The sequence below is a fragment of the Streptosporangium vulgare genome (genome assembly GCF_042428775.1).
Classification (GTDB): Bacteria; Actinomycetota; Actinomycetes; order Streptosporangiales; family Streptosporangiaceae; genus Streptosporangium; species Streptosporangium vulgare.
In genome coordinates this window covers 1-113226 of the sequence record NZ_JBHMBS010000001.1, presented here as the reverse complement: position 1 = coordinate 113226, position 113226 = coordinate 1, and the positions used below count along the sequence as shown (strand labels likewise).

Sequence of the window (113226 nt, the reverse complement as noted above, 5' to 3'; positions counted from 1 at the left end):
GCTCGGCACTGCCCGTCGTCGAGGCGCAGAGCCGCCTCGTGGCCGCCGTACGCGCGGGAACCCACCGGCTCCCCGACCCCGGGACCGCGCGCAGGATCGCCTCCGCCGAACTCGACGCCGCCCGCGACCGCTGGGGGCGGCGCAGACCCCACATGCGGATCGACGTCGACCGGTATCTCCGCGTCATGGACCGCGAACTCCGCGAGCTGCGCGCCGCCCCGTCCCGCGCGCTGGCCGGGCGCCGGATCCTGGTCACCGGCGCGGCGGGCACCTTCGGCAGGGCGATGAGCGCGCGGTTCACCGCCCAGGGCGCGCGCGTGGTCGGCCTGGACATCGTGGACACAGCCCGTCCCGGCGACTCCGACATCCCGATCATCGCCTGCGACATCACCTCCCAGGAGTCCGTCGACGCCGCGGTCGCCGAGGCGGCGGCCCTGCTCGGCGGCATCGACCTGCTGGTCAACAACGCGGGACGCGGCGGGCCCGCCCCGGCCGAGCTCGCCCCCGGCGAGGAGGTCGAGGCACAGCTGCGGCTGAACCTCCTCGGCGCCTGGCGCGTGACGGCGACGGTCATGCCCCACCTGGTGCGCACGCGCGGGCGGGTGGTCTTCATCGCCTCACGGATGGCGGTCCTGCCGCTGCCGCTGGCCGCGGCGTACGGCGTCTCCAAGCGCGCGCTCGCGGCCTACGCCGACGCGCTCCGGCTGGAGGTCGGCACGCACGTCGGCGTGACGACGGTCTACCCGAGCATGGTCCGCAGCCCGATCCACGACAGTACGCGGCAGGCGGGGCTGTCGCTGGACGCGGTGTCCAGGCCGGAACCCGTCGAGGGCGTGGTCGACGCGATCGTCCGCGCCGTCACCGCCCGCCGCGCCCCGCGCGACGTGGCGACCACCGTCCGGGGACGCGTCGAGATGATGGTCGGCAGGCACGCGCCCTCCCTGGCCGACCGCCTCGTACGCCGCACCGTCGCGGCCCGCGTCGCGGCCGGTGACTTCGCGGACGCCCCCCTGGCTGCGGGGATGGTGAGCAGGCACCGGGGATAGTGGACCGGCACCGGGCGGACACGTTCGAGGGCACCCCGCTCCGTTCCACCGCACCGGCCGCCCCCGCCCGGCCGGTGCGTCAGAACCCGGTGAGCGAGGGCGTCGGACCGGACGCTCCACCCCGGAAGACCTCGCCGAGAACGATCCGCAGTCGCTCCGTCTCGGCGGGCGTCAGGTCCAGGTCGACGGTGAGGACGGTCTCCGTCTCCATGTCGTCCGCCGCCCTGGGGGTGAGGCGCAGGACGAGACGCCGGTCGTCGAGCACGCAGGCGGTGATGCCGCCCCCGGTGCCCCGCATGCCCTGGCGGGCCACCCAGTAGGGCTGCTCTCCCCCGTCTCCCCTGCCGAGGAAGAGGAGATGGTCACCGCCGCCCCCGGCCTCCTCGTACAGGATGGCGAGGGGTTCGGCGCCCTCTTCGCCGAACCCGGATTCGCGGACGACCAGGTGCTCGATCGGCGCGTAGGCCAGCTCTCCGGAGACGACCGGCTCGGGGTCCGGCGACTCGCCTGACCTGCCGAAGGCGTGCCAGGACTCCTCGGGCTCGCGGAGCCCTGTCGGGACCGCCGTCGGGAGGGCGTCCACCAGCCAGCCGGGAACGGTGTCTCGGGGGAACACCGCCAGTTCCTCCAGCGGCGCGAGGTCGGGGATGTCCGTGCTGCCGGGAAACGGGAACCCGTCGGCGTCCACGTGTCCCCGGTACGACCTGCTCTGCGGCGTGAAGCGCAGCTCGCAGGAGAACCACGTGCCCTCGCCGTCGCGGTAGGACAGCTCGCGGAGTCGCCGGACCTGCTCCTCCAGCCCCTGGACACCGAGCTCCACCCCGTCGCAGTCCACGACGACCCGGGTGAATCCCCCGACCTGGCCGCAGCGGACCGTGGCGTCGCTCCAGCCGGGAGGCGCGGCGGCCCGGACCAGGTCGCCGATCGCCAGCCGCAGCCGGCGCTCCTCGTCGTACTTCGAGCGCATGCTCACCCTTCCTTCGCCGTCAACAGCCCGTGCAGGCGACGCGCCTCACGGAGCAGGCCGCTCGATCCCCTGCGCGCCGCCATGGCCTCGATCTCGGGGATCGCCCCGCGAGCGCCACACCACGCCGCCGTGGTGGCGGCCAGCGCCACGAACTCGGCGAGCCCGTGGCGCGGCCGTTGACCGGCCTGGGGCAGGAGCGACGGCAACGCCGCGGCGACCGCCGCCCACACCTCCTCGTGGGCGCCCTGGCGGGACGCCGCCCCCAGGGCCGCCGTCAGGTGGACGAGCTTGACGCGGTCGTGTCCGACCAGCGCCGCCGCCTGCCTGCCGAGTTCGGCGGCCGGCAGGTCACCGCGACCCGCCATCGTCAGCAGGATGTCGACGGCCTCCGGCATGTCCGGGGTACCCAGCAGACCGGCGAGGACGAGCGCCACCGCGGCTCCCGGCGGCCCGTCGAGCAGGACGAGCTCACGCAGATGGTCCGGCCGTATCGCCATGTGGTGCCACCGGTCGTACCGGAGCTGGCGTGACAGGTAGACGGCGGCCACCTCGCGGTGGGAGGGGAACATCGACGGCCACCAGGCCAGCTGGACTCCGTCGCCATGCCGCGGAGAGCCGGCGAACATCCGGTCGACGAGAGGCAGCCCGGTGGCCGGCGCGCGCAGCGACGGGGCGGGCTTCGCCTCGCCGTACCCGTGTTCCGGGTGGGTCCAGCCCATCTCCACCACCGGGTCGGCGAGCCGGGCACCGGACAGCCATCGGGCGACCAGGCGACCGGCCGCCGAGGAGAGCCGTCCGGCGCGTTCGGCCGCCTCCCCGTCCCGCTCTCGCGGCAGCCGCAGGAGCGCCTGCTGCAGGTCCGCGGCGAGCGGCTTCGCCCCGGCGGCCTCGACGACCTCCATCCTCGTCACCAGTTCGGCCGCCTCCACGTGCCCGGTCGTGAGGGTGGGGGTGGCGAGCAGCAGGGGCGGGACGACGTCCTGCTCCACGGCCATCTGGATCTCGGCGGCCCGGTGCAGCAGGAGCAGGCGCGGCGGCGGGAGACGGCGGGTGTCGGGGAGCCTGCTCTTCCAGGAGCCGCGTTCCGGCGCGACTCCGGTGAGGGAGCACGCGGCGCCGATCAGCCACTGGTGGACCCGGTTCCAGTGATGGGATCCGTACAAATGCCAGTGCCCGCCGGGCAGGCCGGCGGCCGTGTCCTCCCGGTCCCAGTGACGGACTCCGTAAAGTTGCTCGTACCTGCCGGGCAGATGGGGCTTGAACGCGGCGGCCGTGCCCTCCCGGTCGCGGTGCACGAGGGCGACGAAACCGGCCAGCAGCCGCTCCCACGCCTGCCAGTCGTCGGAGTCGTTCAGCAGGGGCACCATCTCCGCCACGGAGCCGATCGGTTCCGGCGCCCGCCGCGGGGCGTCGGGCCGAGGGAGCGCGGGCGGATCGAACCCGTCCCGCGGACCGGTCTCGGCCGGCTCCTCGCCGCCGAAGACCGCGAAGGCACGCCGCCCGAGGTCGGGCGGGAGCGCGCCGAGCGCGTCACGGATGACGGTACGGCCCTCGTCGTCCATCAGGGCCGCGTGCTTGATCGCGAGTTTCAGCGCCCTTTCCTGGAGCTCGGCGGACTCGGAGGCGAACGCGAGCGCGAGCGGTCCGGCGATCGAGGCCGCCAGGCCGGGCGAGAGCCGTACCCGCTGGTCCATCCAGGTGAGCCCGGCGCGGACGAGCTTGCGCTCGGGCCGGAAGAGCACCGCCTCCCATCCCTCCACCAGGTCGAGGGGATCGAGTCCGTCGCCCCCGTCGAGCCCGTCGAGCCCGCGCAGGTGCCGCAGCGCCAGCTCGGCGACCGGCCCCGGGGCGGCGGGCAGCAGCCGCAGGTAGTCACGGGCCTGCGGCTCGATCTCGTGCGGCGCGGGATCCAGTGTCTCGTGCAGGCGGACGAAGAACCGCAGCTCCGCCACCGAGCCGCCCAGCAGGAACCGCCTGACACATCCCCGGAGCAGCTCGGACCGTCTCGCGCCGTCAGCCGCGGCCAGGGCGCTCAGGACACCCAGCAACGACCTGACCGGATCGCTCTCCCACTGCAGGGCCCGCCCCACCCCCTGGGCCTCGAAGAGGCGGGGAAGCATGACGTCGAGGAGCGGATCCTCGTGCGGGGCGGGCGACACGGACAGAGCGGACAGGGTGGACAGCGTGGACAGGGCGGGCAGCGTGGGCAGGGCGGCGACCGCGCTCGCCCATCCCGCGACCACCGGATCGTGATCCGGCACCTCGATCCCGGTCGCGCGGAGCAGGGCGAGCGCCAGCTCCATGCCACGGTCATCCGCCGTCCGGAGCCGCAGCACGAGCCGTACCGCCAGGTCGGCCCGCCACTCCGCCGGCCGGGCCGCGAGGATCGTCAGGATCCGCTCGGTGTCCCCGTACGCAGGGCTCCATCTGGTGGTGAAATCCCGGCGGTTCAGCCAGGTCGCCACGGCGGCCGCCCCGGGGAGGACCCCGGCCCCGGCGGCGCGGAGCACCTCGGCGTGGTCGTCGAGCCTCTCCCAGGACTCGCGCCGGCCGCGCAACGTCTTCAGGTATCCGGGAAGACGGCCGGCGACCTCCTTGCGCGCCTCCTCGTCCAGCCCGGCGATCCGGGCCGCGACGGCGTCGGCGTCCCGGCGGTCGATGAGCCCGCGGATCTCCTCCCAGGCGCTCACGCGACGGCCTCCTCGCGGCGACCGGCCTCTTCACGGCGGGAGGTCTCTTCACGGCGACCGGCCTCTTCACGGCGGGAGGTCTCTTCACGGCGGGAGGTCCGGGGGAGTTCGCCGGACGCCGGGACCTTCGTCCCGGCCGGCGGGGCAGCGTGCTGGTGGGGGGTGGACATGCCGCGAACAGTAATGATCCACTCCGACAATTCGGCCGTGGATCCGTCGCGGGGCCGTGGGCTCGCCGAAAGGCCGCGAACCCGTCGGTTCGCGGCCCCACGACGGGATCACGGACCTGTCACACCCCCGAAGGGGAGGAACCGGCCTGCAGCCGGTTGCCCGTGCGCCGCCAGCGGGCGAGCCCGCCGTCCAGCGGGCGCGCGTGGAAACCCCGTTCGCGCAGCAGCCGTACGGCCTGCGGGGAGACCGCGCAGTAGGGTCCGCCGCAGTAGGCCACGATCTCGGCGTCCCTGGGGAGCTCGTCGAGACGGTCACGCAGCTCGGCCAGGGGCACCGACAGCGCTCCCGGCACGTGGCCGCGGGCGTGGTCGGCCGCGGAGCGGACGTCGACGACCACGATGTCCGCGCCCGGGTCGGCGAGACGCGCGGCGAGCTCGCCGGCGGTCACCGGCTCCAGCGCGGCGGGGTCGCCGAGGTGCTCGGCCACCGCCTCCCGCAGGTCGGCGAGCCTCTCCCCGGCGAAGTCCTGCAGCTCGCCCAGGAACCGGGAGACCCGCTCGTCGGCCAGCCGGTAGTAGACCCGCGTACCGTCCCTGCGGCTCGTCACCAGGTGGGCGGCGCGGAGCTGCTGCAGCTGGGCCGAGGTGTTCTTCAGCGGGACGTCGGCCGCCTCGGACAGCTGCTCGACGGTGCGTTCCCGCTGGTCGAGCACGTCGAGCAGCCTGAGCCGCACGGGACTGGCCAGCGTCTTCCCGATCCGCGCCAGCTGCCGGTAGATCGGTTCCTCGCGAAACTCCCCCATGACCGTCAGACCATGTACTGGTCGTGGCGGAGATAGAGATCCGTCCACTCCGCGTCACTGAGCCGGCGTCCCTCGGCCACGATCGCGCCGAGCTCCTCGAAGTACGCCTCGCGGGGCGCCCCCGGGGTGAAGAGTATGAGCATCGAGGCCGGTTCGCCGGAGTCGTTGCAGAAACTGTGCACCCCGCCCGCCGGGACGTGCAGGAAGTCTCCCTCCGTCGCGTCGGTCGAGCCCTTCCCGTCGAACAGCCGCACCGTCCCGGACAGGACGAAGAAGGACTCGGAGATCGTCCGGTGGAAGTGGGGCGCCGGGCCGGACCGCTTCGGTCCCATCTCCCAGCGGTACAGGCCGAACTGCCCGCCCGTCGAGGCACCGGTGCCCAGGTAGTGCACCGCCGTCTCACCGATCATCAGATCCGGCCCCGCGCTCGCCGGCCGGAAGATCCCGCTGTTCTCGCCCGCCTCGTCCAGGTAACGAGCCTCCGGGTACGACATCGCGCTCTCCATCCCTGTGAGCCAATATTCCAAAGAACTATAGAACAATGCGAGAGCGGGATAAAGACCAACCAGGGCCATAAATCCGGATTTATCACTATTTGAGATGGACGTCCGGAGCACCGACGCACGATAGTGCTGGGAGTCTCGACTGGCCCATGGAGGTTCCCCCCGCTATGCGTATCACCAGGCCGCTCACCGCCCTGGCGGCCGTCTCGACAACCGTCTTGATGACCGCGGCCCTGCTCACCGTCCCCACGGCACCCGCCGACGCCCAGGTCAACGCCGCCGACGTCGGCAGCGCCACCGTGGTGCCGCTCCAGGTCACCGGAGCCCCGGCCAAGCGGTTCAACCTGATCATCCTGGGCGACGGCTACACGGAGGGCGAGCGGTCCACGTTCGCCGCCGACGCCGACCAGCAGCTCAACGTGATGTGGTCCATCGAGCCGTACAAGTCCTACCGCAACTATTTCAACGTCTACCGGGTGGACATCGTCTCCGGCGAGTCCGGCATCGGCTGTGACCCCGACCTCGCCTCCGGGAAGAAGAACACCCCGCTGAGCATGGCGTTCTGGGGCGGCTGCAACCCCGCCAGCGTCCAGCGGCTCATCACCATGAGCAACTCGGCGGCCAACTCGTACGCCAACCTGGTGACCGGGACCAGCGGCGCCAACCGGCAGATCCTCGCCCTGGGCAACAGCGGGACCTACGGCGGAGCGGGCGGCGCCTACGCCACCTCCTCGGGCCACAACTCGATGTCGGCCCTCATCGCGCCGCACGAGATCGGCCACTCGCTGGGCGGGCTGCAGGACGAGTACACCTACTACACGCGCGGCGTGGAGGGCGGCACCTACACGGGAGGCGAACCCACCTCCGTGCACCACACCCTGCTCACCGAGCAGCAGATCAGGGACGAGCGCAAGAAGTGGTGGCGCTGGCTGGGCGAGCCGAGCGAGGCGGGCGGCGTCATCGGCCGTCACGAGGGCGGCCTGTACTTCGGCAAGGGAGTCTGGCGCCCCAGCGAGCACTCCATCATGAGGACGCTGGGCTACTACTACGACCAGGTCAGCCGCGAGGTGATGACCCAGAAGATCTCCGCCAAGGTCGGCCTCATCCAGGACGGCACGCCCACCACGTCGCCGGTCGGCGCCGACCGGGTGCTCTGGGTGGAGCCGCTGCACCCCGACAGCCACTCGCTGACCACCACCTGGAGCGTCGACGGCACCGACCTCCCCGGCGACCGCACCGCGCTCGACCTGCGCACGCTGGACCTGCCGCCCGGCACGCACACGGTGAAGGCGACCGTCACCGACCCGACCGGCTTCGTGCGGGACCCCGCCATCCGCTCCGGCGCCCTCACCGCGACCCGCACCTGGACGGTGGACACGACCGTGACCACCGTCCCCGCCCCGGTCGAGGCGGGCCTGCTCTCCTCCACGCCCGCCGACCAGGCCGTCGGCCGTGACGAGGTCGTCTACGTCGAGACCACCCACCCCGACGACGGCGTCCCCGTCGTCACCTGGACGCTGGACGGCGCGCGTCTCGACGACACCGACGGTGACCTGGACCTGGGAGAGCTCAAGCTCACCCCCGGCAACCACACCCTCACCGCCACCTCCGGCGGCGACACCCGTTCCTGGACCGTCGACAACACGCTGCCCACGACCGGCTACGAGCTCTCCGAGCCACTGGTCGCCTCCGGCGACACCCACGTCTACAACGGCCCCTTCACCATGAGACTCACCGGCGGCGACGACCAGAGCGGGTACGTCGTGCACGAGTCCCGGGTGGACGGCGACGGCTGGTTCAACTACTTCGGCTGGCCGACCTCCGCCGACCTGCCGTGGACGTTCAGCGAGAGCGGCACCGTCATCGACAGCCTCACCTTCGGCAAGCTGCCCCGGGGCAGGCACACCGTCGAGTACCGCTCGATCGACCCCAGCGGCAACCACGGCACGGCCGGGAAGTTCACGGTCACCACCCTCGCGGCGCCGCCCGCCTGCACCACCACGGTCACCGGTACGAGGAACGGGACGATCGTGGTCCGCTCCGGCGTCACCTGCCTGAACGACGCCCGGATCAACGGCGGGGTGACCGTCGGCTCCGGCGCGTCCCTGGTGGTGAACGGCGGCAGCGTCAACGGAGCGATCACCTCGTCCGCCGCCGCCGAGGTGCACCTGCTGAAGACCCAGGTCAACGGCTCGGTCGTCGTCTCCGGCACCACCCGCCAGCTGGTCGTCGCCGGTTCCGACCTCAGGGGCGCGGCGGTGCTGAACGGCAACACCACCGTCGACGCCCTCGTGATGGCGGGCACCAGGATCCGCGGCGCGCTCTCCTGCGGCGGCAACACGCCCGCGCCCTCCAACGCCGGGGTGCCCAACCAGATCACCGGCAGCGGCCAGTGCGCCGGCCTCGTCAACGACCCGCGCCCCAAGGCCAAGGACAAGTCCTACGAGGCCGTCACCTCCAGCGACGTCCCCGAGAAGGGCCGGGACCAGCACCACCACTGACACGCACGACGGCGGGACGCCCCTCCGCGGGGCGTCCCGCCCGCGTTCCCCCGGGCATCACCCCGTCCCGGGGGTCACTTTCCCGCCCGCGGGACGTCAACCCCGTCGAACTCCCCCGGAAGAACACCGTCGGCTCTCCCGAAAGAACACCGTCGAACCTTTCCGAAAGCGACGGCGTGACGGGGGAACGGGTTCCGCGACGCCCTCACCGGTACCCGTACAGGCGGCCGGGTCCCGTGGCACGGCGGCGCCGGCCGCCCCCACCCGGCAGGGCATCGGGAAGTTCTGGACGCGGACCGCCCTCGACAACGGCATCGTCCTCGACGACGAGAGGGCCGTGGCGAGATTCCAGCGCGATGTCGACACGGGCCGGTGCGGGTCGACACGGCCCCGCACGGATCACACCGGCACAGGCGGCCGCCCGTGCGATGCCGCGCCGTCACGCGCGGCGGCGACGCGCGAGGAACGGTGGAGCAGGCGGGCGTCGCCGAACCGGTGCCGCCTGCGCCCTCCGGCCGGAACGAAGCGGGTGACGCGACACCACCGCTCAGATGGAGGCCTCCAGCACCCGGACCAGGTAGCGCCCCTCCTCCGTCACGGATCCGGCGTGGCCGATCAGCTCACGGAGCCCGTGGTCGTCGATGTAACCCATCCGGTAGGCCACCTCCTCCAGGCAGGCGATCTGCACGCCCTGCCGTTTCTCCAGCACCTGCACGAAGACCCCGGCCTCCAGCAGGCTGTCCGGTGTGCCGGTGTCCAGCCAGGCCGTACCCCTGCCCAGGTTGACCAGCCGGGCGCGGCCTTCGGCGAGGAAGCGCCGGTTGAGGTCGGTGATCTCCAGTTCGCCCCTCCCCGAGGGGGTGAGCTCCGTGGCGTAGCGCAGCGCGACGTTGTCGTAGAGGTAGAGGCCGGTGACGGCGAGGTTGCTCCGGGGCCGGGCCGGTTTCTCCTCGATGTCGATCAGCCGGCCCTCCTCGCCGACGACCGCCACCCCGTACCGTTCGGGATCGGCGACCGGGTAGCCGAAGACCGTGCAGCCGTCGAGCTTGCCGACCTCCTCGCGGAGCACCGAGGGGAGTTCGTGGCCGTAGAAGATGTTGTCGCCGAGGATGAGGGCGAGCCGGTCGTCACCCACGAACTCCCCGCCGACCACCAGGGCGTCGGCCAGCCCGCGGGGCACGGTCTGGACGGCGTAGCTCAGGCGCAGGCCCAGCCGGGAGCCGTCGCCGAGCAGCGCCCGAAAGCCCGGCAGATGCTCGGGGGTGCTGATCAGCAGGATCTCCCGGATTCCGGCCAGCATCAGCACCGAGAGCGGGTAGTAGACCATCGGCTTGTTGTAGACCGGCAGCAGGTGCTTGGAGGTGATCGTGGTCAGCGGCCGGAGCCGGGTGCCCGAACCTCCGGCCAGCACGATGCCCTTCATGTGCGGACCGCCGGATCCGTGGCGCGGGCCCGGCCGCCCCGGCACCGGCGCGCGGTCATGGTCACCGAAGCGCCGGCCGTCGAGACACCGCGCGCGAGCGCGCACACCTGACGGGAGCCGATGAGACCGGCCCCGCCGGTCACCAGGATGCGCATTCGCCCCCCTTTTTCCAGTGCCGCGTTCGGTCAGTTGGACGTGCGCATGCGCTTGCGGAACACCACGAGCGAGATGCCCAGCAGGAGCGCCGCCATCCCGAGCAGTACGGCCACCTCGACCAGGACCGAGCCCAGCCCCTTGCCCGGTTTGGTCAGTGTGATCAGCGCGTCCATCCCCCAGCCGTGCGGGACCAGGTAGCCGATCATGTTCAGGGTCTCGCCCGCGACCTCTCGCGGCCACAGGCAGCCGCCCAGCATGCCGAGCACGATGCCCAGCGGAGGCCCGATCGCGGGGGCCTGGGAGGGCGACCGCACCAGGCTGCCGACCAGCACCGCGGCGCCGGTGGACACCAGGCAGAACGAGCCGACGACCGCGGCGACGCCCAGCGGGTCCCCCCACGACACGTCGAACATCAGCGTGCTCACCACCATGATCAGGCAGGCCTGCGCGACGGCGATGACGAGCCTGCTCAGCACCTCTCCGAGCAGCACCGAGCGCTCCCGCACCGGCCCGGCGAGGGACCGGCGGATCATGCCCAGCCTGCGGCTCTCGGCCAGGGCCGCGGCGACCGCCATGGAGTTGACGAAGGTGAACAGCAACACGTTGGCGGGTGCGGTGTAGGCGAATCCGCGGGGCGTGGAGCTCTCCGCGGCGCCACTGGTGCTCACCGCCACCTGGGCCGACTCCGTCTGGGCCTTGCGTACCAGAGCCTCGGCCTCGGCCGGGGACGCGCCCGCCGCCTCGGCCGCCCGCACGGCTTCGAGCACCGCGGCCACCTTGCCGACCGCGACATCGATCATGCCTCGTGCCGCCATGCCGCTGCCGTTGGTCTGGGTCATGACCAGTTCCAGGTCGGTGGATCCGGGCGGGATCAGCAGACCGGCGGCGAGGGCGCCGGTCCGCACGCCGGACCGCACCTGCTCCTCGGCGTCCATCCGCTCGATCGCGAGGTCGGGGTTGGCCTCCAGCCGGCGCAGTACGGCCGTCGCGACCGGGTCGGAGTCCCGCGCGACCACCCCGATCGGTATCCGATCCTGTCCGGTCGCGCTTCCGCCCAGGGCCATCCCGACGAAGAGGATGGTCACGAACGGCATGACCACCATGAAGAACAGGCCCACCTTGTCACGGGAGTGACGGCGCAGGTTGGCCGCCACCAGGGCTCTGACGGGGCTCGGGCTCATCTGACTCTTTTCAGCGTGGAGACCCCGGGCTTCAGCTCTGTGGAGGAAACACAGCACGGAGCCGCGCGGGCAAGTAACGTGTGCGCATCGGCGGCGATAACCAAGCCGCCCGCACGACTGGCAACACCCTCGCCGCCGGGCTGGCGGAGAGGTGAAACGCCTGTGGAGGCGACGTAGGACCCAAACGGCACAAGCCGGGCGGGCGGTTGCCGGTGAAGCAGGAAACCCATCCCGTGAGGGCTGGAATCTCCCGGCTTCAGCCGTGGGGAGGAAGTCAACCGAGTAGTCCTCTCCGGAAGCCGAAGGCGGCGACGCCGCCGGCCGCGAGTGCCATCCCGCAGAGTGCGGCGATCGGGCCGGCGACCGTCGCCAGGCCTCCGCCGCCACCGGCGAGCTCGGTCAGTCCCGTCGACGTCCAGCCGTTCGGGGTGAACAGCGCCACCTTCTGCAGGAAGTCCGGCAGGTTGTACATCGGCACCAGGCTGCCGCCCAGGAACGCGAAGACGAAGGAGACGCCCATGATCAGCCCGTCGGCCTGGGAGTCGGTCTTCGCCCTGCTGGCCACCAGCATGGTGATCGCGGCGGCGGCCAGCACGTGCGCGGTCCAGAGCGCGAACACCGCGAGCGGATCACCCCAGGTGGATCCGAACAGCAGCACCGAGGAGGCCCAGACGGCGCAGACGCTGACCAGTGCCAGCAGGAAGCCGACCACCCCCTTGCCCACGATCGGGATCCACGGCCGGATGGGTGCGGCGCGCATCCGGTTGAGCGTGCCGAGGTTGCGCTCGGTGAGCAGGCTCCTGACCGAGGTGCCCACCACGAAGAAGGCGAAGAGCGCGGCCATGCCGGAGCCGTAGTAGACCGACAGGTCCACCTTTCCGCCGGCCATGGGGTCGCTCTCCAGGGTCAGCGCCGGACCGCTCGCGCCGTTGCGCTCGACGAACTCCTTGACCTTGTCCGCGGAGACGCCGGCGTCCAGGGACGCCTTGACCGCGAGGGTGCGGGCGTCCACCAGGGCGGAGATCCGGTCGACGATGCTGCTCGCGACCACCCCGGCCAGCGGCGTCTCCGGGGAGGTGAGCACGGTGACCTTCCCCCCTCGTCCGGCGCCGACGTCCTGGCTGAACCCCGCGGGGAACACGATCGCCGCGCCGATGCCCTCGTCGTCGAGGGTCTGTTGCGCGTCCTTCTCCGTCGTGAAGTCGCGCAGGGTCAGCATGCCGTCGAGTTCCTTGGCCGACAGCACCTCCTTGCGCACGCTGGCGGGGAACTCCCCGCCGTCGAGATCGACGAAGCCCACGGTGGCGCGCAGGGGCGGATCGTCCCCGCCGAGGGCGAACCCGAACAGCGAGGCCAGCACGATGGGGGCGAGCAGGGCGGTCAGCAGCGCCGTACCGTCCATGAACCTGGCGCGCAGTTCGAGACGGCTCACCACGAAAAGAGCTCTCAGCATCGTCAGTCCCGCAGCTTGTTGCCGGTGAGGTGCAGGAACGCGGCCTCAAGGTCGGGTTCGATGACCTCGACGGCCGTCACGACGGCGATGCCCTGCACCGCGGCGATGAGGGTGGGCAGCAGGTGACTTCCCTCGTTGACGATCAGCCGGATGGACGAGGTACCCGCCCGCACCGCCTCGGTGACCCCCTGCACCGCGCGCAGCTTCTCGGTCGCGACGTCGAGGTCGCCGTCGAGGACGAGCTCGACCCGGTCCGCGCTACCGAGGGTGGAGACGAGTTCCTTGCGGGTGCCCTCGGCGATGACCCTGCCGTGGTCGATGATCCCGACGCGTTTGCAGACCCGCTCGACCTCCTCCATGTAGTGCGAGGTGTACAGCAGGCTCATGCCGTCGGCCACGAGTTGCTCGACCCCGTCCAGGATGGCCTTGCGGCTCTGCGGGTCCACCCCGACCGTCGGCTCGTCCAGGATGAGCACCTGCGGCCGGTGCAGCAGGGCCGCGCCGATGTTGATCCGGCGCTTCATCCCGCCCGAGTAGGTGTCGATCTTTCCGTCCGCCCGGTCGGACAGGCCGACGAAGTCGAGCACCTCGTCGATCCGTTTCGCCAGCTCCCGCCTGGGCAGCCCGTAGAGCCTGCCGAAGAAGCGCAGGTTCTCCCTGGCGGTCAGGTCGGGGTAGAGCGCGATCTCCTGCGGGACGTAACCGATCTTCGCCTTCGCCGCGATCGGATCGGCCGCGAGATCGTGGCCACAGACCTGTACGCTCCCCGCGTCCGGCTGCAGCAGGCCCACCAGCATGGAGATCGCGGTGGTCTTGCCCGCCCCGTTGGGGCCGAGCAGGCCGTAGGCCTCCCCCTTCTCGATGAAGAAGCCGACGTCCTGCACGGCGAGGATGTCGCCGTACCTCTTGCTCAGCCCCGTACAGCTCAGGGTGGCCGTCATCGGGTTTCCTCGGCGGCGCAGCCCTCGATCGTGTCGGGCGCGGTGGCGTTCGCCACGTTGTTGGCGAAACCCTGCCGGGTGAAGTCGGCGTCGACCTGGACGTCGAGCGGGGTGTTGCCGGTGATCCGGTTCCAGGAGATGTGGTTGTCCAGGGACTCGTCGCCCCCCCAGTCCTTGGACGATCCCAGTACCAACGCCCCGCCCATGACCGAGGGGCCGCTCGGGTGGTTGTCGTGGATCCGGTTTCCCACCACGGTGGCGCGGTGGACACCGATCAGCGCGAGGCCCACCCCGGAGATCGGCGGACCCGCCTCGCCGAGGCCGTTCGGGTTGCCCTCCCCGCTGAGGAGCCCGTTGCCGCGGAGCTCGTTCTCCGCCACCAGGCAGTCGTTCACCCCGCCCGGCAGCTCGCCCTCGTAGGTCTGGTTGAGCAGGAGCAGCCCGGCGGAGTTGCCGTGGCAGGTGTTGCGCAGCATCCGCGCCTTCGAGGAGTTGTCGACGAAGATCCCGAAAGCGTTGGCGGAGGTCTCGTTCTCCGCGACCAGCGCGTTCGCCTCGGGGCAGAAGCTCAGCGCGATGCCCGCGTACTGGCTCCCCGAGGCCCGGCAGCGCAGCACCTCGACGCCGCTGGACTCGCGGACGTAGATGCCCCAGAAGTCGTTGTCCCGCGCCTCGACGTCCTCGACGACGAGCCCCTGGACCGTGTGCGCGTAGACGCCTGAGCCGGAGAAGCCGCTCACCGCCAGCCCGCGTACGGTGACGTCGCGGATGCCGTCACCGTGCACGCTGACACCGCTGGCCACGTCCTCCGACGCGTCGTGCAGCTGCGGGATGCCCACCTCCGCCGCCGCGCCGGGGACCAGCCTGGTCAGCCGCGGTCCCTCACCGACCAGGGTGACCCCGCTGTGCCTGATCCACAGGCTCTCGGCGTAGGTCCCCTCGGTGAGGCGGATGGTCGCTCCCGGCCCCGCCTCGTCGAGCGCTCGCTGGATCGACTCTCCGGGCTTGACGAAGGTCTCCCCCTCCGCCTGGACAAGCGACATCACAATGCTCCCTTGGAATCGACGGTCACTATCGCCAGCGCGACGAGCAGTCCCGCGCTCAGGCCCCACCGGGCCGCGCCGGCCACCGGGGCGTCATTCTCCCGCGGCGCCAGCCGGGCCAGGGCGGCGCGGCGGCTGGCGCCCCTGACGGTGTACGACGCGCCCGTGGTCAGTGTCAGCTCGGTGGACGCGCCCAGGGCCGACGCCGCCTCGGCGAGCAGCGGGGTGGCCCACTCCTGCTCCTCGCCCCGCTCCTCGAAGTCGTGCCAGTCGAATCCGGCCGGCCGGCCGCCCACCGCCTTGATGAAGCTCTCCTTGACCGCGAACGAGGCGGCGTCCGCGAGAGGCGAGCCGGCGTGCAGTTCCCGCTCGGCGGGCGTGGTGACCCGCCTGCCGTAGGCGGCGCCGCCGTCGGAGACGGTCCTGGCGATCCGGTCCGTCTCCACGATGTCCACGCCCACCAGGACCGCCGAGCGGGTCACGCGGACACCCCGGCCGCCTCGGCGAAGGGTGCCAGGAACCGGTCGAGGCAGGCCGAGTACTCGTCGGCGCGCTCGATCATCGGGATGTGCCCGCACTCCCCGACCAGGACCATCTCGTACTGCGGGTAGCCCGCCAGGGCCTGCACCCAGGCGCCGGCCGGGGTCATCCGGTCGTGCTCCCCCCACACGTACATCGAGGGGCAGGTCACCTTGTCCATGGCCGGCAGCACCTTGTAGACGCGGGTGGCCTTGATGCTGCGGGCCATGCTCACCATCGCGGGCGGGTGCCGCAGCAGGGTGGCGGTCGCCTCCAGCTGCTCCTCGGTGAAGAGCGGCTCGCCGTGGAACAGGGCGCTCAGCATGCGGTCACGGAACTCCTCGCCCGCGGGCTGCACGCTCGCCCTGCGGTCGAAGCTCAGGCCGACGTCGGGGTCGGGGGTGAGGCCGGGGGCCCCGCTCACCACGATGCCGCGGACCCGCTCGGGAAAGCGGCCCGCCAGGTCGATCGCGACCAGACCGCCGAGGGAGTTGGCGCAGATGATGGCGTCCCCGACCCCCGCGGCGTCACAGACCTCGAGCAGCAGGTCGCCGAGCCGTTCGATCGAACCGACGATCTTGCTGTCGAGCGCGCAGATGGGCTCGTTGGTACGGAGCACCGGCCAGCCGGCGCTCTCCAGCCGCCGGTAGGGGTGATCCCAGATCCAGCCTCCGGCGAACAGGGCGGACATGAACACCACGGTTGGCCGGTCACCGTCGTCGAGCCGATGCTCGGCGGTGAGGGGGGACCAGGGAGAGGGGGTGGACAAGATTGCACTCCAGTCACAATAGGGATTCGCGCTCGGGAATCCAGCCACAGCCGCAGGACGCACCCTCGTCCGTGGAGAAGACGGTCTCGCAGTCGGGACAGCGAGCGTATTCGCGGACCATGGCCGGTAACCAGATGCTGGTGAGCGCCCGGGTGCACAGTCCGCCCTTGAAGAAGCGCCGCATCGCCCGCTGGTGGGGCCGGCCGTGTACGGCGCGGACGGACTCCGGGCGGTCGAAGGCGCTCAGGGTGAACTTGCGTCTGCCGATGTCGAAGGTCGAGGCGCCGAGGAATCCCTTCGAGGCGCGCAGCGCCTTGACGACCTCCACGCTGAGCAGGTCGACCTCGGCCGCCTGCGCGCCGTCGTCGACCTCCAGCCAGGTCAGCGCCAGGGCGCCGGGACGCGCGGTGCGTCCCAGGGTGGTCCGCGTGCTCACCCCGAACTCCCGCTCCTCGTCGGCCTCGGGCACGAACCTCGCCTCGAATCCCAGCGCGGCGGCGACGGCCAGCCGGTCGAAGCACCGCTGGACGCGCACCGTCTCGCCGTCCCTGACCAGCAGGTCGGTCCCGGTGACGCGGACGGGCCCGCCGACGGCGGGCATGGCCAGGTAGGGGGCGCGGTGGTCGGCCTCCAGCGTCCAGGAGACCACGGCGAACTCCTCGGTGGCGGCCAGGTGCTCGACGTGGAGGCGCAGGTTGCCGAACCGGGCCAGCACCTCGCCCGCGTGGGCGGCCAGCGCGTCCCCGCTCAGCGGGCCCGCCGTGTCCGGATCGTCGAAGGCGTCCACCGACGCGGCCACGGCCACGGCGTCCCCGCTCTGCCAGGCCTTCAGGTGGCTTTCCGCGATCTGTCGCATGTCCATGTCAGGCCTCACCGTCGGATCTCATCGTCGAACCCCATCGAGGTGGTCGTCTTCGGGGAGCCGCGCCGAGACCAGCGCGACCGCCAGCGCGCAGGCGGCGGTGTGACTGATGGATATCCGGATCCGCTCCCTGTCGCCCGCCGCGTCGGCGAGGGCACCGCTCAGCCGTACGCCGGGCGGGTGCCCGTGCAGGCAGACCGCGCTCCGGGAGCACATCGGGGTGGGCCGGGGCAGCACCTCCGCCTGGCCGAGATGCTCGGCGGTCTCCGCTACGTCCAGCAGGCGCAGCACCGCCCGCTTGGCCGCGAGGCGGCCCGCCCAGTGCTGGAGGGTGCGGCCCGTGCCCGACCGCAGACGCTCCGGGCGGGTGTAGACCTGCTCCAGCCGCATCTCGCCGAGGAGCTCCTTCGGCCGGGAGAGTCCGGCGAAGGAGACCATGGCGCAGCCCCACCGGCTCACGCGCCCCGCTCCTGGGCCAGCCGCCGCGGCGTGCCGGGATCGCTCATGCTCAGGCAGCGGGCGCCGACGCCGCGCGACAGCCCGGCGAGCACCTTGCTGTCGCCCACCTCGACACAGAGCGTGGTCGTGGTGGTCCGCAGCGCCGTCTCGGTCCACCGCACCCGCTCGGTGAGCTGGATGATCAGCGCCTCCCTGATCACGTCCAGATCCACGGTGGGTTCGGCGGTGACGTTGGGCACGACCGGGACGCGGGGCGGCGCCATCGGCGCGGCGCGCACCACCTCCCGCCAGCCGGGTACCGCCGGGGCCATCAGCGGGGAGTGGAAGGCGTTGCTGACCTGGAGCGGCACGATCTTGCGGGCGTCGCTCGCCAGCTTGCCCAGCCGCTCGATCGCGGGCAGGGCACCGGAGACCACCACGTGGCCCGGCGCGTTCTCCAGGCCCACGACGAGCGGCTCGTCCGCGGTGGCGGCCTCGGCGACCAGCGCCTCGACCTCCTCGACCGCCAGCCCCATGACCGCGCTCATCCCGCCCGTCACCCCGACCTCGGCCATCAGCCGGGAACGGATCTCCACCAGCCGGAGCGTGCCCGCCAGGTCGAGCACGCCCGCCGCGTACAGCGCGCTGAGCTCGCCGACGCTGTGCCCCGCGACCAGGCCGGGTTCGTGCCCGTCGGCGCGCAGCACGGCCAGCGCCGCCAGGTTGCACACGGTCACCGCCCGCTGGGCGTGCTCGGTGGCGACCAGACGCTCCAGCGGCCCCTTGGCGCAGAGCGGCGAGATCGGCTGCCCGAACAGCTCGTCCGCCTGGGCGAACACCTCTGCGGCCACCGGCTTGCGGCGCAGCCAGGCGCCCATGCCGACGCGGACGGTGCCCTGTCCTGGAAACAGGAACCCGAGCATGAGATCCCCCTGTCCCCCGGCTAGAGCCGCCGCCTGCGGCGGTTGGCCGCCTCGGCCGGTTTCTCGGTGCCCAGGAAACCGATCAGCAGCTTGTTGACCTGCTCGGGGGCGTCGAGGGGGATCCAGTGACTGGCGTCCTCGATCCGCTCGTAGCGCCAGGGGCCCTTGACGTACTTGGCGGAGCCGGTCATGCCCTCCTCCATCATGGCCTTGTCACCGGCCGACCAGATGCCCAGCGTGGGGGCGAGCACCGGCGGGAAGGGCCGCTCGGGACGGAGTTCGGACTCCGGCGAGCGGTTGGCCCGGTACCAGTTCAGACCGGCGGTGAGCGCGCCGGGGCGGGCCAGGTCGCGCAGGTAGCGGGTGTGGTCGCCCTCGCGCCCCATGATCTGCTTGAACAGCCGCCACCCGTTGCGGCGCAGCAGCGTCTCGCTCACCCCGGGGAACTGGTAGAAGAGCATGTACCAGGAGGCCGCCCGCTGCTCCAGCGTCGGGGTGGAGAACACCCCCGGGTGGCCGACCGACAGCACGGCCAGGTGGTCGACCCTGCGGGGCATCAGGAACGAGTACATCCACGCGATGGCCGCACCCCAGTCGTGACCGACCAGGTGCGCCTTGCGGATGCCCAGTGCCAGGGTCAGTTCGACGACGTCGTTGACGATCGTCTGCATGTCGTAGGCTTCGATCTCCTGCGGCTTGCCGGACTCGCCGAACCCTCTCAGGTCCGGGGCGATGACCCGGAAGCCCGCCTCGACCAGCGCCGGGATCTGGTGGCGCCACAGGTAGGAGGAGTCCGGGAATCCGTGCAGCAGGACCACCGGATCGCCCTCGCCCTGGTCGACGAACGCGATGTCGACGCCGTTGACGTGCAGCGTCCTGTTGACCAACGATTCCATGCTCATGCGGTCTCCCTAAACAGCCGTTCGGCGAAGAACTCACTGAAGCCGAACTCCGGCACATCCTCCGGGGGCACCATGTTCAAAAGCCCCGTCACCTGCAGTGCGACGTTCTGCGACATCAACCGGCGGGCGCGCCTGCGCCGCTCGGTGGCCTCGGGCCCGAACTCCGCGTACAGCTTGCTGATGATGGCCGCGCCGAAGTTCAGGCGGTCCATCCGCGCCTTGCGCTCCTTCAGGTAGGGGTCGAAGGCCCCCACCGACCAGTCGTCGCTCTCCAGCAGGATGTCGGCGACGGTCCTGGCGTCGCGCATGCTGCACGACAGGCCGGTGCCCAGTACGGTGTCGCCGTTTCCCGCCTCGTCGCCGATCAGCACGACCCCATCGGTCAGCGGCGGCCCGTCGGGGATGAGCGTCATCGACGGCCAGACCGCCAGCGGCCCGACGGGGATCGCCTGGGTCACCGCCTTGCCCCGGTCGGGCAGGCAGTTGAGCTCGAAGGCGTTCAGGAAGTTCCGCACCGCGTCGGGTCCGCGGTAGCGGTGCTGGGTGCCGGTCGCGAGGTTGAGGTAGAGCCGCGCCCGGCCGAAGCCCTGCGGGAACACCATGAACATGACGTCGCCCTCGGTGCCCATCGCCTGCACGTCGGAGGGCCAGTCGTCCAGCCCCTCGACCATCATGCCGCCGCCCCAGTGGTGTACGGAGCCGCTCATCGAGACGCCGATCTGCCGGCCGACGGTGCCGACCCTGCCGGTGGCGCCGAGCACCATCCTGGCCCTGATCTCGTGCTCGGTGCCGTCGTGCCGGTAGGTGACCCTCGGCTCCACGCCGGGGGTGACCTTGATCTTGGCCGCGTCCATCACCAGCCTGGCGCCGTAGTCGGCCGCCTGCGCGGCCATCAGCTCGCAGACCGCGTGGTGCGGGAACGACTGCGGGCCGCCGACCTCGGGCATCGACCGGGTCATGTCGATGGCCTCGACCTCGTCCGCGGGAATCGCCTCGTCCCAGGTCATCCACTCGCGGATCTCCCAGGCGCCGCCCGCCGCGAAGCAGTCGGAGACGCCGAGCAGCTGTGCCTCCCGAACGCCCCAGGGTGCCAGCCACTCGCCGCGTACCAGGTCCTGGTAGACCTTCTGCTTCTCCAGCAAGACGACCGACAGACCGCCCGCGGCCAGTTTGCTGGCCGCGGACGCGCCCGCGATTCCGCCGCCGACGACGACGACGTCGGCGTACTCAACGGTCATGCCTGCCACCCCTCCCAGTAAGTGCGTTCTTTGGCTCGGTACCGCTTCGCCGGCCGGAAGTCGGTACCGATCGTGTAGGCGACCGGCACCATGCACACCTGTGTGACCCCGGACGGGATGTTGAGCAGTTCGCCCACCTGCCGTTCGAAGGGCACGTGCATGCAGGTGATCGTGCTGCCGAGGCCCCGGCTGCGCAGCGCCAGCTGGAAGGACCAGATCGCCGGGAAGATCGAGCCGTAGAAGGTGCTCGCCCGCATGGCGCCGAGGCGGACCGCGTGTCCGGTGTCGTCCGCGGGCTTGGCCGCCATCCGCCGCTCCCACTCGGCGTCGATGGCTCCGATGTCCGGCGGGCGGCCGAGCACGCAGGGGATGACCAGGACGGGCACCCGCGCGATCCCCTCGGCCAGCGCGACCACCGAGTCGTTGTTCCGCCTGGCCTCCGGGGTGTTCCTTCTTCTGCCGGCACTGGTCCAGACGTCGTTGCGGTGAAAGTTCCAGGAGACCCGCATCATCTCGGCGATCTTTTCCTTGACGCCGGGATCGCTGATCACCAGCCAGCGCCAGTGCTGCTGGTTGTTGGCGGTCGGGGCCTGGACGGCGACCTCCAGGGCCTCCTCCACGACCTCGCGCGGCACCGGCCGGTCGAGGTCGAGCCGCCGCCGGACGGACCGGGTGGTGGTCAGCAGCCGATCGGTCTCCAGGACGTCGAACGGCGTGCCGGCCTCCTGGTCCGGTCTCATGCCATCGCCCCCAGCAGGACGGCTCCGCGCACCGATCCGGCCGCCGCGGTCAGCACCAGCGCCTGACCGACCGCCTCCGACAGGTGAGGCTTCCTGACGTAGGACTCCACCTCGCCCGCGTACGGCCGCTCAAGGCCGTGCAGCGCGGGGGCGATCCCGTCGCGGATCGCCAGGGCCGCCACGGCGAGGTTCATCGCGCCCGATGCCGCCTGGCAGTCACCGGTCTGCCCGACCGAGGTGGTGAGCAGACCGTCCGGCACCAGCTCCAGCAGCACCGACGCCTCGTCGGCGTCGTAGCGGCCGCCGGTGCCCGCGCCGACGACCAGGCCGGCCCCTTCGGCGGGCAGGCCCGCCAGGCTGCGCCTGATCGACTCCCGCTCGTCCTGCTCCGCGGTACCGGCGTGGCCGGTGCCCAGGATCCGCGCGTAGGCACGTCCGCCGCGTTCGGCGCAGTGCTCCGCCGACTCCACCAGGATGGCCACGGCCGCGGATCCGGGAGCCTCACCGGTGCGGTCGCGGTCATAAGGGGTGATCGTCGTACCCGCCGCCGCGGTGGCCGTGGCCTCGTCCGCCGCCACCACCAGTACCACGTCCGCCTTGCCCGCTCTGATCATCTCGACGGCGCAGTCCAGCGCGATCGAGGCCGAGGCCTCGCCGTTGCAGATCGTGGTGGTCGGGCCGCGCAGCCCGAGGGTCTGGCAGACCGCGCCGCCGGTGGCGTTCAGCACGACGTTGGAGAAGCTCAGCACCGCCGGCTTGTTCGGATCGACCGCGACGCTCTCGTCGAAGCCTCCGGTGCTCTCCACCGAGCCCGCCGCGGTCGCGAAGATCAGCCCGACGTTGTCCAGCGCCGCCCTGGGCAGCTTGATCCCGGCGTCCTCCCAGGCCAGCCGGGAGGCCGCGATCGCCATCCTGGACAGGTGGTTCATGTGCCGCCAGAGCGAGCGGGGCGCGAACGTCCTGCCCTCCAGCGAAGGCGACCGGCCGACGGCCTGGCGGCCTTCCGCGATGGCCTCGGCCAACTCGGCGATCCCGGTGCCCAGCCCGCTGACCGGGCCCAGGCCGCTGATCACGACCGGCCGGTCGGGGAACTCCTCGTACTCGCGCTCGCCGCCCGGGACGGTCAGCGCGAGCGCGACGTTGTTGCCGCCGAAGGCGTAGTTGTTGGACACCACGGTCTCGATCGGCATCCGCCTGGCCACGTTGGGCACGAAGTCCAGATCCGTCACGGAGTCGGTGTCGAAGCCGATGGTCGGCGGCGCCATGCCGTGCTGGAGCGCCAGCACGCTGGCGACCGCCTCGACCGCGCCGGCCGCGCCCAGGGTGTGGCCGACGAAGGACTTGATGCTGCTGGTGGGCACCCGCGGCGCGCGGTCGCCGAAGACCGCCCGCATCACCTTGGCCTCCATCGCGTCGTTGGCCGGCGTCCCGGTGCCGTGACCGCTGACGTAACTCACGTCGTCGGTGCTCATGCCCGCGTCGGCCAGCGCCCGGCGTACCGCGCTCGCGCCGCCTCGCCCGGTGGGGTCGGGCGCGGTCGCGTGGTAGGCGTCCGCGGACAGCCCGTACCCGGCGACCTCGGCCAGCGGGGTCGCCCCCCTGGCCAGCGCCCGGTCCAGCGGTTCGAGCAGCAGGAAGGCCGCGCCCTCGCCGAGGTTGAGACCGTCGGAGCGGCTGTAGGGCGCGCAGGGGCCGGTGCTGAGCGCCTGCAGCCCGGCGAACCCGGCGTAGGTGCCGAAGAGCAGCGGGTCGACGCCACCGGCCAGCACCACGTCGGCCTCGCCGGTGAGGATCTTGTCCTTCGCGAGGCCGACGGCGTTGCCACCGGCCGCGCACGCCGTCGACACCAGGATGCGCGGCCCGCGCATGCCCAGCCGCCCGGCCACCACGTCGCCGGTGCGGTGCATGGGCTGGTAGCGGCCCGCCGCGTCGGGGGTCGCCTGGCACTTGCCGAGTACCAGCCCGAACCGGTCGGCCTCGACGTCGTCCGCCGACAGGCCGGCCTGACCGACGGCCTGACGTGCCGCGATGAGGGCCAGCTGGGCGGTGCGGTCCAGGTCCGCGTCGGCGTCCGCGAGCTGCTCGGCGATCCACCCGGCGGGGACCTGGCCCGCGTACCTGGCGGTGAACACGGCGAACGCCTCGTCGTCGACCGGGGTGACACCACCCTGGCCGGACATGAGCCGCAGCCAGAACTCTGTCGGGTCCCGGCCGATGGCGCAGATGACACCCAGACCGGTGATGACGACGGGGCGCGACGCCATGCTTACTCCTTCTCCGGCGATCGACCGATCAGATGATCGGGATGCTCCAGCTCTTGGGTGTGATGTAGGGGCTGGTCAGCGTGGTGACCTCGGCGTCGCCGACGGTGAGCCGCAGGCCCGCCGCGGCGAACTCCGCGTCCACCCTGATCAGGCCGAGCGGGGCGTCCAGCCCGAGGCTGTGCACCGCGTACACCACCTCGCCGATGTCCTGACCGGCGGCCAGCACCCGGGTGCCCGGCTCGGGGACCGACGCGCCACCGCTGAAGCCGAGGGTCCTGCGGCCGGTGGGGCCGTTGAACGCCTCCAGCACCGCCTCCCTGCCGATGAACGACTCCTTGGTGATGTCGACGAGCCAGTTGGCGCCGCTCTCGATGATGGTGGCCCCGTCGGTCACCTCGTGACGGATCACCGGCTGCCGGACCTCCAGCATGGCGATCTCCAGCACCTCGTGACCGGCGGGCACCGCCTGTTCCAGCGACTGCCTCCACAGCTCGGCGGCCGACTCGGTGGGCACGATCATCTGGTAGCCGTACTCGCTGGTGAACCCGGTCCGCCCGAACACGATGTCCACGCCGTTCCAGGTCGTGTCCGCCACCGCCTCGAACGGCAGTGAGGCCAGCTCGCTGTCGATCAGCCGGCCCACCACGCCCCAGGCGTAGGGGCCCTCCAGGCCCAGGATCGTCAGCTCGCCGGAGCGGTCGACGATGTCGACTCCCTCGTCGTTGTGCTTCTGCAGGTGTTCGAGCAGGCGCTGTCCGGTGCCGCAGGAGCTCTCCAGGAACATCCCGTTCTCCCGGCCCCACACGACCACCTGGTCGACGATCTGCCCCGACTCGTCCAGGACGAGGCTCATCATGCAGCGCTCGGAGGTCAGGTACTCGACGTCGCGGGCGAGGACCCGCTGCGCGAAGTCGACGGCGCCGTCACCGCTGATCTCGATCAGGCCGAGCCCGCTCAGGTCGAGCAGCGCGGCCCGCTCCCTGATGGCCTTGTACTCCTCGGCCGGCGTCGAGAAGCGCAGCGGAACCGTCGCGTCCCGCACCTGTCCGAAGACGGTCTCCTCCGGATGCGCGTTCGCAAGCACGGAATCCATTCCTCACACCTCTCCATGAGTGCTGCCGGCCGCCGGGTCGGCGATCGTGATGATTCCCTCGGCGGCGACGTTTCCGTCCACTCGCGCCGAGACCCGGTACTCCCCGAAGCCTCTGCCGCCCGCGCTTCGCTCCGCGGTCAGGACCAGCTGGTCACCGGGGACGATCCTGCGGCGGAAGCGCATCGACCTGACCCCCGCCAAGTAACTGATCTTGCTTGTTCCGGTGAGCGAGAAGACCACCCCGGCGAGCTGGGCCATCGCCTCGATGACCACGACGCCCGGCAGGATCGCCTCGTCGGGGAAATGCCCCTGGAACCAGATCTCGGTCCCGGTGACATTCTTGATCGCCGTGCCTTTGACGCCCGGCTCGACCTTGTCGACGCGGTCGAGCAGCAGCATCGGCCAGCGATGCGGGATCAGCTCCCTGATCTGGTCGTTGTTCAGGCTGAGCGATTCCCGTGACGACTGGGCAACGGTCATACCGCGGCTGCCGCTCGCAGGTCGGGGTTGATCGTCTCGGCGAGCCGGGACACCGAGCCGAAGACGGCCATCTCGCTGTCGTAGAGGGCCACCCCGAACTCCGCCTCGATGGCGACGTACAGCTCCAGGATGTCCAGGCTGTCCAGCTCCAGACCGCGGCCGAACAGGGGCTGATCGTCGGTGATCCAGTTCGGCTCGATCTCCAGATCCAGCCTGGACACGATCATCTTCTTGATCTGGCTACACGCCTGCTGACGCTGGGCAGCCCTTGTGCGCAGCTCGTCGATGGTCATCTTTCCTCCGTGCTCGTGCTGTCGAGGATCGTGCTGTGGATGACAGGCTCATCCCAGGCCGCCGCCGTGGGCGACCATCACCTCGCCGGTGACGTACGACGCCTTCTCCGAGGCGAGGAAGCTCACGATCGACGCGATCTCCTCGGGCCGCCCCATGCGGCCCAGCCGGATACGGGACTCGTACTGCTTCCTGATCTGGGCCGGCACGCTGCGGGTCATGTCGGTGGCGACGAATCCGGGGGCCACCACGTTGACCCGGACGCCGTGCGGTGCCGCTTCGTAGGACAGGGCCTTGCTGAAGGCGATGATCGCCCCCTTGGAGGCCACGTAGTTCGTCTGGCCGGGGAAACCACCGTCGAGCCCGCTGACCGAGGACAGCGTCACGATCGAGCCGCGGCGCTGGTGCTGCATGATCCGAAGAGCCTCCCTGCAGCTGAGGAAGGTACCGGTGACGTTGACGTCCATCGGCTCGCGGAACTGGGCGAGGCTCATGGCGACGAGATGCCGGTCGCGGGTGATCCCGGCACTGGTCACCAGCACGTCCAGCCGGCCGAAGTCGGACCGCAGGTTGCGGAAGAGCTGCTGGACCGCCCCCTCGTCGGTGACGTCCGCCTGGACCGCCGTCGCGCTGCCGCCCGCCTCCTCGATCTGGGTGACGACGTCTTTGGCGTCCTGTTCGGCCCGCAGGTAGTTGACCACGACATGGGCGCCCTCCCTGGCCAGATCGAGCGCCACAGCCCGCCCGATTCCGCGCGACCCGCCTGTTACCAGGGCCACGGAGCCTTCGGTAAAGAGCATCCTCGTCTCCAGGGTGTCAGTGGTGAGATGAAATGGGGCCGATCCTGTCGTCCGCTTGCAATGGGAGAGGCTACTGAAGGCGGTTTTCAGCCCGATATCATCCGGATATCCGGCTATTGACGCTGATGACAGCGGTGCGGAACTCTGACGCCATGGACGAGCTCGATGTCGAGGTGTTGATTGTCGGAGGCGGCCCGGTCGGCCTGTCCGCCTCGATCGAGCTTTCGAGGCACGGGATATCCTCCCTGCTCGTAGAAAGGCACCGGGGCACCTCACTCTTTCCCAAGGCCCGGCTCGTCTCGACCAGGACCATGGAACTGGTCAGGGCGTGGGGAATCCAGGACGAGGTCGAACGCGCCGGCCTGCCCCGCGAGGAGACCCTGGCGGTGGGCGTCGGAACGTCGCTCACCGACGACGACTTCCTGCGGGCGGTCGCGCCGCTGCACGAGGACGCCCCGCAGAGCCCGACCTACACCTACATCTGCGCCCAGGACCGTTTCGAGGTGATCCTGCGCGCGCTCGCCGAGGCGCAGCCGGGCGCCGACGTCCGTTTCGACACGACCATGACGGAGATGCGGAATACCGCGGACGGCGTCGAGGCGGTGATCGAGTCCGCGGGGGTCCGCCGCGTGGTCCGCGCCCGCTACCTGGTGGCCGCCGACGGCGGCCGGAGCACCACGAGGGACGCGCTCGGCATCGCGATGACCGGTCCTCCCCCGCTGGGCAACATGATCAGCGTCATGTTCGACGCCGACCTGGGGCCGCTGCTCCGCGATCGCCAGGCCGCGCTCTACTTCCTGCTCAGCAACCCGCCGTGCGCGGTGGAGGCGGTGGACAACCAGCGCCGGTGGATGATCCAGACCGGGTACGACCCGGCGCACGGCGGCAGCCCCGACGACTTCACCGAGGAGGTCTGCGTCGCGGCGGTGCGGTCCGCGGCGGGCATCCCCGACCTGGCGGTGAACATCGTGGGCATCATGCCCTGGCTCCAGCAGGCCGTGGTCGCCGACGAGTTCCGCAGCGGCCGGGTCTTCCTCGCGGGGGACGCGGCGCACGTGGCCACCCCGCAGGGCGGGTTCGGCATGAACTGCGGCATCCAGGACGCGCACAACCTCGGCTGGAAGCTCGCCGCCGTGCTCCGGGGCACCGCGGGAGCCGGCCTTCTCGACACCTACACGCCCGAGCGGCGCCCGATCTCCGACCGTACGGTCACCGAGAGCCTGAACAACGCGCTCATCACCTTCCAGATGATGGAGGGCCGCCTGACCATGCAGGAGTCGATCGACCGGCAGGCGGGCCGGCGCAGCTCGGAGGGCCTGGTGCTCGGCTTCCACTACGACTCCGCCGCCGTCGTCGCGGACGGGACGCCCGCCCCCGAACCCGCCGACCCCTACCGGACCTACGTGCCGACCGCGCGCCCCGGCCACCGCATGCCCCACGTCTGGCTGTCGCGGCGGGGCGGTCGGGTCTCCACCCTGGACCTGCTGGGCGGCTCGTTCACCCTGATGACGCCCGCGGGCACCGGCTGGGCGCAGGCCGCCAAGCAGGCGGCCCAGGACACCGGGGTCGCCGTCACCGCCCTGGAGGTCTCCGCCGACGGCTCGACGGAGCTCACCTCACCGACGTGGGCGGAGGAGTTCGGCGTGGGCACCGCCGGAGCCGTGCTCATCCGCCCCGACGGTCACGTCGGCTGGCGCTCCCCCGGCGCGGAGGCGTCGGCGAACGCGCTGACCGGCGTCCTGGGCGCCATCCTGGCCAGGCCGTAACCGTCATGGCCGTCAGCCGGCGAGCTCGTCGACCGATCCCCGGTAGGACCCCGAGCAGAGCCGCGCCGCCGCCATCCGCAGGGTGAGCGGGCACCCCGAGGAACTGGCCGCGAGCCTGGTCATCGCCTGCGGCTCGGCCTCCATCCTGGCGGTGCCGACCAGCATGACCGCCAGCGCCCTGGACTCCTCGAAGCCCAGCGGCCGGACGAACTCCCGGTGCGCGCCCTGGCGGGCCACGAACTCGTCGAGCGGATCCCGGCTCGTGACGATCACCCGGCAGTGCGCGCCGCCCGGCAGCAGCGGGATGACCTGGGCGCTGTCACGGGCGTTGTCCAGTACGACGAGCAGCCGCCCACGCGCCGTCCTGCTGCGGTACAGGGCCAGCTTCTCGCTGAGATCCTCCGGGATGGCGTGGCCGGCCACGCCGAGCGCGCGCAGGAAACGGCCGGCGACGACACCGGGGTCCAGGGCCGCCGCGCCCTCACCCCCCTGTAGGTCGACGAAGAGCTGCCCGTCGGGGAACTGGGCGATCCTGCGGTGCGCCCACCGCAGGGCCAGCGCGGTCTTCCCGAAACCGCCCAGGCCCGTCACGACCACCGTTCCCGGCCCGGTCGCCTCCGGGGTGAAGCGGAGCGCGTCGTCCAGGACGGCGAGCTCCGCGACGCGCCCGGTGAACGGCAGGGCCTGCGGGGGGAGCTGGGAGGGGACGACGAACTCCTCCGCCCGCCGCGCCACCGGCACCTCCATCAGCGCGGACTCGTCCCGCAGGATCTGGTCGTGCAGCCGCCTCAGCTCCGGCCCCGGCTCAAGCCCGACCTGTTCCACCAGGTGCCGCCGGCCCTCCTGGTAGGTCCGCAGTGACTCGGCGCGGCGCCCCGAGCGGTACTGGGCCAGCATCAGCTGCGCCCGGGCACGCTCCCTGAGCGGGTGCTCCTCCACCACGGGAACCAGTTCCGCGATCACCTTGAGGTGGTTGCCGAGTTCGAGCTCCAGCTCCAGGCACGCCTCGATCGCCTCCAGCCGCGACTCCCGCAGCCGGGCCGCGTCGTAGCGCATGCCGTGGATGTCCTCGAACGGGGTGCCCCGCCACAGGGCGAGCGCGTCCCGCAGGATGGTGATCGCGCCCTCCCTGTCGCCCCCGGCGGCCCGCCGGCGCGCCCGCGCCACGAGGTCGTCGAAGCGGAGCCTGTCGATCTGCTCGGGGGCCGCCCTGAGCAGGTAGCCGGGGCTCGACGTCATGATGTCGTCCGCCCGGTCCCCCAGCGCCCTGCGCAGCCGCGACACGCAGATGGCGATCTGCGCGCGGGCGCTCCGCGGAGCGAGCCCGTCCCACACCACCTCGATCAGCCGATCCACCCCGACGACGCGGCCCGCGTTCAGCACCAGGCTGGCCAGGATCGCGCGCTCCCTGGCGCCGCCGATCCGGAGTTCCTCGCCCTCGCTGAACACTCCGAGCGGCCCCATGATCCGAAACTCGAGTGGTTCGCCCATCACGTGATCCGCAGCAGGTACTTCTCAAGCTCGTCGGCGGCCCGCAGGGTGCCGCCCGAGGCGTGTAGATCCTTCTGCATCTCCCCGGTGCACCGCTGGATGACCTCGCTGCCCGCCACCTCGAGCACCGCCTGGAGCAGCAGTTCCCCGGTGACCTCCTCCGGCGGGATGGCCCGGCCGAGGTTCAGCTCCTCGATCCGCCGAGCGGCCACCGCGTCGATGGACGACGTCGGGACGACCACCATGGGGCAGCCGGAGTGCAGCGCCTCCATCACGGTGCCCATGCCCCCGTGGGTGACGGCCACCGAGGCGTGCTGGAGCACCTTGTAGTGCGGCATCCACCGGTGCGCCTCGATGTTGGGGGGCAGCGGGCCCAGGTCGGCGGGGTCCATCCCGTCCGCGACCGTGATCACCACGTGCCACGGAACGTCGGTGAAGGTCCGTACACACATCTGGAAGAAGTCCGGATACTCGTTGAAGACCGCTCCGAACGAGACGAGCGCGACCGGAAGCCCGCTCGCCGGCGGCTGCCACTCGCCCAGGAAGTTCCGCTCGCCCAGGCACGGCCCCACGAAGGCGAACCGCTCGTCGAAGCTGTCACCGACGTACTGGAAGGACCGCGGCATGTTGATGATGCTGAAGTCCTGGATCTCCCACCACAGCTCCGCGGGCGGGACGTCGACCCCGTGCGCGCCGGACAGGGCGCTGATCCGGGCGAACATGTCATCCACCCAGTTCGGCATGGACTGCTCGGCCCCGTCGGAGTTGTAGATCGCGTTCAGGTACGAGAAGTTCGCGTTCGACGCGAACATCGGGATGAGCTGGGTCGCGGGCCGGTTCCACTTCCTGGCCAGGATCCGCCCGGCGTAGAGGATGGAGGTGTCGTAGACGATCATGTCGGGGAGGTCGTCGGCCGGGTAGGACTCCAGCGCCGCCAGCATGTCCGCGCTCTCGTCGAGCAGGACCGAGAGCAGGTACAGCGGGTCGCGTGCCAGCTCCAGGAAGTCCGAGTCCCGGTACTTCGAGTCGTAGCGCAGCGCGGTGGCGCCGGCCTCCTCCACGATTCCCACCATCATGTCTCCGGTCAGATAGGAGACACGGTTTCCTCTGCGGACCAGCTCCGTCACCACGGCCAGATTGGGGATCACGTGGCCATGGTCGGGATGAACCAGGAAGAGGAAATGTTTCGCCATCTGGGAGAATCCTGTCTCTCTGGGATTTCTGATCTGATAAGTACTGATTTCGCGGCAGAAAAAGTGGCCCATCGGCGACAAATCAGTCACTGCGATCTGCTGGCAATGCTAGTTAGGGCCTATTTGGGGCAACACCCCTAACCGTTTTCCGCGGGCGCGTCCGTCCCGGATCGCGTTCACAGCGCGAAAAACGGAAAAGCGCGGCATGTTATCCGGTTCGTCATTCGACCGCAACGAACGGCGGCGGAGACTGGGGTGCGGCACACACTGTTAGGGGTGACCCCTAACACCCCGCCCGGCGCCCCCCCGGAGTGGCCGTTTCCGCCCGGCCACAGGGGGATCCCCTGCCTCTCTCCGGATCATTATGCTGGGCCGAGCCTTCGAGAAAGGGACTGCCATGACCACGCGTGTCTGGGACTATCTGCGGGAATACGACAGCGAGCAGAAGGACATCATGGACGCCGTCGAGACGGTGTTCCGGTCAGGGCAGCTGGTCCTCGGCGAGAGCGTCCGCTCCTTCGAGGCGGAGTTCGCCGGCTACCACGGGGTGGGACACTGCGTCGGCGTCGACAACGGCACCAACGCGATCAAGCTGGGGCTGCAGGCCATGGGGGTCGGTCCCGGCGACGAGGTGATCACGGTCTCCAACACCGCGGCTCCGACGGTGGTCGCGATCGACTCGATCGGCGCGAGGCCGGTCTTCGTGGACGTGCGCCGGGACGACTACCTGATGGACACCTCCCAGGTGGAGTCCGCGATCACCGAGCGGACCCGGTGTCTTCTGCCGGTCCACCTGTACGGCCAGTGCGTCGAGATGGAGCCGCTGGAACGGCTCGCGGCCAGGCACGACCTGGTGATCTTCGAGGACTGCGCGCAGGCGCACGGCGCCCGCCACCACGGGCGCTTCGCGGGATCGATGGGGAAGGCCGCGGGGTTCTCCTTCTACCCGACCAAGGTGCTCGGCGCCTACGGGGACGGCGGCGCGACGCTCACCTCCGACGACGAGGTCGAGCGTAACCTGCGCAGGCTGCGCTACTACGGCATGGAGAAGACCTACTACGTCGTCGAGACCCCCGGCCACAACAGCAGGCTCGACGAGCTGCAGGCCGAGATCCTCCGCCGCAAGCTGCGCCGGCTCGACCGGTACGTCGACGACCGGCGGGCGGTGGCGGCCCGCTACGCCGACGGCCTCGGCGACACCGATCTCGTCCTTCCCGCGCTCGCCGAGGGCAACGAGCACGTCTACTACGTCTACGTCGTGCGCCACCCACGCCGCGACGACATCATCGAGGCGCTGAAGGCGTACGACATCCAGCTGAACATCAGCTACCCGTGGCCGGTCCACACCATGACCGGGTTCGCCCACCTCGGCTACGGCACCGGCAGCCTGCCCGTCACCGAGGAGCTCGCCGGCGAGATCTTCTCGCTGCCGATGTACCCCTCGCTGCCCGGCGACGTCCAGGACAGGGTGATCAGCGCGCTGCGAGAGGTACTGGCGTCGTTGTAGCCGTGCCCGTCAGGCTCGTCAGGCTCGTCAGGCAGAACAGCAGGCTGCGCGCCTGGATGTTGAGATAGAAGCTGTGCCGCAGCAGCTCTCCGAGCTGGGACACGCTCAGCCAGCGGTACTCGGGGTGGTCGATCCCGGCGGCCTCGTCGGTGTACACGATGAGATAGCGGTTGCGGGCGCGGTGGAAGCGCCCGCCCTCCTCCGACAGGATCGTCTCGAACCGGACGCGCTCGGGGCCGGCCCCCAGCACCTCGTCCAGGAAGGGCGGGCGCGCCCCGGCGGGCAGGTGGTCGTAGCTCTCCGGGGTGCACTGCACGGTCGGCCCCAGCTCCACCACGTCGGCGTAGCCCGGCTCGACCCGCGCGTGTACCAGGGCGTGCAGCACTCCGCCGATCTCTCCGACCAGGAACGCGATGACCCCGGTCCCGGAGGGTTCGAGCATGGGCTGGTCCCAGCGGCCGACCTCGCGCCCGCCCGCCTCCACGCTCACCCCGATGACGTCGAAGTAGCGGCCGGTCTCGTGGGAGATCGTCTCGTCCGTACGCCGCCATCCCCGCACCTCGTCGAGGGGGGTCAGGCGGACGTGCAGGTCGGTCCTGGTACGCATGTCGGTGATCCAGCTCAGCACCTCCCCCATGGTGTGCGGGCCGGTCTCGTCCGGATCGCAGGAGCGGACGAGCGCGGCACGGAACGCGTCGCCCGGCTCCGCGGAGAGCGCGGACGTCGGCGCCGGCGTCAGTCCTGCTCCCGAGAACGGCATGCAGGCCAGCACGGTCCGCGCGTCCATGTTCACCAGATCCGGCACCGACATCAGGGTGTGCAGCTGGCCGAGGGTCAGCCAGCAGAAGCCCTCGGCGACCTCGATCTTCCCGGTGATCTCAACGATCATGTTCCGGTTGCGCTTCCGGTAGAACCAGGCGCCCTGCTCGGACTGGCGGATGTCCGCGATCACCTCGTGGCCCGAGGTGTCGAGGAAGTGGTCGAGATAGGGGACCGGCCTGCCCCGGTGTACCCGGGTGTAGTTGCTCCGGGTGGCCTGCACGGTGGGTGAGAGCTGCAGGCCGTTGTGGTTGCCCGGTTCACGCTTGGCCTGCATGAGACAGTGCGGGATCCCGTCGATCTCCTTGACCAGGATGCCCAGGATGCCGATCTCCGGCTGGTTGATGATCGGCTGGGACCAGTGGGAGACCACCCGGCCGGGAACGTGGACGTCCAGCCCCTCGACGCTGAAGAACTTTCCGGTCCGATGCCGGAGGTTGCCGGTGTGCCGCTCCACCTCCCAGCCGGACAGCCCGTTCAACGGCACCCTCCGCACGTTCATGTACGTAAGGCTCGCCGTCTCGGCCAGCCATCGGTGGAAGTCGTCGAGTGTCGCGAACCACCCACCGGGGGAGAGCACGGATTCCGCGAGCCGCACCTGCAACGGTGAACGAGTCTGCCGCCGAGAGGGTGCGGCCATACTGACTCCTTTGATACGAAATTTCATCTTTCGACGGCCGCAGCTCGGGAGCTCCCCGAGCCGCGACCGGCTGCCGCACGCCGCCGTCACGCCCGCCGGAAGGTCTCCTCGATCCGCAGGCACTCCTTGTGGTCGGGCAGCATGTCCAGCGCCCGCGCCTCCGCCAGGGTGGGCGCCTCCCGGTCCCGCTCCGACTGGATCGGCGCCAGGTCCTCGGGCAGCCGCAGCCCGATCTCCGGGTCCAGGGCCGAGAGCGCGAGCTCGTTCTCCTTCCGGTACCGCTGTGAGAGCAGGTAGGACATCACGGTGTCGTCCTCGAGCGCGACGAAGGCGTGGCCGAGCCCCGGCGGGAAGTACACCGAGCGGAAGCTCTCACCGGTCAGCACCACCTGGTCCCACTCCCCGAACGTCGGGGAGCCGACCCGGAGGTCGACGACGATGTCCAGCGCGCTTCCCCGCGCGCAGTGCACGTACTTGGCGGTCCCCGGCGGGGCGAGGGTGAAGTGGATCCCGCGGAGCACGCCGCGCGCCGAAGCGCTCTGGCTGGTCTGCGCGACCGGGAAGAGCGGGTGCCCGACCGCCTCGACGAACGCCGCCTCCTGGAAGGGGGAGACGAAGAGACCCCGCTCGTCGGGAAACACCTCGGGGGTGAACTCGAAAGCGCCGGTGACTGCGAGCGCGCGGGATCTCATTACGGCCGCGCCGCCGGGGGGTGTTCGGTCACAACAGTCGCCAATCGGTCGAGGATGACGGACGGTCACGGAACGTGGTCCAGCATGCTCGGACCTCCGGTGCGGGGTCAACAAGGTAGGGGTCGCCCGGGGGCAAGATAGGGGTCGCCCGAAACTCCTCAGATCGGTACCTCGTCACCGCCGATCAGTGAGGAGACGGTGCGCTCCAGCGCCTCGCGGAACGGCACCCGGGCCTGCCATCCGGTGACCGCGTGGAAGGCGGCCGGGTCGGCGACGACGCTGTGGAAGTCCATTCCGGTGGCGTCCGGCGGCGCCGGCACCGAGATGACCGGGACCGCGGGCGCCCCCGTCCTGGCGGCCACGGCCGCGGCGACGGCCGTGAAGACGTCGCGCACGCTCCGGCCGCCGCCGGTGCCGATGAGCCAGTGCCGGCCCGCGAGGGAGTCGGCGTGGTCGAGCGCGGCCAGGAAGGCGTCGGCCACGTCCCCGACGTAGAGCAGGTCGCGCTCGGCCGTCCCGTCGTTCCACACGGTCAGTGGCTCACCCGCCAGCGCGCGGCGCACCATGGTGGTCACCACCCCCCGGTCGGTGGCGGTCGGGGAGACCCGGCCGCCGAACACCGTGCCGAGCCGGAGCGTGACCCCGCGCAGCAGGCCCTCCGCCGTGGCGGCCTTCAGCTCCCGCTCGGCGGCCAGTTTCTGCCGGTCGTAGGCGGTCACCGGGGCGTCCGGCTCGGTGCCGTCGATCCTGGCCTCCGCTCTCGGGCCGACCTGGGAGGTCGAGCCGGGAAAGAGGACCACGGGGGGCGGGCCGTCCCGGCGTTCCGCCCGGACGGCCGCGACGACGTCGCGTACCACGCCGACGTTCACCCGCTCGCCCCGCGACTCGTCCTCCGCCGCCCGCCAGGTCCCGCCGCCGGTGTAGAGCAGCAGGTTGACCACCACGTCGGCGCCGGCGATCGCCTCGGCGACCTGGCCCGCGCCGGTGAGGTCGGCGGTGAGGACCTCGGCCTCGGCCGCGTGGCCCGGAGGGACCACGGCGGGCCTGCGCGCCACCAGCCTCAGCCGGACGTCCCGCCCGGCCAGCTCCGTCACGAGGGCGGAGCCCACGAAACCGGAGGCGCCCAGGACCACGACCAGCGGCCGGTCAGACAACGCGCACCTCGGGAACGTAGAGGATCCACTTGCCGCCCGCCTCGCGGAACTCCTTCTCCTTCTCCATGATCTCCTCCGCGTGGTTCCAGGCGAAGAGCAGCGCGTACTCCGGGTAGGGGTCGGAGAACGCCTCGGGGCTCCGTACCGGGATGTGCGCCCCCGGCGTGAGCCTGCCCTGCTTGCCCGCGGTCGTGTCGCAGACGAAGGGGACCAGCTCGGGACCGATGCCGCAGTAGTTCGTCACCGTCGCGCTCTTGGCGGTGGCGCCGTATCCGGCGACCCGCTTTCCCTCGTCGCGCAGCTCGCCCAGCAGCGCCGGCAACTGCTCGCGGATGCGCCCGACCCGGGAGGCGAAGCCTTCGAGCGTCGCCGGCTCGGTGACCCCGGCCGCGCTCTCCTCGGCCAGCAGGTCGCTCACCGCCCGGCTCGGCTGCCTCGCTCCCGGACGCGCCAGGGTGTAGCGGACCTCGCCGCCGTGCACGGAGAGCCGCTCCGCGTCGACGAGCTCGAACCCGAACCGCCGCGCCATCTCCTGTACCGAGCGGACCGTGAAGAAGAAGAAGTGCTCGTCGTAGATCTGGTCGAACGAGGTGCGCTCCAGGATGTCGGCGAAGTACGGGTCCTCGAACACGAAGACCCCGCCGGGCGCCAGCAACCTGTCGACACCGCGCAGGATCGACTCCATGTACGGGATGTGGCACAGGGTGTTGGCGGCGTAGATGACGTCGGCCGGTCCGTCGGCGGCAAGGATGTCGGACGCGGTCGCCTCCTCGAAGAAGTCCTTGCGCACCCGGATGCCCTTGGCCGCGGCCAGATCCGCCACCCCGCCGGACGGCTCCACCCCCAGGTGACGGACACCCGATTCGGCGATCACCCGGAGCATGGTGCCGTCGTTCGAACCGAGTTCGACGACGAACGGGTCAGGCCCGGTGAGCTCGGCGGACAGGAAGCGCTTGGCGATCGCCTGGAAGTGCTCGCGCATGACGGCCGACCCCGAGGAGAGGTACGGATAGCTCTCGTGGAACATGCGGTCGCGCGGCACCTCCTCCATGAGCTGCACCATCGTGCACGATTCACAGCTCCCCACGGCAAGGGTGAAGAAGAACTCCCCATCGAGGTCCTCCGGCGTCAGAAACGCGTCGGAGAGCGGCTGCCTGCCGAAATCGAGGAACTCGCGAACCGTGCCCGAGCAGATCCGGCACGACGACGTGACTGGCATAGGTGACTCCTGGGATTGGGAAACTGTTCACTGTGCGATTCCCCGCATGCCCGGCTTGGCCCTCGATCCCGCCCCGGGCGGGCCGGCGGACGCCCGCCGGTCGGAGGGCGTGAGAACCGGAGGCAGATCGGCCCGGCTCTTCACTCCCAACTTCCGGTAGACGCGGGTCAGATGCTGTTCGACAGTGCTCACCGTGATGTGCAGCGTCCGGCTTATCTCCCGGTTGGTGTGCCCGAGCGCGGCCAGCTCCGCCACCCTGCACTCCGAGTCGCTGAGCCCCAGCGAGTTCGGGTCCTCGGCGGACTCCCCCGCGTCCGGCAGAACGGGGCCGGTGGTCCAGCTCCTGCTGAACCGCAGGGGCATCACGCCGGAGTGGCAGATCTCGGCCTCCCGCATCGCCCGGCAGATCAGCGACTTGGCCTCGTCGGCCTCCCCGAGCTGCTGCAGGGCCGCGCCCAGATCGGCCAGCGCCCGGGACAGCAGCAGCCGGTCGCCCGCCGTCCGCAGGCACTCCACCGCCTCGCGCAGCAGCTCGGTACGCTGCGCGAGCCCGCCGGCGGCGGCCAGGATCAGCAGGGATACGCCCCGGGTCCGCAGGTCGATGGGTTTGAGCCGGTCGATCTGCTCCCTCACCAGGTCGCGGGCCACCCCCCAGCGGCTGAGCCGGAGGTTCGCCTCGGCCAGGTTGCTGCGCCAGGGAACCAGCATCGGCCGGTCGAGTTCCCAGTCCTGCATGAGCCTGCCGCAGGTCTGGAAGTCGCTGATCGCGGCGAGCACCCGATCGGTGGCCAGGTAGTAGTGACCGCGCGCGTGCAGGTAGCGCAGGCCGATCAGGGTCGCGAACATCTCGTCGGGCACGCGCTGCTGCAGCAGCTCCGCCCCCTCCTCGTACTGCCCCATCTCCGTATGGGCCAGCAGCAGCGTCGACCTCGGGTAGCCGATCAGGATCCCCCAGCTCTGCGCCTGCATCAGCTCCAGGGCGGCCTTCGCCTTGGCCGCGGCGACCACCACCTCCCCCTGCCGGAACGCGATCTCGGCCCGGACCGCACCGAGCACGGCCTGCCAGGTGAGCGCGCCGCTGCGGACCGCCTCTTCGATCAGCTCGTCACACCAGTGAGTGGCCCGCTCCGTCCTGCCCCCGTACATCAGGGTCAGTACCGCGATGGCCACCACCTCCAGGGTGGTCTCGCCGAGCCGGCAGCTCTGCAGGATGTTCTCGGCGCTCACCAGCGCCACCTCGCCGTCGCCGTGCGTCCAGATCGAGGTCATCCTGCGGGCCTCGTCGCCCCAGGCGGAGGCGGTGTCGAACCTCCCGTGCGGCCCCCGCGACGTCCCGTAGAACCACTGGTAGGTGAGGTGCAGCTCGGCGGCGGTCTGCACGTTCAGCAGATCGGGGGTCGCGGTCAGCGCCTCCATCGCCCTCGACGCCGTCCGCACGTCGCCGTTCCACAGCGAGTGCCGCACCACGGCCGCCGCGTCCTGGCCGAACAGGCATCCCTTCTCCAGGGCCTCCCGCAGCAGCGGCAGATGCAGCGCGGCCGCCGAGGGGTTGACCCGCCACAGCGCCCGGACCAGCACCTTCGTTATCGCCAGACGCTCGCTCTCGTCGCGGACGGACCGCAGGGCCAGCTCCACGCACTGCACGGCCACGGCCACCTCGTTGCCGGCCAGCGCCTGCTCGGCCGCGTCCCGCAGCACCCCGGTCGCCCAGTCCTCCGGCGCCCGGTCCGCGGCGACGAAATGCCCCGCGATCTTCGTGGTGGACATGCCGCGCCGGTACAGCAGCACGGCCGCGCGGACGTGCAGGCTCGAACGCTCCTCGGCACCGATACCGTCCAGCACCGCCGCGGCGGCCACCGGGTGCCGGAACCAGCCGCCGGCCAGCAGGCCCGCCTCGGTCAGGACCTCCACCGCCCGCTCGGCGGCCTTCGGATTGATCTTCGCCAGGCCGCCGATCAGCCCGGCGGAGCCCGGCTCCCCCAGGACCGCGAGGGCCCGGGCCACCCAGAGCAGCTCCGGCTCCCACCTGTGCAGGCACGCCATCACCGCCTGGGCGTACGCCGCCCCGGCGGCGATCGGGTCGTCGGGGTCGGCACGATGGTCCTCGATCAGGGCGTTGACCAGCATCGGGTTCCCACCGCTCAGCCGCTGGAGCACGGCGGCGGCGGCCGGATCCATCGTCGGGGGCAGCACCTCGGCGATGTCACCGACCGACAGCGGGGTCAGCCGGATCCGGTGGTGGAACCCTCGGGTGACCTCGGCGGAGAAGGACGGGATCGTGGACTGCGGCAGGTCCCACTCGTTCATGATCAGCAGAATGCGGGCGGAGCTTATCCTGCGGCACAGATAGAGCAGCAGCCGGAGCGAGAGGCCGTCCACCAGGTGGACGGCGTCGACGCCGACGACCACCGGGCGCTCCCTGGACAACTCCAGCAGGACATCGCCGATATCGCGGACGACCTCGGCCTCAGCGTGCCGGGGAGCGCCGGTCGTCACGGTGTGCCGCCGGATCAGCCGTGACACCTGGTCCGAGACCTCCGCCGGCAGCCCCGCGCCGTGGAACAACTGGTCGATCATGCCCGCCTGCAGGGTGTTCTCCCCCAGGGAGCCGGTGGCGCTGAGCAGCAACGCGCCGGAGGCGGCCGCGATCCGCGAGAACTCGTGCAGCAACTCGGTCTTCCCGCTCGCCAGTCCCCCGCTGACCAGCACCAACCGGCCGTTTCCCGCGGCGCTCTCGGCGAGCAGCCCCTTCAGGACATCAAGTACGCTGCGATGCTGCGATGCCAGCATTTACTACATCCTCGTTTAGTCGGGCGACCCGGGGCCTGCGCAGCGGCGGAGTGAGCCACTCCCCCACCTCGTGGAATTCTCAGACGGGGATCGTTCTCGACAGGGCTGCGGTGAGAGGGCGGAGCGGGTGGCCTGCCATTCGTGGAAAACCGGCGGTTTCATTGGGTCCGGCGCGACGGAAAATCCGTTGACCCAACGGCAAAAGCATCGACAATCCCGAATTCCTTCACGTTCCGAACCGGTCAGCGAGCGTCTCGTTCAGTGGCATCATTCCTAGCCCACCGAGACCCGCCGTGTCAGCGGGCGACCGCGGGTAACCTTCCGTCCGGCGCCGCGACGCCCGGAGCCCCAGGCCACGGCCAAGCCGACGGTCTGTCCGGTACGAGGAGATTCGTGATCATGAAACGTGATCTTATAGTCGGCATGTCACAATTGGATAAATTTTTCGACAACAACCTGTGGAACTGCGAGTACATCTTGTTGTCCCACGGGTAACTTCCCCGTGTTGACCTGGGTATTCGGCGGCACCGCCATTAACTCCCCGTCACGATCACGCCCGCGATCGACGCCGGGGCCTGGCGCTCCAGCGGGCCGCCGCGTGCCGGGGTTCCGGGCCCAGGGAGAGCCGGAGAGGTGATCTAGGCGCGAGCCGGTCCGGTGCGCGATACTCGTGCGGACGTGAGGGCGGCGCCCTGCGGACCCTGAATCGCCGAGCTCCAGGAAAGAGCAGACAAATGAGTCACAAATACGGCCAGAGTCCTCAGTGGGCGCACATTAACGAGAACAATCTCGCCCTGGACGAGATCCCCGATCTGAGCCGTTTCAAATCCAGCCGGGTGAACTACAAACTCGCACTCTGGAACCCCGAGGTCAACGGCCGGAGATATTTGAAGACGCTCATTCACAACCTTGGCCTCCAGTTGTCACCGGAGAACTGGGAGCGCATGCTCCGGATCAGGAACCGCCAGCTGGGAGAGCCCGTCGCGGTCACCCTGAGGGGTGAGTCGATCTGCCTGGACTATCTGCAGGCGGTTCTTGAGCTCGACTTCATGGCACGGTCCGTGAAAATGGACGGCGCGCGGATCCTGGAGATCGGCGCCGGGTACGGCCGGTCCTGCCACGCCATCCTGTCGAACCACGATGTCGCGGAATACCACATCATCGACCTGGAGAACTGCCTGAGACTCTCCCGCGAGTACCTGCGCGCCGTCCTGACCGGCGAGCAGTTCGAGAAGATCAGGTTCCTGGGGATCGACGAGGTGGAGGACCTCTACGGCGGCGAACCCTTCGACCTGTGCGTCAACATCGACTCGTTCGCCGAGATGCCCGCGAACACGGTCGAGAACTACCTCTCCCTCATCGACGGCATCGCCACGCACCTCTACACGAAGAACCCGGTCGGCAAGTACCTGGACCCGGACCTGGACGGACACTACGAGGGGCAGGCCGTGGTCCAGCAGGCCCTCGCATCCGGCCTGCTCCGCGAGATCATCGACGTCCACGACAGCGCGGCGGTCCAGGCGCAGTCCGAGCGTTTCCTCGAGGTGTACCAGCCCGGCGACGACTGGCGACTCGTCGCGGACGGCTGGGGAACCCCGTGGAGCTACTACTGGCAGGCCCTGTACGCGAAGTCGTGACCGGCCTTCCCGGCGCTCCGAGCCGAAGGACCGCAGAAGGCTCGGCATCTGGCAGGAGGCCGGCGACGAGCACCGGATCGTCGAGGCGCTCAAGCCGCGCGGGCGGCTGGTTCCGACTTCGTCCACCACCGCGCTTCCCACCCGGCGGGCAGCGGGAACCGGCGCGGCGGCCTGGAGCCCGCCCGCTCCATCTCGTCATCCAGCCGTACGATCGCCTCCGCCGCCGCGCCCCGATCAGCCGGGCGATCCACCGCCGGCGGTGTCCCCTGGTCGTCCTGCCGCCGGAGGGACCAATGGGAGCCCGTAGACGGTCACGCGGCGCGCTATCTCGAACCCGGCGCGGGTGTAGATGCCGAGGGCCCCGGTCGGATTGTCCGCGTCGACCCCCAGCCCGGCCTTGTCGTACCCCTGGGCACGGAACTCGCCCAGCGCGTGCGCGAGCAGCGCGCTCGCCACCCCGCGCCCACGCCACTCGCGCGGAGTGCCGATGATCTGGATCCACGCCTCACGGACCCCGGTCGCCTCGGTGTCGGCCTCGAAACAGTGGGTGAGCAGGATGCCCACGCACTCCCCCGACGCGTCGAGCACGACGAAGGACCCCTCCGGCCGGAACGCCCGCACCCCGACGATGTTGCTCCGCCAGGACTCCGGGGTGTGCTGGACACTCCCCCAGTGGTCGACGAACGAGCGGTTACGCACCTCCCTGACGGCGTCCTCCAGGTCGTCCCGGTAGGCGATGACCTCCAGCCCCTCGGGCAGCGAGACCTCCGGCAGCTCGGCGCCCAGGTCGAGGGTCAGCCCGTAGAACCACCGGGACGGCTGCATCCCCGCCCTGGTGACCAGCGCCCGCAGGCCCTCGTTGCGGCTGTCCACCTCGACATGGAGTTCCAGCGGCTGCCCGGGAAAGCGGCGCTCGTGCAGCGCCGGGGTGTTGCCGATCGCCCACTCCAGCAGGTGTCCCCCCAGCCCCCGGCGCCGGTGCTCCGGACGCACCCCGCCCCACAGGCTCATCCGATGGACCGGCTCGGCCGCGGACCGGGCCATCGTCACCCCGTACGCGACCAGCCGGCCGGACTCCCACGCCCCCAGCGTGCCCTCGACGGGATCGAGCAGCGGGTTGGCGAGATCCTCGGCGAGATCGTCCGCGGTCTCCCTCCCCCCGACCTGGTCCACCTCGTCGATCGCCGCCAGCAACTCCGCCCACGCCACGACGTCGGCTTTGGTCAGCGGAACCCACTCGAAGCCCATGGTTGTCGAGCGTAGAAGCACGCCGCCCCGCGCGGCGACCGGTTTTCCGGCGTGCCGCACGTCCGCCAGGACCTGTCCGGCCGATCGGGTGACCGCCGGGGCGATCGCCGGCGGCGGCGTTCTCAGAGGGCGCGCAGGCCCCGGTCGGTGAAGGCGATCATCCACTCGAAGCTCTCGTCGACGTCGGCGCTCCACTGGAAGCCCTCGTCCGCCTGCAACGTGGCGAAGCCGTGGCAGAGGCTGCGGAGCATGCGCAGGGCGTGGTCCATGTCGGGCTCCGCGATCTCGTAGCCGCGCAGGACCGCCACGAACGCGTCCATCGCCCGCCGGCCCTCCGTGGCCAGCGGATCGTCCGGGCCGGACGGCTCGACGCCGATGGTCGCGGCGTAGCGGCCGGGGTGTTCCAGGACGAAGGCGCGGAAGGCGCGCACCGCGGCGGCCAGGGCGTCGCGGCCGGCGAACCCCTGGATCGCGCCGCCGATGGCGTCGGCGGCCTCGCCCATCGCCAGGGCCGCGATGCGCCGGGTGAGGTCTTCCTGGCCGTTCACGTGCTTGTACAGGGACGGGGTGCGCACGCCCAGCCGCTCGGCCAGCAGGCCCATCGTCAGGTTGGCGAGGCCCACCTCGTCGGCGAGGGCGGCGCCGGCCGCGACCACGGTCGCCGGGTCCAGGCCCGCCCTAGGCACGGGCGGCGTCCGACCGGAGGAAGGCGAGCACGAGCGCGACCGTCTGGTCGGGGAACTGGTCGTGCGGGTAGTGCCCGGCGCCCTGAATCATCTCAAGGCGGCCGAGGCCGGACGGCAGGGCGCCGACGATCGCCGAGCCTTCGGCGTGCGGGTCGGCCCAGTCGGGGTCGAGCGTGCCCATCACGACCAGGACCGGGCAGCGGACGTCGCCGAGGTGCGCGCCGGCGTCGGTCGGGGCGCTGCGGCCCATGCCCTGCATGGCCTTCATCCGGCCCGGCTCGCGCATCAGGGAGTCGATGCGGCCGAGCCGCTCGGCCCAGCCGGCCGGCTTCACGCCGGGGTAGGCCACGTCGAGGTACGAGCGCCAGAGCGGCACGCTGCCGAACACGCCCGCGCCGAGCAGCCGCAGCATGCCCTGCCGGAAGCGCTTCACCCGCAGGTCGCCGAGGCGGACCGACTGCTTGCGGGTGAACGGCGCCAGCTCGACGACCGCGGTGACCAGCGAGGGCTCGCGCGCCGCGGCGATGGTGGCGGCGCCGCCGGAGATCGAATGGCCGACGAGGACGGCCGGGCCGCCCAGGTGGCGGATCACGGCGAGCAGGTCGCCGGCGATGGCGGTGCGGCTCCAGGCCGGCCAGTCGACGCTGGACTCACCGCAGCCGCGCAGATCGACCGCGGCGACCCGATAGCCCGCCGCCACCAGCGACGGGATCACCGCGTGGTAGGCGGCGCGGCTGTCGCCCATGCCGTGTGCGAGAACGATCAGCGGGCCGGATCCGGCCACCTCGTAAGCGATCGTGCCGCCATCGACGGCGAGGTACTCGGTCACGACATCCTCCAGGCTTGGCTAACCTTGTTAGCTAAAAGCTAATCCAATTAGCCAAACCTGTCAATCACGAGATCCCCGGCAAGCCCCGGAGAGACGACCAAGCGCCCGGAATATCGGCCGCCGGGTACGCACCCGCGGCGGCCGGTTGGCTTGGCGCACAGGTGGTGAAGTGCGGGCGATCGCCGGCGTGCCACCGCCCCGCAGAGATACCGATCGACGCGCCCAGACGGGAAGCGGGCACACGATCGGCCGGACAGCTCTCCCAAGCGGTCCGGTTCTCCTAAGCGGTCCGGTGCACGCTCCGCACGGCGGCGACCTCCGGATGCGGCCGGAGTTCCGGTACGGCCGCGGCCAGGCGGCCCAGCTCGCGCTTGACCCGGGTCGCGATACCCCCGCTCAGCGTGAACCGGGTCGGGGACGGCGCTCGCAGAGCCCCGTCGAGCAGATGGAGCGCACCCCCGCTGCCGATTCCCGTATGAACGAGGTCCAGATGGGCCAGCCGGTGCGGGACGGCGGCCAGCGCCCGGGCGACGGACGCCGCGCCCTCCTCACCGAGATGGTTGTCCTCGGCACCGAGAACCCCGGCCGACCGAACCCGCCCCAGATCGAGCACCTCGACCCCGGCCACCACGGCGGCCGCGACCAAGCGAGGCCGCCCGCGTCCAGACGGGTCTGTACCAGGTCGACCGTACTCAGCCCGGAGGCGACGGCCTCGCCGACGAGACGACCGCCCTCGGGACCGAGCGGGTTGCGCTTGAGCCAGAGCCCGCGCACGATCCCGGGCGAGGCCATCAGCCGGTCGGCGATGCGGCACGCCCCGGTGACGGTGATCCCGTTGCAGCCGAGGTAGAGCGTCTCGGCCCCGGAGGCCGTAGCCGCTTCGGCACCCGTGCCCGCGCCCGCGTCGCCCAGCCCGTCGGTACCCATCAGCAGATGCCGGGTCGGCCCGCGGTGCGGCAGCGCCTCCGCGACCAGCTCGGCGCCGCGCGGCCCCAACGCCTGCTTGCACAGGTCGAGACGCCCGCCGGGCATCGCCGTACCCACCGCGAAATCGGTACGGCGGGTCACCGGCCGGCCGCTGCGCAACCACGCGAGCAACCCGTCGAGGTCACGCGGCTCGACGTGACTACCGTCCATACCGGAGTGCTCACCTACCACGGTGCCTCCATGTAGTCCTTGAGGAAGACACCGTGCACCGGGTCTCCCGCCTCGCCGCGCACGATCGGGTCGTAGACCCGCGCGGCACCGTCGATCACATCCAGCGGGGTCCGGCGATCGAGCCGGTCCCGCGACGGCACCGGGCTCCGCCGCGTTCGGGCCGCCCCGGGTAGGGTGCCGCTGTGGATCTTGACGTCATCCGGCGCGGCGTCGACGCGCTCCGCGAGTACGACACGGACCTCGACCTCTTCGGCGCCCGCGAGCACCGCTACCGGTTCGAGCCGCCGCTCGACGAGGCCACGCTGGAGGACGTCGAGACGCGGATCGGGGTACGCCTTCCCGCCGACTACCGCACGTTCCTGACCCGGCTCGGCAACGGCGGCGCCGGCCCGTACTACGGGGTGCACGGGGTGCGGCCGGACGGCTCCTGGACACGGTTCGGCCCGTTCCCCTTCACGGAGGAGTGGGAGCCGCCCACGGACGACGAGGGCTACGACGAGGCCATGGAAGCCGCCTTCCAGGGACTGCTGCCGGTCGCCGAGCACGGCTGCGGCTACCGCTCCCACCTGGTCGTCAACGGCTTCGCCGCGGGCCAGGTCTGGGGCGACTGGACATGCGTCGGCGAGGCGCTCGCCCCGCAGGCCGGGTCGTTCGGCGAGTGGTACCACGACTGGCTGGAGGTCTCGCTGCGCGAGGTGCTGAGCGAGCGGATCGAGGACACCGTGCGCGACGAGACCGGCTGGAGCGTCGACCGGCGGTTGCTCGGCCTCCTCCCGCCGCCGCCCGCCGACGGTGACGAGCAGCCGGGGGTGAAGGTCCTGCGGCTGGCCCGCCGGACCTACCTCGCCCTCTACGAACGCCGCGACGGCGACGCCCGCGACCTCCTCGCCCAGGCCCACGCGGTCGGCGCCGAGGGGGACCACGAAGCCGTACGCCTCGCGCTCGCGGAGGCCGTGCTCCTGCGCGAGGAGGGTAGGACCGCCGACGCCCTCACCGTTGTGGAAAACGCGATCCCGCGGAACGGCTGGTGGCTCGACAGGTCGTGGCTGTACCGCCTGCGCGTCGAGTTGCTCCTGACGCGGAACCGGCTGGACGACGCGCACGCGGCGACCGAGGAACACATCGCGCGCTGTCCCAACGACGACTTCGGCTACGTACGCCGCGCCCTCCTGCGGGTGTTGGCCGGCGACCCCTCGGCCGCCGAGGAGGTCCTGCGCGCCGACGCCCCGCTCGGGACAGGAATCCGGTCGGCGGGCCACCCACGTCCCGCCGACCGCACCCCCGTCGCGCTACGGCTCCGCGCCCGGCGCCTGGCCTGGGAGTGCCGCCGCTGGGGGCACGCCACCGACGCACCCCGCTTCGACGCGATCGCCGCCGAGCGACCGGGCTCAGACTGGCCGGGCTCAGACTGACCAGGCTTCGAATGACCGGGCCTCGACGACGATCCCCAGCCGTGCGCTCCGTGACGTCATCGCCGGCGAGTCACCCTCACCCTTCGAGGTGGAGCCGTTCGAGGAAAGCCCCCCGCTCCGCGCGCTTGACCTCCGCGACCTTCTCGATGTCCCACCACTCGTACCCGTGGACATGCGCGACGGCCCGCAGGACTTCGAGCACGTCGGCGATCTCCTCCGCCACCCCGTCCGCCGGAGCCTCGCGCAACTCCGCCGCCTCCTCGAACAGCTTCTCCAGCAGAGCCTCGCGATAGGCGGCGTCTCCGAGAACGGTCACCACCGGCTCCCCGCCACCCTCCCGAATGATCTCCGGAATCCTGTCCCGCACGAGTTTCCCCACGTCGGATCGCCCCTCTCTACCCGCACAGCTTCCTGCGGCAGCCCCAGAGACTATCGGGCTCCTTCTGCGTGCGCGCTTCCTACATGAGCGGTGAAAATAGCCTGTATTTCGGCAAATACACACCAAGGGTGGCGGCGTATGAATTTCCCTCACTGGGAACGGAGCCCACGGTCCTCGTGGCGCATGGCCGTGCTGATGGGGGCGAACAGCCGTACCTACAAGTTCGCCCTCGGCACCGCGCTCCTGGACGCCGCCGCCGAAGACCGGTCGGAGATCCCGCTCCGGGACCTGGCGGTGCCGTACGCGATGGGGCTGGTACGGCATCTCGGCCAGGCGCCACAGGTATCCCAGAAGGACGAACTGGGAGAGAAGGACTTCCTCTCGGTGGCCGGACGAGAGGCCGCGGAGTCGCTCAGGCTCGGGAGTCCCACCGAAGAACTGCTGGCGGCGGCTGTCGACTCCATGCCCAGGATGGTGATGCGGAAGTTCCATAACCTGCGCGGCGAAGGAGCCGAGGTGCCGCACCGCTTCTACGAGGTGACGGGCCGCTCTCACGAACAGGTCGTCCGGCTGAGCAGAGAACTCCGCGACATCGCCCGGTCGGAGCAGATCACGACTCTGCGAGGCGAGCTGTCAGCCCGATGGAGCATCGTGGAGACGTCCTTCGCCGCCGGGGTCGGCCGCAGCCTGATCGATGAAGGTGTCGCCGTGGACATGACCACCTTGCAGATCACCGACAGGCAGCGCCGCCGATCGGTCACCGGCGTCACGGACGCGGTCATCGGCTTCCAGCACGGTCTCTGCATGATCTGCGCGGAACTCATCAACACGGACGCCGACGCCATCGCCGTCGACCACGTGTTTCCCTACTCGTTCATGAGGCTTCTCCGCCCCGCGGGCAGGGGCGCGGCACCGGATCTGGACGCGGTCTGGAACCTGGCCCCCACACACGCATGGTGCAATGGCCAGAAGAGCAACCGGCCGCCCACTCAAGCGGAAATGATCAGGCTCGCGCAGCGAAACGAAGCCATCATGCAGTCACCGCACCCGCTCAAGAAGACCCTGAAGTTGACCCTGGAGCACAACGGGTACAGAGGAACCCGGCCGGGTCAGTGGTTCGCGTTCATCCAGTACGTACGCGATCTCCTGTGACCCGCCTGGTCATGCCGACGCGGCGAACGCCCGACAGAGGGAAACCCCACGTGCCCGCGTCGCGGCGTGAGCTCACCGCCGCCACTTCCCGGTTCTCCTCAAGCGCCGCCACCCGCCGCCACGGGAAGAGATCCGCAGCCCGCTCGGAGAAGCCCCTGGGACGCGCGTATGTGGCCGCCGACACCCCGGATGAGCTCACGGCTCAGGGACGTCGGAGTTCGCCGCGCTCGATGCCTCCGATGAAAGCGTCGTACTCGGCGTCGGTGAACAGGTGCGGAGCCTTGTCCGGGTTCTTGGAGTCGCGCAGGGCGACGATGCCCCGATCCAGGAAGGCGATCTGGACACAGTTGGTGCCTCCGCTGCTGAGGCTGCTGGTGTGCCAGCGGGCGTCGTGGAGCTGGGTTTCGACCCAGTCCGGGTCGAGGGCGTGCTTGTTCATGAGGGGGATTCCTTGGCGATCGCGGTGAGGAGCGGTATCGATGCCTTCGGGGAGAGCGCGTCGGATTTCAGCAGGTCGCTGGTGGTGCGGTAGAGATCGACGGTCTCTGGTTCGTTGAGGTGCAGGGAGGCGCGCAGGGACTCGATGCACACGAGGTCGCGGCCGGTGGGAAACGACATGAGCATGAACGGGCCGTCCATTCCCGCGTGGGCTCCGGCGGAGAATGGCAGGACCTGGATCGTGACGGCGGGGTTGGTGCGGGCGAGGTGTATCAGGTGTTCGATCTGGGCGCGCATGCAGGCCCGTCCGCCGACCTCCTGACGTAGCAGGCCCTCGGGGAGCACCGTCCAGATCTTCAGCGGAGATCGGCGCTCCAGCGTGGTGCGCTGATGCTCCAGCCGCAGTGCCACGAAGTGATCGATGTCCTCGGGGGTCTTCCACACCCGGCTGCCTTCGGTCACCGCGCGGGCGTACTCGGGGGTCTGGAGCAGACCGTGGACAGCGAGAGGGTTGAAGACGAACAGGGCATCGGCGTTCTCCACCTGGGAGAGGTAGTCGCCGAGTGGGTCGTCGACCACACCCTCGTAACGCTGCCACCAGTCGGCTTCACCGGCCCGGCGTACGAGGTCTCGGAGTTCTTCCCTCAGGGCGGGGTCGGTGATGCCGAAGACCTCGAAGAAGTGCGGGAGCTGCTGGATCCTGAGCCCTTGCAGCCCGTTCTCGATCTTGCTGACCGTCGAGAGGGACTGGTAGCCGAGGTGACCGGCCGCTTCCTCCTGGGTCCAGCCGAGGGCCTCGCGGACGCGCCTGAGTTCCGCGCCCAGGCGTCGGCGTCGCGGCGTGGGTTCGACGGGCATGGCCACCTCCTTCCTCGTGGGGAGCGTAGTGCGCGGGACGGGCCGAGGAAATGCCATCCTCTCCAGAGGAAAGCCTTTCTTATAGGAATAGCTTGCCCAAGGGGTATCCCTCCCTGCATCATCGAGGCGTGACAGCAGGAAGTGTTCGAGCAGTCACACAAAGACATGACTGTCTGCTTTGTTCGCCCTCTTCGTGGAAGCGTCCCCTGTGCGCACTCCGCTCCTGAGAACACCGTTGACCTCAGGCTTTCTCGCCGGGGCGAAACCCGAGCGGGCCCGCCCGAGTATCTGCCGGCCTGATCGCAAGGCTGCCCCGACCCCACCCGTTAGGAGCGACGATGCTCATCGAGCGTGTTCCGGACCCCGGCGAGTACGGCAGACCCCACAACCGCTTCCGGATGACCGCGTGGTGCTTACCTCCCGGCAACGCGGCCCGGCGCGCCCGAGAGCTGTTCCGCGACCAGCTGGCCAAACTGATCCTGGACCCCGACGTGCTCGACGAGCTGGAGATCGTGGTCTCCGAGCTGGTCACCAACGCCATCCGCTACGCCCCCGGCCCCTATGAGCTACGCCTCCTGCACGACCACGGCCTTCCGGTCAGGGCCGAGGTCGTCGATGCCGGAGCCGGAACCACCCTCATCGAGCACCTGCTGTACCGCCCCCTGCCCGTCCCCGAACACCTCGACGACCTCGAACTCGGCGGCCGAGGCCTGCGCATCGTCGCCGAACTCACCCACAGACGCTGCGGCACCCAGTGGACCCGCCTGTGCGGCACCGGCCAACTCGGCACCGTCGTCTGGTTCGACCTCCCCACCCAGCGGCACCGGCCCTGAACTCCCCGACCTCCGGACGGCCGGGATCGTCCCCCGATCCTCGCCGACCCCGGAGCCGGTCCACGCCGACGGCTCCCCCGTGCCGGGCATGGACCGTACACGGAGGCCGGCGTCCACGGACCTGATCCCACTCTCGTCCGGGACGCCGGTCTCCCCGTCCCGCCATGCTGGAAAGCGACGGTCCTCATGGTCGTCCCGGCAAAAGAATCCCTCCGCCCCAGACGTACGAGCCTGAAGTCCAGGCACTCACCACGAAGCGGCAACACCTGACCTGTACCTGGAAAACGAGAGCAGGGCTTCGATGGCCCGCGCCACGTGGCCGGTCGATGACAGCTCAAGCAAGTTCATGGCGCACTCGCGCGGCGCGCGGAAGGATGACGCCGGACGACTGTACGCACGGCGAACTCCGGAGAACCATGCATGGTGCAACATGGCTATTGGCGCGTATCTGACGGCACTCCCGTGACGGCGGCGGAGGCTCGGGAGATCTGGGCCCGTGAGGCCTACCCCTTGCTCGTTGATGTGGCACGCACCTATCGCGCGGTCATCACCTACAAGGAACTCGCCGAGAGGATTCAGGAGAGCACGGGCATCCGGACCAGGACTCTGCTCCACAACTGGATAGGAACCGTTCTGAGCAAGGTGGTCCGGGAGGCTCATCGCCGCGGCGACCCGCAACTCACCGCCCTGGTGGTGCGCACCGATGACGGCATGGTGGGCGAGGGCTACAAGGAGGTCCTTGAGGTCGCCGGAGAGCCACCGGCGGAAAGCGTTCCGGAGCGTGAGCAGCACGCCGCTCGCGCTCGGCTGGAGTGCTACCGGCGCTTCGGTGCCGCCCTGCCCGCTGATGGCGGCGTTCCCGCGCTCGCCCCGCTGTATCAGGCCGCCGTCGAACGCCGGCGCGTACGCCCGGAGAGCCCTCCTCGGATCTGTCCCCGCTGCTCCATGCAGCTTCCTTCGACCGGCGCCTGTGACTCGTGCGACCAGCGATAGCCGAGCCGACCCCCAGCCGTTCTCTTAGGACAGCGCCCCGCCGACTTCCTCGGCAACGCGGACCAGCGGGTCATGGACGTCCGTCGCCGGCTCGGCGCGGAGAGGGGGAGAAATTCGGTTCAGCTCCGCTTGGCGATGACCTGCCGGTGGTAGTCCAGGTGATCCTGGCTGATCTCGTGGTTCTCGGTGACCCGGAGGTCGCCGAGTGAGGCGCCGGACGCCGTGTCCGTCACCGTGAGGTCGGCCTGGATGGTGACCATGCCCCGGTCGAGCAGGACGTGGTGGTTGGGGCAGAGACAGAGCAGGTTGCCGGGCTCGTCGGGGCCGTTGTGCGGTTTTCCGAGCGGGCGGATGTGAGCTCCCTCGGCGTAGAAGCCCCGGTGGAGAGCGAGACGGTCGCCGCAGATCTGGCAGTGGAAGTCGTGCGCGCGTTTGACCTGGTCGGCGAGCAGGGAGTCGCGGATGACGCGCTCCACGACGGCCTCGCGACGACTGGTCGGGGAGGAGATCGCGTCCAGCCCGACCCTGCCGAGAAGCCTGTTGTGGTCGACGCCGTGGAAGTACGCGCTGAGCAGCCTCACGACGATCCGGGCCCGGATGTCCTCCCGGTCGGTGACGATCTCGTACGCCCACGGCCGCAGGCCGCTGTCCGGCTGGCGCTCTTTCATCCACTGCTGCGCGGGCCGACCGCTGGCGGCCGGTACGTCGGTGTGGCCGGGCAGGTCCCAGAGGCCGTGGTGGTGGAGCCACAGCACGGGGAACTCCGGGTTGGGCCGGTCCTCCTCGAGACCGAACTCCTCGATGAGCCGCCCGAGTTCGCGGTAGGTGCTCTCCCACCGCCGCAGACGTGGCTTGCCCTGGGCCGCGCGGCCGATCGCCCAGAGCAGGGTCAGGGGCTGGTGCCGTTTCTGCGCGCCGGTCGCGGGAGACACGGCGGGCTTGAGCGACTCGACCTTCCGCAGGAGCTCTTCGACAGAGGGCACCTCAGCAGTCTGCCCCGGTTCCGTCACCTCGAAGCCCAGATCGCCGAGCACCCGGGCAACGGTGGCGCTTCCACCCGAGAACTCGTCGGGACGCAGGGGCCTGCCGCCGACTCCCCGATGGGCGACTCCGGCGATCGCTTTGGAGTCGTACCGCCTGCCGCCGTGAAGGAGGAAGTAACCGATGGCGGGACGGTAGCCGTACAGCTTGAGGAAGGCGTCACGGCCCAGCTCGTCGAACTCGTCAATGGCGGCGAGCACCATCTCACGTCGAAGCCCTGAAAGCACCACTAAACGAGCTTATACGTGGATATCGCATGAACCACTGCTGATTCCAGAAGGGCTCATACATCCGTGTCTCGCAGCGCCCAACGGAGAAGGCGGGGGACTCTCAACACCAACTCCGGCAAAGTGGGAGGATCCCCCAGACCGGTTCGACGCCGCGTTTCCCCGCATGCCCGGCCGGTAGGACACCTGCGCCCTCGCCGAACGGGAACCGGTTGTCGGTGCCTTCTGGTTCTGTGAGCGGTACGAATCGCGAAGTTGGTCATGAGGGGTGGAGAAGAGCTTGAACACGACGAGGGACGAAGAAGGCTTCTGGGATTTGGTGGAGGCGGCCTGGGCACCGCTGGGGGCTGAGGTCGATGAGGCACGGCAGGCGCTGACCCGCCGGGCATCCGGTCCCGGCGAGGACCTTCACGGCCGGCCGCTCGCCGTGGTCGAAGCCTCCCTGAAGGAGTTCCTGAACAACCTCGGCTCCATCGGCGAGGGTTTGTCCGCGGAGGAACTGACGAATTTCGACCGGGTGGTCGAGCGCAAGCTCTACGACATCGACCGCGCCGACATCCAGGCGGTCACCGGCGGTTCCGACGACGGTTTCCTGTACGCACGGGGCTTCGTCGTCGCGCTGGGCCGCGACTTCTACGCCGCGGTGGCCGAAGACCCGAAGAAGGCGGTGCGGGACGCCGAGTGCGGGAGGATGTGTTACTTCTTCGCCCACCTGCACAACGAGCGCTACGGGAGCTTCCCGGACACCGGGTCGAAGATCTCCCGCGAGTCGTGCTCGAACCCGGCCGGCTGGACCGGCTGACCCACCGGCCGCGAGGCCCGGATGTGACCGAGAAGCGCCCGTCCCCCAGGGGGGACGGGCGCTTCTCATGGGGTCACTCGTCCACGACGGGGCTGCCGGGGCGGCAGCGGGTGGGGAGCGGGTCGACGTTGCAGCCGGTGAGGATGCGGACGACCTGGGGGTCGTGGTCGCTGGCCTGGTCGGAGAACTCGGCGTTGATGTGGACGACGCCGTAGGAGTAGCCCTTGATGGCGGGGCTGATGAGGATGTGGTCGAGGACCTGGGAGTTGCCGTCGAAGATGTAGCTGTAGCGCTGGTCGGCGGGGAGGGTGTCGATCAGGGGCTTGAGGAGGGTGCCGTTCTCGGTGAGGGTCTGCAGGGTGGGGCTGAACTGGTAGTCGTTGATGTCGCCCAGGACGACGACGGCGGCGCGGCCCGCGCTCTTGACGGAGAGGTCCTTGACGAAGTCGCGGACCTCGGTGGCCTGCTTGACGCGCTGGACCTCGGAGCTCCGGACGGGAGGCTGCACGGCCGCGGTCAGCGGGGCGTCGCCGCCCTTGGAGTTGAAGTGGTTGGCGACGACGAACAGCTGCTTGTCTCCGTCGTAGAGGAACTCGCCGACGAGCGGCTTGCGGCTGGAGGCCCAGGCGTCGCTGGCCGGGGCGATCCGGCCGGGTGAGACCGACAGGGAGACCTGGTTGCTGGTCGGCCGCTCGCGGACGACGGAGACGGCCGTGTCGGCGTCGCCGCCGGGGCGGTCGACGAACGTCACGCGCGCGGGGTTGAACAGGAACACCTGGCGGATGTTGCCGCCCGGCTCGCCGCCGTCGGTGCCGTCGTTCGGGTCGACGGAGCGCCAGTCGTACGCGGGTCCGCCCGCGGCCTGGATCGCCGCGATGAACTTCGCGACGGTCTGGTCGGCCGCGACGACGCCGTTGTCGGTGGCGCCGTTGTTGTCCTGGATCTCCTCCAGGGCGAGGATGTCGGGCTTGCCGAGGTTGTCGACGACCGCCTCCGCGAGCCGCGCGAACTTGGCGGCCGGGTTGGTGGCGGCGAGGTTCTCGACGTTGTACGTCGCGACGGACAGGTCGCCCTGCTTCTTCGGCGGGAGCACCTTCTGGCGCTTGAGGCCGCCCTCGGTGATCGCGCCGAGCTGGGTGGCCTGCAGGACGTAGCCGCCGAACGACTGGTAGTCGAGCGGTCCGGTGGTTCCGGCGGCCAGCGTGGAGCCGACGTTGGCGGCGGGCGCGCCGTTCAGCGAGAGGATCATCAGGCGGCCGCTGCTCAGAGCGTCGTAACCCGAATAGATGGTACCGCCGCGCGGGGTCGGGTTCTGGCCCGGCTTGAGCGTCACCCAGAGCTCGGAGAACGCCGTGTTGACCGGGCTGATCAGCCGGGTGTCCTGGGCGACGGTGATCCGCATGCCCTCGTGGACCTCAAGCCAGTCCAGCACGTACGAGGACGGCTCCAGGGGTTGGGCCTCCAGGCTGCCGCTCTTGGTGAAGGCGTCGGGGAAGGCGACGGGGACGGGCGCGGGCAGCGCGTTGCCGCCGGTGAGCCTGATGGTGTTGATCGTGCCGCCGAGCTCGGTGAGGGTCTGCGCGCCGGTGGCCGGGCGGTACTCGGTGACGCGGCCGGAGACCAGGACGGAGTCGCCGATGACGACCGTCGGCGAGGTCGAGCCGGTGAAGACGAAGAGGCCCTCGCTGGTCAGGGGGTCGGCGTCGGCCGAGGGGTCCTGGAACCAGAAGCCGCGCGAGTTGCCCGTCACCCGGACGGCGGTGACGATGCCCGGCACGTTCGTGACGTTCTGCCCGACGATCGGGGAGATCCGGCCCGCGCCCTGGATGTCGTGGATACGTCTGGTGCCGGGGGTCGGGTCGCCCGGGTCGCCCGGGTCGCCCGCGGTGACCGTGGTGCCCGCGGAGTTGGTGGCCTTCGGCACGCCGGAGACGAAGTCGGCGGCGTTGTTGTCGGTGTCGGTCAGCGCTCCGGTGCGGGCGACGGCCGTGGTGTTGGTGAGCGCAGGAGCGGCGAGGGTCTCGACGTTCGCGGTCGCGCCGTAACCGACCAGGTCCTTGACGTTCGGAGCGCTCCAACAGGAGATGCCGCAACCCACCAGGGGGGTCTGGCTCGTGACCAGGGCGACGACGCCGGAGGTGCCCGACATGGGGATCGTGCCGATGTCGTCGGGGGTGGGCAGCGAGACGGTGCCGGCGGCGCCCGCGGCCTCCTGGACGAGGTACCTGCCGTGCGCGGGGATGCTGCCGGTCAGCTTGGTGAGCTGGAAGACGGCGCCCGCGGCCGAGGCGTACTGGACACTCCAGGCCGAGACGTCGATCGGGCTGCCGGTGAGGTTGGCCAGTTCGATGTAGTCGTTCTTGAAAACCGCTCCGGAGTTGCCGCCGCCGCCGTACACGGCGGAGATGACGACGTCGGACGAGAGGGCGTTCGCTGTGCTGGGGGGCAGTGCTGTCATGGTCACCGCGACCATCAGCGACAGACTCGCGGCCGTGATCAGCCGACGCAGCCGGGGAAGTGCCACAGGAGGTTACTCCTAGATCGATTGAGTTCTAACCCAGGAGCATGATGCTACGTATGCTCACCCAAAAGAGTCTTTATTGTCTATTTACCTATTCGACGAAAATGTTCATTGAATCTTTCCGCGAGGCGTCGGCGTCACCCGGCCCGCGCCCTCGCCCGGCTCTCTTACACGCCGGTCTCCTGGCCGGCCGACACCGACGACAGGCGGCCGACTTTCCGTGATCACCTGGGGCGAGTTGCGAGTCGGCGCGGTTCGCAGGGGCGCCGAGGCCGAGAGGATGCCGGGGGCGTTCCGTGCCGCCGCCATCGATCGGATCATCGAGGTGGACGAGGCGACGGCCGAGAGTGCGGTCCCGCTCAGGGCCGCGGACCCGACGATTCGAATACCGGACGCCCTCATCATCGCGACCGCCCGCGAGGCGGGAGCCGACGCGCTACTCACCGCGGACCGGAAATTCCCGGATATCGCCCCGGGACTCGTCGAACTGCTACGGCCGAATTGAGCGTCAGCGGTTGAAAGCCGTCGCGCCCTCGTCGCCGATCCACCGCCACACGGGGACGGTCCCGCCCGGCTCGGCGCCGTCGGCGTTTCCGCGATCCGGCCGCCGGTCCTCACTCAGGGCGCGGTCGGCGGGGGCTCAGGCTCTGTGGCCACGGGGCCGGTGACCGACATACCGGTAGTGGGTGGTCAGCCGTCCCTCGTCGTCCAGGACGTGGAAGGCGAGCGCGGGCGGCTGGTCGAGGTGGACGTGGTCCTCGGGGTGGGCCCGGTGTTCCCAGGGGAGCCGGGTGGTGGAGACGACTCCCGGTGCCACCAGCAGCGGCCGTCCGGCGAAGGTGGTCACCGCCGAGGTGTGGGCGTGGCCGCACAGGAAGGCCGTGAGGCCGGGGTGGCGGTCCGCGATCGCGGCGAGCCGCTCCGCCCCGAACTGGCGATGCCGTCGACGAAGGGGATGTGCAGCGAAGCCGGCGGGTGGTGGAAGCCGACCAGGACGGGCACCCCGGCCGGGGCCTGGGCCAGGGTGTCCTCCAGCCACTCCAGCGTCTCGTCCTCGAGGAAGCCCTCGTCCTTGCCCGGCACGGAGGAGTCGCACAGGGCGATGACGACGCCGGCCGCGTGGTGCACCTGGTTGATCGGTTTCGTCGTTTCCGGCCACCCGAGCAGATGCCGCCGGAACGCGGCGCGTTCGTCGTGGTTGCCGGGACAGGTCACGACCGGGTGCCGGGAGGTCAGCAGCTGGCGGGCCCGCTCGTACTCGGCCGGCAGGGCGTGATCGGCGATGTCACCGGTGACCAGGACGGCGTCCACGTCGTAGGGGAGGTCTTCGAGGTAGTTCATGACAGCCTGGGTGCGCTCGGCGCTGCGCTGCCCGCTGTCGATGTGGGTGTCGCTGAGATGGGCGATCACGATCATCCCTGGGGTCCCTTCGTCGTGGTGTGCGGGATGTGAGCGGGGACGGCCGGGCAGCCTCGAACCGGCCGGCGCCCCTCGAACCGGCGCCCCTCGAACCGGCGTCGGCGAACCGGTCCCGACTGCGGTGACCCGTTTCACGCTCATGCCCTCGTCCGGGCTCACCTCGAACGTAGAGGGCAGGCGGACCAGGAATAAGATCCGGTTTCATGTCGAATTCCTGGGCCAGTTCCCGACTGGACCTGTACATGCCCCTCGACGTCACGGGCGGGCGGCGCTCCGGCCTGGAGTCCGCGCTCCGGGCGGCGATTCACCAGGGGCGCCTGACCGCCGGGACGCCGCTGCCGTCCACCCGCGGGCTGGCCCGGGAACTCGGACTCTCGCGGGGCACCGTCAGTGCCGCCTACGACCAGCTGGTCGAGGAGGGTTACCTGACCGCGCGTCCGGGATCGGGCACCAGGGTGGCCGAGGTGTCACAGCACACCCAGGCCCCCGCGCGACGCGCACCCGCGCCGACGGCTCCCCGCCACGACCTCCGCCCCGGCCTCCCCGACCTCAGCGCCTTCCCCACCCGCGCCTGGCTCGCCTCCACCCGCCGCGTCCTCACCCACGCCCGCCCCGAGGTCTTCGGCGCCGGGGACCCACAGGGGCGGATCGAGCTACGCGAAGCGCTCGCCGGCTACCTGGGCCGCACCCGCGGCGTGATCACGACCCCGGATCGAATCGTGATCACCTCGGGCTACCACCAGGGCCTGGGCCTGCTCGGTGGCGTGCTGGCCGCGGGCGGCACGCGCACCGTGGCCGTGGAGGACCCGGGCCACAACGTCTACCGTGACGTCGTGCGGCGCGCCGGGTTCACCGTCCAGGCCCTGCCCGTCGACGCACACGGCGCCCGCGTGGAGGAACTGACGCAGAGCGAGGGAGCGGTGTTCCTCACCCCCTCGCACCAGTATCCGACCGGCGTTCCGCTGCGTCCCGGCCGCCGCCGGACACTGGCCGCGTGGGCGCGCTCCACGGGCGGCCTGATCGTCGAGGACGACTACGACGGCGAGTACCGCTACGACCGCCAGCCTGTCGGCGCCCTCCAGAGCATCGCTCCCGACCAGGTCGTGTACTGCGGCACCGCGTCCAAGACCCTCGGCCCCGCCCTCCGCCTGGCCTGGATGGTCCTGCCGCCCCACCTGGTGCGACCGATGGTACGGGCCAAAACAGCGGGCCGACCTGTACACCGAGACCCTGGGCCAGCTCGTCCTCGCCGACCTGATCACCACTCACGCCTACGACCGCCACATCCGCGCCGCCCGCCTGCGCTATCGCCGCCGCCGCGAGCTCCTCCTCGACCGGGTGGCCGCCCTCCCCGGCCTCACCGCCCACGGGGTCCCCGCCGGACTGCACACCCTCGTCACTCTGCCGTCCGACGGCCCCGCCGAGGACCGGCTCCTGACCAGGTGTGCCGACCACGGCCTCGCCCTGCGCGGTCTCACCGAACTCCACCACGACCCCGCCGGCCGTCCGCAGGGTTTGCTGATCGGCTTCGCCGCCCCGTCCGAACGCGCCTGCCCGGCCGCTTTCGACGCCTTGTTCACGGTCCTGACCTCGTTCGCGGCCCTGACCTCCGACAGATCGGGCGGTGCTCCCACCGGCGCGGGCACCGCCGCCGGCCCGACCCGTCCTCGGCCGCACCGGGACCCGTCCGCCCAGTGATCAGACCTCGGGCAGGTCCAGCTCGCCGACGACCTCGTCGCCGCTCGTCTCCCCGGTCAGGCGGAACCCGAGCCGCTGGTAGAACCGCTCGGGACCGTGCTCCCCCGGCACCCAGGTCACCGTCACGCGGGACTGCCCGCGCCTTCTGATCTCCTCGCACACGGACTCCACGGCGAAGCGGCCGTATCCCCGGCCCTGGTGGTCGGCGGCGATGTTCAGCCGCCAGAGTCCCGAGCGGAGCCGGTCGTCGGGGTCGTCCGGGTTGAAGCGGACATCGAAGAAGGCCATGACGAAGCCCACGAGGTGCTCACCGTCGTAGACCAGTCGCGGCCAGGCGATCTCGGGTTGCACGTACGCCTCGGCCAGCGACCGCGCGACCGGGGCCACCAGCCCTTCCTGGTCGGGACGTATCCGGAGCCCGCAGGCGGCTTCGACGTTGTCCGGGGTGACCTTCTCCAGGCGAGGCGACGAAAGCATGCCGGCACCCTACAGATCCGCTCCTCCCGCACGCTTCCCCTTTTTCCGGCGCCGTCTTCGGCCTGGCGCGCCGGGAGTCCTATGCTGTCCGACCATGCGCCTCCTCCCGCCCGGCACCGGCTCCCGGTCCGCCGTCCTCACCCGGTGGGCCCTCCTCGCGACCGTGTGTCTCACCCTCCTGCCTTCCGGGGTCGCGCAGGCCGCCTCGCCCGGAAACCCGCTGCTGAGGACCGGGAAGCTGGCGGCCACCTCCTGCCAGGAGCCGCCGATCATCGACAGGGGCGTGCCGATGACGCGTGAGTATCTGACGGCGGTCGTGAGGTGCCTGGACACCTCGTGGTCCGCCCACCTCGCGCACGCCGGGCTGAGGTTCCGCAGGCCCACGGTCCGCTTCTACGAGGAACCGGCCCGGCGCGTGTGCGGAGTGCGCTGGCCCGCCAACGCGGACGCCTTCTACTGCACCGAACGCGCCACGCTGGTGTTCCCGCTCACCGGCTACTGGATCGAGGGGCGGACCGACCTGTACCCCCTCAAGGTGGCGGCCCACGAGTACGGCCACCACCTGCAGAGCCTCACCGGCGTCAGGGCCGCCTACGAGGCCCGCGTCCGCTCCGACCGCACCCACCAGGCCGAACTCGGCCGCCGCTACGAGCTCCAGGCCGACTGCCTGGCGGGCGTGTTCCTGGGCAGCGTACGACGTTCGCTGTCCCGTACCGAACAGGACTGGGAGGCGCTGTCCGGCGCGCTCCGCGCCGGCGGCGACGACGGCTACCACCGCACCCACGGCACCGGCGCCAACCGGCTCCGCTGGTTCGAGCGCGGCCGCCGGGCGGTCTCCCCCGCCGCCTGCGACACGTGGACCGCCACGCCGTCCCGGGTGTCCTGATCCGCCGCGGCGGGAGTGGCGGCCGCGGGCCCGCGTCCCGGTCCCGCGTCCGGGCACGGGACCGGTCACCGGGAGGACCGGACCGGCAGGCATGCCGTCGGAGAACATGTCCTCAGCCCTCCGAACGCCGAGCCGAGGAGACAGAGAGATGCGCGGGTCACCCCACGATCGGGCCCCGGCGGCCCCACCGCTTCCGATCCACCCGTCGCCCGGAGGCCGCGGCCCCCTGGGGAGGGTCTGATGGGGGCCCGGGACCACGAGCTTCTGCAGGCCGCCAAACACATCGCCACCGCGCTCGGCCTCACCCCCGCCGAGGTCATGCGGCGCGTCGTGGAGCTGGGCCGCGGCGACCGCGCCGACTGGGGCAGCGGTGAGCTCCTGCTGTTCGCGCTCGCCCAGCTGACGGCCGAGCGGCCGCCCCCTCCCCGAGCGGATGGGCGCGCCGAGACGATCGAGGACGTCGAGGCACCGTGCCTCGGTGTCGTTCCGGGGGGCCGACGACGCGGCCGACGGGCCGGCCCGGTCGTCCCGCCGGTCGACGCGCCGGTCGACGCGCCCGAGAACGGCCCCGGTGTGAGTGGCGGCTGACCGGCACGGGGACGGTCAGAGGGGCCTGTACATGATGTGCAGCCCGACGTAGCCCTCGACCGGGTGGTCGAACCCCTCCGGCAACGTCGCCAGCACCTCGAAACCGAGCGAGCGCCACAGTCGAACCGCCCGGGTGTTGGTCTCCACCACGGCGTTGAACTGCATCGCCCGGTAACCCTCGGCGCGCGCCCAGCCCAGGGCGTGCTCGCCCAGGGCCCGCCCGACGCCGCGTCCGGCGTGACCGGGATGGACCATGAAGCTCGCACTGGAGATGTGGGAGGCGGGCCCCATGTGGTTGGGGTTCATCTTGGCCGTGCCCAGGACGGTTTCGTCGGCGTCGACGGCGACGACCGTGCGCCCCGGAGGCTCCAGCAGCCACATCGCCCTGGCCCGCTCCTCGCTGACGTCGCGATCCCAGGTGAAGGTCTCGCCCGCGGCCACGATCGGGCGGAGGAACGCCCAGATCGCCGGCCAGTCACCGGACGTCGCGTCTCTGATCAGCATGGCGTCCAGCATGCTGACCCGGGTGGGGGGCCGCAAATCCTTTTCTCGGCAGAGTGGAAGAGGGGGAGGAGGGGAGGAGATGACGGAAGAGACGGACGGTGAGGAGGCGGGATCGCGAGATCACGGGAGATCGGCGGCCTTCGCGCGGGGAACGCAGGGAACGCGGGGAACGCGGGGAACGCGGGGGAATTACCGCGACCACGGGAACACATGGACACGGTGACCGATCGCCCACGGTCACCGGTCCCGGTCAGGCCCCACCCTTCGGGAGGTCGATCTGGTAGAGGATGAATCCCCGGTTCACGGCCACCTCGTCGTAGAGCCGCCGGGCGGCGGTGTTGGTCTCCTGGGTGGACCAGTAGACCCGGCTGCAGTCGCGGGCGCGGGCCCACTCGGTCACCTCTCCGATCAGCGCCCGTCCCGCGCCCTTGCCCCTCGCCTGTGGCGCGGTGAACAGGTCCTGCAGGTAGCACACGTCCAGCGCCGTGGTGCTGGAGTGGATGAGGAAGTGCGCGATGCCGACCAGCTCGCCGTCGAGCCGCGCGCCGAGGGCGTGCATCCGGACGTCCTCCCGGAACTCGTTCCAGGCCCGGTCGTACAACTGGGGCGTGAGGGTGCGCCCGTAGAAGTCGTTGTAGCCGCGGAACAGGTTTTCCCATTGGGCACGGTCCGCGGACCTGAGCTTGCCGATGCTGAGCATGCGATGTCCTTCGAGCGAGGGCCGGGAGTTCAGCCCCTATGTCCCCCATGGAAACCGTCCCGAACGTTGACCGGGTGTCGCTTCCCGACAACCGGTCAACGGTACGGCTGCCACCTCACCGTCTGGTCGCGGGATCTGAAACTGCGCATGCGGTGCTCCCACTGCGGCCGGATGCCCGGGTTGCTGCGCAGGACGGGCACGACGCTGGTGACCAGCTTCAGCTCCCGGAGGCGGCGCAGGACCGGAAAGCCCGGCCAGCGGGTGACGTCGAAGCCGTAGCCCTCGGCGAGCGGCGTGTGCTCGTCCCAGGGATAGTCCATCCGCAGGCGCCCGACCGCGACGGGGGCCAGGTCCCACTCGCGCGGGCCGATCGCCGTGCTGTCGAAGTCGCACAGCACCGGCCCGCCGGGACCGGCGATGACGTTGCCCATGAACACGTCGCCGTGGATGACCCCGGCGGGGAGCACGTAGTCGAGCGCGGCGAGCCGTTCCTCGATCTCGTCGCACTCGTCGAGCAGGAAGGCGTGGTCGCCCGGGGACAGGTCCTCCGGCTCGTCCAGCCGCTGGCGGACCTCGGTCATCGGGGTCCACTCCGGCAGGTCCACCGGCGGGTCCGCGAGCGTGTGAAGCCGCCTGAGCACGGCGGCCAGGTCGCCGCCGCCGGGGCGCGGCCCCACCTCGGGGGTCTCCTCCCACAGGGTGACCAGGTGACCCTCCACCTGGAGCGGCTGCTCGCAGCCGGGCAGCAGCCGCACCGCCGGGAAGTCGTGGCCGGCGAGCCAGCGCGCGACCCGCACCACCGTCGACACGCGGGAACGCGCGGCCGAGGATCCGGCGACCCGCACCACCACGGGCTCCCGCCGCAGGCGGAAGACGGCGTTGTTGGTGAACTTGATCAGCTCGGCGTCGTCGGACACGAGCCCCGCCTGGGCGCAGACCGACGCCAGCAGCGAGTGGAGCCGGTCGCGAGTGAGCCCGCCGGCCTGGTCGGTGGTCATCGTCATGCGGCGCGCACCGCCGAGATCCGCTGGGCGAGGTCCTGCGCGTCGCCACTGTGCGCCCGCATCATGGCGACGGCCTGCAGCGGCGCGAGGCGGTCGATGATCCTCACCGAACGGATCTCGGTCGCCAGGGTGACGGCCTCGTCGCCGTTGGCGAGTCCCGAGCTCATGTCCCCCGCTCTGAGCCGCACCGTCGCGAGGGCCGTCAGCTCGAAGGCCCTGCTTCTGGCCATGCTCGGGTCGCGCTGCCCGAGCGCCTCGACGAGGAACCGCTCGGCGATGTCGAGGTGGCTGTCGAAGTGGGTCACGGCGAGGTCGGCGTGGACCATGCCGCTCGTGGCGTCGAGGTCGGCGGTGCCGAAGAAGCTCACCCAGGCGGGCGACTCGCGGTCACGGGCGCGGGCCAGCTCGTCGCTCGCCCTGTTGATCGACTTGAGGGCGAGGTCGCTGTCGCCCAGCAGCGCGTAGGCCCACGCCTCGTTGGCGAAGAGCATCGCCACGGTCCGCTCGCAGCTGGCGTCCTGCGCGCAGATCTGCCCGAGCTGGAAGAACCGCAGCGCGTCCAGGATGCGGTCGCAGTGCAGGTGGACCCGTCCCATCCGGTACAGGACGTTGGCCGCGAGCGAGGAGTTCCTCGCGTACTTGGCCTGCTCCAGCGCGCGGGCCAGGTGACCTCTCGCCGCCCCGTAGAGGCCGACGTCGAAGGAGGTCCAGCCCGCGAGGTTGTGCTGGTCGGCCAGTGCCTGGTGCAGCCGCAGGGTGACCGACTCCGGGCAGGCGGCCCGCAGCAGCCGCTGCGACCAGGTCAGCTGCGCCACCACCGCGTCACGGCAGACGCCGCCCCCGTGCCGGTAGTCCAGGGCGCGCAGCGTGCGGGTCACCGCCTCGATCTGCTCGACGTCGGCCATGCCGATGCGGTACGGGACGGGCGTCTCCGTGGGCGGCAGCGGCTCGGCCCACTCCTCGGCGTCCCCGACCGTCGTGCCGATGGTCACCTGCGCGGCGTGCGCGAGGAGGCGGCGCACCTGCTCGTCCTCGCAGGGGTCGTCGGGCTGCTCGGCCGCGGCCGTCCCGGCGAGCGCCGCGGAGGAGGAGTCGTAGGCGAGCCCCATGTAGCCGCGCGGGATTCCCAGCCCGTCGGCGATCCGGCCGAGCACCTCGTACGCCATCACCTGGCGGCCCTTGAGGATCTCGGAGATCTCCGACTGGGACTGGGCCGTGAGGGCGGCGATGTGACGCTGTGAGACCCCGATCCGCTGGAGTAACCGGTACACGGTCGCCATGTCGCGGGCGGCCAGAGCCTGGCGCATCTGCGGGCGTTCCCAGAGCGCTGGGTCGATTTCCTGCGCGTTCCCACTGCTGACGTTCATGCCGACCTTTCCCGGCCGAATCCCCTGACGGATCCCCTTGACGAGTTGCCTTGACGGGTTCCCTTGACGCCAAGGTAACCGGCGATCCCGTGCCGCCGAAGCCGTATCGGTACGACCGATCATGCAAGCTGATCGGCCCCGCCTATCAGCGAACCGATCTGCGGACAGTATTGGTCCTGCGACTCTCCGTATATCGGTCTTGTCCCGCACCATGGGTAATTCAGACCAGCGCGCGGCCGGGCATCCCGGCGACGGTGTCCCTGGTGCCCTACGCGATCCCTACGCGATGAGGAGCGACGATGCTCACCGAGCGCGCTCAGGCTCTGGAATTCGGCGTGCACGGCATGATCCACGGCCGCTTCCGGATGACCGCATGGTGCCTTCCTCCGGGCAACGCCGCCCGCCGCGCCCGCGAGCTGCTCCGTGACCTGCTGTCCCGGCCGCCCTTCGCCGCCCACGAGGTGGCCGAGCTGGAGGTCGTGGTCACCGAACTGGCCACCAACGCCGGCAGCTACGCCCCGGGCCCGTACGAGTTTCGCGTCCTGCACGACGAGGACCTGCCGATCAGGGCCGAGGTGGCCGACGCCGGCGGCGGGGTCCCGCTGATCGAACGCCTGCTGCACCGCCCGTTCACCGCCCCCGACCGCGTGGACGACCTGGAGCTCGGCGGGCGGGGCCTGCGGATCGTCGACGAGTTCACCGCGGGGCACTGCGGGGCCCGCTGGACGCGGCTGTGCGGCACCGGGCAGATCGGGACCGGCGTCTGGTTCGACCTGCCCGCGCACCGCCCCGGGCCGTAACCCCTCAGACCCCTCAGACCTCTCAGACCTCTCACGACCTTCGCGCCTCCGCGCGCACCGGACGTGCCCCCGGACCGCATGCCGGCACCGCCCCGCGCACCCCGTCCCCGCAGTGTCACGCCCCCCGCAGCGTCATACCGTCCCCGTACTGTCACCTTCCCGGCGATGTGGTACTAATTAAATGACCAGATAAGGTCATTTGGTCAAACTTACGGGAAATGGCGGTGCCGTGAAGCCGGAGACCAGGAAGGCGGGGCGACCCCCGCAGGACGCCTCGCACCGGCTCGCGCGGGCGCACCGCATCCTGGACACCACCGCCGGCCTCGTCCTGCGCTGGGGGTACGACAAGACCACCGTCGAGGACATCGCCCGGCGGACCGGGGTCGCCAAGGGCACGATCTACCTGCACTGGAAGACTCGCGAGGAGTTGTTCGCCGCGCTGGTGCGCCGCGAGCGGGTCGAGATGGTCACCGAGGTGCGGCGGCGGCTCGGGGACGGCCCGGCCACCCTCCGCGACCTGCTCAGGTCGCTCGCCTCGGAAGTCCTCGGCAGGCCCCTGATGCGGGCGAGCGTCCTGGGCGACTCGGAGGTGCTGGGCAGGCTCACGCGCCAGAAGCGGGACGGCGCGGCCGGCGCCGAACTGGGCGGCGACTTCCAGACCTACGTCGCCACGCTGCGGAGACACGGCGCGCTGCGGAGCGACCTGTCGCCCGCCGAGCACGTGACCATGCTCGTCTCCGTGCTGTACGGGTTCCTGCTCGTCTCGCCGAAAATGCCGGCCGGATACCGGCCGCCCGACGAGCGGCTGGCGGAGCTGATCGCCGACGCCGGCGGCAGCGCGACGGAGGTCGCGGGCCCGCTCCCCCCCGACGTCACCCAGGCGGTGACGCGGGCCACCCTGGAGTACGTCGACGCCGTCGTGGAGGCCGCGCGGCGGAAACTGCGCGTCTCCCTCGGCTTCGCGGAGAACGGGACGTCCGGGGAAAACAGGACGTCCGAGGAGAGCGAGACATCCCGGGAGACCGGGGAGACCGGGAAGTCGAAGAAGTCAGAGAAGTTCGAGGAGAACGCGCGGTGAAGACCCTCCCCCTTGACGACGAAACGGCCGACCTCGCGCTGGCGGGCGGCAAGGGAGCCTCGCTGGCCCGGCTGGCCCGCGCGGGCCTGCCGGTTCCCGGCGGCTTCCACGTCACCACGGACGCCTACCGCGACTTCGTCTCGCGCGACGGGCTGAACGACCAGATCATGGAGGCCGTCTCGGGCATGCCCGCCGAACAGGCGTCGCGGCGGATCGCGGCACTGTTCTCCGAGCGGGAGATACCGGCGGAGACCGCCGCCGAGATCCGCGCGGCCCACGCGAGGCTCGGCGAGGACGTGCCGGTCGCCGTGCGCTCGTCGGCCACGGCGGAGGACCTCCCGGACATGTCGTTCGCCGGGCAGCAGGACACCTACCTCAACATCCGGGGCGACGGCCTGCTGGACGCGGTCCGGCGCTGCTGGGCCTCGCTGTGGACCGCGCGTGCCATCGCCTACCGGGCCGCGAACGGCGTGCCGCAGGAGGACGTGGCGCTGGCCGTGGTGGTCCAGGAACTGGTGGCCGCCGACGCCGCGGGCGTCCTGTTCACCGCGAACCCGGTCACCGGCGCACGCGACCAGATCGTGATCAACGCCTCGTGGGGCCTGGGCGAGGCCGTCGTCGGCGGGCAGGTGACACCCGACACCGTCATCGTCGCCAGGAACAGCGGCGAGGAGGGGGAGAGCGTAGAGATCGTCGAGGAGCGCGTCGGCGACAAGACCGTCATGACGGTCCGCGTCCCCGGCGGCACCCGCGAGGAACCCGTACCCGAGGACCTGCGCCACCGGCCCGTACTCGACCCGGCCCAGGTGACCCGGCTCGCGCGGCTCGCGACGGAGATCGAGGAACTGTACGGGACGCCCATGGACGTGGAGTGGGTCAGGCGCGAGGGGACGTTCCTCGTCGTGCAGGCCCGCCCGATCACCCGGCTCAGGCGGCGGGTCGAGGAGTGGAACGACAGCCTGATCGGCGACTACCTGTGGACCGGCGCCAACCTCGGCGAGGCCATCCCCGACGTGATGACGCCGTGCACGTGGTCACTCGTCCAGATCTTCATCGGGGAGGCGATGTCGACGTCGGCGCTGCCGGGCTTCACCGTGGTCGGCAACATCGGCGGCCGCTTCTACATGAACCTGAGCGTCGTGTTCTCGGTGGCGCGCGCCCTGGGCATGCGGAAGCGGCTCGGCGCGGTCGAGCAGGTCTTCGGCAGGCTGCCGCGCGGCCTGGACGTGCCGCTGCTGCCCGCCTCGCGCTGGCAGATCGTCAAAAGCGTGCTGCCGCTCGTCTTCACCCTGCGCAGGCGGATCGCGGCCAACACCGAAAGGATGCCCGGTTTCCTCGCCACCGCGCGGCGGCGATGCGAGGAGCTGCGCGAGCGGATCGCCGCGACCGCGACCGCGGGCGAGCTGGCCGGGCTGTGGGAGAGCGAGCTGCTTCCGTACTTCGTCGAGGCCTGCCAGACCCTGGAGGCCGCCGGGCGGCAGGGCGGCAACACCCTGGTCATGACCCGCGCCAGGCTGCGCGAGACGGTGGGCGAGCAGGACGCCGAGGCCATGCTCACCGGTGCCAACGCCGACGGGGAGCTCGCCAGCCTCGGGACGATCGTCGGCCTGGAGAGGCTCGCCGCGAAGGAGATCGACAGGGAGACGTTCGCCCGTCTCTACGGGCACCGGGGCGCGCACGAGTTCGAGGTCTCCATCCCCCGGCCCGGGGAGGACCCCCGGTGGATCGACGCGCAGCTCGCGGCCGTTCCCGGGAGCAGCGGGCACGCCGGTACGCTGCTCGACCACCAGCGGAAGGCGCGCGAGGCGGCCTGGAGGCGCTTCGAGGAGCGTTACCCCCGCAGGGTGGCGGGGACGCGCCTGCGGGTGGCGCGGTGGAACGCGATCGTCCGCGACCGGGAGAGCGCCCGCTCGGAGGTGGTCCGCGCCTTCTGGGCGCTGCGCGCCTTCGTCCTGCGGGCCGGTGAGCTCACCGGCCACGGCGACGACCTGTTCTTCCTGTCGATCCAGGAGATCCTCGCCGTCCTGCGCGGCGACGACACCCCGACGGCGCGGGTGGCGGTCCGGCGGGCGACGTACGAGCGGTACGCGGCCCTGCCCGCCTACCCCACGCTGATCGTCGGCCGTTTCGACCCGGAACGCTGGGCCGCCGACCTCGACCGGCGCGGGGACATCTTCGACGCCAGGGGCGGCGGCGCCCCGGTGAGCGACACCGTGACCGGCTTCCCCGGAGCGCCGGGCGTCGTCGAGGGCGTGGTCCGCGTCATCGCCGGTCCCGAGGACGGCGACAGGCTCGCCCCCGGCGAGATCCTCGTGACGACGCTGACCAACATCGGCTGGACCCCGATGTTCCCCCGCGCCGCCGCCGTGGTGACCGACATGGGCGCCCCCCTGTCACATGCCTCGATCGTCGCCCGCGAGCTCGGCATCCCGGCCGTGGTCGGCACCGGCAACGCGACCATGCGCCTGCGCGACGGCGACCGGATCAGGGTCGACGGCGAGCGCGGCACGGTCGAGCTGCTGGAGCCGCGATCCCCCGCTCCCACGCCGGAGTCGTGATCCCCGCCCGCGCACCGGGTCACGGGTTCCGAGGCCGCATGGACCGGGCCACCGCATCGCACCGGCCGTTCCGGCGCGGTGAGGATCGAGGTCGAGGCCTGCGACACCCGGGTGGTGCTCAGGCGGGACCCACGGCACGTCCGGGACGAAACGACGAGGAAGACGGAGAAACCGGGGAACACGGGGAAGACGGGAAGACGGGGAAGACGGGGAAGACGTCAGAGCGCCGGAAACCGGGGAAGGACCCGATACGAGAGAAGACGGACCACCGAGGAAGGCCATGGCTCATGAGGATCACGCTGGTCCGGGGGGACATCACCACGCAGGACGTCGACGCCGTCGTCAACGCCGCCAACTCCTCACTCATGGGCGGCGGCGGGGTCGACGGGGCCATCCACCGGCGCGGCGGCCCCGCCATCCTCGCCGAATGCAGGGAACTGCGCGCCTCCCACTACGGCAAGGGACTCCCCACCGGACAGGCCGTGGCCACCACCGCGGGAGACCTCCCGGCCCGCTGGGTCATCCACACCGTCGGGCCCGTCCACTCCCTCACCGAGGACCGCACGCACCTCCTGGTCTCCTGCTATCGCGAATCCCTCCGCGTCGCCGACGAACTCGGCGCCATCAGCGTCGCCTTTCCCGCCGTGTCGGCGGGAATCTACGGCTGGCCGATGGACGACGCCGCCCGTACCGCCATCGACACCGTGCGGGCCACCCGGACGCAGGTGACGGACCTGCGGTTCGTCCTGTTCACCCCGGAGGCCCACGCCGCCTTCGAAGAGGCCCTCGACACCACGGGATCATGAGCCGCCCCCGGCCGGACGGACCCGGTGCCGGCACCGGCTCACCCGGAAGAGACTCCGGCTCACCTGGGAGAGACACCCGCCCACCCGGGAGACTCGCCGGTCGCCGCCACCGCCTTCCGGCACACCCCCTTCACCCCGCCGTGCACCGCCATGCCCTGCCGTATCCCGTCGTGTGCCGGTGGGCGACGCGGTCGTGCGGTCGTGCGGTCGTCAGGCCGGCTCGTCGCCGAGTGCTCCCTCCAGACCCAGCTCGCCGTCCGGGTAGGGCGTCGCGGGACGGCGCCCCGGCAGGAACCGCCGGGCGGCCCCGTGGCGTACCCGCGGGGCGAGGGTGAAGGACCCGGTGAACCAGGCGGCGAGCGACGCGCGGTCGATCAGCGTCAGGCCGGTGCCCTCCGCGTACTCCCTCGCCGGAGCGGTGAAGGTCGCCGAGGTGACGAGCACGCCACGGTGGCCGGGATAGGCGTGGAGCGCGCCGAGAAGGTCGCGGATCTGGGGTGATCCCACCGAGGTGCTCCAGCGCTTGCACTGGATGACGAAGCGGTCGCCGCCGGGCGCGGTCGCGACGACGTCGACACCGCCGTCGCCGCTGCCGCCGATCCTGCGCACCCCGCGGAAGCCCTCGCGCCGCAGCAGGGCCTCGACGAGGGCCTCGAACCGGTCACCGGTCATGCGGTCGACGCGTTCGAGGCGCGCGTTGTGCTCCAGCCACTCCCGCTCCCGGGCCTCGATCACCCGATGACGGAGCAGGAGCACCCCGGCCAGACCCGCGATCAGCACGATCGTGCCACCGATCACCAGCTGCCAGTTGGCGACGACGACGTCGACGAGCCACATCGCGGCCACGAAGAGGGCCACGGCCGCGACCGCCCACAGGAACCGGTCGCCGTCGCCCTTGCGGCGGCGCGGTCTTCGCCCGCCGGACGCCCGCCGTCGTACCGCCTTGGCGGGTGTCCGTCGCCGTGCCATCGCGCACCTCCGGGGGACGAGGTCGGAACGTTGCCGCTGACCCTGTCGACTCTGACAACGGGTACCGACAATTTCCAGGACGGCGCACTTCGGGACGACCGGCGAACGCGGATTCGTACCGGCCGCATCGGACACCCCGCCGCGCCCGCGAACCACGGAAGCCACGGGAACCACGGGAACCACGGGAACCACGCGGATCATGCGAACCGTGCGGGTCATACGAACCGTGCGACGTGTGCGACCCGTGCGGACCTATCCGGCACGGCCGCCTCCGGATCGCGCGTCCCTGCCGGGGACCTCACTCGTGCCGGGAAGAAACGGGTGAGTCCCCGCGAAATACCTGGTCGGTGTCTCCGCCGCCGGCGAGGCGCTCCGCGATGTCGGCGACGAGTGCCGCCTCGGCGTCCGCCGGATGGAAGTGGCCCCCGGGGAAGGTCCGCAGCTCGAAGCCGGAGCCCGCGACGTGGCTCCAGGCACGCATCTCCCCGTGGCTCACGCGCGGGTCGTCCGTCCCCCGGTAGCCGACGATCGGAGCGGTGACCGGCGGGGTGGACGCGGGCCGGTAGGCGTGCAGGAGATCGTGGTCGGCCCGCAGCGCGATCATCGCCAGGTCCATCAGCTCCGGGAAGCGCAGGAGCGTCGGATTCTCGGCCGCGGCCTGCTCGGCGAGCTGGCGGTCACCGAGGGGGATCCTCCTCGCGTCGTCCGCGCACAGGTGTGGCGCCGTGTACCCAGACACCAGCAGCGCCGCCGGGGAGATCCGGTGCTGTCCGGCGAGCCTGACCGCGACCTCGTACGCGACCACGGCGCCCATGCCGTGCCCGAACAGGGCGAGCGGCCGGTCCGCCAGGGGGACCAGCACCCGGCAGACGTGGTCGACGAGCGGTTCCATCCGGTCGATCGGCCGCTCGTTGACGCGGTTCTGCCTGCCGGGGTAACACACGGCGGAGAGCTCGACGTCGGCGGGCAGCCGGTCCTGCCAGCCGCGGTAGGACATCGGGGCGTCCCCCGCGTGGGGGAAGCAGACGAGACGCACGCGAGGCTCGGCGAGCGAGCGCTGCCTGCGCAACCACGCGCGGGAGTCTGCCGGGATCGTCTCGGTCATGGGAGGTCGTTCCTTCCGAGGACCGCGTACGGACTGACCGCCTCCGGCTCCCCCTCCCCCCCGGCCCGAGGGGTCGTGTCTCCGTACGCGCGAGGCTCCTCCCCGGCCGCCGGGGTCGCGGCGAGGTGGCGCGGGCGGAGGGGTTGTGACCGGGCGCCCGGCACCAGGGGTCGCCGGGCGGGATCCGTGTCCCCCGGCGGGCGGGAGGAGACGACGACCTGCCCCAGCGGAAGGGCCGCCAGGCACCTCTCGAAGAGCGTCACCCCCTCCTCGGGGCTCAGCCCTCCGGCCAGGCTCCTCCCGGTGAGCTCGCGGTGACGGCGTTCCGCGTCGCGGGCCGATCCCACACCGTTCCACCGGTCCCAGTCGATCGACAGCACCGGTACGCCTCCGCCGTCGCGCCGCGCGCCGAGGGCGAACGTGTCGAGGAAGGCGTCCGCGGCCCCGCGACAGGTGAGCCCGGGATTCCCGGAGAACGACGCCAGCGAGGAGAACAGCACCACGAAGTCGGGAAGCGCGCCCACCTCCCGCAGGACCGACACCAGGGTGGCGGTCCCCTCGGTCTTGGCCCGCAGGGCGGCGGCGACGCCGTCCTCGGTGAGGAACTCCGCCATGCCCTCCCCCGGCACGCCCGCGGCGTGGATCACCCCGTGGATCTCGCCGAACCGCGTCCGCGCCTCCTCGAGGACCTCCCTGAGGCGCCGGGCGTCGGCGACGTCGGCACCGCGCACCAGCACGTCGTCTCCCCGCTCCGCGAGAAGCGCCTCCAGCGCCGCGCCCTCCCGGCTGCCGGAGCCGCCGCCCCCACCCGGACCGCTCTCCTCCCTGGCCCCCTCGAACCTCCCGGACTTCTCGAAGGCGCCGTCCCCTCCGGCGCCGCCCGGCGTCTCCGCGGGACCGGCGAACCCCTCGGAACCGTCCGAGCCTTCGGGATGACCCCCCTGCCTTCCGGGGCCGTACGACGGGAACGTCCCGGGCTCCTCGCGCCCGATCAGGACGAGCCGCGCCGAGTGGGTGGCCGCGAGGTGCCCGGCCAGCCGCAGCCCGATCCCGCCCGTCCCCCCGGTGATCACGTAGGTCCCGCCCCGGCGCACCGAGGGACTTCCGTACGTACCGGGCTCCACGTCCAGCGGCTCGAACCCGCGCAACCAGCGGTGACCCGCCCTCAGGCCGACCAGGTCCTCGTACGGCGGCCGGCAGAGCTCGGCCAGGAGGTCCGCGGCCCGGATCCCGTGGTCGCCGGGGTCGCCCGGGTCAAGGTCCACGAGCCGGACACGCGTGCCGGTCAGCTCGTGGCGGAGCGGCCCCGCGGCTCCGACCGTGAGGGCCGCCCGCGGGTCGAGGCGCTCGCCCCCGGTGATCTCCAGGGCTCCCCGGGTGACGAGGCAGAGATCGGTCTCCGGCCGGCCGCTCAGGGCACGGGCCAGCCCGGCGACGTGGCCCAGCGGCGGGCAGACCTGTGCGGGCAGCGATGCTCCCCAGAGGCAGACGATCCGCGACGGCCCGTCCGCGTCGCCCTCCACCGCCTTCAGGAGCTGCTCGTAGTCCTCCCCGCACCGGGGATCGATCGTGATCCGGTTCCGGGCCGCGAGGTGGAACGCGCGCCCCGGGGTGACGACGACGGTCGCGGCCCCGTACGCCTCCAGCCTCGCGACGATCGCCTCGGCGAGGGGCGACGAGTCGGAGAGCAGGATCCAGCGGTGTTCCCGCACGGCGGGACCGGGATCCACCGGCGGCACCTCCACGGCCCGTTTCCAGGTGATCCCGTACAGAGCTCCGGACGAACGTTCCCGCACGGTGACGGCGGAATCCGTGACGGCGGAATCCGTGACGGGGTCCATGACCGGGTCCATGACCGGGTCCGACAGCGGGTCCGTGACACGCGGCCGGTTCGGCAGGTGCGCGACGGCCGGCCGGTCCCGCGGATGGACGACGGCCGGCCGATCCGGTGAGGGAACGACGGCCGGCACGAAGGGGTGGGGCACCGCGGGCGGCCCGAGCCGCCACTCCGGCCGCGGGGAGGGCGGGTCGACCTCGACGCCCGCCTCCCCCAGCCGGGCCGGCGCGCCGAGCAGGACCTCCCCGCCGGTTCGTTCCTCCGTCTGATGGCGGGTCACGTTGACGACGACGGAGTCCGTGCCCGCTCGTGCTCTCGCCAGCGTGGTCAGCGTCGTGCCCGGTCCCACCTCGACGAGGATCTTCGGGCCGTCCGCCAGGACGTGGCCGAGTCCGGCGTCGAAGCGGACCGTCGCCCGGAGATGGGTGACCCAGTACTCGGGGTCGGCGAAGTCGGCGTCGCCGGTCCCCGTCACGCTGGATACCAGGCGCACAGAGGGGCGGCGCAGCGGGACGCCGTCGAGGAACGCGCGGAACTCGTCGATCACGGGTTCGACCAGGGCCGAGTGCGCGGCGGTGCTGAGCGGCAGGAGGCGGCAGGTGATCCCGCGCCGGTCCAGGAGCTCCCTGACCTCGGCGACATGGGCGGCGGGACCCGCGAGCACGCAGGACTCCGGGCCGTCGACCGCCGACAGGCACACCCCCTCCCCGAGGAAGGGCTCGACCTCCCGCTCGGAGGCCGGAACCGCCAGCATCGCCCCGTCGCGCAGGGTGGACAGAAGCTCTCCGCACCTGGTCACGACGGCGAGGGCGTCGCGCAGCGACATGACACCCGCCACGCAGGCCGCGGCGTACTCACCGAGGCTGTGTCCCATCAGCAGGGAAGGGCTCACCCCCCGCGCCATGAGGAGCCGGGCGAGCGCGATCTCCATGACGAACACGGCGGTCAGCGCCGACGAGGGATCGGTCTCCCCTGCCATTCCTGCCCCTGCCTCCCCGTCCGGGAGCGCGACGGCCTCATCGGGCTCGCCGGACTCGTCGGACTCGTCGGACTCGTCGGGGAAGACCGGTGCCGCGCCCGCCCACAGGGGGTGCAGCCGTTCGGTGGCGGAGCGGTCGGGCAGCAGGCCCAGGCACTCGTCCACGGCCTCGCGGAAGACCGGTTCGTCGCGGTAGAGGTCGCGGCCCATCCCGGGATACCCCGTCCCCCCGCCGGGGAACATGAACACCACGTCGCACCCCGTACGGACGGTGGAAACGGGCGCGCCCGGAAGGCGGCGGGTGATGCCCTCGGCCGCGATGTCGGCACCCGGAACATCGAGATCGGGAGCGCCCGGATCGGGCATGCCGGGACCTCGGGGACCGGGACCAGGACCCCCGGGGCCGGGAGTGCCGGGGGTGCCGGGACCGGGGCTCCCCGGGCCGGGAGTGCCGGGACCGGGGATTCCGGGACCGGGGACGGCCGGGTCGGGAAGGCCGGGACCGGGAGTGCCCGGCCTCGGGAAACCGGACCCCGGCTCGCCGCCAATCGGTTCAAACCCGTGCATGCTTCCTCTCAGCGGTTATGGACGGCCATTCGGCGGCTGCGGAACTGTTCGGTGAGCACCGCCACGTGCTCGCGCCGGTAGCCCTGCTCCATCGCCCTCAGCACGCGCTCGCGCATCACGGCGAGGTAGGACTGCTCGATCCCCGCCCGCTCCGCGACGCCCGCCAGGTTGTTGAGGACGTCCAGGTGCGAGGTGAGCGGAGCCTGCTCGAAGGTGTAGTCACGGCGCGCGATGAGGCCGAGGCCGACGCCGATCGTGTTCTGGAAACCGGGGTCGTAGAGCGGCACGGACTCCGCGAAGTCGTTGAGGGGGACTCCCATGCTCTCCGCGATGGCCGAGCATTCGAGGAAACCGTTGACGAAGGCGTAGTAGAAGGCCCGGGAGACGACGTGGTACGCCTTGGCGTAGCCGGGGTCGGCGCCCAGGCGCACCTGCTTGCCGGACAACGCCTCGGTCACGCCCGCCAGCTCCTTGAAGTCCTCGGCCGCCCCGCCGTAGACGGCGAAACAGTCTTCGGTGCCGATGGCGTCCGGGTGGTTGAGGATCGCGGCCTCCAGGTATCTGCCTCCCGCGACCTCCACCCGCTTCCGCAGGGGGGCGACGTCGTCGGGGATGCCGCTGGCGTGCTGGACGACGAGCCTGCCGGAGAGGTCGGCCGCGGCCTCGTCGAGGACCGCGTGGGTGATCTCGTAGTTGAGGAGGCACAGCAGCACGATCGGGGAGTCCTCGATCGCCTCGGCCGCCGTCGCGTGGAGGTAGACGTCCCGTCCCGCGAGCCGCTCCGAGCGTTCCGGCGTGCGGTTCCAGACCGAGACCTCCAGGCCGGAGTCGACGCAGGCCCGTACGACCGCGGAACCGACCACCCCGGTCCCGATGACCGTCACATCCGCCATGTCAGTGCTCCATCCTGGTGAAGGTCATGACCACCCCGCCGACCTCGGCGACGTCCGCCCACGCGGCGAAGGCACCGAGCCGCCGCGCGGTGCCGGGCGCCCCGCGCCCGGTCTCCGGCCGCGCCCTGTGCTCCCGCGTCCCGCGCGTGAACCGGGAGAAGGAGTCACGTACGTTCTCGGTGATGTCGACGAGCTCCGTGGCGGCCATCCCGGCCCGCCGCGCCGCCGACAGGTGGTCTTCCGGCGCGTCGAGCGACACGACGTTCGACGCTGCGTTCGGCACGACGTTCGGCACGGTCAGGTAGGAGGTGATGCGGTCGCGGATCTCCTCGGTCAGCGGAACCCGCGGGTAAGGGGTCTCGACCACCAAGCGGCCCCCCGGGCGCAGGATCCTGGCGATGCTCCGGTAGAAGGCCGCGACGTCGAGGTGCGGGGTGACCTCCAAGGCCAGTACCGCGTCGAACGCGGCGTCGGCGAACGGCAGGTCCAGCGCGTCGAGGTGCCGGAACCGCACCGTCTCCGCCACGCCCTGCGCCGCGGCGTGCTCGGCTCCGTCACGCAGGGCCTCCCGGTCGACGTCGATCGCCACGACCCGCGCGCCCGAAGTCCGGGCCAGGCGCACCGCCGGACGACCGTCGCCACAGCCGACGTCCAGCACCCGGGAGCCCTGCCCCACCCCCAGCCTGGCCAGCACGAAGTCGGTCATCCGCTCCGTGGCCGCCAGGATCGGCGCGGCGTCGCGGGCACCCGCCCGGAAGCCGTCGTGCCGGTCGGGCCTCGCGATCTCACCCATCAGTGCCGTGAGCTCGTTGTAGGTCGACTCGATCTTCGAGGACGGCGGAGGAGGGCCGGTCCTGACGTTTCCCGCGTCCATCCGGAATTCGGGGTCGTCACCATCCAGACCAGAAATGGGGGACCTCCTTCAACCAGACTCAACCAGATTTGACCAGAGAAACGCGAGTTACCCCAATAGCCGCAAATCGTTGGCTGGCCGAATCTGCCAGTCGAGCGAAACATTAGCAGCGAGCTCCGATCCAGTCGATGACCCCGAATATTTGTTTCTCGCCCGACAAGGTCAACATTTCCACTGACATCAATGTCGACATCTCCCTCTTTCGCCATAAGGCCATTCTCAAGCAAAAGACAGCCAAAGCCGGTTCCCTCTTTCTTGGCTCTTCCTTTCCCCGCCCACGGACACCTCGGTCGCAGAGGGCGGACGGTCACATCGGCCCCGATCCGACCTGACAGCGCAGGTCGCGGGCTCGTCGCGGGCTGCCAAGCCCGGTCGAGGGAGAAGGAGTCTCCGGCGGACGGGAGGGTTTCCGGCCAGGATCGAGCGAAAAACGTACGGCATCGACAGCCGTCCATCGATCCATTCTTTCCGCACCGGGTTTCCGCGACCGGAGCGCCCGCGGGACGGCAGGGAAAACAAAGGAAAGGGAAGCTCCGGCAGCCTCCGAACGCATGATGTCCGATTGTTCACGAAAAATCATGACTGTTCATATTGGGTTGCTCAATAGCCCCGCGCACCTTCCACTCCGCGAGCACCTCATGGATGGCCGTACGCCATCCACATGCACAAGACCCCCGGCCACGGCCCGGTGCGGACAGGTCCCGCGCGGGATCACCCGGTTCGACAGGACCGCACAATCGCGGGCGGCGGAGCGGAACGACCGGTGGGACACCTCCCGTTCGACAGGACGGCAGAGCCGCAGGCGGTACAGCGGAACGGGCGGCAGACACCTCCGTACGGGCCCGGCCGGGAGAGGACGCGCCCGCGGACGCCTGGACAGCGGGACGTCACGCGTCAATGTGACATCAACGCTTCTATCCTCCCCGTCTGGATCCTGTAGAGATCACACCGAAAGCCATCAGAAAGGGGATAACGTCGTTTTCGTACGAGTTCTCACCAGGAGGAAGCAATGTCGGAAGTCCCGTTATACGTACCGGTCCGTGAAGGCGCCTTCAGCATGTCGCTGCGCCTGTTCAGGACCGATTCGGGCAGGAGGACGGCAGCCGCCTTCTCCTCGCCGATGCGCCTGACCAAGGTGCTCGGCGCCGACCAGCGCTGGATCCGGCTCACCGAGCCCGCGCTTCGGCACATGATCGAAGATCTGAACGTCACCGGCGTCGTGATCGACCCCGCCGGGACGACGGCTCGCCGGACATCCCCTCAGGCCGCGTGATGTGCGTCCTCACGCAGGATCTGGAATACCAGACCTGCCAGACCTGCCAGACCTGCCAGACCGCCTCCGCGACGGGAGGCGTACGGGAACATCGTCCGGCGGCCGGGAGCGTCGGCACACCCGCTCGCCACCCGTCACCGTCACCGTCACCGAGGGAACCTTCGGCGGGAAAACCTTCGGCGGGGGAACCTCCGATGAGGGAACCGGCAGCGGGGAGACGGTCAGCAGGGGAACGATCCGCCCGTGCGGCGATCCCGTCGACCTGGCGCGGGTTCCTTCTCGCACGTCCCTCCGGCCATCGGCCTCGGCGGCCCCGGACCTGACACCGCGCGACCTCGTCCCCGACCGGCGGCCCGATCCGCGCCTCGCGAGACGCGAGACGCGAGACGGGTGACCGGTGTCAGGTGTCAGGTGACCTGCTGCGAGGCGGCGGCCTCGGGACGCAGGTCGGCGAGGCTCAGCCGGTGCGCGGGCTCGTCGGGCAGCACGATCCGGCGGGTGGGGACGAGACCCGGTCCGACGTGGAGCAGTTCCCCGGGCTCCATCGGGCACCAGTCGGGATGGTCGTCCATGCGTTCGCTGGCGACCACGAACGAGGGGACCTGGGCGAGGTCTTGGGAGCGGACACGCATGCGGCCGCCGCTGCCGCTCTGGTCGAGGTGCCGGCCGCCGTGGCATCCTCCGGCGGCGCGCTGGAGCAGGTGCAGTTCGTGGGTGTCGGGGTACCGCAGTGCCCACAGTTCCCGCGGAGTGGTGAGGACGATGTTGAGGGCGTAGACGGGCAGGTTCCCGGCGACCCAGCGGGCGGCGGCCTCGATACCGGCGGCGACGTCGCCGCCGCGCGCCCTGGTCTCGCGGGTGATCAGCGCGAAGAAGCGCTCGGAGTCGGTCTCCCCCCCGACCAGCCTCCGATACTCGCCCAGCTCCGCGTCGAGTTCGTCCAGGCCCTCGATCACCCCGTTGTGGGCGAGGAGCCGCCCGTCCTGCAGGAAGGGGTGCGTGTTGCGCTTGTCCAGGCCACCGGTGGAGGCGAAGCGGACGTGGGCCAGGAAGGTGGTGGACTCCGTCCACTTGGCCTCCTCCGCGAAACACCGGTCCTCGAAGGCGGCGACGGGGGCCTTGTGCACCTTCGGGGTGCCGTCGGCGCCGAAGAACCCCAGGCCGACCCCGTCGGGATATTGGCGACTCTGCTCGCTGAGGCTGTCCGGCGCCTCCAGGAGCCAGAAGGTGGCGCACGTACGCCGAGGCGCGCTGCTCATGCCAAACAAACGGCACATCCCGATGTCTCCTTCTTCTCCTCCGGCCGCGTCGGTTCTCCCCCGACCGGCGTGGGCGTCCTCGGGCGCCGCCGTACACCTTCAGCCGTGACCGTGACGCCGAGGGCTCTTGCTCTCGGTGCCGTGCGCGAAGCCTCCGGCGTCGTCGGCGGTGCGACGCGGTCCGCCCTGGGCCTCCAGCCGGGGCAGGACCCTGCGCAGGTCCTCCATCAGCAGGTCGGCCAGGTCGTGGCTGAAGCCGTTGCGGACGACGACGCGCAGCACCGCCAGGTCCGTACGGTTCTCGGGGAAGGTGTAGGCGGGCACCAGCCAGCCGCGCTCACGCAGCGCGGCGGAGACGTCGAAGACCGTGAAGTCGTCGATCCCCTCCCGTACCCGGAAGGCGAACACCGGGGTCTCGTGGCCATCGGTGATCAGCTCGAAGCGGCCCAGCCCGGCGATCTCCCCGGCCAGGCGGGTCGCCACGTCCCGGCAGGTCCGCTGCACCCGGCGGTAACCGTCGAAGCCCAGCCTCAGGAAGTTGTAGTACTGCGCGACCACCTGGGCACCCGGCCGGGAGAAGTTCAGTGCGAAGGTCGGCATGTCCCCGCCGAGGTAGTTGACGTGGAAGACCAGGTCGTCGGGGAGCGCGGAGGCGTCGCGCCACAGCACCCAGCCCACCCCGGGCATCACCAGGCCGTACTTGTGCCCGGAGGTGTTGATCGACGCCACCCGCGGCACCCGGAAGTCCCAGTGCAGGTCCGGGTCGAGGAAAGGGGCGATCATGGCGCCGGAGGCGCCGTCCACATGGATCGGCACGTCGAGTCCGGTACGGGTCTGCAACTCGTCCAGGGCCGCGGCGATGCCGGCGACCGGCTCGTAGCTGCCGTCGAACGTGGAGCCGAGGACGGCGACGACGCCGATGGTGTTCTCGTCGCACGACTCGACCGCCGTCTCGGGGCTCAGGTGGTATCGGTCGCCCTCCATGGGCACGTACCGGGGTTCGACGTCGAAGTAGTCGGCGAACTTCTCCCAGCAGATCTGCACGTTGACGCCCATCACCAGGTTGGGCCGGTCGGCGGGGCGGCCCTCCTCCCGGCGCCGGTGCCGCCAGCGCCGCTTGAGCGCCAGACCGCCCAGCATCGCCGCCTCACTCGACCCGGTCGTCGAGCAGCCCGTCGCGCGATGGGGATCCTCGGCGTGCCAGAGCCGGGCGAGCATGTCCACGCATCGCGTCTCCAGCTCCGCGGTCTGCGGGTACTCGTCCTTGTCGATCATGTTCTTCTCGACGCACTCGGCCATCAGCCTCAGCGCCTGCGGCTCCGCCCAGGTGGTGACGAACGTCGCGAGGTTCAGCCGCGCGTTGCCGTCCAGCATCAACTCGTCGTGCACCAGCTGGTACGCCGTGTCCGGCTCCATCTCCCCGTCCGGCATGGCGTGCCGCGGGACCCGGAGAGGCTCCCGGCTGAAGACCGGGTTGATCTCCAGGTCCCGGCTCCCGCGCCCGGTGTGACCGGGCCGCCTCAGCGGCATCGTCCACGTCCTTCCCGAGCTGATCAAGCACCGTGAGCTGGGGTTTTCCCCTTGAACGAGGTACCCCGCCACCGCCGTGCGACACCACCCGCGGACGCGCGGGATCGGGGACCGTCAACGAACGTGATCTTCGATTCGGTCCGGCCGGGGCGTGTCCCCCAGGGACCGGTGCGTGTCCCGCCGGGAGCGTGTTACCGACCACACGTGCCACACGACCGTGTAGCCGGCCAGGACGGCGCCGCCCCCGATCATCCCGCCCAGGATCACGCAGCGGACCAGGTCGTACAGGCTCACCGCGGCACGGTCACCGGTCCCCAGCACGGCCGCGCCGACACCCGCGGCGCCCAGCCCGGCGACGAGGACCCGGCCGCGCCACCGTCCCGTCACGCCGGGCCGATGCCCCGGCCGTACGGCGGCGCGCCGGTACCACAGGGCGAACCAGCAGGCCAGGACCACGAGCCCGCCCAGCGAACTGACGTACATCACCACGTTGAACACCCGGTGCGCCCCGACGACCGAGACGCGCATCGCCGGCCAGTGCACCACGGCGAAGCCTCCCACCTGGGTGAACCCGTCCCACACCAGGTGCGTGGCGACGCCGGTCAGCAGCGCGGCCACCACCGCGACCCCACGCCCGTACGGCGCCCGGTCGGGCAGCCGCGCGCGCAACCCGTCCGGGGCGAGCGCCGTCAACGGCGCGCGCAGCAACAGGTCGAAGACGACGAGCACCGCCACTCCCACGGGCAGATCCACCAGCAACGCGCCCGGCCAGCCGTGGGTGATCTTCGAGGAGAAGGGCAGCGGCAGGTAGTACGGCAGGTCGGGCACCATCGCGCCGACCGCCAGCGCCGAAGGGGGCAACCATCGTCGCAGCGGCAGGATCGCGACGGTGTGGCTCAGGGTGAAGGGCACGCCCCATTATCGGCTTCACCGGCGCGGGCGGTGATCATGCCGTGGGCGGCCGGCGCCGAGCCCCTCCGCACAGGTGGCCGGCCCGCCGGAGCCCGGCCCGCACAACCGGCCGGTCGCGACCATCGGGAACGATCATGCCAAGGAGCCCATGCCCATGCCCATGCCCGTACCCGTGCCTGTAGGGCGCCGGGACGCCCGTCGGCGTGCCTGTCGTCCGTGATCGTTGTCCGTGACGGTGACCGTGAAAGCACATCGGTGGATCGGGGGATAAAGGGTGATCGCCGATCGCGTCCGGAGGGTTGCACATGACGGGAAGACCATCGTGACCACGATGTCCTGGACCGCTCGTCCGGCGGACGACGCCGAGGTCGTCCGGCTCTCCCTCGTCGAGCCCGAGCGGTTCAGCGCGATCTTCGACCTCCACTTCCACGAGATCCACCGCTATGTCGCGCAGAGGCTCGGCACCGACGGCGCGGAGGACGTCGTGGCGGAGACGTTTCTCACCGCGTTCCGCAAGCGGGCGCTCTACGACCCGTCGCGTGCCGGCGTGCGAGCGTGGTTGTACGGCATCGCGACCAACCTCATCGGCAAACAGCGTCGTGTCGAGGTGCGCGCGCTGCGCGCGTTCGGGCGCCACGGCCCGGATCCCGACTCCCCCGGGCACGAGGAACGGGTCGCGGCGCGGGTCAGCGCGGAGAGCCTGCGGCCGAGCCTCGCGACGGCCCTGGCCGGACTCCACCGGCGAGACCGCGACGTCCTGCTCCTCGTGGCCCTGGCCGGGCTCAGCCACGAGGAGATCTCCAGCGCCCTGGGCATCCCGTACGGAACCGTCGGGTCACGCCTGAACCGGGCCAGGAGAAAGCTGCGAACCGCGCTGGGTGGTACCAACCCCATGCTCGAACCCGAGGAGACCGATCGTGGATGAGCTGGAGAGGGTCCGCGAACTGTACGGCGAACCGCAGGCCGATCCGTTCCTCAAGGCCAGGGTATTCGGCCGGTTGGAGGCCGAGCCTCGGCGCCGCCGCCGTCGACTGTCGTGGACTGTGGCGGCGACCGGTCTCGCCACCACCGTGGCCGTGGCCATGGCTGTGGTGGTGACCGTTCCGGCGATGACGGGGAGCGGGACCACGGAGATCCCCGGAAGGTCGGTCCTTCTCGCGGCTGCCACCCGCGCGGAGGCGGATCCAGCGACGACGGGCACGTACTGGCGCGTCAGGAAGCTGCACCGCAGGACGCATCCGGAGCCGCTGGGGAGGGGCGAGAACCGCTATCGGGTGGTGGAGTCGTGGCTCACCGAACAGTGGGCCGCCAGGGACGGCAGGATCTGGGCCGGTTCCCGGGTGCTGGGGGCGCGCCCGGGAACCGAGGCCGACACGGAGACCTGGCGCCGTGACGGTTCTCCCACCGAATGGGCGGGAGTGGATCCGTACCAGCCCCCGCCACAGGGCTCGCCGCAGTCGCCTTCACAGGCCTCGTCACGGAACCCGTCGCAATCCCCGTCACAGGGCTCGTCACGGAACCCGTCACGAGGCTCGTCACAGGGCCGGGAAGGAGCGCTGTCCGCGTCGCCGGGCAAGGGCGTGCTCAAGGCCGTCACCGGCAGGGCGGCTTTCAGCATGGCCGGTCGCGACATGACCTTCGAGCAGATCCAGGAGCTTTCGGCCGACCCCGCCGCCCTGAAGAAGCAGATCTCCGCGATGGTGCGAGGCGTGCCGGGCGGTTCCGGTGGCTCACCCGGCCTGGACGATGACTCGGGCGGCCTGGACGCTGGTGTCGTGGCGGACGCGCTCAGCGGTCTGCTGTGGAGCAAGCCGTCGTCGCCCGAGGTGCGGGCGGCCGCCTACCGGGCCCTGGCGGAGCTGCCGAACGTCCGCTACCTGGGTACGGCGACGGACGAGCGAGGCAGGAAGGGAGCCGCTTTCTCGTTCACCGTGCCAGCCTCCTCAACCGCGCTTCTCCCCGTCCCCCCGCCCATTCGGCGGACGCTGATCATCGATGTCGTCAGTTCCCGCGTGCTGTCCTCGACCGACACGGGCGGACCGGGCACGGAGGAGGAGGACGAGGTCGAGGTGGTCCTGGAGGCCGGCTGGACGGACGACGAGCCCGCCCCTCCCGCACTCCCTTAGCCCGCCCTTCCCGAACCGCGCCTGCCCGGCCACCGCCTTCCCACCACACCCGTGTCGGCGCACGGTACGCGGGTGCGCGAAAACACCCGTACCACCACATTTTGGAGCGAACACGTGTTTCAGCGCGCCCGCGGGGCCATCGGCCTGTCAGGGAACCGTCCCGCCCCACTCTCCCTGGCGACGACGGACGGCCCGGTCGTCCACCCGGCCGAGTGGTTCCCGGCGATCAAGGTGGCCGAGGTCATGCGGGGCCGGGTCACGTTCGTCGGTCTGCCTCCCGTCGACCTGGGCCCGGACATCGACTGGCGCCTCGACCCGTACCGCAACCGTTCCTGGACGCTGAACCTCCACGCGATGAGGTGGATGGGACGGCTGGTCGGGGAGTACGAGCGGTCGGGGAGACAGGAGTACCTCACCCGTGCCACCGAGATCGCCGGCGACTGGGTCCGGAAGAACCCGCGCGGCGGGACCGGCGTCAGCCCCTGGGCGTGGGCCGAGCATCCGGTCGCGCTGCGCGCACCGGCGCTGGTCTGCCTCAGCGCGTACGTGCGTGCCGCCTGGCTGTCCGACAGCCTGGTCGAGCACGCCGCGATCCTGTCCGACCCGGCCCTCTACCGTCAGGGACACAACCACGGCCTGGACCAGGACATCGCGCTGCTCGCGATCGGCTGCCGTCTCCGGCGGGAACGGTGGAGGGACCTGGCCATCCGGCGGATGACCGAGTCCGCGGAACTCTCCATCGACGCGCAGGGGGCGCTGCACGAGCAGGCACCGAGGTACGGCGTCTACGTCCACCGGCGGCTGGGAACGGCCATCGCGGCGATCGAGAGGTGCGGGGCCGAGATTCCCGCGGATCTCGCCGCGCGACGGACATCGCTGGAGACGTACGTCAGCCATGCCACCCAGCCCGACGGCCGTCTGGTGCCGATCGGTGACAGCCCGGCCGACACGCGTCCCGAGGGTTTCCCGCACGGGGAGGGCACGGTGAAGGTGTTCGACTGTGGCTACGTCTTCGGCAGGACGGCGTGGGACGACCCGGCATCCGCCCACTACTCGATCAGGTTCGGCCCCGGACGCCGCCTGCACGGCCACGAGGACCACCTGGGTGTCACCTATCACGCCCACGGCCGGGACATCCTGGTGGAGGCGGGCTTCCACTCCTACGAGAGAACGGCCTACCGGGAGTGGACGGCCTCCCCCGAGGCGCACAACGTCCCCGTCGTCGTGGGCGCCGCCTTCCGCGAGGGCACGGCGACCCGCCTCGCGAGCTCGTCCACAGGCCGCACCCGCCAGTCCTACACGCTCACCGACGACGCGTACGGCGTCAGTCGCACGCGCTCGGTCCCGGCCGGGTCGGCGCTGCGCAACCTGTGGCACGTGGGCCCGTCGCTCAGGGTGGTCTCCAATCGCGACGGCAGGGTGGTGCTGGCCGACGGGGACTGGCGGGCGACGCTGCTGCAACTCGCGATGCCCTCTCTCCGGCCGATCGGCGGCCAGGAGGTACGGGCCTGCGCGATCTCGACGGGTTACCTCAGGAAAGTGGACACGGTGACGGTGCTCTCTCCTCCGGCCGCCTCTCTGCTGACCCTGATCGTCCCGGGCACCGCAGACCCTGAGGTCACCGTCTCCGAGGAGAAGGTGACCGTCCACACCCCCGACGGCCCGGTTTTCTTCGCTCCGTCCCTCGCCCTCCCCTGACGGACGCCTTGGTCCCCGTCGAACCGGTCCGGTAACCCGGTGGCCGTCCGGCGTCCACCCGTGGCACGGTGTACGGGTGTCCGATCTCATCAGAGCGCCCCGCTCGGTCGCCGAGGCCGTCGCCGCCGAGCGAGACGGCGAACGGTTGCGTTACCTGTTCTTCTGGGGCCACCGGCCGCCGCGTGACGGCGGGGTCGGCGCCGGATGCCTCAGCCAGTGGTGGGAGGCCGTCTTCACCACGGAGGGGCACGACTTCCGGTCGGCAGAGCACTACATGATGGCGCACAAGGCGTGGCTGTTCGGCGACGACGAGACCGCCGGGCGGATCCTCGCCGCCGAGCACCCCGGCGAGGCGAAGAAGCTCGGCCGCGAGGTCCGCGGCTTCGACGGCGCCGTGTGGGACGAACATCGCTACGAGATCGTGGTGCGCGGCAACGTCGCCAAGTTCGGTGAGCACCCCGAGCTGAGGGACTTCCTGCTCGGCACCCGCTCCCGCGTCCTGGTCGAGGCCAGCCCCGTCGACCGGGTCTGGGGCATCGGGCTCGCCGCCGACGACGAACGCGCCGCCTCCCCCGCAACGTGGCGGGGCCTGAACCTGCTCGGCTTCGCCCTCATGGACGCCCGCGACGCCCTCGACGCCACACCGTGAACGGACACCCGCGACACCCTCGGTGACCACGATGACCGGACCCGTCCTCCCCGACGCGCCGCCCCTCATCCGCACATGGTTTCGTCATGACCGGGGAGGAGCGGCCGGAAGTGGCCTACTCCATCCCCGGAAACTGAGATTCCCTTCGCGTTGATGTTCGCCCCTGCGATCATGCTTCATGATGATTCGCGCACTGGCGACCACTGCCGGGGTTTTCGTCCTGTTATTCGCCGGTACGGTCAGCACGGCCACCGCTTCCGCCGGTCCCATCGTCGGGGCTCCGGAACTGACCCATAACCCGCTCTACAAGCAGGGCCGCCTCCCCGCGGTCTCCTGCAAGGTGACCAAGGGCACCAGCAGGGCCTCCACCACGAGATACCTCGACAAGGTCGTCGACTGCCTGAACTCCTCCTGGCGCAGGGCCGTCAAGGGCTTCGTCCCGGTCGGGGTGGGCGCCAAGGCCAAGGTCGAGGAGGGCCCCTGCTTCAGCGGCCTGGAGGTGGCCGGCTCCTTCGCCACCAGCTGCAACGGCTCCGTCCAGGTGCAGCTCGGTTCCGACTGGATCAAGGCGAAGTCCGACCAGGCCATCCTCGTCGAGCTCACGCGCGCGTACGCCGGGGCCATCCAGACGCAGGTGGGCATCAGCAAGGCCTGGTGGGCGTTGCCGGCCGGTGACGAGAAGGACGGCGGCGAAGAGCAGACGCACCGGTTCTACCTGCAGGCCGACTGCATGGGTGGAGTCTCCATGAAGATCCTGGGGCGCTCGGCCAAGAACTGGAGGCCCCTCCTCACCGCGGAGACGCCGAAGGAGTACGGCAGGTTCAACTGGTACGGCAAGCCCGCCAACCGCCTCCACTGGTTCGAGCAGGGCTACAGGTCGCGGGGCCCGGGGGCGTGCAACACCTGGAAGGCTCCCTCCTCGAAGGTCGCCTGACCGAAGAAGGTCCGCACGATGTGGTCCCCGTCGGGGGAAGACTCCCTCGAAGGTCGCCTGCCCCTGTCGGGCCGGAACACTTCGCCGGGCGCCGAAGTGTTTCCGGTTTAGCGTCGGCCACGTGAAACCCTCTTTAGCGTCGGCCACGTGAAATCCTCACCGGACACCGGACGTCAGACGGAATCGCCCACCCCGGTCGCGGTGGGCGTCACCGCCGCGTCGCGGCCCCTGGTCCGCGACTCCATCCGCACAGCCGGCCGGGCCCGTCCGCCGGGAGCCCTCATGCCGGGACGGCTCCTCGGCGAATCGCCGGCCCCGGGAACCCTTGAACCGGTGCGCCGCACGGCATCGCCCTCGCGCGCCTCCCGTCCGGGCACGAACGACGATTCCGCGAGGGAGAAGACCGCGTGACGCCGTGGGAGATGCTCGCCGTCTTCGCCGCGGGTGTCAGCGCCGGAGCCGTCAACACCGCCGTCGGCTCCGGGTCGCTGATCACCTTTCCCGTGCTGCTCGCCACCGGCATGCCACCCGTCACCGCCGCGGTCTCCAACACCCTCGGCCTGATCCCCGGCTCCATCAGCGGGGCCATCGGCTACCGCGCGGAGCTCGGCGGCCAGGGCCGGCGCATCCTGAGGATGAGCGTCGGCGCCCTGCTCGGCGGCCTCACCGGCGCCACGCTCCTGCTGACCCTGCCCGCCACGGCGTTCGAGAGGATCGTGCCGGCCCTGGTGGGCCTCGCCCTCGTCCTGATCGTCTTCCAGCCCCGGATCGGCGAGAGCGTGCGGCGGCGCCGCGAACGCGCCGGCGGCGCCGCCCACCCCGACGGCGGCCCGCTGCTCCTCACCGGACTGACACTCGCCAGCGTCTACGGCGGCTACTTCTCCGCCGCCCAGGGGATCATCTACATGTCCCTGATGGGCATGCTCCTCGACGAGCCCCTGCAACGCCTCAACGCCGTCAGGAACGTCCTCGTCGCCGTCGTCAACACCGCCGCCGCCCTCTTCTTCCTCTTCTCCGCCGATTTCGACTGGACCGCCGTCGCACTCGTCGCGGCCGGTTCCGCCCTCGGCGGCTCGATCGGCGCCAGGGTAGGCCGCCGGCTCAGCCCCACGGTGCTGCGCGCCCTCATCGTGGCGGTCGGCGTCGTCGCCATCATCCAGTTGCTGCGCCCCTGACCCGGGACCTTCGCACCGCGCAGTCTCCGCCCCTGAGCACTCGTCTCCCGGCTCTCACCTCCACCTCGACAGCGGTCGCTTGACGGTGAGGCGAGAGCACCCACCTCGGCCGCCCCTTCCGGCGAGACATCACCATTGTTTAATTGGCCACCTTTACACCCAAATGTCCAGTTAGGGATGCCCAGGTAGGGCAAGTGTCCGTTTCTGGACAGAGTTTTCGTTCAAAATCCCCAAATGGCCCTTGTGGCTGTTTTCGCTGATCACGGTGTTATCCGAATCCAGGGGAACGTCCGAAGCGACACCACCTCTTTGCCGACTCCGACAAAGAGGCTGCTCAGCTGTAATGTAACCCACTTCCCCCAAAGCGAACCTCGAAGGCAAACTCCCGCATCCCCTTATGGCAAAATCGGGAGACGGCTCATCGCTGCTGTTCTATGGTGCTGACAAGCGGAGCCCTATACACGATTAAGAAGAGGGCGGTCGCGTTGGCTGAGCTGGAAGATTGGGCTGGGCTGGTCGGCGGCCGAGATGACAGCTTCAACGACTTGAGTGTGACCATGCTCATGACTCCAGGCGGCAACACCTTCGCAAGCCCATTTCTGGCAGCCGCCAGCGACGGTCGCCGCTACTGGGTCAAATGCGTTGATACCTGTCCAGAATACGCCAAAATGTCGGTAGCCATCGAACACATCGTGTCAGGCGTCGGACGGTTGATCGGCGCCCCCGTATGCGACAGCAGTCTCATCCGGATCCCGGACGAGCTCACCGGTTCCCCGGCGGGTCGAGGACACCTCAAAGCAGGAATTGCGCACGCAAGCCTCGCCCTGCCCAACGCGATCGAACGCCGTCACGCCTTGGCGTCCCGGTCCCAGGATGACAACCAGCGGAGACAGGCCAGTATCTATGCGCTGTGGGACTGGTGCTTCGGCTGTGATCCACAGTGGTTGTACGACCTCGACAGCGACGAGAGCATCTATAGCCATGATCACGGCCTCTACTTGCCGACCAACGATGGGCACTGGAAGAGGTCGTATCTGGTCCAGTGCGCCGACGAACCCAACGAACTCCCCGACGCACCACACGGCCTCAGTGAGGAGGCGGTTGAGGAAGTGTCGGCGGCACTTGAGAAAATCAACCGTGATGCTCTCGTCAACGTCCTGCGTGGCGTGCCAGCATCATGGCCAGTTAGTGACGACGATCTGGAGGCGCTTGGCTGGTTCCTTGAACACAGGGCACCCGCTGTTGCCGATCGCGTCCGATCATTGATTGGAAGGGAGGTCAGGTCCAGATGAGTCGCTACATTTATTCGATCATCAGATGTCTCCCCGATCCACGAACAGGCGAGTTCGCCAACTATGGGGCGATAGCCGGAGATCCTGTCACGGGAGACTGGGAGATCCGTCAGCTCAGCAAGACTGACCGGGTTCGCAGGTTCGTAGGCGTTCCGGCGCTGGAGATCGCCAACAGCTTCATGTTGCGGCTGGGCACAGAGATCGACACTCAGCGCGCAGCCATGGAAGGCGACGGCGAGCCGCTTGGCGAAGCCTGGTTGCAGCAATTGCACCATGACCACCGCAATGTTGTTCAGCTAAGTCCACCAGCCCCCATTCTGGCAGACAACGCCCGTGAAGCACTGCAGCTCATATTCGAACACGTTATCGTCGACCCTGTCGCTCAACCCCGCCAAGCATCGGTGACCAAAGACTCGCTCACCCGCAAACTGCGTGAGGTCTATCGCCAAGTGGACATTGATCCATCACTGGTGCGTCAGCGTCCCCAGGTGTTCGTGGGCGCCCATGTGAACTACACGGTGGACTTCGCCATCGCCAATGGTCACGCAGTGCAATTAACGCAAGCCTGGTCCTTCAGGCGATCTGGACTCGATGAAGTGTCGATGCAGGTCAAAGCGTGGGGATACGCGCTGGATCGGCTACGACAGGGCGAAGAAGCCCGAGTGATCGACTCAACCAATCAGCAAGTGAGCACCATCGACAGCAGCGTGGACCTGCAAGTTGTCATTGCCCCACCTCAGACCGCGGCGCAGGAAAGAGTCTTCGAGGAAGCAAAGGAGGTGTTTGCCGGTCTGTCCGCTCAAGTGCACTCCCTTGATGACGTCGAGGCTGTAGGGGCCCGCGCGGAACGATTGGTGAAGCGCTCTTAGGTACATAAAAGACGCCCCGCTTCGTGCTGGAGCGGGGCGTTTCGCATCTGGCGTCAAGCGTGAATGCCTGCGACGCATCGTCGTAGCTTGTAGCCGATGTAGCGGATGCAGTTCGCCTGGATATCACCGGAGTCGATGGCGGCCTGCTCGTGAGCGGCGGTGACGTCGGCCAGGTCGCAGAAGAAGTATGGGCCCTCCTCCAACAGGTAGGTGTCGAATCGTGCCCTCAGTCCCCGCATCATGTCCTGGCCGGTGTGCAGGTGTTCATTCTGGCTCCAGGTCTGGATGTAGCCGTCCCATGGTCGGCTTGACGCCTGCCAGGCTTCGCGGTGCCGATCGAGCCAACCGTCGCCGTCACCGGTCGGCAGGCGGGCAAAGCACCACTGCGCGGTGGCGTCGTCGAAGCGTTCCCACGCCCACTCCACGACCACTACGACACCGCCCGGCACCACGGCCCCGGCCATGCGGTCCAGGACGTCGTCCAGGTCGGCCACGTGGCGCAGTGACGTGCAGGCAACAATCCCCGCCACTGGCTCGGCCGACGTGTACTGCTCGAACACCATCTGGTGGTAGTCGGGTCCATGTGGGGCCTGTGGGTCGATTCCCGCCGGGGCGTAGCCGTGCGCCTGCAGGTGGGGACGAATCCGCCGAGCGGCCCGCAGCCGACCTCCAGGATCGGTGCCGGTGGGGATGGCAGGTGCTCGCGGACGAACGGCCATGTCGCGGCGAGCCGGCGTTCATCGGGAGTCACGGTGCTCTCCTGGGCCTGGGGGAATGGTGTCCGGGCGCCGGCGCAGGGCGAACCAGAAGGTGGGCACCGGGTTCGTGCCCGGCGTGGTGTCGACCAGGTCCCAGCCGGCGAACCTGGCGCGCAGCTCATCGGCGGTGACACCGAATATCGGGTCGTCGAACGCCTCAGGGCCGTACCCGAACATCAGCAGCCGGGCGCCGGGAGCGGCACGGCGGGTGAGTCCGGCGGCGTAGGCGTCGCGGCGGTGCGGCGGGATCCCGCAGTAACAGCTCAGGTCGAAGAACAGGTCATAAGGTCCGGGCACGTCCAGCTCGTCGAGGCGAGTGGCGTCTCCGCACAGCAGCCGTACCGCCGTCCCCGCCGCAGCAGCCTTGGCCCGGGCCTGCTCGACTGCCCGGTCGATCAGATCGACGGCCACGACCTCCCAGCCATGCCGGGCCAGATAGACGGCGTTGGTTCCGGTGCCGCAGCCGAGTTCCAGAGCGCGGCCGGGCGGCGGCGCGCCGTGCCCCTCCACCAGGGCGACCAGTTCGGGCGGCGTGACGCCGGTGTCCCAGGGCGGCTTGCCGGCGCGGTAGTAGTCCTCCAGCGCGCGTCGGACGGCCTCCTCCTGGTCGCGTTCGGCACCGACCCGGCCGGCGTCCGTCCCCTGAGCAGTGTTCGACTGCTCCATGGCTCCCTCCTCCAAGTTCTTAGAGTTGAACTTTAGTGTTCTACTCTAGAGATAAACTATCTCCATGAACATCGTCAAGCGGCCGGACAAACGGGCCGAGCGGTCACGCCGCACCCGCGAGAAGATCATCGAGGCGGCGCGGGAACTGTTCCTCGCGCAGGGCTACGGCGCGACGAGCCTGCAGGAGGTCGCGGACCGGGCGGGCGTGGCCGTTCAGACCGTCTACTTCGTCTTCGGCAACAAGCGCACGCTGTTCAAGGACGTCGTCGACACGTCCATCGCCGGCGACACCGAGCCGGTGGCCACCATGGATCAGGAGTGGTTCCGCGCCGCATGCGCCGCGCCCACCGCAGCCGAGCAGTTGCGCGCGCACGTGCGCGGTACCCGCGAGATCCTGGGCCGGGTGGCCCCGATCATGCCGCTGATCGCGACCGCCGTGGCCACCGACCCGCAGATCGCCGCGCAATGGCCAGAAGGCCCCGACCCGCGCTACACCGTGCAGCACGCCGCGGCCCAGGCGCTGGCCGGCAAGCCCGACGTCCGCCCCGACGTCTCCGTCGTGATGGCTACCGACCTGCTGTTCGGCCTGCTCAGCCCGCAGCTGTACCTGCTCTTCGTCCAGGACCGCGGCTGGTCGCCGGAAAGGTGGGAAGAATGGGCCTGCGCCACTTTGACCGCCCAGCTCTGCGCCGGCGCCGCGTCGGGCACGGGTTGCCCGGACAGGTGCGGCCAGGGCGATCATGCCCCGGAAGCCCGTGAGTCCCCCTCCGGCTCCGCCACCGCTGAGACACCCGGCGCAGCGTCCCGCATGCCGGGCTGAGCCCCAGCCGCTCGGCCCAGGCCGCAGACGCCGCATGACCCGGACGCTGGGGGCGCCTGCACGGCAGGACAACCCCGCCCAGCAACACTCCCGTCCGCAACGACCCTCGCCTTCGACTGGTGAGCTGGGTGAACGGGCTTACCCAAGGGTTTCGTCCGCCGGCACTGCGCGAGCCGGCTCAGTGGCGGCAAGGCGCAAGGGTGTCCCACCGCGTTCCAGATCGTTGCGTAGCCGAACGATCTCGGCGTGCTGGGCGGCCAACCTGGAGACGGCCGTTCCCTTGAAACCGCGCGGCTCGTCCACCTCGATATCGAGCGTGACCAGCCGTTGCCGGAGCTCGTTGTTGTCCGCCGCACAGGTGCTGGATCACCCACAAGCCGAACCCGCTGCTACCGGTCGGATCGACGTGCGCCCGCGCGAGGTGGCCCACGGTGAGCCGGCCACCGACGTCCAGGACCTCGACGGTGATGCCGTGCCGATGGCTGCGCGCGGTGACCTGACCGGCCTCGCCGCCACGATCGAACACGTTCGTGACCGCCTCGTCGACCGCCCAGCACCAGGTCTTCCAGCCGCTCACCGGTCAGGCGGGTGTGCTGACCGAAGATCCGTATCAGGTCGCGGATCAACCCGAGATCGGCACTGACCGGGCAACGCAGCTCGAACTCCGCACTCATGATCGTGTGAGGACCGCGACGGGGGCCGGAGGGAACGTAACGCTGACAACCCCGGACTTCACCTGTCCCCTTACCGGCGAGGGGGGCCTGCGCAGCACCCTCATGGATAGCGCTCGCGGTGCGACACCTCACCAGCCGGCTGCAGACCCAGCAGCCGGCGGGGCCACCGTCCACATGAAGACCTCAACGGCACTCTCATCCCGATCGACCGCCTCGCCGGGCTCACGATGACGCCGCACCTGCTGGAGGAGTCCACCTACCTGTGCGGAGTCGTTCCCGGATCGGGGTGAGCAGAACCACCGTCCGGCCCCCGCAGGTTGGCCGCGGACGGTGAATCACTTCGCTGCACGCTCCTGCGGGCTCCGCGAGGGCACCGTTCGTCCCGATGGCCTGCCGCGCCAGGCCATCGGGACGAAGAAGCCGCAATGTGCTGGGTGGCGGCGTAACGTCTGGTGACCGGCTCAACAGACCAGGCACCTGCGGTGCGATCCGCAGAGAGACGAGTCCAAACCGGTAAACCCGCCCTGTCGTGATGCCGGTCCCGGCACGATAGCCCCAAGGCAGCCACGCATCCCGTCGCCGCTTTTGTCGGCGCCGGTGCGTACCTTCACACCGAAACCAGGTTCGAGATGGTGATGACCATGACCATAGCCCCGGCCGATGAGCAAGCAGCCGTTCTCGCCCTCACCAAGACCACCTGTACCCAGCCCGGGCACCACACCGCTCGCATCATCGCCGCCGCAGGCAGCGCTCTCAAGCTCATCGCCGGTGATGACGTCGGATTAGACGAAACCGACCGGGCACACGCCGCTGACCTCCGCTCCCATGTCAGCGTCGAAGATCTCGATCAGGCACGTGACCTCATCACCACCATGCGCGCCGTCGGTGTCAGCCTAGTCACCGTCTTGGATGACACCTACCCCGGCAACATGCTGTGGGCCAACAACCACCAGCCATTCCTGTGGGTCCGTGGCCAAATGCTCCCTGAGGACCACCGGGCCGTCGCCGTGGTCGGCGAGCGTGACAGCGATCGGGCAGTCGCAGCCGCCCACGCTCTGGCCGAGGCCGGGCTGACCGTCGCCGCACCGCTGCGCACCGCCTTGGACGCAGCCGTCCACGAGGCCGCGCTCGCTGCCGGCGGCCGTACGCTCGGCGTGCTGACCGGCGGGATGGCAGCGCCCGACGTGCTTGGGCCGTACGCGAATGTCGCGCGGCAGATAGGCGAGCGCGCGGCCCTGGTCTCCCCGTTCTGGCCCGACACCGCCCCCACCGACCAAACGATCGCGCAGGAACACATGGTGACCTGCGGATTGGCCGCCACCGTGTACATCACCGACGGCGGGGACGGCGGCTCCAGTCACCGCTGCACCGAGATGGTGCTGAAGACGGGCAAGCATGTCTTCGTGCCCCAACGGCTCCACCAGGAACACGCCTGGGTCGCGCAGGCAGGGTTTCGGGGAGGGATCACTGTCGTCCAGGACACTGACGACCTGTCCAAGCAGGCGGTCAATCTCGTAGATATGTGCTCCCAGACGACCATGTTCTGAACATGGATGACGCCAGGGCGGTCACCGACCACGTCATCCAGCTTTACAGGAACGTTCCGGCGACGCGCTCCGGGGTTTGCCGGATCTGCCACACGGGGCCCAAAAACAAGATCGACACAGGAGAGCCATACGACATCTGCTCCAGTTGCAAACGCACCACAGACAGGCTTTACCGCCCGACCACGAACGTGGTGCCCATCTCGCTAGCCGTCCGAGAAGGCGACGACAACGGCTTGTACAGGATCGTGGCCTACAAGGGCGGCGTGCGCGCGAGCCCGAGTTGGCTGAAACCACAAACCGTGATGGCTGCGACCCTGGCCCGCTTCTACCAAGCCCACGAAGCATGCCTCACAGGCTTAGCCCGCGGACCGTTCACTCTGGTAACCACCATCCCCAGCACGCGAAAGAACCGGCGCACTGAGACGCCCCACATCTTGACGCAGGTCATCGACAAGATCAAAGCATTGAAGGACCTGCACCAGCCGAACCTCCTGCTGGCCAACGACGAACACACCCCGGCGCTTCACGACCGCGACTCCCACCGCCGCGCCTTCCACGTGACGGGCGCACATAAAGAACCCCGGGTGTTGCGCGGCCAGCGGATACTCCTCATCGACGACCTGTTCGTGTCCGGCGCCCACGTACAAAGCGCAGCGTCCGCGCTGTTCGAGCAGGGGGCCGAAGAAGTCGTCGCGCTCGTCATCCTCAGGGTGATCGTCCCCTCCGGCCAGTACCCCAACAGAATGACCATCTGGCAGGAAGCAACAGCCGAACCCTTCGACTTCGACCGCTGCTGCATCTGCGACCGGCGCGACCACGCCAACAACATGTGACCGCCTCCCCGGGCAACATCGGCCCCGCTCTCTGAGCTGGGAGCAGGGCCCACCCGTACCGGAGTCAACGCGCGAGAGCCTCGGCGCCGGCGGCGCCGAGGCTCTCGCGCGTTCCCCAGGGCACAGCGTGGACGTGCTGCGGAGGATCTACGAAGTGCATCGTGGGCCAGGACGAAGCGGCCAAGCGCCGCATCTCCGACGCCCTTGAAGGTCGATGATCTCCGCCGAACTTCAGCACGTATTCAGCACAGCCAACCGCAGGACGCCGGTGACGGTCGTTGACAACCGGACATGGCAAAAACTGCCGGGAACACAAAAGAGCAGGTCAGAGGCACTTTTTCCTGCTCACGAGAGGTAGGGCGGGCGGGACTCGAACCCGCGACCCAGGGATTATGAGTCCCCTGCTCTAACCGGCTGAGCTACCGCCCCTCGCGCACGCCGTACGCGGCATTCAACCAAACGTAGACGCTGTTCGCACATCTGCCGGGCGGGACGGGTTCAAGATGTGACCTTCGGCAGGATCGAGTGCGGAACCGGGTTCCGGCGGACTCGCTACCCTACTGGTGGACCTTGTTGAGGAGTGTTGGATCATGCGCGTTGTTGAAGCTTTCAGGGACTCGTACGGCATGGAACCGGCCGGGGTGTGGCACGCCCCTGGGCGGGTCAACCTGATCGGGGAGCATACCGACTACAACGACGGGTTCGTTCTGCCGTTCGCGCTGCCGTGGGGGGTGACCGCGGCGGTGTCGCCGCGCGAGGACGGGGTGCTCAGGCTGCGGTCGCTGCAGGCGGGTGAGCCGGTGACGCTGGCGACGCTCGACGAGGCCGAGGGCTGGACCCGCTACGTGGCCGGGGTGTTCTGGGCCCTCCGCGAAGCGGGGCGGAAGCAGGAGCAGGAGCGGGGACAGGGGCGCCCGGTCGGCGGCGCGGACGTGGTGATCGACGGGGACGTGCCCCGGGGGGCGGGGCTTTCGTCCAGCGCGGCGCTGGAGGTGGCCGTCGCCACGGCGCTGAACGAGTTGTACGGGCTCGGCCTGACCAAGATGGAGATCGCCCTCGCGTCGCAGAAGGCCGAGAACGACTTCGTGGGCATGCCGTGCGGGATCATGGACCAGGCGGCCTCCGCCCTCGGCGAGGAGGGGAAGGCGCTGTTCCTGGACTGCCGGACCCTCGGGACCAGGAACATCCCGTTCGACCTGGCGAGTCACGGCCTGCAGCTGCTGATCATCAACACCGGGGTGCACCACGAGCTCGCCGACGGGCAGTACGCCCGCCGTCGCGGGGACTGCGAGAACGCCGCCAAGCACCTGGGCGTCGACGCGCTGCGTGACGTCACGGACCTGGCGGGCGCCCTCGCGAGGCTGAGCGGCGACGAGCGCAGGCGCACCCAGCACGTGGTGACGGAGAACCACCGGGTCGAGGCGGTGATCGGGCTGCTGCGAGCCGGGGCGGTACGGGAGATCGGGTCGCTGCTGAACGCCTCCCACCTGTCGCTGCGCGACCAGTTCGAGGTGTCCTGCGCGGAACTGGACGTGGCCGTGGAGTCGGCGGTCAGGGGCGGGGCCCGAGGGGCGCGGATGACCGGAGGCGGGTTCGGCGGGTCGGCGATCGCGCTGGTCGCCGACGACCGGGTGGAGTCCGTACGGGAGTCGGTGACCGAGGCCTACGCCGAGCGCGGCTGGGCCGCGCCGGAGATCTACCCGGCGACCCCGGCCGCGGGAGCCCGCCGGCTGCTCTGACCGCCCCGCACCCTCCCGCGCACGGAACGTCCGACGGCCGGTCCGGTGACCCCGGAACCGGTTCCGGGGTCACCGGACCGGCCGTCTCCACTTTTGAGGTCACTCGCCCGGACGACTCGATCCCGTCCCCGTAGCCGTACCGGAACCCGCCCCCGTGGCGGAACCCGGCCTCGCCACCGGATCCGCCCCCGGCCCGGACGGCCAGTCGGGCATCAGCGGCGGACCGTCCCGCTCCGCGTTCCGCACCATCCTGCGCAGGAGACCGTCGAGGACCTCGCGCTCCCCGGGGTCTAGCGGGCTGAGCACTTCCCGTTCCGAGAGGTCGCCCAGGTCCATGCGCTCCTGCCAGACGGCGCGTCCGGCGGGGGTCAGCGCGACGAGCAGGCGGCGGCGGTCGCCGGGGTCGTGCACCCGGTCGACGTATCCGGCCTGCTCGAGCCGGTCGAGCCGGTTGGTCAGCGTGGCCGGGTGGGTGTCGAGCCATCCGGCCAGCAGCGAAGGGGGCACCCGGTAGGGCGGCCCGGCCGCGACCAGGTGGTGGAGGACGTCGAACTCCCAGGGCTTGAGCCCTCCCGCGGTCAGCCAGGCCTCCTTGTTCCGCCTGAGCAGCCGCACGAGCATCTGCATGCGCGTGATGATCCCCTCGACCTGCGGGTCGAGGTCGGACAGCTCCCGGGACCAGTGCGCGATGTGCCGGTCGATGGAGTCAGGCTCTGGCATGCCCAAAGGGTAACGCCGCCCTCCACCGGGCCGGCCTTGATGACCCTCTACCGGATTCCCACGGCATTCCCTCAGCACCCATCCACCAGGCCGGCCTCGAGGACCTCCACCAGGTCGCCGTTGGTGCCCTCACCAGGTCCCCCTCGGACTCTCCACCAGTCCATCCTTAATACGGATGCATATATTATTATTTCGTAGTACTTTCTCGTTCATGCCCCCTTCGTCCGGCCCCTGGGCCCCCTTGCGAGACCCCCGCTTCCGCCTGCTGTGGACCGGCCAGGCCCTGTCGTACATCGGCGACTCCATCACCGCCGTGGCCCTCGCGCTCGCGATCGTCACCACGACGGGTTCGGCCACCGACCTCGGGGTGGTCCTGGCCGCCCAGTCGATCGCCACGGTGGCGCTGATGCTTCCCGGCGGCGTGTGGGCCGACCGGCTCCCGCGCCGTCGCGTGATGATGGGCGCCGACGTGGTACGCGGCCTCGCCCACGCCGCCATGGGCTTCGAGCTGGTCACCGGCACGGTCGACATCGTCCACCTGGCGGCGCTGGCGGCCGTCTCGGGGGCCGGTTCGGCGTTCTTCCTGCCCGCCACGACCGGCCTGGTGCCCGCCACCGTCGCGGCGGAGCACCTTCCCCGGGCCAACGCGCTCATGGCGATCGCCCAGCGCGGGTCCGTGCTGCTCGGCCCGGGGATCGCCACCGCCCTCGCCCTGACCGTCGGGCCCGGCTGGGCGCTGCTCCTGGACGCCGTGACGTTCGCGGCCAGCGCGGTGCTGCTGGGCCGGCTCCGGCTCGCGCCGATCCCGCCCGCGCCGCGCGAGCGGTTCCTCAGGCAGCTGGCCGAGGGCTGGGCGCAGCTGCGCCGCCACCGGTGGTACTGGACGAACCTCGTCGGCCACTCCCTGTGGAACCTCAGCCGCTGTGCCCTCATCACGATCGGCCCCGTGATCGCCGTCACGACTCTCGGCGGCGAGCTCGCCTGGGGCACGATCGTGCAGGGCGGCACGGTCGGCGCCCTGTGCGGCGCGCTGCTGGCGCTGCGGGTGAGGCCGCGAAAGCCCCTGGTCGCGGCGAACCTCGCGCTCGCGCTCGGCGCGCTGCCGCTGGTCCTGCTCGCCGCCGAGGCGCCCGCTCTGACCGTCGCGGCGGCCTACGGGCTGATGACCGGCGGCCTGGCGTTCATGGCCCCGCTGTGGGAGACCGCCGTACAGGAGCACATCCCGGCCGAGGCGATCTCACGGGTCTCCGCGTACGACTGGCTGCTCTCCCTCGGGCTCACCCCCCTCGGCATGGCCCTGGCCGGGCCGCTGGCCGGCGCGGTGGGCACGGCACCCACCCTGTACGGGGCGGCGGCGCTGCTGGCGGTCTCCTGCCTGGGGGTGCTGGTCCTGCCCGACATCCGCGGCCTCCGTCAGGGCTCGGCCGACACCAGCTTGGGCACCGCGCCGAGCAGCTCGCGGGTGTAGTCGTGCCGGGGCAGGAAGAACACCTCGTCCACGTGCCCCTCCTCCACGACCCGCCCCCCGCGCATGACCAGCACCCGGTCGGCGACGTGGTGGACCACCCCGAGGTCGTGGGAGATGAAGATCAGCGCGGTCCCGTCGGCGGCCTGGATCTCCGCGAGCAGGTCGAGCACCTGCGCCTGGATCGACACGTCCAGCGCGGAGACCGGCTCGTCGCAGACGAGCACGTCGGGACGGGTGGCGAGGGCCCTGGCGATGGCGACGCGCTGGCGCTGGCCGCCCGACAGCCGGCGAGGGTGGTGGCCGGCGACGTCCGCGGGGAGACCGACCCGGCCCAGCAGCTCGGCCACCCGGTCGGCGAGGGCTCCGCGCGAGGAGCCTCGCCGGAAAGGAGCGGCACGCGAGAACCCGCTCTCGGAGGAGAGACCGCGCGGGGAGCCGTTCCCGGAAGAGCCACCAGGCGGGAAGGCGTTCCCGGAGGGGACGCCTCCCGAGGAGCCGCGGTCGGCGGAGGCGCCACGAAGAGGCTCGGCCACCAGGCGGCCCACCGTGTAGCGGGGGTCGAAGGAGTCGAGCGGGTTCTGGGAGATCACCTGGATGCGGGACCTGCGGGAACGCCTCCGGCGCTCGCGGATCCCCGACCAGGGGTCGCCGCCCAGCCGGATCTCCCCCGAGGCGGGTTCGAGCAGTCCGAGGACGAGCCGGGCGACCGTCGTCTTCCCCGAACCCGACTCGCCCACGATGCCGAGCGTCTCGCCGGGGTAGACCTCGAAGGACACGTCGTCGACCACCGTGCGCGAGCCGTACGCGGCCGAGAGCCCCGAGACCTCCAGGATCGGCGCGGCGTGGTCCACGGTCCGCTCCGGCAGCGGGGTGCGCAGCGCGATCCCCCCGGCGGCGATGGCCGACAGGCGGGTGCCGCGCGAGACCGCGGAGGGTACGGCGGCGAGCAGCAGCTTGGTGTAGTCGTGCCGGGGCGCGGACAGCACGCGCCCCGTCGGCCCCTCCTCGACGATCACCCCGTCCTTCATGACCAGTACGCGGTCGGCGACGGCGGAGACCACGGCGAGGTCGTGGCTGATCATGAGCAGCGCGGTGCCCTCGGCCTTGCGGGCGGCGAGCAGGCGCAGGATCTGGGCCTGCACGGTGACGTCGAGCGCGGTCGTCGGCTCGTCGGCGATGATCAACGGCGGGCTCGCGGCGATGGCGGAGGCGATCAGGGCGCGCTGGCGCAGCCCCCCGGACAGCTGGTGGGCGTACTGCCGGGCCCGCATCTCCGGTTCCGGCACCCCGACCGCCTCCAGCAGCTCGATCACCCTTTCCCTGCGGGCGGCGCGGGGGACGACGTCGTGGGTGGCGAGCACCTCGGCGATCTCGTCGCCGACGGTACGGAGCGGGTCGAGCGAGGTCAGCGCGTCCTGGAGCACCAGCCCCGCGAACCGGCCGCGCAGCCGCCGCCAGTCGCGGGCGCCGAACCGGAGCGCGTCCCGGCCGTTCACCGCGAACCGGGAGGCCGTGACCTCGGCGACCTCGGCGCCCTGACCGGCCAGCCCGACCAGGCTCCTGGCCGTGACGCTCTTGCCGGAGCCGGACTCCCCCACGATCGCCACGCACTCGCCCGCCTCGATCGACAGGCTCACTCCCCGTACGGCCCGCACCCCGGCCTTGGGAAAGCAGACCCGCAGGTCCTCGACGTCGATGAGGCTCAACGGTTTCTCCCCTCGAAACGGCGTTGCAGGCGGCGCCCGACGAGCGTCAGGCTGATGACGGTCAGGGTGACGGAGAGGCCGGGAAAGAGCACGGTCCACCAGGCGACGCGCAGGTAGTTGCGGGCCTCCGACAGCATCGAGCCCCACTCGGGGCTGGGCGGCTGCGGGCCCATGCCGAGGAAGCTGAGCCCGGAGGTGGCGATGATGGCGGTGCCCATGCCGATCGTGGCGAGCACCGGCAGCGGGCCCAGCACGTTGGGCAGCACGTGGCGGGCGATCAGCGCCGGCCTGGCCAGGCCGAAGGTGACCGCCTGTTCGACGTAGCCGGAGCGGCGCACCACGAACGTCTGGGCGCGGATCACCCGGGCGTAGTTGGGGATCTGCGCGATGCCGATCGCGAGGATCACGTTGCCGGTGCCGGGACCGGTGATGGCGATGACCAGCAGGGCGAGCAGCAGTTCGGGGAAGGTCGCCACGACGTCGAACAGGCGGCTGAGCAGCTCGTCGAGATAGCGGGGGGACAGTCCGGCCAGGACACCCAGCAGGGTGCCGACCCCGGCGGCGAGCAGGACGGCGGCGGCGCCGATGCTCAGCGAGTGCCCAGCGCCGTGCACGACGCGCGACAGCACGTCGCGGCCGAGGTGGTCGGTGCCGAACCAGTGCTGGGCGCTCGGCCCGGCGAGCGCGTGCAGCGGGTCGGCGGCCAGCGGGTCGACACCGGTCAGCACGCCGGGCGCCACGGCGGCGACCGCGGCGACCGCCAGGAACAGCAGCGGCGCGACCAGCGGCGCACTGAAGCCGTACCCGCGCCCGGCGGCGGCGGGGGCGACGGCCGCGACACCGGGTGCCTCCGTGATCGTCGTCATCGGCTCCTCCTCGGGCGGTACGGCGACCGTGACACCACCGCCTCCTCCCCCGCCGAGCACGACGAACGCGACGAACGCGACGAACGCGCCGGGCAAGACAAGCGCGACAGGCACGACGAGCGCGGCAGGACCGTCATCGGCTCCTCCTCAGGCGGGGGTCGATCGCGAGATAGGCGAGGTCGACGATCGTGCTGACCGTCACGTAGGCGAGGGCGGAGATCAGCACGACCGCCATCACCAGGGGCATGTCCTTGCCGCTCACCGCGTTGACGGTGACCTGGCCGAGCCCGGGGCGGCCGAACACGGCCTCCACGATGATCGCGCCACCGAGCAGGTAGCCGGTGAACCAGCCGGTGAGGGTGACGGCGGGGAGCAGCGCGTGGCGCAGGGCGTGCCGGGCGACGAGCCGCCACTCGGTGATGCCGCGCGAGCGGGCGGTCACCGCGAACGGCTCCTCCAGCGCCCGCTCCAGGCCCTCGCGGAGCACCTGGCCGAGCACCCCGGCGATCTGCAGCCCGAGCGCGAGCCCCGGCAGCACGAGGGAGACGAGCCCCCTGTCACCGGAGACGGGGAACCAGCCGAGCGTGAAGGAGAAGACGGCGAGCAGCAGGATGCCGATGAGGAACGGCGGGACCGAGACGACGACCAGCTCCGACAGCCCGGCCAGGCCGCCGAGCCAGGGGCGGCGCCCGGCGGTGCTCAGGGCGAGCAGCAGGGCGAGGACGACCCCGAAGAGCGCGGCGGTGAGCGCGAGCTGGATCGTCGGCGGGATCTGGGAGGACAGGATCTCGCCGACGCCGCGCTGCAGGAGGTAGGAGTGGCCCAGGTCTCCGTGGAGCAGGCGGAGCAGATAGTCGCCGTACTGCTGGAGCGGGGAGCGGTCCAGCCCCCACTCGGCGATGATCTGCGCCCGCCGCTCGGGAGTGTCGAGGCCGTCCCCGATGAGCACGTCGACCGTCTCACCGGGGACGAGCATCAGCGCGAGGTAGGCCGCGGTGGCGGCGCCCCAGAGCACGGCGACGCCCGCTCCGAGCCGCCGGACCACCGGGCCGAGCCACCCGGCGGCGGCCAGCCCCCGCCGCCGGGTGAGTGTGAGAGTGCTCACGTCCCTGTCCGGACGTCGTAAGCACTGTTGGGAGTGCCGGAGACCGGCTCGAAGGTGACCCCGGCGCCGTAGGCGATCTGGTCGGCGGGCACGTAGACCGGGAGCAGGATCGCCTCGTCGGTGACGACGAGCTTCTGCACCTTCGCGTAGAGCTCCTTGCGCTCGGCGAGGTCGGCGGTGGCCGACGCGGCGGCGAGCAGCCTGTCCAGCTCGGCGCTCTCGAACTTCGTGCGGTTGATCGCGGCGCCCTTCGCCAGGATCAGGTTGAGCGCCGCCCCGGCGTCGGTGTCGCCGCGCGAGTTCTCGAAGACCTCGTACTCGTTGTCGTCGATGGCCTTCTGCGCGGTGCCCTGGTCCACGATCCTGACCTGGAAGTCGATCCCCGCGCTCTGCTTGACGGCCGCCTGGACGGCCTGGGCGAGGACGTCGCGGCGGTCGCGGACGAACGGAGCGGCGTTGACGGTCCGCACGGTCAGCCTCCTGCCGTCCTTGACCCGGAAGCCCTCGGCGTCGCGTTCCTTCCAGCCCGCCTCGTCGAGCAGCCGGTTGGCCCGCGCCGGGTCGTTGCCGAAGGTCTTCTCCAGCGAGGGGTCGTAGAACCGCGGGCTGCCCTGGCCGATGACGCTCCAGGCCCGCTTGGCGGTGCCCTGGTAGACGGAGTTGAGCACCGCGTCCACGTCGAGGGCGTCGCGGAACGCCTCGCGGACCCGCTTGTCGTCGAACGGGGGGCGGGAGGTGTTGAAGTAGTAGGAGAACGCGCTCCCGGAGTTGAGGCTGGTCTCCAGCCTCAGCTCGGGGTCGCTCCTGATGAGGCCGACCTCGGTGGCGGGCACGCCCTCGATCACCTGCACCTGCCCGGAGGTGAGCGCGCCGACGCGGACCGCCGCCTCGGGCAGGAAGCGGTAGGTGAGGTCGGCCAGGTGCGCCGGTCCCTGGTGGGCGGCGCCGGTGGGCGGCCAGTTGTAGTTCGGGTTGCGCCTGTAGTGGACCTCCTGGCCGGGGGTGAACCGGTCGAGGATGAACGGCCCGGTGCCGACCACGTCGACGCCGCCCGCCTTGAGGTCCTTGGCGTTCTTCAACGACTTCGGGGAGACCTGGCCCGCGTACGGGGAGGAGAGGAAGTCGAGGAACAGCCCGTCGGGGGCCTTCAGCGTGACCTTCAGGGTGTGCGGCGCGGTCGCCTCCGCCTTGCCGAAGTTGCGCAGCTGGATGGCGCTGACCGCGGCGTTGTAGCCGGGCGAGACGAGCTGGTCGAGGTTGGCCTTCACCGAGGCGGCGCCGAACCTCTCGCCGTCGTGGAAGGTGACGTCGTCGCGGAGTTCGAAGGTGTAGGTGAGCCCGTCCCCGGAGACCTTCCAGGACTTCGCCAGCCACGGCAGGAACTCGCCGTTCTCGCCCCGGGCGATCAGGGCGTCGAACTGGTTGTGGACCAGCAGGCGGGCCTTGTTCTGGCCCCACTGGTGCGGGTTGAAGGTGATCGGCTGAGTCTCCACCGCCCACACGAGCGACCCCCCGTCGCCACCGCCGCCCTCGCCTCCGGCCGCCGCGCCCGGGGCCCCGCTCTCGGCTCCGCACGCCGCGAGCGCCAGCACCCCGGCGAGCGCCAGGGCGCCCCATCGCAACTTCACGTTCTTCTCCTCGCGCTTTCCCGGTGCCTGGTTCTGTACGACGTGCTCTGGTGCGGGGTGCCCGGCCGGTTCGGTGACGCGCCGGCCGGGGCGATCGGGGCGGTTCACGCGACGTGCCGTCTTATCTGGGTTCCGGCGGCCTCGGACAGCACGATCCGGGCGAGGGCGTCGGCGTGGCGGAAGAGCGGGGCGTTGAGGCGGGGCCTGGCGAAGCCGCCGGTGGCCCGGCCGCCGACGACCCAGGGGCCGAAGGCGAACCTGCGGGGGTGCGGGGTGCCGGACCTGTCGAGCAGGCGGCGGTCGGCGGGCCGTACGTTCACCAGGCCCGACTCCTCGTCGAGCTCGCCCCGGTCGCGGAGCGCGGAGACGAGCGGGTCGACGGCCCGGCTCACGCTGGGCGCGGGCAGCCTCGCCTCGACGAGGGTGGTGGCCGTCACGCCGCCGGGCACGGTGGGGGTCTGCGCCCGCCAGCGCCCGTCGTGGTGGTCGACCTTGACGTTCGCGCCGAGGAAGGTGACGACCCCCGCCCTGGCCAGGGCGCGCAGCTCCTCCAGCCGGGGTCCCGGCGGGCCGCTGGCGACGTAGCTGAAGAACCCGGCGAACCACGGGTCGGAGATGCCCAGCTCGGCGAGGACCCCGTAGACGGAGAGCAGCCCGAGGATCATCGCGTGGTCGGCGCTGTGCGCGGGGTCGGAGCGCCGCTGCAGGTCGACGGCGAGGTAGCCGTGCATCCACTTCTGCAGGCCGGCCTGGTCGCCGAACCGGATGCCGTCCAGCGGCCGGTCGAGCCGGTCGAAGTCGAGCCGGTCCAGGTGCCGGGGCACGGTCTCGCGGATCAGCTTGCGCATCCCGAGGCTGCGCCACTCCTCGGCGGCGAAGCCCTCCTCGAACTCCGCCCAGCCCAGCTTGACGCGCTTGGGGTGGGAGGTGATGAGCTCGTGGTAGTAGGCGAAGGCGAGCTCCTTGGCGACCAGCGGCCACACGTCCCGGCGGAAGTTCCACGGCCCCTCGCCCAGCGCCTCGCGGGTGAGGAAGCGCGGCACCGGCGGGCGGGCGCCCCTGAAGGGGTAACCGGTCTTGGAGTGGTACGGCACGCCACGCCGCGACCCCACGTGCATGAGGGGCTCGCGCCCGCTGGGCAGGTAGACCAGCTCCCCGTCGTACTCGCGGACGAACCGGCCGCCCCGGCCCGAGGTGAGCAGCACCATCAGGTCGACAAAGGCGAGCCCCATCCCCCGCATGATCACCGGCTCCCCGGCGGGGATGCCGTCCAGGTCGAGGTCCGCCGCGTAGCCGGTGGGCAGGTAGCGCAGCCCCGAGCGCGAGGCCAGGCCGGCGAGCGCGCCCTCCTCGCTCGTCGGCGTCACGTCGCCGTGCCCCTGGGCCAGGATCACCGCGTCGGCCTCGATCGTCCGGCCGTCCTCCAGCGTCACCGCCTGCCCGCCGGGGACGTCGGTGAGGTCGACGGCGCGGGCGGCGTGCACGTGCACCCGGACGCCGCGCGGGGCGTTCGCCACCGCGTGCCGGAAGACGTGGGAGAGGTAGCCGTTCTGCGCCGGGCGGGAGGCGAACCTGCCGGGGTCGCCGCCGAGCCACTCGGCCAGCGTGGGCCCGGGGCGGATCGGCCCCTCGCAGCGCACCGACTCGTCGGTGAAGAGCGTCACGTCGGCGGCGGCGGAGTTCATCCAGAGCAGGTCCGGCTGGTCGTGGCGCCAGACACGCCCGCCGCCCGGCGGGTGGGGGTCGATCACGTGGACGTCCAGCGACGGCCAGCCGAGCAGGTCGGCGGCGTTGGCGCAGATGCGCTCCACCAGGCAGGTACCCGTCGGCCCGGCGCCGACGACGGCGATCGAGGCGCTCATACGGCGGCTCTGCGGTGCGGCTGGTCCCAGTCGGCGTGCAACGGCTCGACCGGGATCCGCCAGGCGTCGGTCTCGCCCGACGGGCGGGCGATGACGGTGAAGTCGGTGTTCTCGCGGAAGGCGGGGTGGGCGTACAGGTCCCTGGCGTAGGCCCACAGGTTGGGGAAGGCGGTGAGCGGACGCTCGCTGATCCTGGCCGCCGGGTTGTCACTCAGGTCGAAGCGGAGCAGGGTCGGCCAGAGCCGCACGTCCGGCTCGGTGATCCCCGAGCCGAACAGGAACCTGCGGTCGGCCAGGCGGGCGTCCAGCTCGTCCAGGAAGGCGACCACGGCCCCGCGCGCCTCGGCGTACCCGGCCTCGGTGGTCGCCGCCGCCACCCGGCCCGCCGCCGTGTTGACGATCTCGTAGATCCTCGTGTTGAGCTCGTCGATCTCCGGCCTGAGCTCCTCCGGGTAGAGGTCGGCGTCGGGGTCGCCGCCGAACCGGGTGGCCAGGTCGATCGTGATGTCGGGGAAGTCGTTGCTCACGATGCGGCCGGTCCTCCTGTCCCACAGGACCGGCACCGAGACGTGCCCGTCGAAGCCGGGCTCGGTCACCTCGTACGCCTGCCGCAGGAGGGTGAACCCGTTGACCGGGTCGGCGCCGCGCCGCTCGCGGAACGCCCACCCGCGCCCGTCGCGCTCGTCGTCGACGTAGGAGAGCGAGACCACGTCCTGGAGTCCCTTGAGGGAGCGCACGATGGCCGCGCGCTGCGCGTACGGACAGACGGCCGCGACGTAGAGGTGGTAGCGCCCCGGCTCCGCGGGGAAGGCGGGTGTGCCGATCCGCCCCTGGAAGGGATAACGCGGGCCGGGCCTGCCACCGGGCCGGTAGTGGCCGTGGGTGTCGAGGTCGACGGGGCTCGCGTGGTTCAGTGTGCTGGTCTTCGACATGTGGCACTCCCGGGCATGTCTCGGTGACCCTGGTGAAGGGGTCCGCGCTTGCGGCACGCCCACCGTGCCGCCCGGTCTCCCCCGGGGGCACCCCGCCGCGGTGCGAGGGTTGCCGGTCAGCCAGCCGGGGCTTCTCACTGACACTCTTAACCTATTTAGAAGGTAGGAAATACATAGATCTCTGTCAAGCCTTAATGTCGGGGAATGTCCTATGAGAGCGTGAACGTGGTCTACCGCAAGTACGACGGGTCACTGCACTGGCACCACCGCGGCCTGTTGCTCGGCGAGGACGAGCACGGGGTGTGGACGGGCTGCGTGGCCGACTCCAGCGGACACAAGGGCGACGGCCCCGCGGTCCCCTGGCCGCATCCGTTCGTGATGCTCTTCCCCCGCGACGCCTGGTGGACGGCCGCCTTCAACGCCGCCCCGCACAAGCACGAGATCTACTGCGACATCTCCACGGTGCCGGAGTGGAGGGACGGCGAGGTCACCATGGTCGACCTGGACCTCGACGTGATCCGGACCCGCCGGAACCTGCTGAAGGGCCGCGCGAGCCGGGTCTTCCTGGACGACGAGGACGAGTTCGAGGAGCACCGGGTGAAGTACGCCTACCCGCCCGACGTGGTGGAGCGGGCCCGCGCCTCGGCCGCCTGGCTGATGGAGGCCGTCACCGCCCGCACCGCCCCCTTCGGGGACACGCCGCACTGGCTCACCCTGGTCAGCTGAGCCTGGTCACCCGGGTCCCCGAGTCCCCCGCCGCCGGCCCGCCGGGCCCGGTGGTCTCCGGCGCGACGCCTCCCTCGCGGGTGGCGGGGACGGCGCGGGTGGCGAGGATGCCGAGGGCAGCGCAGCCGCGCCACCGGCACCGCCCTCGGCATCCCCGCCACCTCAGCGGGCGCGGCGGCGGAACAGCCTGCCGGAGAAGACCGCCGAGAGCAGCAGGAGACCGCCGCACCAGGCCAGCGCCTTCCACGGATCGTCGCCCACGGGCCGGCCGAGCAGCAGGCCGCGCACGGACTCGATGATCGGCGTGGCCGGCTGGTTCTCCGCGAACCCGTGCAGCCACTCGGGCATGGTGCGCACCGGGACGAAGGCGCTGCTCGGGTAGGGCAGGAACATCACGAAGAAGGTGAAACCGCCCGCCGTCTCCGGCGTCCTGGACAGCAGGCCGACCACGGCCGAGACCGCGGAGACGGCCAGGACGAACACCACCAGGATGCCCGCCGCCCCGGCCCAGCCGGACAGGTCCGCGTCCGCCCGGAAGCCGAGCGCGAACGCGACGACGAACACGATGACGAGCGAGACGAGGTTGCGCGCGGTGCCGGCGGCCACGTGCCCGCCCAGGAACGCCGCGCCGCCGACGTCCATCGACCTGAACCTGTCGACGATCCCCCGGCTCATGTCCTGGCTGACGGCGACCGCGGTCAGGGAGGCGCCGTAGGAGGCGCACATGACGAGGACGCCGGGGACGGCGTAGGTGACGTAGTCGGTGCCGGTCTGGATCGCGCCGCCGAACAGGTAGACGAACAGCAGCATGACCATGACGGGCAACAGGAACGAGGTGATCAGCGCGTCGAGGTTGCGCAGCGACAGGCGGACGGCGCGGCCGGTCATGACCGGCCAGGCGACGAGGTCAGACACCGGCCCGCCTCCCGTCCTCAGCGATGGTGCCGGACACCCGCCGCTCCCCGTCCGTCACTGCATCCATCGCGGCATCCATCACGGCGAGGTCAGACACCGGCCCGCCCCCCTGTCCGTCGGTGTCCGTCAGAGCGAGGAACGCGTCGTCGAGCGTGGCGCCCCGCACGGTGAACCTCTCGACCGCCGAGCGCCCCGGGTCCACCTCGTCCAGCAGGGCGCGGATCTGCGCGGCGCTCCCGTCCGTGGCCGCCCCGACTGTCAGCCTGCCGGGATCGGCGTGGACGGCACGCGCCCCGAGGACGCGCGTCACCTCGGCGAACGACCGGGCGTCGGCCAGGACGAGGTCCAGCCGCCAGGCGGCGACCCTCGCCTTGAGCTCGTCGGCGGTGCCCTCCGCCACCACCCGCCCGCCGTCGAGCAACGCGATCCTGTCGGCCAGGCTGTCGGCCTCCTCCAGATACTGGGTGGTCAGGAAGACCGTGGTGCCCGAGCCGGTGAGGCGGGTGATCACCTCCCACATCGCCTGCCTGCTCCGCACGTCGAGTCCCGTGGTCGGCTCGTCGAGAAAGATCACCGACGGCGCGCCGACCAGCCCCGCGGCCAGGTCCAGGCGTCGCCACATGCCCCCCGAGTACGTGCCGACCCGCCGCCCGCCCGCCTCGACCAGGTCGAACCGCTCCAGCAGCTCGGCCGCCCTGCGGCGAGCCCCTCTCCGTGACAGGCCGGACAGGCGGCCCATCATCCGGAGGTTCTCCTCGCCGGTGAGCAGCTCGTCGACCGCCGCGTGCTGGCCGGTCAGGCTGATGGCGCGGCGGACGCGGCGGCGGTCGCGTACGACGTCGAACCCGGCGACCGTGGCCCGCCCCGCGTCCGGCGTGACCAGCGTCGCCAGGGTGCGCACGGTCGTCGTCTTGCCCGCGCCGTTGGAACCGAGCAGCGCGTACACGCTGCCCCTGGCGACGCGCAGGTCGACGCCGGTCAGGACGGCGACCCGGCCGTAGGACTTGGTGAGGCCGGTCACCTCTATCGCTGGTTCCACTACCCCTCCTGTGTATGGCGTACGCTCTACTGTTTATGGCATACGCGGTATTGCGTAAGATATACACTCACGGGAAAGGACGGTCAAGCCCGGGAGCGCGATGGAAGTGCCGGAGAGCGTGGAGATCGCCTGGGGGTTGCGCGAGCGGCCGGGCAAGGGTCCCAAGCGCACCCTGAGCCTGGAGCACATCGTGGAGGCGGCCCTTCGGGTGGGCTCGGCGGAGGGGCTCCCCGCGGTCTCGATGAGCAAGATCGCCGCCGAGCTCGGTGTCTCCACGATGGCCCTCTACCGCTACGTCACCTCCAAGGGCGACCTGCTCATGCTCGTCACGGACGCGGTGCTCGGCCCGCCTCCCCCGCTCCCGGAGCCGGGCGAGGACTGGCGCCAGGGCCTCCAGCGGTGGGGCGGCGCCATGCGCACCTCCCTGCAGCGGCACCCCTGGTCGCTGCGCATCCCCATCACGGGCCCGGGGATCATGCCCAACCACGTCGCCTGGCTGGAGGCCGGGCTGCGCTGCCTGCGCGGCACGCGGCTCGCCCCGGACACGAAGCTGGCGGCGCTGCTGCTGGTCAACGGCTTCGTCAGGACCGAGGTGGCGCTCCTGGCCGATCTCCAGGACGCCCTCGACGCCTCCAAGGTCACCGACGAGGAGGCGCTGTCCGGCTACGCCCGGTCACTCGCCAGGCTCACCGACGCCGAGCGCTTCCCCGAGATCCACGAGCTTCTCGAAGGCCGGGTCTTCGACATGCCCGGCGGTCCCGACGACGAGTTCGCCTTCGGCATGGACCGCATCCTCGACGGCCTCGCGGCGCTCGTGACCGGAGAACCGCCCGCCTGATCCAGGACGGCCCGCGCCGTTCGGGCGTCCCGATGGTGTCCCGTGTTCGCCGCCACCCGGAAGGGGACCCGGCCGGAAGCCACCGGGAGCCACAGGGAGTTACAGGGGCGGGAAGCCGGGGGCGCGGCGCTCGACGAAGCTGGCGACGCCCTCGGCGAAGTCCGACCGGCCGAAGGACTCGGCCATCAGGCGCGTCGCGGCCCGCTCCGACGCCTCCAGGCTCTGCTGCCAGTCACCCCAGACCTGACGTTTGATCACGGCCATCGAGGCCGGGGAGCTGTGCGTCGCCAGCTCGCGGGCGTAGGCCAGCGTCTCCTCCATCAGCCTCTCCCCCGGCACCGACCGGCCGGCCAGGCCCAGCTCGTACGCCTCGGCGCCGGTGAAGGTACGGCCCGACAGCAGCAGGTCCATGGCCTTGGCCTGACCGGCCAGACGGGGCAGGACCCACGACATGCCGTACTCGGCGATCAGGCCGCGCCGGGCGAAGGCGGTGGTCCACTTGGCCTCCGCGGCGGTGAAGACCAGGTCGCAGAGCAGGGCGTGGACCATGCCGAGCCCGGCGCAGGCACCGTTGACGGCGGCGATGATCGGTTTGCGGATCGTGGTCGGGAAGGTGGTGGGACGCGGGTCGGGCCGCCCCTCGTAGGAGCCGTCCTGCAGGGCCGTGAGCGTCTGGAAGTCCGCACCGGCGCAGAAACCCCTCCCCGCGCCGGTGACCACGATCACCCGGACCTCCGGGTCCTTCTCGGCCTCGGCCAGCTGGTCGAAGTAGCGGCGGCCCATCTCGTCGGTCCAGGCGTTGAGCCGGTCCGGGCGGTTGAAGGTCAGCGTCAGCACGCCCCGCTCGATCGACGACAGCACCAGATCGACCATCCCGCATCCCCCTCGAAGGCCCACCGGGACACCCGCCCGGAGAGACACAGAATATCGTTCTACACCTTTTCCCTCTCCGGCGTCAGCATGTGGGAGCGGACCAGATCCTCGACCGTGGCACGCAGACCGAGGAAGGAGGAGGTCCGCTTGACCGTGAGGGCCCGGTAGGCGGGCAGGCCGATCGGAACCTCGGCGGCGACCCTGCCTGGACCGCAGGCGAAGACGAGCACCCGCTGGGCGAGCAGGACGGCCTCCTCCGCGTCGCCTGGCGCCGAGGGTGGCCGCCGCCGGGCCCAGCTCACCGAACACCCGCCGTACAGCGTCGGCGACCATCAGCATGTTGAAGAACACCACGCCCAGCACAAGGGTCGCGATTTTGGAGGGTTCGCCGAGGCCGAGCTAGATGATGAGCAGGGGGATGAAAGCGGCGGCCGACATGTATCGGAGCAGGCCGGCTGTCGGCTCCAGCAGGGCCAGCGCCACGGCCGAGGTGCCCATCGCGACGCCCAGCGGCACCGAGATCAGCACCTCCAGCCCGAAACCGGTCCCGACTCTGCCGACGCCCAGGCGACCTCGCGTTCCCAGTTGGTGGCGGGCAGTTCCGCCTCGCGGCCGAAGGGCCATGGCGAACGGGGTCGGAAGCGGACGGGTGCCAGTGCGTGACTCCTCCGCTCCTTGAAGGGAGCGGCTTCTCGTTAAGCCGCTTGCGCGACGTGGCGAAGGGCAAGCCCTGCCCTGAGGATGTTGGTCGCCGCGTTCACGTCGGCGTGCGCGGCATGCCCGCACGATACGCACCGGAACTCGGCTTGAGTGAGGCGGTTCTCCTTCGCGCAATGCCCGCATCGGGCACAGGTGCGGGAGGTGTTGGCGGGGTTCACCGCGATCATCTCCTTCGCGGCGCTTTCAGCCTTCGAGCGGAGGATCGTCAGGAACACCCCCCAGCCCGCGTCCAGGATGCTGCGATT

At 70.9% G+C, this 113226-nt stretch carries 103 protein-coding genes, 1 tRNA gene, 1 pseudogene and 1 riboswitch (1 of these 106 only partly in view); of the genes and pseudogenes, 35 read left to right on the top strand and 70 right to left on the bottom strand.

The genetic code is table 11. The features are described 5' to 3' along the window. On the top strand, positions 1-1046 hold the 3' end of the coding sequence (locus ACFFRH_RS00525; RefSeq protein ID WP_344743707.1) for an SDR family NAD(P)-dependent oxidoreductase. It extends 1084 nt beyond the left edge of the window; the window shows 1046 of its 2130 coding nt (coding positions 1085-2130); its start codon lies beyond the left edge, outside the window; its stop codon occupies positions 1044-1046. Positions 1047-1125: 79 nt separating this feature from the next. Here ACFFRH_RS00525 and ACFFRH_RS00520 read toward each other — a convergent pair whose 3' ends face one another. From ACFFRH_RS00520 to ACFFRH_RS00505, 4 genes are all read right to left on the bottom strand, one after another. Continuing rightward, positions 1126-2013 carry a hypothetical protein gene (locus ACFFRH_RS00520; protein WP_386153156.1) on the bottom strand — a complete coding sequence of 296 codons (888 nt, stop codon included), beginning with the start codon at positions 2011-2013 and terminating at the stop codon, positions 1126-1128. A 2-nt stretch (positions 2014-2015) separates the two neighbouring features. Beyond that, on the bottom strand, positions 2016-4703 hold the full coding sequence (locus ACFFRH_RS00515; RefSeq protein WP_386153154.1) for a DUF7824 domain-containing protein: 2688 nt from the start codon (positions 4701-4703) through the stop codon (positions 2016-2018). A gap of 289 nt (positions 4704-4992) precedes the next feature. Next, on the bottom strand, positions 4993-5676 hold the full coding sequence (locus tag ACFFRH_RS00510; RefSeq protein WP_344743713.1) for an ArsR/SmtB family transcription factor: 684 nt from the start codon (positions 5674-5676) through the stop codon (positions 4993-4995). A gap of 5 nt (positions 5677-5681) precedes the next feature. Continuing rightward, a complete protein-coding gene (locus tag ACFFRH_RS00505; RefSeq protein WP_344743714.1) occupies positions 5682-6170 on the bottom strand; it encodes a cupin domain-containing protein in 489 nt (162 codons plus the stop codon). A 176-nt stretch (positions 6171-6346) separates the two neighbouring features. Here ACFFRH_RS00505 and ACFFRH_RS00500 point away from each other — a divergent pair, with 176 nt between their 5' ends. After that, positions 6347-8680, top strand: a complete 2334-nt coding sequence (locus ACFFRH_RS00500) for a M64 family metallopeptidase (protein WP_344743715.1) — start codon at positions 6347-6349, stop codon at positions 8678-8680. A gap of 547 nt (positions 8681-9227) precedes the next feature. Here the strand turns inward: ACFFRH_RS00500 and rfbA are convergent. From rfbA to fabG, 18 genes are all read right to left on the bottom strand, one after another. Continuing rightward, the gene (gene rfbA / locus ACFFRH_RS00495) at positions 9228-10103 is read right to left on the bottom strand and encodes a glucose-1-phosphate thymidylyltransferase RfbA (RefSeq protein WP_386153147.1); all 876 of its coding nucleotides are present in this window, start codon (positions 10101-10103) and stop codon (positions 9228-9230) included. A gap of 185 nt (positions 10104-10288) precedes the next feature. After that, positions 10289-11440: an ABC transporter permease gene (locus ACFFRH_RS00490; protein WP_386153144.1), complete on the bottom strand. Its 1152-nt coding sequence runs from the start codon at positions 11438-11440 to the stop codon at positions 10289-10291. Positions 11441-11714: 274 nt separating this feature from the next. After that, the gene (locus tag ACFFRH_RS00485; protein ID WP_386153141.1) at positions 11715-12893 is read right to left on the bottom strand and encodes an ABC transporter permease; all 1179 of its coding nucleotides are present in this window, start codon (positions 12891-12893) and stop codon (positions 11715-11717) included. 2 nt (positions 12894-12895) lie between these two features. Then, on the bottom strand, positions 12896-13834 hold the full coding sequence (locus tag ACFFRH_RS00480; RefSeq protein WP_386153138.1) for an ABC transporter ATP-binding protein: 939 nt from the start codon (positions 13832-13834) through the stop codon (positions 12896-12898). Next, positions 13831-14877 (bottom strand): right-handed parallel beta-helix repeat-containing protein, encoded by a 1047-nt coding sequence (locus ACFFRH_RS00475; RefSeq protein ID WP_386153136.1) that lies wholly within the window; start codon positions 14875-14877, stop codon positions 13831-13833. Before ACFFRH_RS00475 ends, ACFFRH_RS00480 begins: the two co-directional genes overlap by 4 nt. Beyond that, positions 14877-15359, bottom strand: coding sequence for a 4'-phosphopantetheinyl transferase superfamily protein (locus ACFFRH_RS00470; protein WP_344745561.1), 483 nt, complete (start codon positions 15357-15359; stop codon positions 14877-14879). The genes ACFFRH_RS00475 and ACFFRH_RS00470 overlap by 1 nt, the downstream gene beginning before the upstream one ends. Continuing rightward, a complete protein-coding gene (locus ACFFRH_RS00465; protein WP_344745560.1) occupies positions 15356-16165 on the bottom strand; it encodes an alpha/beta fold hydrolase in 810 nt (269 codons plus the stop codon). The genes ACFFRH_RS00470 and ACFFRH_RS00465 overlap by 4 nt, the downstream gene beginning before the upstream one ends. A gap of 13 nt (positions 16166-16178) precedes the next feature. Continuing rightward, on the bottom strand, positions 16179-17027 hold the full coding sequence (locus ACFFRH_RS00460; protein WP_344745559.1) for an ester cyclase: 849 nt from the start codon (positions 17025-17027) through the stop codon (positions 16179-16181). Positions 17028-17048: 21 nt separating this feature from the next. Continuing rightward, positions 17049-17486, bottom strand: coding sequence for a holo-ACP synthase (locus tag ACFFRH_RS00455; protein WP_344745558.1), 438 nt, complete (start codon positions 17484-17486; stop codon positions 17049-17051). Beyond that, the gene (locus ACFFRH_RS00450; protein WP_344745557.1) at positions 17483-18388 is read right to left on the bottom strand and encodes an ACP S-malonyltransferase; all 906 of its coding nucleotides are present in this window, start codon (positions 18386-18388) and stop codon (positions 17483-17485) included. Before ACFFRH_RS00450 ends, ACFFRH_RS00455 begins: the two co-directional genes overlap by 4 nt. A 20-nt stretch (positions 18389-18408) precedes the next feature. Beyond that, positions 18409-19290: an alpha/beta fold hydrolase gene (locus ACFFRH_RS00445; RefSeq protein ID WP_344745556.1), complete on the bottom strand. Its 882-nt coding sequence runs from the start codon at positions 19288-19290 to the stop codon at positions 18409-18411. Continuing rightward, on the bottom strand, positions 19287-20528 hold the full coding sequence (locus ACFFRH_RS00440) for an FAD-dependent oxidoreductase (RefSeq protein WP_386153129.1): 1242 nt from the start codon (positions 20526-20528) through the stop codon (positions 19287-19289). Before ACFFRH_RS00440 ends, ACFFRH_RS00445 begins: the two co-directional genes overlap by 4 nt. Further along, positions 20525-21268, bottom strand: coding sequence for a nitroreductase family protein (locus ACFFRH_RS00435; protein ID WP_344745554.1), 744 nt, complete (start codon positions 21266-21268; stop codon positions 20525-20527). The genes ACFFRH_RS00440 and ACFFRH_RS00435 overlap by 4 nt, the downstream gene beginning before the upstream one ends. After that, positions 21265-23532: a beta-ketoacyl synthase N-terminal-like domain-containing protein gene (locus ACFFRH_RS00430; protein WP_386153125.1), complete on the bottom strand. Its 2268-nt coding sequence runs from the start codon at positions 23530-23532 to the stop codon at positions 21265-21267. The genes ACFFRH_RS00435 and ACFFRH_RS00430 overlap by 4 nt, the downstream gene beginning before the upstream one ends. 28 nt (positions 23533-23560) lie before the next feature. Continuing rightward, complete coding sequence (locus ACFFRH_RS00425; RefSeq protein ID WP_344745551.1) at positions 23561-24625, bottom strand: aminomethyl transferase family protein; 1065 nt, start codon at positions 24623-24625, stop codon at positions 23561-23563. Between the two features lie 3 nt (positions 24626-24628). Then, positions 24629-25105 (bottom strand): 3-hydroxyacyl-ACP dehydratase FabZ, encoded by a 477-nt coding sequence (gene fabZ / locus ACFFRH_RS00420; protein ID WP_326637776.1) that lies wholly within the window; start codon positions 25103-25105, stop codon positions 24629-24631. After that, entirely contained in the window at positions 25102-25398 is a 297-nt protein-coding gene (locus tag ACFFRH_RS00415; RefSeq protein WP_344745550.1) for an acyl carrier protein, read from the bottom strand. The genes fabZ and ACFFRH_RS00415 overlap by 4 nt, the downstream gene beginning before the upstream one ends. Positions 25399-25446: 48 nt before the next feature. Beyond that, entirely contained in the window at positions 25447-26196 is a 750-nt protein-coding gene (gene fabG / locus ACFFRH_RS00410; protein WP_344745549.1) for a 3-oxoacyl-ACP reductase FabG, read from the bottom strand. Positions 26197-26348: 152 nt separating this feature from the next. Here fabG and ACFFRH_RS00405 point away from each other — a divergent pair, with 152 nt between their 5' ends. Next, on the top strand, positions 26349-27962 hold the full coding sequence (locus tag ACFFRH_RS00405; RefSeq protein ID WP_386153119.1) for an FAD-dependent monooxygenase: 1614 nt from the start codon (positions 26349-26351) through the stop codon (positions 27960-27962). A gap of 12 nt (positions 27963-27974) precedes the next feature. Here ACFFRH_RS00405 and ACFFRH_RS00400 read toward each other — a convergent pair whose 3' ends face one another. Then, entirely contained in the window at positions 27975-29453 is a 1479-nt protein-coding gene (locus tag ACFFRH_RS00400; RefSeq protein WP_344745547.1) for an AfsR/SARP family transcriptional regulator, read from the bottom strand. Continuing rightward, the gene (locus ACFFRH_RS00395) at positions 29453-30646 is read right to left on the bottom strand and encodes a macrolide family glycosyltransferase (protein ID WP_344745546.1); all 1194 of its coding nucleotides are present in this window, start codon (positions 30644-30646) and stop codon (positions 29453-29455) included. The genes ACFFRH_RS00400 and ACFFRH_RS00395 overlap by 1 nt, the downstream gene beginning before the upstream one ends. A 397-nt stretch (positions 30647-31043) precedes the next feature. Between ACFFRH_RS00395 and ACFFRH_RS00390 the strand changes: the two genes are divergently transcribed. After that, positions 31044-32153 carry a DegT/DnrJ/EryC1/StrS family aminotransferase gene (locus ACFFRH_RS00390; protein WP_344745545.1) on the top strand — a complete coding sequence of 370 codons (1110 nt, stop codon included), beginning with the start codon at positions 31044-31046 and terminating at the stop codon, positions 32151-32153. Here ACFFRH_RS00390 and ACFFRH_RS00385 read toward each other — a convergent pair. The 5 genes from ACFFRH_RS00385 to ACFFRH_RS00365 form a co-directional block, all read right to left on the bottom strand. Then, positions 32119-33612 (bottom strand): NDP-hexose 2,3-dehydratase family protein, encoded by a 1494-nt coding sequence (locus ACFFRH_RS00385; protein WP_344745544.1) that lies wholly within the window; start codon positions 33610-33612, stop codon positions 32119-32121. The two genes, ACFFRH_RS00390 and ACFFRH_RS00385, sit on opposite strands and share 35 nt — an antisense overlap. Before the next feature lie 86 nt (positions 33613-33698). Beyond that, the gene (locus ACFFRH_RS00380) at positions 33699-34304 is read right to left on the bottom strand and encodes a dTDP-4-dehydrorhamnose 3,5-epimerase family protein (RefSeq protein ID WP_386153114.1); all 606 of its coding nucleotides are present in this window, start codon (positions 34302-34304) and stop codon (positions 33699-33701) included. A gap of 158 nt (positions 34305-34462) precedes the next feature. Further along, on the bottom strand, positions 34463-35458 hold the full coding sequence (locus ACFFRH_RS00375) for an NAD-dependent epimerase/dehydratase family protein (protein WP_344745543.1): 996 nt from the start codon (positions 35456-35458) through the stop codon (positions 34463-34465). After that, positions 35451-36677 (bottom strand): methyltransferase domain-containing protein, encoded by a 1227-nt coding sequence (locus ACFFRH_RS00370; protein WP_344745541.1) that lies wholly within the window; start codon positions 36675-36677, stop codon positions 35451-35453. The genes ACFFRH_RS00375 and ACFFRH_RS00370 overlap by 8 nt, the downstream gene beginning before the upstream one ends. A gap of 27 nt (positions 36678-36704) precedes the next feature. Further along, complete coding sequence (locus ACFFRH_RS00365) at positions 36705-39467, bottom strand: LuxR C-terminal-related transcriptional regulator (protein WP_386153109.1); 2763 nt, start codon at positions 39465-39467, stop codon at positions 36705-36707. Positions 39468-40201: 734 nt separating this feature from the next. On the opposite strand from ACFFRH_RS00365, the gene ACFFRH_RS00360 reads away from it, so the two are divergent. Then, on the top strand, positions 40202-41104 hold the full coding sequence (locus tag ACFFRH_RS00360; protein ID WP_344748340.1) for a putative sugar O-methyltransferase: 903 nt from the start codon (positions 40202-40204) through the stop codon (positions 41102-41104). 234 nt (positions 41105-41338) lie between these two features. Here the strand turns inward: ACFFRH_RS00360 and ACFFRH_RS00355 are convergent, their stop codons facing one another. From ACFFRH_RS00355 to ACFFRH_RS00335, 5 genes are all read right to left on the bottom strand, one after another. Further along, complete coding sequence (locus tag ACFFRH_RS00355) at positions 41339-42352, bottom strand: GNAT family N-acetyltransferase (protein WP_344748339.1); 1014 nt, start codon at positions 42350-42352, stop codon at positions 41339-41341. A gap of 122 nt (positions 42353-42474) precedes the next feature. After that, complete coding sequence (locus ACFFRH_RS00350) at positions 42475-43038, bottom strand: TetR/AcrR family transcriptional regulator (RefSeq protein WP_344748338.1); 564 nt, start codon at positions 43036-43038, stop codon at positions 42475-42477. Further along, positions 43031-43867: an alpha/beta fold hydrolase gene (locus ACFFRH_RS00345; protein ID WP_344748337.1), complete on the bottom strand. Its 837-nt coding sequence runs from the start codon at positions 43865-43867 to the stop codon at positions 43031-43033. Before ACFFRH_RS00345 ends, ACFFRH_RS00350 begins: the two co-directional genes overlap by 8 nt. A 396-nt stretch (positions 43868-44263) precedes the next feature. Next, a complete protein-coding gene (locus ACFFRH_RS00340; protein ID WP_344748336.1) occupies positions 44264-45004 on the bottom strand; it encodes a leucine-rich repeat domain-containing protein in 741 nt (246 codons plus the stop codon). Positions 45005-45018: 14 nt separating this feature from the next. Further along, complete coding sequence (locus ACFFRH_RS00335; RefSeq protein ID WP_344748346.1) at positions 45019-45165, bottom strand: hypothetical protein; 147 nt, start codon at positions 45163-45165, stop codon at positions 45019-45021. A 42-nt stretch (positions 45166-45207) separates the two neighbouring features. On the opposite strand from ACFFRH_RS00335, the gene ACFFRH_RS00330 reads away from it, so the two are divergent. Continuing rightward, entirely contained in the window at positions 45208-46437 is a 1230-nt protein-coding gene (locus ACFFRH_RS00330; protein WP_344748335.1) for an SMI1/KNR4 family protein, read from the top strand. Positions 46438-46513: 76 nt separating this feature from the next. Here the strand turns inward: ACFFRH_RS00330 and ACFFRH_RS00325 are convergent, their stop codons facing one another. Further along, positions 46514-46753: a nucleoside triphosphate pyrophosphohydrolase gene (locus ACFFRH_RS00325; RefSeq protein WP_344748334.1), complete on the bottom strand. Its 240-nt coding sequence runs from the start codon at positions 46751-46753 to the stop codon at positions 46514-46516. A 246-nt stretch (positions 46754-46999) separates the two neighbouring features. On the opposite strand from ACFFRH_RS00325, the gene ACFFRH_RS00320 reads away from it, so the two are divergent. Next, positions 47000-47968: an HNH endonuclease family protein gene (locus tag ACFFRH_RS00320; protein ID WP_344748333.1), complete on the top strand. Its 969-nt coding sequence runs from the start codon at positions 47000-47002 to the stop codon at positions 47966-47968. A gap of 202 nt (positions 47969-48170) precedes the next feature. Here the strand turns inward: ACFFRH_RS00320 and ACFFRH_RS00315 are convergent, their stop codons facing one another. Then, entirely contained in the window at positions 48171-48407 is a 237-nt protein-coding gene (locus ACFFRH_RS00315) for a DUF397 domain-containing protein (RefSeq protein ID WP_344748332.1), read from the bottom strand. Beyond that, positions 48404-49264, bottom strand: coding sequence for a helix-turn-helix domain-containing protein (locus tag ACFFRH_RS00310; RefSeq protein WP_344748331.1), 861 nt, complete (start codon positions 49262-49264; stop codon positions 48404-48406). Before ACFFRH_RS00310 ends, ACFFRH_RS00315 begins: the two co-directional genes overlap by 4 nt. Positions 49265-49602: 338 nt before the next feature. Here ACFFRH_RS00310 and ACFFRH_RS00305 point away from each other — a divergent pair, with 338 nt between their 5' ends. Both ACFFRH_RS00305 and ACFFRH_RS00300 read left to right on the top strand, forming a co-directional pair. Then, complete coding sequence (locus ACFFRH_RS00305; protein WP_344748329.1) at positions 49603-50097, top strand: ATP-binding protein; 495 nt, start codon at positions 49603-49605, stop codon at positions 50095-50097. A 522-nt stretch (positions 50098-50619) separates the two neighbouring features. After that, positions 50620-51090 carry a hypothetical protein gene (locus ACFFRH_RS00300; RefSeq protein WP_386153097.1) on the top strand — a complete coding sequence of 157 codons (471 nt, stop codon included), beginning with the start codon at positions 50620-50622 and terminating at the stop codon, positions 51088-51090. A gap of 119 nt (positions 51091-51209) precedes the next feature. Here ACFFRH_RS00300 and ACFFRH_RS00295 read toward each other — a convergent pair whose 3' ends face one another. Beyond that, positions 51210-52361, bottom strand: a complete 1152-nt coding sequence (locus tag ACFFRH_RS00295) for an HNH endonuclease (RefSeq protein WP_386153094.1) — start codon at positions 52359-52361, stop codon at positions 51210-51212. Between the two features lie 277 nt (positions 52362-52638). Between ACFFRH_RS00295 and ACFFRH_RS00290 the strand changes: the two genes are divergently transcribed. Then, positions 52639-53160 (top strand): DUF4240 domain-containing protein, encoded by a 522-nt coding sequence (locus ACFFRH_RS00290; RefSeq protein ID WP_344748326.1) that lies wholly within the window; start codon positions 52639-52641, stop codon positions 53158-53160. A 73-nt stretch (positions 53161-53233) separates the two neighbouring features. Here ACFFRH_RS00290 and ACFFRH_RS00285 read toward each other — a convergent pair whose 3' ends face one another. Then, positions 53234-55684 carry a DUF8508 domain-containing protein gene (locus ACFFRH_RS00285; RefSeq protein ID WP_386153090.1) on the bottom strand — a complete coding sequence of 817 codons (2451 nt, stop codon included), beginning with the start codon at positions 55682-55684 and terminating at the stop codon, positions 53234-53236. Between the two features lie 217 nt (positions 55685-55901). On the opposite strand from ACFFRH_RS00285, the gene ACFFRH_RS00280 reads away from it, so the two are divergent. Beyond that, positions 55902-56186 carry a PIN domain-containing protein gene (locus ACFFRH_RS00280; RefSeq protein WP_386153087.1) on the top strand — a complete coding sequence of 95 codons (285 nt, stop codon included), beginning with the start codon at positions 55902-55904 and terminating at the stop codon, positions 56184-56186. Positions 56187-56321: 135 nt separating this feature from the next. Here ACFFRH_RS00280 and ACFFRH_RS00275 read toward each other — a convergent pair whose 3' ends face one another. Continuing rightward, positions 56322-56528 carry a hypothetical protein gene (locus ACFFRH_RS00275; RefSeq protein WP_386153084.1) on the bottom strand — a complete coding sequence of 69 codons (207 nt, stop codon included), beginning with the start codon at positions 56526-56528 and terminating at the stop codon, positions 56322-56324. Then, complete coding sequence (locus ACFFRH_RS00270; RefSeq protein WP_386153081.1) at positions 56525-57097, bottom strand: metallophosphoesterase; 573 nt, start codon at positions 57095-57097, stop codon at positions 56525-56527. The genes ACFFRH_RS00275 and ACFFRH_RS00270 overlap by 4 nt, the downstream gene beginning before the upstream one ends. Before the next feature lie 206 nt (positions 57098-57303). Between ACFFRH_RS00270 and ACFFRH_RS00265 the strand changes: the two are divergent. Both ACFFRH_RS00265 and ACFFRH_RS00260 read left to right on the top strand, forming a co-directional pair. Beyond that, a pseudogene (locus tag ACFFRH_RS00265) lies at positions 57304-58245 on the top strand (aminotransferase-like domain-containing protein); the annotation flags it as partial. Positions 58246-58438: 193 nt separating this feature from the next. After that, positions 58439-58798, top strand: coding sequence for a hypothetical protein (locus ACFFRH_RS00260; protein ID WP_386154277.1), 360 nt, complete (start codon positions 58439-58441; stop codon positions 58796-58798). Here the strand turns inward: ACFFRH_RS00260 and ACFFRH_RS00255 are convergent, their stop codons facing one another. Further along, the gene (locus ACFFRH_RS00255; protein WP_386153078.1) at positions 58799-59275 is read right to left on the bottom strand and encodes a GNAT family N-acetyltransferase; all 477 of its coding nucleotides are present in this window, start codon (positions 59273-59275) and stop codon (positions 58799-58801) included. Between the two features lie 94 nt (positions 59276-59369). Between ACFFRH_RS00255 and ACFFRH_RS00250 the strand changes: the two genes are divergently transcribed. Both ACFFRH_RS00250 and ACFFRH_RS00245 read left to right on the top strand, forming a co-directional pair. Then, positions 59370-60161, top strand: coding sequence for a neutral zinc metallopeptidase (locus ACFFRH_RS00250; RefSeq protein WP_386153075.1), 792 nt, complete (start codon positions 59370-59372; stop codon positions 60159-60161). A 240-nt stretch (positions 60162-60401) separates the two neighbouring features. Then, positions 60402-60749 carry a hypothetical protein gene (locus ACFFRH_RS00245; RefSeq protein WP_386153072.1) on the top strand — a complete coding sequence of 116 codons (348 nt, stop codon included), beginning with the start codon at positions 60402-60404 and terminating at the stop codon, positions 60747-60749. 15 nt (positions 60750-60764) lie between these two features. Here the strand turns inward: ACFFRH_RS00245 and ACFFRH_RS00240 are convergent, their stop codons facing one another. The 4 genes from ACFFRH_RS00240 to ACFFRH_RS00225 all read right to left on the bottom strand — a co-directional run bounded on the left by ACFFRH_RS00240 (position 60765) and on the right by ACFFRH_RS00225 (position 64324). Then, positions 60765-61253, bottom strand: coding sequence for a GNAT family N-acetyltransferase (locus ACFFRH_RS00240; protein ID WP_386153069.1), 489 nt, complete (start codon positions 61251-61253; stop codon positions 60765-60767). A 250-nt stretch (positions 61254-61503) separates the two neighbouring features. Beyond that, a complete protein-coding gene (locus tag ACFFRH_RS00235) occupies positions 61504-61953 on the bottom strand; it encodes a GNAT family N-acetyltransferase (RefSeq protein ID WP_386153065.1) in 450 nt (149 codons plus the stop codon). Between the two features lie 95 nt (positions 61954-62048). Next, on the bottom strand, positions 62049-62957 hold the full coding sequence (locus ACFFRH_RS00230; protein WP_386153062.1) for a phosphotransferase enzyme family protein: 909 nt from the start codon (positions 62955-62957) through the stop codon (positions 62049-62051). Then, positions 62954-64324, bottom strand: a complete 1371-nt coding sequence (locus tag ACFFRH_RS00225) for a helix-turn-helix domain-containing protein (RefSeq protein ID WP_386153058.1) — start codon at positions 64322-64324, stop codon at positions 62954-62956. The genes ACFFRH_RS00230 and ACFFRH_RS00225 overlap by 4 nt, the downstream gene beginning before the upstream one ends. Positions 64325-64623: 299 nt before the next feature. Here ACFFRH_RS00225 and ACFFRH_RS00220 point away from each other — a divergent pair, with 299 nt between their 5' ends. From ACFFRH_RS00220 to ACFFRH_RS00205, 4 genes are all read left to right on the top strand, one after another. After that, positions 64624-65124 (top strand): ATP-binding protein, encoded by a 501-nt coding sequence (locus tag ACFFRH_RS00220; protein ID WP_386153055.1) that lies wholly within the window; start codon positions 64624-64626, stop codon positions 65122-65124. Positions 65125-65353: 229 nt separating this feature from the next. Then, positions 65354-66202 (top strand): TetR/AcrR family transcriptional regulator, encoded by an 849-nt coding sequence (locus tag ACFFRH_RS00215; protein ID WP_386153052.1) that lies wholly within the window; start codon positions 65354-65356, stop codon positions 66200-66202. Beyond that, positions 66199-68760: a PEP/pyruvate-binding domain-containing protein gene (locus ACFFRH_RS00210; RefSeq protein ID WP_386153049.1), complete on the top strand. Its 2562-nt coding sequence runs from the start codon at positions 66199-66201 to the stop codon at positions 68758-68760. Before ACFFRH_RS00215 ends, ACFFRH_RS00210 begins: the two co-directional genes overlap by 4 nt. A gap of 287 nt (positions 68761-69047) precedes the next feature. Continuing rightward, positions 69048-69566 carry an O-acetyl-ADP-ribose deacetylase gene (locus ACFFRH_RS00205; protein ID WP_386153047.1) on the top strand — a complete coding sequence of 173 codons (519 nt, stop codon included), beginning with the start codon at positions 69048-69050 and terminating at the stop codon, positions 69564-69566. A gap of 210 nt (positions 69567-69776) precedes the next feature. On the opposite strand, the gene ACFFRH_RS00200 is transcribed toward ACFFRH_RS00205, so the two are convergent. The 5 genes from ACFFRH_RS00200 to ACFFRH_RS00180 form a co-directional block, all read right to left on the bottom strand. Further along, positions 69777-70535, bottom strand: coding sequence for a restriction endonuclease (locus tag ACFFRH_RS00200; protein WP_386153044.1), 759 nt, complete (start codon positions 70533-70535; stop codon positions 69777-69779). Positions 70536-70833: 298 nt separating this feature from the next. Next, positions 70834-71640, bottom strand: coding sequence for a thioesterase II family protein (locus tag ACFFRH_RS00195; RefSeq protein ID WP_386153041.1), 807 nt, complete (start codon positions 71638-71640; stop codon positions 70834-70836). Continuing rightward, on the bottom strand, positions 71637-74822 hold the full coding sequence (locus tag ACFFRH_RS00190) for an SDR family NAD(P)-dependent oxidoreductase (RefSeq protein ID WP_386153038.1): 3186 nt from the start codon (positions 74820-74822) through the stop codon (positions 71637-71639). The genes ACFFRH_RS00195 and ACFFRH_RS00190 overlap by 4 nt, the downstream gene beginning before the upstream one ends. A gap of 209 nt (positions 74823-75031) precedes the next feature. Beyond that, complete coding sequence (locus ACFFRH_RS00185; protein WP_386153036.1) at positions 75032-75916, bottom strand: NAD(P)-dependent oxidoreductase; 885 nt, start codon at positions 75914-75916, stop codon at positions 75032-75034. Between the two features lies 1 nt (position 75917). Further along, complete coding sequence (locus ACFFRH_RS00180) at positions 75918-76790, bottom strand: SAM-dependent methyltransferase (protein WP_386153033.1); 873 nt, start codon at positions 76788-76790, stop codon at positions 75918-75920. A 1048-nt stretch (positions 76791-77838) separates the two neighbouring features. Here ACFFRH_RS00180 and ACFFRH_RS00175 point away from each other — a divergent pair. Further along, positions 77839-78102, top strand: a complete 264-nt coding sequence (locus ACFFRH_RS00175; RefSeq protein ID WP_386153030.1) for an SAV_915 family protein — start codon at positions 77839-77841, stop codon at positions 78100-78102. Positions 78103-78509: 407 nt separating this feature from the next. Here the strand turns inward: ACFFRH_RS00175 and ACFFRH_RS00170 are convergent, their stop codons facing one another. The 3 genes from ACFFRH_RS00170 to ACFFRH_RS00160 all read right to left on the bottom strand — a co-directional run bounded on the left by ACFFRH_RS00170 (position 78510) and on the right by ACFFRH_RS00160 (position 81803). Next, positions 78510-79379 carry a class II glutamine amidotransferase gene (locus ACFFRH_RS00170; protein ID WP_344749205.1) on the bottom strand — a complete coding sequence of 290 codons (870 nt, stop codon included), beginning with the start codon at positions 79377-79379 and terminating at the stop codon, positions 78510-78512. Between the two features lie 81 nt (positions 79380-79460). Beyond that, positions 79461-80891, bottom strand: coding sequence for a glutamate decarboxylase (gene gad, locus ACFFRH_RS00165; protein ID WP_344749204.1), 1431 nt, complete (start codon positions 80889-80891; stop codon positions 79461-79463). A 114-nt stretch (positions 80892-81005) separates the two neighbouring features. Then, positions 81006-81803, bottom strand: coding sequence for a DUF4184 family protein (locus ACFFRH_RS00160; RefSeq protein WP_386153027.1), 798 nt, complete (start codon positions 81801-81803; stop codon positions 81006-81008). 331 nt (positions 81804-82134) lie between these two features. Here ACFFRH_RS00160 and ACFFRH_RS00155 point away from each other — a divergent pair, with 331 nt between their 5' ends. From ACFFRH_RS00155 to ACFFRH_RS00120, 8 genes are all read left to right on the top strand, one after another. Continuing rightward, a complete protein-coding gene (locus ACFFRH_RS00155) occupies positions 82135-82728 on the top strand; it encodes an RNA polymerase sigma factor (RefSeq protein WP_344749207.1) in 594 nt (197 codons plus the stop codon). Further along, positions 82721-83929: a hypothetical protein gene (locus ACFFRH_RS00150; RefSeq protein WP_386153024.1), complete on the top strand. Its 1209-nt coding sequence runs from the start codon at positions 82721-82723 to the stop codon at positions 83927-83929. The genes ACFFRH_RS00155 and ACFFRH_RS00150 overlap by 8 nt, the downstream gene beginning before the upstream one ends. A gap of 114 nt (positions 83930-84043) precedes the next feature. Further along, positions 84044-85627 carry a heparinase II/III family protein gene (locus ACFFRH_RS00145; RefSeq protein WP_344749201.1) on the top strand — a complete coding sequence of 528 codons (1584 nt, stop codon included), beginning with the start codon at positions 84044-84046 and terminating at the stop codon, positions 85625-85627. A gap of 76 nt (positions 85628-85703) precedes the next feature. Beyond that, on the top strand, positions 85704-86276 hold the full coding sequence (gene ybiA, locus ACFFRH_RS00140) for a riboflavin biosynthesis intermediates N-glycosidase (RefSeq protein WP_344749199.1): 573 nt from the start codon (positions 85704-85706) through the stop codon (positions 86274-86276). A 181-nt stretch (positions 86277-86457) separates the two neighbouring features. Then, positions 86458-87210 carry a hypothetical protein gene (locus ACFFRH_RS00135; RefSeq protein WP_386153020.1) on the top strand — a complete coding sequence of 251 codons (753 nt, stop codon included), beginning with the start codon at positions 86458-86460 and terminating at the stop codon, positions 87208-87210. A 407-nt stretch (positions 87211-87617) separates the two neighbouring features. Beyond that, complete coding sequence (locus tag ACFFRH_RS00130; protein ID WP_344749197.1) at positions 87618-88385, top strand: sulfite exporter TauE/SafE family protein; 768 nt, start codon at positions 87618-87620, stop codon at positions 88383-88385. 485 nt (positions 88386-88870) lie between these two features. Further along, positions 88871-89677: a HipA family kinase gene (locus ACFFRH_RS00125; protein ID WP_344749196.1), complete on the top strand. Its 807-nt coding sequence runs from the start codon at positions 88871-88873 to the stop codon at positions 89675-89677. Beyond that, positions 89674-90546 (top strand): DUF3037 domain-containing protein, encoded by an 873-nt coding sequence (locus ACFFRH_RS00120; RefSeq protein WP_344749195.1) that lies wholly within the window; start codon positions 89674-89676, stop codon positions 90544-90546. The genes ACFFRH_RS00125 and ACFFRH_RS00120 overlap by 4 nt, the downstream gene beginning before the upstream one ends. Positions 90547-90599: 53 nt before the next feature. Here the strand turns inward: ACFFRH_RS00120 and ACFFRH_RS00115 are convergent, their stop codons facing one another. After that, positions 90600-91106, bottom strand: a complete 507-nt coding sequence (locus ACFFRH_RS00115) for a hypothetical protein (protein WP_386153017.1) — start codon at positions 91104-91106, stop codon at positions 90600-90602. A gap of 177 nt (positions 91107-91283) precedes the next feature. Beyond that, entirely contained in the window at positions 91284-91970 is a 687-nt protein-coding gene (locus tag ACFFRH_RS00110; RefSeq protein WP_386153014.1) for a methyltransferase domain-containing protein, read from the bottom strand. Between the two features lie 64 nt (positions 91971-92034). Between ACFFRH_RS00110 and ACFFRH_RS00105 the strand changes: the two genes are divergently transcribed. From ACFFRH_RS00105 to ACFFRH_RS00095, 3 genes are all read left to right on the top strand, one after another. Beyond that, a complete protein-coding gene (locus ACFFRH_RS00105; RefSeq protein ID WP_344749192.1) occupies positions 92035-92790 on the top strand; it encodes a TetR/AcrR family transcriptional regulator in 756 nt (251 codons plus the stop codon). A 1303-nt stretch (positions 92791-94093) separates the two neighbouring features. Next, positions 94094-95011 (top strand): DNA-processing protein DprA, encoded by a 918-nt coding sequence (locus ACFFRH_RS00100; RefSeq protein ID WP_386153010.1) that lies wholly within the window; start codon positions 94094-94096, stop codon positions 95009-95011. Between the two features lie 2 nt (positions 95012-95013). Next, positions 95014-95844 (top strand): phosphoribosyltransferase, encoded by an 831-nt coding sequence (locus ACFFRH_RS00095; RefSeq protein ID WP_344749190.1) that lies wholly within the window; start codon positions 95014-95016, stop codon positions 95842-95844. A gap of 355 nt (positions 95845-96199) precedes the next feature. On the opposite strand, the gene ACFFRH_RS00090 is transcribed toward ACFFRH_RS00095, so the two are convergent. Then, positions 96200-96273, bottom strand: a tRNA-Ile gene (locus tag ACFFRH_RS00090). A 161-nt stretch (positions 96274-96434) separates the two neighbouring features. Between ACFFRH_RS00090 and galK the strand changes: the two genes are divergently transcribed. After that, positions 96435-97583 carry a galactokinase gene (gene galK / locus ACFFRH_RS00085; RefSeq protein ID WP_344749189.1) on the top strand — a complete coding sequence of 383 codons (1149 nt, stop codon included), beginning with the start codon at positions 96435-96437 and terminating at the stop codon, positions 97581-97583. A 99-nt stretch (positions 97584-97682) separates the two neighbouring features. On the opposite strand, the gene ACFFRH_RS00080 is transcribed toward galK, so the two are convergent. Further along, positions 97683-98303 (bottom strand): MarR family winged helix-turn-helix transcriptional regulator, encoded by a 621-nt coding sequence (locus tag ACFFRH_RS00080; RefSeq protein WP_344749188.1) that lies wholly within the window; start codon positions 98301-98303, stop codon positions 97683-97685. Positions 98304-98514: 211 nt separating this feature from the next. On the opposite strand from ACFFRH_RS00080, the gene ACFFRH_RS00075 reads away from it, so the two are divergent. Beyond that, positions 98515-99771: an MFS transporter gene (locus ACFFRH_RS00075; protein ID WP_386153004.1), complete on the top strand. Its 1257-nt coding sequence runs from the start codon at positions 98515-98517 to the stop codon at positions 99769-99771. Here ACFFRH_RS00075 and ACFFRH_RS00070 read toward each other — a convergent pair. The 6 genes from ACFFRH_RS00070 to ACFFRH_RS00045 all read right to left on the bottom strand — a co-directional run bounded on the left by ACFFRH_RS00070 (position 99717) and on the right by ACFFRH_RS00045 (position 107870). Continuing rightward, complete coding sequence (locus ACFFRH_RS00070) at positions 99717-101477, bottom strand: dipeptide ABC transporter ATP-binding protein (RefSeq protein WP_344749186.1); 1761 nt, start codon at positions 101475-101477, stop codon at positions 99717-99719. The two genes, ACFFRH_RS00075 and ACFFRH_RS00070, sit on opposite strands and share 55 nt — an antisense overlap. Next, positions 101474-102457 (bottom strand): ABC transporter permease, encoded by a 984-nt coding sequence (locus ACFFRH_RS00065; protein WP_386153000.1) that lies wholly within the window; start codon positions 102455-102457, stop codon positions 101474-101476. The genes ACFFRH_RS00070 and ACFFRH_RS00065 overlap by 4 nt, the downstream gene beginning before the upstream one ends. Before the next feature lie 19 nt (positions 102458-102476). Beyond that, the gene (locus ACFFRH_RS00060) at positions 102477-103448 is read right to left on the bottom strand and encodes an ABC transporter permease (RefSeq protein ID WP_386152997.1); all 972 of its coding nucleotides are present in this window, start codon (positions 103446-103448) and stop codon (positions 102477-102479) included. Continuing rightward, positions 103445-105076: an ABC transporter substrate-binding protein gene (locus ACFFRH_RS00055; RefSeq protein ID WP_386152994.1), complete on the bottom strand. Its 1632-nt coding sequence runs from the start codon at positions 105074-105076 to the stop codon at positions 103445-103447. The genes ACFFRH_RS00060 and ACFFRH_RS00055 overlap by 4 nt, the downstream gene beginning before the upstream one ends. Positions 105077-105180: 104 nt before the next feature. Further along, positions 105181-106938 (bottom strand): FAD/NAD(P)-binding protein, encoded by a 1758-nt coding sequence (locus tag ACFFRH_RS00050; RefSeq protein ID WP_386152991.1) that lies wholly within the window; start codon positions 106936-106938, stop codon positions 105181-105183. Then, entirely contained in the window at positions 106935-107870 is a 936-nt protein-coding gene (locus ACFFRH_RS00045; protein ID WP_344748895.1) for a glutathione S-transferase C-terminal domain-containing protein, read from the bottom strand. The genes ACFFRH_RS00050 and ACFFRH_RS00045 overlap by 4 nt, the downstream gene beginning before the upstream one ends. A gap of 39 nt (positions 107871-107909) precedes the next feature. Next, positions 107910-108022, bottom strand: a riboswitch (SAM riboswitch). Positions 108023-108074: 52 nt separating this feature from the next. Between ACFFRH_RS00045 and ACFFRH_RS00040 the strand changes: the two genes are divergently transcribed. Beyond that, a complete protein-coding gene (locus tag ACFFRH_RS00040) occupies positions 108075-108596 on the top strand; it encodes a DUF402 domain-containing protein (protein ID WP_386152987.1) in 522 nt (173 codons plus the stop codon). A 162-nt stretch (positions 108597-108758) separates the two neighbouring features. On the opposite strand, the gene ACFFRH_RS00035 is transcribed toward ACFFRH_RS00040, so the two are convergent. Next, on the bottom strand, positions 108759-109511 hold the full coding sequence (locus ACFFRH_RS00035) for an ABC transporter permease (RefSeq protein ID WP_344748896.1): 753 nt from the start codon (positions 109509-109511) through the stop codon (positions 108759-108761). Further along, on the bottom strand, positions 109504-110550 hold the full coding sequence (locus tag ACFFRH_RS00030) for an ATP-binding cassette domain-containing protein (protein WP_386152983.1): 1047 nt from the start codon (positions 110548-110550) through the stop codon (positions 109504-109506). The genes ACFFRH_RS00035 and ACFFRH_RS00030 overlap by 8 nt, the downstream gene beginning before the upstream one ends. Before the next feature lie 100 nt (positions 110551-110650). Here ACFFRH_RS00030 and ACFFRH_RS00025 point away from each other — a divergent pair, with 100 nt between their 5' ends. Further along, positions 110651-111388, top strand: a complete 738-nt coding sequence (locus ACFFRH_RS00025; RefSeq protein ID WP_344748899.1) for a TetR/AcrR family transcriptional regulator — start codon at positions 110651-110653, stop codon at positions 111386-111388. Positions 111389-111487: 99 nt separating this feature from the next. Here the strand turns inward: ACFFRH_RS00025 and ACFFRH_RS00020 are convergent, their stop codons facing one another. The 4 genes from ACFFRH_RS00020 to ACFFRH_RS00005 all read right to left on the bottom strand — a co-directional run. After that, positions 111488-112261 carry an enoyl-CoA hydratase-related protein gene (locus ACFFRH_RS00020; protein ID WP_344748900.1) on the bottom strand — a complete coding sequence of 258 codons (774 nt, stop codon included), beginning with the start codon at positions 112259-112261 and terminating at the stop codon, positions 111488-111490. A gap of 59 nt (positions 112262-112320) precedes the next feature. Then, entirely contained in the window at positions 112321-112563 is a 243-nt protein-coding gene (locus ACFFRH_RS00015; RefSeq protein WP_344748901.1) for a hypothetical protein, read from the bottom strand. Positions 112564-112660: 97 nt separating this feature from the next. Then, positions 112661-112789, bottom strand: coding sequence for a hypothetical protein (locus tag ACFFRH_RS00010; protein ID WP_344748902.1), 129 nt, complete (start codon positions 112787-112789; stop codon positions 112661-112663). Positions 112790-112956: 167 nt separating this feature from the next. Beyond that, positions 112957-113226: RNA-guided endonuclease InsQ/TnpB family protein (locus ACFFRH_RS00005; RefSeq protein WP_386152977.1), on the bottom strand; the 270-nt coding region annotated here is incomplete at its 5' end.

Excerpts from the sequence above, each read along its gene's own strand:
- ACFFRH_RS00520 (WP_386153156.1), bottom strand. The coding sequence starts at position 2,013 with ATGCGCTCGAAGTACGACGAGGAGCGCCGGCTGCGGCTGGCGATCGGC.
- ACFFRH_RS00510 (WP_344743713.1), bottom strand. The coding sequence starts at position 5,676 with ATGGGGGAGTTTCGCGAGGAACCGATCTACCGGCAGCTGGCGCGGATC.
- ACFFRH_RS00505 (WP_344743714.1), bottom strand. The coding sequence starts at position 6,170 with ATGTCGTACCCGGAGGCTCGTTACCTGGACGAGGCGGGCGAGAACAGC.
- ACFFRH_RS00500 (WP_344743715.1), top strand. The coding sequence starts at position 6,347 with ATGCGTATCACCAGGCCGCTCACCGCCCTGGCGGCCGTCTCGACAACC.
- rfbA (WP_386153147.1), bottom strand. The coding sequence starts at position 10,103 with ATGAAGGGCATCGTGCTGGCCGGAGGTTCGGGCACCCGGCTCCGGCCG.
- ACFFRH_RS00490 (WP_386153144.1), bottom strand. The coding sequence starts at position 11,440 with ATGAGCCCGAGCCCCGTCAGAGCCCTGGTGGCGGCCAACCTGCGCCGT.
- ACFFRH_RS00485 (WP_386153141.1), bottom strand. The coding sequence starts at position 12,893 with ATGCTGAGAGCTCTTTTCGTGGTGAGCCGTCTCGAACTGCGCGCCAGG.
- ACFFRH_RS00480 (WP_386153138.1), bottom strand. The coding sequence starts at position 13,834 with ATGACGGCCACCCTGAGCTGTACGGGGCTGAGCAAGAGGTACGGCGAC.
- ACFFRH_RS00475 (WP_386153136.1), bottom strand. The coding sequence starts at position 14,877 with ATGTCGCTTGTCCAGGCGGAGGGGGAGACCTTCGTCAAGCCCGGAGAG.
- ACFFRH_RS00460 (WP_344745559.1), bottom strand. The coding sequence starts at position 17,027 with ATGGACATGCGACAGATCGCGGAAAGCCACCTGAAGGCCTGGCAGAGC.
- ACFFRH_RS00450 (WP_344745557.1), bottom strand. The coding sequence starts at position 18,388 with ATGCTCGGGTTCCTGTTTCCAGGACAGGGCACCGTCCGCGTCGGCATG.
- ACFFRH_RS00445 (WP_344745556.1), bottom strand. The coding sequence starts at position 19,290 with ATGAGCATGGAATCGTTGGTCAACAGGACGCTGCACGTCAACGGCGTC.
- ACFFRH_RS00440 (WP_386153129.1), bottom strand. The coding sequence starts at position 20,528 with ATGACCGTTGAGTACGCCGACGTCGTCGTCGTCGGCGGCGGAATCGCG.
- ACFFRH_RS00435 (WP_344745554.1), bottom strand. The coding sequence starts at position 21,268 with ATGAGACCGGACCAGGAGGCCGGCACGCCGTTCGACGTCCTGGAGACC.
- ACFFRH_RS00430 (WP_386153125.1), bottom strand. The coding sequence starts at position 23,532 with ATGGCGTCGCGCCCCGTCGTCATCACCGGTCTGGGTGTCATCTGCGCC.
- ACFFRH_RS00425 (WP_344745551.1), bottom strand. The coding sequence starts at position 24,625 with ATGGATTCCGTGCTTGCGAACGCGCATCCGGAGGAGACCGTCTTCGGA.
- fabZ (WP_326637776.1), bottom strand. The coding sequence starts at position 25,105 with ATGACCGTTGCCCAGTCGTCACGGGAATCGCTCAGCCTGAACAACGAC.
- ACFFRH_RS00415 (WP_344745550.1), bottom strand. The coding sequence starts at position 25,398 with ATGACCATCGACGAGCTGCGCACAAGGGCTGCCCAGCGTCAGCAGGCG.
- fabG (WP_344745549.1), bottom strand. The coding sequence starts at position 26,196 with ATGCTCTTTACCGAAGGCTCCGTGGCCCTGGTAACAGGCGGGTCGCGC.
- ACFFRH_RS00405 (WP_386153119.1), top strand. The coding sequence starts at position 26,349 with ATGGACGAGCTCGATGTCGAGGTGTTGATTGTCGGAGGCGGCCCGGTC.
- ACFFRH_RS00400 (WP_344745547.1), bottom strand. The coding sequence starts at position 29,453 with ATGGGCGAACCACTCGAGTTTCGGATCATGGGGCCGCTCGGAGTGTTC.
- ACFFRH_RS00395 (WP_344745546.1), bottom strand. The coding sequence starts at position 30,646 with ATGGCGAAACATTTCCTCTTCCTGGTTCATCCCGACCATGGCCACGTG.
- ACFFRH_RS00390 (WP_344745545.1), top strand. The coding sequence starts at position 31,044 with ATGACCACGCGTGTCTGGGACTATCTGCGGGAATACGACAGCGAGCAG.
- ACFFRH_RS00385 (WP_344745544.1), bottom strand. The coding sequence starts at position 33,612 with ATGGCCGCACCCTCTCGGCGGCAGACTCGTTCACCGTTGCAGGTGCGG.
- ACFFRH_RS00380 (WP_386153114.1), bottom strand. The coding sequence starts at position 34,304 with ATGAGATCCCGCGCGCTCGCAGTCACCGGCGCTTTCGAGTTCACCCCC.
- ACFFRH_RS00370 (WP_344745541.1), bottom strand. The coding sequence starts at position 36,677 with ATGCCAGTCACGTCGTCGTGCCGGATCTGCTCGGGCACGGTTCGCGAG.
- ACFFRH_RS00365 (WP_386153109.1), bottom strand. The coding sequence starts at position 39,467 with ATGCTGGCATCGCAGCATCGCAGCGTACTTGATGTCCTGAAGGGGCTG.
- ACFFRH_RS00360 (WP_344748340.1), top strand. The coding sequence starts at position 40,202 with ATGAGTCACAAATACGGCCAGAGTCCTCAGTGGGCGCACATTAACGAG.
- ACFFRH_RS00355 (WP_344748339.1), bottom strand. The coding sequence starts at position 42,352 with ATGGGCTTCGAGTGGGTTCCGCTGACCAAAGCCGACGTCGTGGCGTGG.
- ACFFRH_RS00340 (WP_344748336.1), bottom strand. The coding sequence starts at position 45,004 with ATGGACGGTAGTCACGTCGAGCCGCGTGACCTCGACGGGTTGCTCGCG.
- ACFFRH_RS00320 (WP_344748333.1), top strand. The coding sequence starts at position 47,000 with ATGGCCGTGCTGATGGGGGCGAACAGCCGTACCTACAAGTTCGCCCTC.
- ACFFRH_RS00315 (WP_344748332.1), bottom strand. The coding sequence starts at position 48,407 with ATGAACAAGCACGCCCTCGACCCGGACTGGGTCGAAACCCAGCTCCAC.
- ACFFRH_RS00310 (WP_344748331.1), bottom strand. The coding sequence starts at position 49,264 with ATGCCCGTCGAACCCACGCCGCGACGCCGACGCCTGGGCGCGGAACTC.
- ACFFRH_RS00305 (WP_344748329.1), top strand. The coding sequence starts at position 49,603 with ATGCTCATCGAGCGTGTTCCGGACCCCGGCGAGTACGGCAGACCCCAC.
- ACFFRH_RS00270 (WP_386153081.1), bottom strand. The coding sequence starts at position 57,097 with ATGATCGTGATCGCCCATCTCAGCGACACCCACATCGACAGCGGGCAG.
- ACFFRH_RS00255 (WP_386153078.1), bottom strand. The coding sequence starts at position 59,275 with ATGCTTTCGTCGCCTCGCCTGGAGAAGGTCACCCCGGACAACGTCGAA.
- ACFFRH_RS00250 (WP_386153075.1), top strand. The coding sequence starts at position 59,370 with ATGCGCCTCCTCCCGCCCGGCACCGGCTCCCGGTCCGCCGTCCTCACC.
- ACFFRH_RS00245 (WP_386153072.1), top strand. The coding sequence starts at position 60,402 with ATGGGGGCCCGGGACCACGAGCTTCTGCAGGCCGCCAAACACATCGCC.
- ACFFRH_RS00240 (WP_386153069.1), bottom strand. The coding sequence starts at position 61,253 with ATGCTGATCAGAGACGCGACGTCCGGTGACTGGCCGGCGATCTGGGCG.
- ACFFRH_RS00235 (WP_386153065.1), bottom strand. The coding sequence starts at position 61,953 with ATGCTCAGCATCGGCAAGCTCAGGTCCGCGGACCGTGCCCAATGGGAA.
- ACFFRH_RS00230 (WP_386153062.1), bottom strand. The coding sequence starts at position 62,957 with ATGACGATGACCACCGACCAGGCCGGCGGGCTCACTCGCGACCGGCTC.
- ACFFRH_RS00225 (WP_386153058.1), bottom strand. The coding sequence starts at position 64,324 with ATGAACGTCAGCAGTGGGAACGCGCAGGAAATCGACCCAGCGCTCTGG.
- ACFFRH_RS00220 (WP_386153055.1), top strand. The coding sequence starts at position 64,624 with ATGCTCACCGAGCGCGCTCAGGCTCTGGAATTCGGCGTGCACGGCATG.
- ACFFRH_RS00205 (WP_386153047.1), top strand. The coding sequence starts at position 69,048 with ATGAGGATCACGCTGGTCCGGGGGGACATCACCACGCAGGACGTCGAC.
- ACFFRH_RS00200 (WP_386153044.1), bottom strand. The coding sequence starts at position 70,535 with ATGGCACGGCGACGGACACCCGCCAAGGCGGTACGACGGCGGGCGTCC.
- ACFFRH_RS00195 (WP_386153041.1), bottom strand. The coding sequence starts at position 71,640 with ATGACCGAGACGATCCCGGCAGACTCCCGCGCGTGGTTGCGCAGGCAG.
- ACFFRH_RS00190 (WP_386153038.1), bottom strand. The coding sequence starts at position 74,822 with ATGCCCGATCCGGGCGCTCCCGATCTCGATGTTCCGGGTGCCGACATC.
- ACFFRH_RS00185 (WP_386153036.1), bottom strand. The coding sequence starts at position 75,916 with ATGGCGGATGTGACGGTCATCGGGACCGGGGTGGTCGGTTCCGCGGTC.
- ACFFRH_RS00180 (WP_386153033.1), bottom strand. The coding sequence starts at position 76,790 with ATGGACGCGGGAAACGTCAGGACCGGCCCTCCTCCGCCGTCCTCGAAG.
- ACFFRH_RS00175 (WP_386153030.1), top strand. The coding sequence starts at position 77,839 with ATGTCGGAAGTCCCGTTATACGTACCGGTCCGTGAAGGCGCCTTCAGC.
- ACFFRH_RS00170 (WP_344749205.1), bottom strand. The coding sequence starts at position 79,379 with ATGTGCCGTTTGTTTGGCATGAGCAGCGCGCCTCGGCGTACGTGCGCC.
- gad (WP_344749204.1), bottom strand. The coding sequence starts at position 80,891 with ATGCCGCTGAGGCGGCCCGGTCACACCGGGCGCGGGAGCCGGGACCTG.
- ACFFRH_RS00155 (WP_344749207.1), top strand. The coding sequence starts at position 82,135 with ATGTCCTGGACCGCTCGTCCGGCGGACGACGCCGAGGTCGTCCGGCTC.
- ACFFRH_RS00135 (WP_386153020.1), top strand. The coding sequence starts at position 86,458 with ATGATTCGCGCACTGGCGACCACTGCCGGGGTTTTCGTCCTGTTATTC.
- ACFFRH_RS00120 (WP_344749195.1), top strand. The coding sequence starts at position 89,674 with ATGAGTCGCTACATTTATTCGATCATCAGATGTCTCCCCGATCCACGA.
- ACFFRH_RS00110 (WP_386153014.1), bottom strand. The coding sequence starts at position 91,970 with ATGGAGCAGTCGAACACTGCTCAGGGGACGGACGCCGGCCGGGTCGGT.
- ACFFRH_RS00105 (WP_344749192.1), top strand. The coding sequence starts at position 92,035 with ATGAACATCGTCAAGCGGCCGGACAAACGGGCCGAGCGGTCACGCCGC.
- ACFFRH_RS00100 (WP_386153010.1), top strand. The coding sequence starts at position 94,094 with ATGGTGATGACCATGACCATAGCCCCGGCCGATGAGCAAGCAGCCGTT.
- ACFFRH_RS00095 (WP_344749190.1), top strand. The coding sequence starts at position 95,014 with ATGGATGACGCCAGGGCGGTCACCGACCACGTCATCCAGCTTTACAGG.
- galK (WP_344749189.1), top strand. The coding sequence starts at position 96,435 with ATGCGCGTTGTTGAAGCTTTCAGGGACTCGTACGGCATGGAACCGGCC.
- ACFFRH_RS00080 (WP_344749188.1), bottom strand. The coding sequence starts at position 98,303 with ATGCCAGAGCCTGACTCCATCGACCGGCACATCGCGCACTGGTCCCGG.
- ACFFRH_RS00075 (WP_386153004.1), top strand. The coding sequence starts at position 98,515 with ATGCCCCCTTCGTCCGGCCCCTGGGCCCCCTTGCGAGACCCCCGCTTC.
- ACFFRH_RS00050 (WP_386152991.1), bottom strand. The coding sequence starts at position 106,938 with ATGAGCGCCTCGATCGCCGTCGTCGGCGCCGGGCCGACGGGTACCTGC.
- ACFFRH_RS00045 (WP_344748895.1), bottom strand. The coding sequence starts at position 107,870 with ATGTCGAAGACCAGCACACTGAACCACGCGAGCCCCGTCGACCTCGAC.
- ACFFRH_RS00040 (WP_386152987.1), top strand. The coding sequence starts at position 108,075 with ATGTCCTATGAGAGCGTGAACGTGGTCTACCGCAAGTACGACGGGTCA.
- ACFFRH_RS00025 (WP_344748899.1), top strand. The coding sequence starts at position 110,651 with ATGGAAGTGCCGGAGAGCGTGGAGATCGCCTGGGGGTTGCGCGAGCGG.
- ACFFRH_RS00020 (WP_344748900.1), bottom strand. The coding sequence starts at position 112,261 with ATGGTCGATCTGGTGCTGTCGTCGATCGAGCGGGGCGTGCTGACGCTG.